At 63.5% G+C, this 115343-nt stretch carries 85 protein-coding genes, 2 tRNA genes, 4 other RNA genes and 1 pseudogene (2 of these 92 cut by a window edge); 64 read left to right on the top strand and 28 right to left on the bottom strand.

Annotated features, from left to right (window positions below; translation table 11 throughout):
• On the bottom strand, nt 1–297 hold the 5' portion of the coding sequence (locus tag ASF90_RS21300; RefSeq protein WP_082473388.1) for a hypothetical protein. Its footprint begins 45 nt before the window's first position; only the first 297 of its 342 coding nucleotides appear in the window; its start codon is at nt 295–297; its stop codon lies off the left edge, out of view.
• Nucleotides 298–1296: 999 nt separating this feature from the next.
• Between ASF90_RS21300 and ASF90_RS03495 the strand changes: the two genes are divergently transcribed.
• Nucleotides 1297–3261, top strand: a complete 1965-nt coding sequence (locus tag ASF90_RS03495; protein ID WP_055845878.1) for a site-specific DNA-methyltransferase — start codon at nt 1297–1299, stop codon at nt 3259–3261.
• Nucleotides 3251–5635, top strand: a complete 2385-nt coding sequence (locus ASF90_RS03490) for a DEAD/DEAH box helicase family protein (protein ID WP_168371656.1) — start codon at nt 3251–3253, stop codon at nt 5633–5635. Before ASF90_RS03495 ends, ASF90_RS03490 begins: the two co-directional genes overlap by 11 nt.
• A 103-nt stretch (nt 5636–5738) precedes the next feature.
• Here the strand turns inward: ASF90_RS03490 and ASF90_RS03485 are convergent, their stop codons facing one another.
• The 3 genes from ASF90_RS03485 to ASF90_RS03475 all read right to left on the bottom strand — a co-directional run bounded on the left by ASF90_RS03485 (nt 5739) and on the right by ASF90_RS03475 (nt 8449).
• On the bottom strand, nt 5739–6662 hold the full coding sequence (locus ASF90_RS03485) for a hypothetical protein (RefSeq protein ID WP_055845872.1): 924 nt from the start codon (nt 6660–6662) through the stop codon (nt 5739–5741).
• Nucleotides 6663–6756: 94 nt separating this feature from the next.
• The gene (locus tag ASF90_RS03480) at nt 6757–8271 is read right to left on the bottom strand and encodes a site-specific integrase (protein WP_055845869.1); all 1515 of its coding nucleotides are present in this window, start codon (nt 8269–8271) and stop codon (nt 6757–6759) included.
• Between the two features lie 85 nt (nt 8272–8356).
• A tRNA-Ser gene (locus tag ASF90_RS03475) sits at nt 8357–8449 on the bottom strand.
• 135 nt (nt 8450–8584) lie between these two features.
• Between ASF90_RS03475 and dnaX the strand changes: the two genes are divergently transcribed.
• From dnaX to ASF90_RS03455, 4 genes are all read left to right on the top strand, one after another.
• Nucleotides 8585–10717 carry a DNA polymerase III subunit gamma/tau gene (gene dnaX, locus ASF90_RS03470; RefSeq protein WP_055845867.1) on the top strand — a complete coding sequence of 711 codons (2133 nt, stop codon included), beginning with the start codon at nt 8585–8587 and terminating at the stop codon, nt 10715–10717.
• A 5-nt stretch (nt 10718–10722) separates the two neighbouring features.
• Entirely contained in the window at nt 10723–11043 is a 321-nt protein-coding gene (locus ASF90_RS03465) for a YbaB/EbfC family nucleoid-associated protein (RefSeq protein ID WP_005913896.1), read from the top strand.
• Nucleotides 11044–11140: 97 nt separating this feature from the next.
• The gene (gene recR / locus ASF90_RS03460; RefSeq protein WP_055845864.1) at nt 11141–11734 is read left to right on the top strand and encodes a recombination mediator RecR; all 594 of its coding nucleotides are present in this window, start codon (nt 11141–11143) and stop codon (nt 11732–11734) included.
• 278 nt (nt 11735–12012) lie between these two features.
• Entirely contained in the window at nt 12013–12363 is a 351-nt protein-coding gene (locus tag ASF90_RS03455; protein ID WP_055845861.1) for a histidine triad nucleotide-binding protein, read from the top strand.
• 303 nt (nt 12364–12666) lie between these two features.
• Here the strand turns inward: ASF90_RS03455 and ASF90_RS03450 are convergent, their stop codons facing one another.
• Genes ASF90_RS03450 through ASF90_RS03435 form a run of 4 tightly spaced genes read right to left on the bottom strand, consistent with a single transcriptional unit; the run spans nt 12667 to nt 17054 of the window.
• The gene (locus ASF90_RS03450; RefSeq protein WP_055845858.1) at nt 12667–13200 is read right to left on the bottom strand and encodes a Slp family lipoprotein; all 534 of its coding nucleotides are present in this window, start codon (nt 13198–13200) and stop codon (nt 12667–12669) included.
• Nucleotides 13197–15146 carry a DUF3488 and transglutaminase-like domain-containing protein gene (locus ASF90_RS03445; protein ID WP_055845855.1) on the bottom strand — a complete coding sequence of 650 codons (1950 nt, stop codon included), beginning with the start codon at nt 15144–15146 and terminating at the stop codon, nt 13197–13199. Before ASF90_RS03445 ends, ASF90_RS03450 begins: the two co-directional genes overlap by 4 nt.
• On the bottom strand, nt 15139–16095 hold the full coding sequence (locus tag ASF90_RS03440) for a DUF58 domain-containing protein (RefSeq protein ID WP_055845851.1): 957 nt from the start codon (nt 16093–16095) through the stop codon (nt 15139–15141). Before ASF90_RS03440 ends, ASF90_RS03445 begins: the two co-directional genes overlap by 8 nt.
• Nucleotides 16096–16100: 5 nt before the next feature.
• A complete protein-coding gene (locus ASF90_RS03435) occupies nt 16101–17054 on the bottom strand; it encodes a MoxR family ATPase (protein WP_055845849.1) in 954 nt (317 codons plus the stop codon).
• Between the two features lie 37 nt (nt 17055–17091).
• Here ASF90_RS03435 and ASF90_RS03430 point away from each other — a divergent pair, with 37 nt between their 5' ends.
• The 3 genes from ASF90_RS03430 (at nt 17092) to ASF90_RS03420 (ending at nt 21591) form a co-directional block, all read left to right on the top strand.
• A complete protein-coding gene (locus ASF90_RS03430; protein WP_055845845.1) occupies nt 17092–18942 on the top strand; it encodes a glycosyltransferase family 39 protein in 1851 nt (616 codons plus the stop codon).
• A gap of 98 nt (nt 18943–19040) precedes the next feature.
• Complete coding sequence (locus ASF90_RS03425) at nt 19041–20381, top strand: hypothetical protein (protein ID WP_153066538.1); 1341 nt, start codon at nt 19041–19043, stop codon at nt 20379–20381.
• A 250-nt stretch (nt 20382–20631) separates the two neighbouring features.
• Nucleotides 20632–21591 carry a glycosyltransferase family 2 protein gene (locus tag ASF90_RS03420; RefSeq protein ID WP_236699196.1) on the top strand — a complete coding sequence of 320 codons (960 nt, stop codon included), beginning with the start codon at nt 20632–20634 and terminating at the stop codon, nt 21589–21591.
• Between the two features lie 480 nt (nt 21592–22071).
• Here ASF90_RS03420 and ASF90_RS03415 read toward each other — a convergent pair whose 3' ends face one another.
• On the bottom strand, nt 22072–22647 hold the full coding sequence (locus ASF90_RS03415) for a Maf family nucleotide pyrophosphatase (protein ID WP_055845839.1): 576 nt from the start codon (nt 22645–22647) through the stop codon (nt 22072–22074).
• A gap of 109 nt (nt 22648–22756) precedes the next feature.
• Between ASF90_RS03415 and ASF90_RS03410 the strand changes: the two genes are divergently transcribed.
• The 12 genes from ASF90_RS03410 to ASF90_RS03355 all read left to right on the top strand — a co-directional run bounded on the left by ASF90_RS03410 (nt 22757) and on the right by ASF90_RS03355 (nt 33178).
• Entirely contained in the window at nt 22757–23266 is a 510-nt protein-coding gene (locus ASF90_RS03410) for a YceD family protein (protein WP_055845836.1), read from the top strand.
• A 97-nt stretch (nt 23267–23363) separates the two neighbouring features.
• Nucleotides 23364–23558, top strand: a complete 195-nt coding sequence (gene rpmF, locus ASF90_RS03405) for a 50S ribosomal protein L32 (RefSeq protein WP_010368401.1) — start codon at nt 23364–23366, stop codon at nt 23556–23558.
• An 89-nt stretch (nt 23559–23647) separates the two neighbouring features.
• A complete protein-coding gene (locus tag ASF90_RS03400) occupies nt 23648–24625 on the top strand; it encodes a beta-ketoacyl-ACP synthase III (protein WP_055845834.1) in 978 nt (325 codons plus the stop codon).
• A gap of 629 nt (nt 24626–25254) precedes the next feature.
• Nucleotides 25255–26199, top strand: a complete 945-nt coding sequence (gene fabD, locus ASF90_RS03395) for an ACP S-malonyltransferase (protein ID WP_055845831.1) — start codon at nt 25255–25257, stop codon at nt 26197–26199.
• 82 nt (nt 26200–26281) lie between these two features.
• Entirely contained in the window at nt 26282–27025 is a 744-nt protein-coding gene (fabG, locus tag ASF90_RS03390; protein ID WP_055845828.1) for a 3-oxoacyl-ACP reductase FabG, read from the top strand.
• 156 nt (nt 27026–27181) lie between these two features.
• Nucleotides 27182–27421, top strand: a complete 240-nt coding sequence (acpP, locus tag ASF90_RS03385) for an acyl carrier protein (protein ID WP_002814322.1) — start codon at nt 27182–27184, stop codon at nt 27419–27421.
• Between the two features lie 141 nt (nt 27422–27562).
• The gene (gene fabF, locus ASF90_RS03380) at nt 27563–28798 is read left to right on the top strand and encodes a beta-ketoacyl-ACP synthase II (protein WP_055845825.1); all 1236 of its coding nucleotides are present in this window, start codon (nt 27563–27565) and stop codon (nt 28796–28798) included.
• A 175-nt stretch (nt 28799–28973) separates the two neighbouring features.
• Complete coding sequence (locus ASF90_RS03375) at nt 28974–30329, top strand: aminodeoxychorismate synthase component I (protein ID WP_055845821.1); 1356 nt, start codon at nt 28974–28976, stop codon at nt 30327–30329.
• A gap of 60 nt (nt 30330–30389) precedes the next feature.
• Nucleotides 30390–31463: an endolytic transglycosylase MltG gene (mltG, locus tag ASF90_RS03370; protein WP_055845818.1), complete on the top strand. Its 1074-nt coding sequence runs from the start codon at nt 30390–30392 to the stop codon at nt 31461–31463.
• On the top strand, nt 31460–32419 hold the full coding sequence (locus ASF90_RS03365) for a DNA polymerase III subunit delta' (RefSeq protein WP_055845815.1): 960 nt from the start codon (nt 31460–31462) through the stop codon (nt 32417–32419). The genes mltG and ASF90_RS03365 overlap by 4 nt, the downstream gene beginning before the upstream one ends.
• Nucleotides 32416–32769 carry a PilZ domain-containing protein gene (locus ASF90_RS03360; protein WP_003483889.1) on the top strand — a complete coding sequence of 118 codons (354 nt, stop codon included), beginning with the start codon at nt 32416–32418 and terminating at the stop codon, nt 32767–32769. Before ASF90_RS03365 ends, ASF90_RS03360 begins: the two co-directional genes overlap by 4 nt.
• A gap of 334 nt (nt 32770–33103) precedes the next feature.
• Nucleotides 33104–33178, top strand: a tRNA-Val gene (locus ASF90_RS03355).
• A 336-nt stretch (nt 33179–33514) separates the two neighbouring features.
• Here the strand turns inward: ASF90_RS03355 and ASF90_RS03350 are convergent.
• Together ASF90_RS03350 and ASF90_RS03345 are read right to left on the bottom strand one after the other, a co-directional pair.
• A complete protein-coding gene (locus tag ASF90_RS03350) occupies nt 33515–34216 on the bottom strand; it encodes a LytTR family DNA-binding domain-containing protein (protein ID WP_055845811.1) in 702 nt (233 codons plus the stop codon).
• Complete coding sequence (locus ASF90_RS03345; protein WP_055845809.1) at nt 34204–35901, bottom strand: sensor histidine kinase; 1698 nt, start codon at nt 35899–35901, stop codon at nt 34204–34206. The genes ASF90_RS03350 and ASF90_RS03345 overlap by 13 nt, the downstream gene beginning before the upstream one ends.
• A gap of 132 nt (nt 35902–36033) precedes the next feature.
• Between ASF90_RS03345 and ASF90_RS21295 the strand changes: the two genes are divergently transcribed.
• Both ASF90_RS21295 and ASF90_RS03335 read left to right on the top strand, forming a co-directional pair.
• Nucleotides 36034–37644: an alpha/beta fold hydrolase gene (locus ASF90_RS21295; protein ID WP_193552995.1), complete on the top strand. Its 1611-nt coding sequence runs from the start codon at nt 36034–36036 to the stop codon at nt 37642–37644.
• 386 nt (nt 37645–38030) lie between these two features.
• Nucleotides 38031–38357: a hypothetical protein gene (locus ASF90_RS03335; RefSeq protein ID WP_055845806.1), complete on the top strand. Its 327-nt coding sequence runs from the start codon at nt 38031–38033 to the stop codon at nt 38355–38357.
• Between the two features lie 135 nt (nt 38358–38492).
• Here the strand turns inward: ASF90_RS03335 and prpR are convergent, their stop codons facing one another.
• The gene (gene prpR, locus ASF90_RS03330; RefSeq protein ID WP_055846323.1) at nt 38493–40091 is read right to left on the bottom strand and encodes a propionate catabolism operon regulatory protein PrpR; all 1599 of its coding nucleotides are present in this window, start codon (nt 40089–40091) and stop codon (nt 38493–38495) included.
• 145 nt (nt 40092–40236) lie between these two features.
• Here prpR and prpB point away from each other — a divergent pair, with 145 nt between their 5' ends.
• The 13 genes and pseudogenes from prpB to ASF90_RS23175 all read left to right on the top strand — a co-directional run.
• Complete coding sequence (gene prpB, locus ASF90_RS03325) at nt 40237–41133, top strand: methylisocitrate lyase (RefSeq protein WP_055846320.1); 897 nt, start codon at nt 40237–40239, stop codon at nt 41131–41133.
• Nucleotides 41134–41205: 72 nt separating this feature from the next.
• Nucleotides 41206–42360: a 2-methylcitrate synthase gene (gene prpC / locus ASF90_RS03320; protein WP_055845804.1), complete on the top strand. Its 1155-nt coding sequence runs from the start codon at nt 41206–41208 to the stop codon at nt 42358–42360.
• Between the two features lie 215 nt (nt 42361–42575).
• On the top strand, nt 42576–45170 hold the full coding sequence (gene acnD, locus ASF90_RS03315; protein ID WP_055845801.1) for a Fe/S-dependent 2-methylisocitrate dehydratase AcnD: 2595 nt from the start codon (nt 42576–42578) through the stop codon (nt 45168–45170).
• Between the two features lie 8 nt (nt 45171–45178).
• Nucleotides 45179–45742 (top strand): hypothetical protein, encoded by a 564-nt coding sequence (locus ASF90_RS03310; RefSeq protein WP_055845798.1) that lies wholly within the window; start codon nt 45179–45181, stop codon nt 45740–45742.
• Nucleotides 45743–45858: 116 nt separating this feature from the next.
• On the top strand, nt 45859–47058 hold the full coding sequence (gene prpF, locus ASF90_RS03305; RefSeq protein WP_055845795.1) for a 2-methylaconitate cis-trans isomerase PrpF: 1200 nt from the start codon (nt 45859–45861) through the stop codon (nt 47056–47058).
• Nucleotides 47059–47481: 423 nt separating this feature from the next.
• The gene (locus tag ASF90_RS03300; protein ID WP_055845792.1) at nt 47482–49698 is read left to right on the top strand and encodes a TonB-dependent receptor; all 2217 of its coding nucleotides are present in this window, start codon (nt 47482–47484) and stop codon (nt 49696–49698) included.
• A 75-nt stretch (nt 49699–49773) separates the two neighbouring features.
• Nucleotides 49774–50772, top strand: a complete 999-nt coding sequence (locus ASF90_RS03295; RefSeq protein ID WP_055846307.1) for a nucleoside hydrolase — start codon at nt 49774–49776, stop codon at nt 50770–50772.
• Nucleotides 50773–50832: 60 nt separating this feature from the next.
• Nucleotides 50833–50908, top strand: a non-coding RNA gene (locus ASF90_RS21290) — sX9 sRNA.
• A 715-nt stretch (nt 50909–51623) separates the two neighbouring features.
• Entirely contained in the window at nt 51624–56501 is a 4878-nt protein-coding gene (locus tag ASF90_RS03290) for an alpha-2-macroglobulin (protein ID WP_236699195.1), read from the top strand.
• A 152-nt stretch (nt 56502–56653) separates the two neighbouring features.
• Nucleotides 56654–57121 carry a transposase gene (locus tag ASF90_RS03285; RefSeq protein ID WP_055846305.1) on the top strand — a complete coding sequence of 156 codons (468 nt, stop codon included), beginning with the start codon at nt 56654–56656 and terminating at the stop codon, nt 57119–57121.
• Between the two features lie 457 nt (nt 57122–57578).
• Nucleotides 57579–60545, top strand: coding sequence for a TonB-dependent receptor (locus tag ASF90_RS03280; protein WP_055845785.1), 2967 nt, complete (start codon nt 57579–57581; stop codon nt 60543–60545).
• Between the two features lie 150 nt (nt 60546–60695).
• Entirely contained in the window at nt 60696–61643 is a 948-nt protein-coding gene (locus tag ASF90_RS03275) for a glycerophosphodiester phosphodiesterase family protein (RefSeq protein WP_055845782.1), read from the top strand.
• Nucleotides 61643–61741, top strand: a pseudogene (locus ASF90_RS23175) (glycerophosphodiester phosphodiesterase); the annotation flags it as partial. The gene ASF90_RS03275 and the pseudogene ASF90_RS23175, both read left to right, overlap by 1 nt.
• Nucleotides 61742–61901: 160 nt before the next feature.
• Here ASF90_RS23175 and ASF90_RS21285 read toward each other — a convergent pair.
• A non-coding RNA gene (locus tag ASF90_RS21285) (sX9 sRNA) lies at nt 61902–61977 on the bottom strand.
• A 400-nt stretch (nt 61978–62377) separates the two neighbouring features.
• Here ASF90_RS21285 and ASF90_RS03270 point away from each other — a divergent pair.
• The 6 genes from ASF90_RS03270 to pbpC all read left to right on the top strand — a co-directional run bounded on the left by ASF90_RS03270 (nt 62378) and on the right by pbpC (nt 72120).
• Nucleotides 62378–63628: an HlyD family efflux transporter periplasmic adaptor subunit gene (locus tag ASF90_RS03270; RefSeq protein WP_055845780.1), complete on the top strand. Its 1251-nt coding sequence runs from the start codon at nt 62378–62380 to the stop codon at nt 63626–63628.
• Between the two features lie 18 nt (nt 63629–63646).
• On the top strand, nt 63647–64414 hold the full coding sequence (locus ASF90_RS03265; RefSeq protein ID WP_055845776.1) for an ABC transporter ATP-binding protein: 768 nt from the start codon (nt 63647–63649) through the stop codon (nt 64412–64414).
• Nucleotides 64414–66855: an ADOP family duplicated permease gene (locus tag ASF90_RS03260; RefSeq protein WP_055845774.1), complete on the top strand. Its 2442-nt coding sequence runs from the start codon at nt 64414–64416 to the stop codon at nt 66853–66855. Before ASF90_RS03265 ends, ASF90_RS03260 begins: the two co-directional genes overlap by 1 nt.
• 157 nt (nt 66856–67012) lie before the next feature.
• Nucleotides 67013–68404, top strand: a complete 1392-nt coding sequence (locus ASF90_RS03255; protein WP_055845771.1) for a sigma-54 dependent transcriptional regulator — start codon at nt 67013–67015, stop codon at nt 68402–68404.
• Between the two features lie 799 nt (nt 68405–69203).
• Entirely contained in the window at nt 69204–69707 is a 504-nt protein-coding gene (locus ASF90_RS24055) for an ATP-binding protein (RefSeq protein WP_236699194.1), read from the top strand.
• Nucleotides 69708–69765: 58 nt separating this feature from the next.
• Entirely contained in the window at nt 69766–72120 is a 2355-nt protein-coding gene (pbpC, locus tag ASF90_RS03245) for a penicillin-binding protein 1C (protein WP_330218867.1), read from the top strand.
• Between the two features lie 479 nt (nt 72121–72599).
• On the opposite strand, the gene ASF90_RS03240 is transcribed toward pbpC, so the two are convergent.
• Nucleotides 72600–73160 carry a ferritin-like domain-containing protein gene (locus ASF90_RS03240; RefSeq protein ID WP_055845761.1) on the bottom strand — a complete coding sequence of 187 codons (561 nt, stop codon included), beginning with the start codon at nt 73158–73160 and terminating at the stop codon, nt 72600–72602.
• Between the two features lie 42 nt (nt 73161–73202).
• Nucleotides 73203–73685: a peroxiredoxin gene (locus ASF90_RS03235; RefSeq protein ID WP_055845758.1), complete on the bottom strand. Its 483-nt coding sequence runs from the start codon at nt 73683–73685 to the stop codon at nt 73203–73205.
• Between the two features lie 163 nt (nt 73686–73848).
• Between ASF90_RS03235 and ASF90_RS03230 the strand changes: the two genes are divergently transcribed.
• From ASF90_RS03230 to ASF90_RS03190, 9 genes are all read left to right on the top strand, one after another.
• A complete protein-coding gene (locus ASF90_RS03230; protein ID WP_055845757.1) occupies nt 73849–74325 on the top strand; it encodes an Hsp20/alpha crystallin family protein in 477 nt (158 codons plus the stop codon).
• A gap of 405 nt (nt 74326–74730) precedes the next feature.
• Nucleotides 74731–75627 (top strand): DnaJ C-terminal domain-containing protein, encoded by an 897-nt coding sequence (locus ASF90_RS03225; RefSeq protein ID WP_055845753.1) that lies wholly within the window; start codon nt 74731–74733, stop codon nt 75625–75627.
• A 449-nt stretch (nt 75628–76076) separates the two neighbouring features.
• A complete protein-coding gene (gene pilH, locus ASF90_RS03220; protein ID WP_008578169.1) occupies nt 76077–76463 on the top strand; it encodes a twitching motility response regulator PilH in 387 nt (128 codons plus the stop codon).
• Between the two features lie 972 nt (nt 76464–77435).
• Nucleotides 77436–78572, top strand: coding sequence for an FtsH protease activity modulator HflK (gene hflK, locus ASF90_RS03215; RefSeq protein ID WP_055845750.1), 1137 nt, complete (start codon nt 77436–77438; stop codon nt 78570–78572).
• Nucleotides 78569–79432, top strand: coding sequence for a protease modulator HflC (locus ASF90_RS03210; RefSeq protein ID WP_055845747.1), 864 nt, complete (start codon nt 78569–78571; stop codon nt 79430–79432). Before hflK ends, ASF90_RS03210 begins: the two co-directional genes overlap by 4 nt.
• Nucleotides 79433–79719: 287 nt before the next feature.
• Complete coding sequence (locus ASF90_RS03205; RefSeq protein WP_055845744.1) at nt 79720–80184, top strand: transposase; 465 nt, start codon at nt 79720–79722, stop codon at nt 80182–80184.
• Nucleotides 80185–80515: 331 nt separating this feature from the next.
• On the top strand, nt 80516–80701 hold the full coding sequence (locus tag ASF90_RS03200; protein ID WP_055846303.1) for a DUF2065 family protein: 186 nt from the start codon (nt 80516–80518) through the stop codon (nt 80699–80701).
• A 415-nt stretch (nt 80702–81116) separates the two neighbouring features.
• Nucleotides 81117–82409 (top strand): adenylosuccinate synthase, encoded by a 1293-nt coding sequence (locus ASF90_RS03195; RefSeq protein ID WP_055845741.1) that lies wholly within the window; start codon nt 81117–81119, stop codon nt 82407–82409.
• 652 nt (nt 82410–83061) lie between these two features.
• Nucleotides 83062–85728 (top strand): M1 family metallopeptidase, encoded by a 2667-nt coding sequence (locus ASF90_RS03190; protein ID WP_055845738.1) that lies wholly within the window; start codon nt 83062–83064, stop codon nt 85726–85728.
• 295 nt (nt 85729–86023) lie between these two features.
• Here the strand turns inward: ASF90_RS03190 and ASF90_RS03185 are convergent, their stop codons facing one another.
• From ASF90_RS03185 to ASF90_RS03175, 3 genes are all read right to left on the bottom strand, one after another.
• Complete coding sequence (locus tag ASF90_RS03185; protein WP_082473385.1) at nt 86024–87349, bottom strand: XVIPCD domain-containing protein; 1326 nt, start codon at nt 87347–87349, stop codon at nt 86024–86026.
• Between the two features lie 25 nt (nt 87350–87374).
• Entirely contained in the window at nt 87375–88238 is an 864-nt protein-coding gene (locus tag ASF90_RS03180) for a hypothetical protein (RefSeq protein WP_055845735.1), read from the bottom strand.
• 359 nt (nt 88239–88597) lie between these two features.
• The gene (locus tag ASF90_RS03175; RefSeq protein ID WP_236699185.1) at nt 88598–90508 is read right to left on the bottom strand and encodes a DUF2075 domain-containing protein; all 1911 of its coding nucleotides are present in this window, start codon (nt 90506–90508) and stop codon (nt 88598–88600) included.
• A gap of 226 nt (nt 90509–90734) precedes the next feature.
• Between ASF90_RS03175 and ASF90_RS03170 the strand changes: the two genes are divergently transcribed.
• A complete protein-coding gene (locus tag ASF90_RS03170; protein WP_055845728.1) occupies nt 90735–91001 on the top strand; it encodes a hypothetical protein in 267 nt (88 codons plus the stop codon).
• Nucleotides 91002–91003: 2 nt separating this feature from the next.
• Here the strand turns inward: ASF90_RS03170 and ASF90_RS03165 are convergent, their stop codons facing one another.
• A complete protein-coding gene (locus tag ASF90_RS03165) occupies nt 91004–91633 on the bottom strand; it encodes a TetR/AcrR family transcriptional regulator (RefSeq protein ID WP_055845724.1) in 630 nt (209 codons plus the stop codon).
• 180 nt (nt 91634–91813) lie between these two features.
• On the opposite strand from ASF90_RS03165, the gene ASF90_RS03160 reads away from it, so the two are divergent.
• The 4 genes from ASF90_RS03160 (at nt 91814) to ASF90_RS03145 (ending at nt 96413) form a co-directional block, all read left to right on the top strand.
• The gene (locus ASF90_RS03160; RefSeq protein WP_055846294.1) at nt 91814–92593 is read left to right on the top strand and encodes a histidine phosphatase family protein; all 780 of its coding nucleotides are present in this window, start codon (nt 91814–91816) and stop codon (nt 92591–92593) included.
• A gap of 1 nt (nt 92594) precedes the next feature.
• A complete protein-coding gene (locus tag ASF90_RS03155; protein ID WP_055845719.1) occupies nt 92595–93470 on the top strand; it encodes an NAD(P)H-hydrate dehydratase in 876 nt (291 codons plus the stop codon).
• A 674-nt stretch (nt 93471–94144) separates the two neighbouring features.
• Nucleotides 94145–95464 (top strand): glycoside hydrolase family 30 protein, encoded by a 1320-nt coding sequence (locus ASF90_RS03150; RefSeq protein WP_055845716.1) that lies wholly within the window; start codon nt 94145–94147, stop codon nt 95462–95464.
• A 247-nt stretch (nt 95465–95711) separates the two neighbouring features.
• The gene (locus tag ASF90_RS03145; RefSeq protein WP_236699184.1) at nt 95712–96413 is read left to right on the top strand and encodes a DUF429 domain-containing protein; all 702 of its coding nucleotides are present in this window, start codon (nt 95712–95714) and stop codon (nt 96411–96413) included.
• Here the strand turns inward: ASF90_RS03145 and ASF90_RS03140 are convergent.
• Both ASF90_RS03140 and ASF90_RS23170 read right to left on the bottom strand, forming a co-directional pair.
• Entirely contained in the window at nt 96407–98767 is a 2361-nt protein-coding gene (locus ASF90_RS03140) for a GH92 family glycosyl hydrolase (protein WP_055845713.1), read from the bottom strand. The two genes, ASF90_RS03145 and ASF90_RS03140, sit on opposite strands and share 7 nt — an antisense overlap.
• Nucleotides 98768–99021: 254 nt before the next feature.
• The gene (locus tag ASF90_RS23170; RefSeq protein WP_153066540.1) at nt 99022–99345 is read right to left on the bottom strand and encodes a hypothetical protein; all 324 of its coding nucleotides are present in this window, start codon (nt 99343–99345) and stop codon (nt 99022–99024) included.
• A 132-nt stretch (nt 99346–99477) separates the two neighbouring features.
• Between ASF90_RS23170 and ASF90_RS03135 the strand changes: the two genes are divergently transcribed.
• From ASF90_RS03135 to ASF90_RS03125, 3 genes are all read left to right on the top strand, one after another.
• A complete protein-coding gene (locus ASF90_RS03135; protein ID WP_055846291.1) occupies nt 99478–100107 on the top strand; it encodes an alpha-ketoglutarate-dependent dioxygenase AlkB in 630 nt (209 codons plus the stop codon).
• 215 nt (nt 100108–100322) lie between these two features.
• Nucleotides 100323–102032 carry an FAD-dependent oxidoreductase gene (locus ASF90_RS03130; protein ID WP_055845710.1) on the top strand — a complete coding sequence of 570 codons (1710 nt, stop codon included), beginning with the start codon at nt 100323–100325 and terminating at the stop codon, nt 102030–102032.
• The gene (locus tag ASF90_RS03125; protein WP_055845708.1) at nt 102029–102334 is read left to right on the top strand and encodes a UBP-type zinc finger domain-containing protein; all 306 of its coding nucleotides are present in this window, start codon (nt 102029–102031) and stop codon (nt 102332–102334) included. Before ASF90_RS03130 ends, ASF90_RS03125 begins: the two co-directional genes overlap by 4 nt.
• A 198-nt stretch (nt 102335–102532) precedes the next feature.
• Here the strand turns inward: ASF90_RS03125 and ASF90_RS03120 are convergent, their stop codons facing one another.
• Both ASF90_RS03120 and ASF90_RS21280 read right to left on the bottom strand, forming a co-directional pair.
• On the bottom strand, nt 102533–103279 hold the full coding sequence (locus ASF90_RS03120) for an EAL domain-containing protein (protein WP_055845705.1): 747 nt from the start codon (nt 103277–103279) through the stop codon (nt 102533–102535).
• Nucleotides 103280–103319: 40 nt separating this feature from the next.
• Nucleotides 103320–103395, bottom strand: a non-coding RNA gene (locus ASF90_RS21280) — sX9 sRNA.
• Between the two features lie 170 nt (nt 103396–103565).
• On the opposite strand from ASF90_RS21280, the gene ASF90_RS03115 reads away from it, so the two are divergent.
• From ASF90_RS03115 to ASF90_RS03110, 3 genes are all read left to right on the top strand, one after another.
• Nucleotides 103566–104204 carry an HD domain-containing protein gene (locus ASF90_RS03115; RefSeq protein WP_055845701.1) on the top strand — a complete coding sequence of 213 codons (639 nt, stop codon included), beginning with the start codon at nt 103566–103568 and terminating at the stop codon, nt 104202–104204.
• Nucleotides 104205–104577: 373 nt separating this feature from the next.
• Nucleotides 104578–104653: non-coding RNA, sX9 sRNA (locus ASF90_RS21270), on the top strand.
• A 338-nt stretch (nt 104654–104991) separates the two neighbouring features.
• Nucleotides 104992–107526 (top strand): excinuclease ABC subunit UvrA, encoded by a 2535-nt coding sequence (locus ASF90_RS03110; protein WP_055845700.1) that lies wholly within the window; start codon nt 104992–104994, stop codon nt 107524–107526.
• Nucleotides 107527–107750: 224 nt separating this feature from the next.
• Here the strand turns inward: ASF90_RS03110 and ASF90_RS03105 are convergent, their stop codons facing one another.
• Both ASF90_RS03105 and ASF90_RS03100 read right to left on the bottom strand, forming a co-directional pair.
• The gene (locus tag ASF90_RS03105) at nt 107751–108791 is read right to left on the bottom strand and encodes a fibronectin type III-like domain-contianing protein (protein ID WP_236699183.1); all 1041 of its coding nucleotides are present in this window, start codon (nt 108789–108791) and stop codon (nt 107751–107753) included.
• Between the two features lie 183 nt (nt 108792–108974).
• Entirely contained in the window at nt 108975–110048 is a 1074-nt protein-coding gene (locus ASF90_RS03100) for an NAD(P)-dependent alcohol dehydrogenase (RefSeq protein ID WP_082473384.1), read from the bottom strand.
• 132 nt (nt 110049–110180) lie between these two features.
• On the opposite strand from ASF90_RS03100, the gene ASF90_RS03095 reads away from it, so the two are divergent.
• On the top strand, nt 110181–110756 hold the full coding sequence (locus ASF90_RS03095; protein WP_236699182.1) for a TetR/AcrR family transcriptional regulator: 576 nt from the start codon (nt 110181–110183) through the stop codon (nt 110754–110756).
• 302 nt (nt 110757–111058) lie between these two features.
• On the opposite strand, the gene ASF90_RS03090 is transcribed toward ASF90_RS03095, so the two are convergent.
• From ASF90_RS03090 to ASF90_RS03080, 3 genes are read right to left on the bottom strand one after another with little or no spacing between them, the layout of a single operon-like run.
• Complete coding sequence (locus ASF90_RS03090) at nt 111059–113356, bottom strand: xanthine dehydrogenase family protein molybdopterin-binding subunit (protein ID WP_055845689.1); 2298 nt, start codon at nt 113354–113356, stop codon at nt 111059–111061.
• Nucleotides 113353–114441 (bottom strand): xanthine dehydrogenase family protein subunit M, encoded by a 1089-nt coding sequence (locus ASF90_RS03085; RefSeq protein ID WP_055845686.1) that lies wholly within the window; start codon nt 114439–114441, stop codon nt 113353–113355. Before ASF90_RS03085 ends, ASF90_RS03090 begins: the two co-directional genes overlap by 4 nt.
• Nucleotides 114414–114989 (bottom strand): 2Fe-2S iron-sulfur cluster-binding protein, encoded by a 576-nt coding sequence (locus tag ASF90_RS03080; RefSeq protein ID WP_055845683.1) that lies wholly within the window; start codon nt 114987–114989, stop codon nt 114414–114416. Before ASF90_RS03080 ends, ASF90_RS03085 begins: the two co-directional genes overlap by 28 nt.
• Nucleotides 114990–115270: 281 nt before the next feature.
• Between ASF90_RS03080 and ASF90_RS03075 the strand changes: the two genes are divergently transcribed.
• Nucleotides 115271–115343: the 5' portion of an RNA polymerase sigma factor gene (locus ASF90_RS03075; protein WP_055845680.1), read on the top strand. The gene runs 452 nt beyond the window's last position; the window shows 73 of its 525 coding nt (coding positions 1–73); its start codon is at nt 115271–115273; the stop codon falls past the right edge of the window.

Here is a 115343-nt window from a genome sequence, read left to right as displayed (position 1 = left end):
TGCGGCTTTGTTCTTCCGGCCCGCGCGCCATTCGTCTATCGATGGGAGCTCTCGAACAATGACAGCCTCGCGTGTGCGCACAGCCGGATAAGGCCGGGGAGGGGCATGTTCCAACGATGGAGCGGCGTTGCTTCCGCCCGGGACGTTCTTCTGGCTGTAGACGATCAGTTCGCCAGCAGAGGCCCAGGCATTGCAGACATTTCGCTGGCGCACCAGCGGCTCGTCCGAAAGGGTCTGGCTCATCAGCCCGGCGAGCAGATGGCCGGCGATTTCGAGTTGTTGGGGATGTGTGGTCATGAAAACTCCTGCGTGTGGGGGAAGTCCTCATCCAACCAAGAATCGCTACTTCCGCAAGAGCTCGCTTCGGGCGCCATTTCACAAATTTGAATACGAGTCGAAATCTGATAGCTGATATGCAATTTGACGATGGAGGTGTCGCGAATGCGGCTTGGCTTCTCGTTTTTGCGTAGACGCAGGCGGGCGGCTTGGGCGAGACAAACGAAGTCTTCAAGCTGGGGCGGTGATCTTCGGCTTGCGCGAGGTGCTGACCGGCCAGCTGCCGGTGTCTTCACTGCGTGGTTAGCAGGTCGCAGTCTTCACCATGTTGAGCACGCCGGGGTGGCTGCAAGCGGTAGTGGTAGTGCGAGAAACGGGCCGTCGTCTCACTGCTTTCGAGTAGCGGACCGCAGAGCTGACTCAGGCCCAAGTGGTAGCGTCGCCCGAACGAGAAGCGTCATGCGCTCGGGGACCAGCCATCCGAGCTGAGCATCTGAAACCGTTGAGTGCGGCCTCGGCGGGACGATTGAGGGTTCGGACTGAAGGCATGCGGCGCGTCCACGCGATCTATCGATGGCAGTCCAACCCTCGAGCCAGACCCGCCGAAGCGAATCCTCGTTCTTCGCGGACCCTGGTTCCACTGAGGCCGCGGAGATGCGCTGCCCGAAACCATTTGTAGGGCGGGTCAAAAGCCCTACCCAACCGAATGCATCTTGCGCACCAGTCCCGGGTTGCCTGAGAAACGCGGACCAAGACTCCTTGCAGCTCAACGGCTTGCGGCTGCCCGGAGCGCCCAGAATTCCGTAATTTGCTGATTGTATTGGTCGCGGCGAAAATGTGGCGGGGACGGTTGCGACCAGTAGACACGTAGACACAAGGGTCGTGCGACGGCGCAGTCTGTGAGACGAGATCCGGCTACCCTCAATGCTAGCGTCCCTAGGCTGTTTCAGGGCGCACTCTCCCTACGCCCCAAACGGTCATTTTGGCGGCTGGTCCGCGACTTACGAACAAGGCAATCGCATGAAATACGAAGAGCTGTCCAGAGCTGCGCTCATCAAGCTCCTGCAGGATCACGACGCCGAGCGTTTTGACTCAGGGAAGGACGGCATTGTTCTGAACTACACCGGTCGGACCGCTCCTTGGCAAATCGCGCGCCAGGTGAAACCTCGGATGTTTGAGTTCAACAAGCGTGCTTCGGTTGGCAGCGCTGAAGAAGAGTGCGTCAACGAATTGTGGGACGGCGAGAACTTGTCGACGATGGTTACGCTCTACAAGCATCGCGGCCAAGTGGATCTAGTGCTGACTGATCCTCCCTATAACACGGGCGAGGACTTCCGCTACAACGACAAATGGGATAAAGACCCTAACGACCCCGACATAGGTGATCTGGTTGCCAAGGACGACGGTTCACGTCACAGCAAATGGCTGCGTTTCATGACGCCTCGGCTTTGGATGATGCGAGAAATGCTCAAGCCTGGCGGGGTGATCGCCATTTGTATTGATCACCGAGAGCTTTACCGCTTGGGGATGTTGATGGATGAGATTTTCCACGAAGAGAATCGCATTGGCATCATCAATTGGCAGAAGAGTTACGCGCCAAGGAATGACCAAAAGCATATTTCTACAGCTACTGAATACGTTTTGGTCTATGCCAAGGATATTGAGCGGGTGCGGACAATGCCGCTACCTCGAACCGAGACAATGAACTCGCGATACGGCACCTGGGACGGCGATTCGGACCCTTGGAAGCCAGGAGACCTGACTGCGCCAGGCGATACCACGCACCCTACGATGGTCTACGCCATCCAGTCTCCTTTCACTGGGCAGTTGCACTATCCCTCGCCTGGACGCCATTGGGCTACCGAGCGTGCCAAGCTTAAAAAGCACCTGGAGCAGTGGGGGAGCAGTTATGCCGCAGTAGACTTGGGTGACGGGCATCCGCAGGCGTTCCTTATAAAAGGTGCGCCCATTCCCGGAACAAAAGACTTCAAATCGGATCACCCAGTGCTGATAAAGGCGCTTAAGGAGTCAACAAAAATCCGCGAATCGGGACCCTGGCCAAAAGCGCATTGGCGCGATGGAGGCCAGGGCACATTTGGGATGAAGAAATATCTCAAGGATGTGAAGCGAGGCATTGTTCCTACCACCTACTGGTCTGACGATGACTACGACTCACCTATGGTGCTAGATGGCGTTTCGTGGGATCACACGGAGTCGGGGCACAGCCAGGCTGGTGTCAACGAACTTACCGCTGTAGTTGGGAAGGGACACAACTTCCGGACCGTCAAGCCTCTACGTTTGATGAAGAAGATCATGCAGATCTGGTGCAAACCGGACGGTATTGTGATGGATCCCTTTGCTGGTTCTGGCACTACTGGGCATGCGGTCCTTGAACTCAATAAAGAGTCAGGATCCAACCGACGTTTTATTCTCATCGAGCAAGGTAATGATGAGAAAGGGGATCACTACGCCAAGACGCTGACAGCGGATCGCATCAAGCGCGCCATTACTGGGAAGTGGAAATCGGGAGATCGAGAGCCACTTGGTGGCGGCTTCCGCTACTTCACGCTGAAGCGCGAGAAAGTCGATGCCAACGCAGTGAATGCATTGGCCCGCGAAGAGATGATGGACCTGCTCTTAGTTAGCTACTGGGATCGCAACGATAAGGCCAAGTCTTACCTTCGGCGGCTTCCAGCGGGTGACCACAAGCACTTGTTTGCTGTGAATAGTCGAAACGAGGGCTTCTTCCTCGTTTGGAGTGCACCAGATCAGCCTTCGACGCTGACGCGCGCCGTTTTCAAAGAGATCGTCCAAGAAGCCAAGACAGCCAATTTGGCTGGTCGTTACCACGTCTACGCCGCGCTGGCTCCTTACACCGGCAATGACATTGAGTTCTATCAAATTCCCGACAAGGTGCTGGAGCACATTGGTTTCAATGCCCGGGCGGACGCTTACAACAACGATGGTGGCATGGATGCAGATTGAACTAAAACCGTTCCAAGTTCGCGCGGCGCAGCAAATTGCTGATCGTTACGCTTTTTTCGCTGGACACTCTTATCGGCCTACCTACAAAGGGAAGCTGCGTCGGCCCTTTTATCAGGCGTTGTCGGCTATCACGGGCGCTGGGAAGACCCCGGTGCTCGCAGAAGCCGTCACCCTGATGCGCATGCACATGGCGATGGAACCCATTGTCTTTTGGATGAGCAAAGCCAAGTCGGTGGTCCAACAGACCTACACAAACTTTTCTGGGGGCGGGAAGTATGCCGGAGTGGTCGACGAGTTCAGGGTTATTCGTGCCTCGCAGCTGGAGCCAAGCCTTATCGCCGATGGCAACTCTCCCCTAATTGTGTTGGCAACCACTGGACTGTTTAACAACAAAGAGCAATCAGACGGTGCTCTGAACATCTACAAGAAAGACGAGGACCTCTTCGGCGATCAATCGGCGTGGGAGCGACTCATTGCCCGTGACGCAGGTGGAGTTCGGCGTCCCCTTATCATCGTTTACGACGAAGGGCATAACCTTTCCGACCAGCAGACCCAGATTCTTGCCGAGCTGGAACCAGAAGCCTACCTTTTGGCCAGCGCCACACTCAGGCTTCCGTCGGGATTCGCCAAGACGGTCATCGCTCCACAGGAAAGCTGGGTTGACGAAGCAGCTGAGGATGATGCCAGTGTGAAGCGTTTCGTTGAGCTGGGCGCAGTGGGCGATACGGGATTTCCGGACGCCAACGCATTTGCCGTTACCTTGGTGGATAGCAATGCTGTCATCAAGTCAGAGCTGATCAAGACTTCGATTCAGTTCGACGGCACCACTGCGCCAATGGAGCGCTGCCTTGATGACCTTTACGATCGGCTTGAACTGATTGAGCAGGAGATTCAGGTGCGCTCACTCGGATTTACGCCTAAGGCCATCTATGTCTGTAAGACCAACATTACTGACGACGGCGACAAGGATGATCACACCAAGCCCTTTGAACATCGTAATGCGCCGCCAATCCGCATTTGGCGCTACCTAGTCGAGCAGAAGAAGGTAGACCCAGCCAGGGTGGCTATCTATGCCGACTTGAAGTTTGCCGACGGCAACAAGCCGGAGGCAGTGAATCTGTTCTCTAGGGGGGAGAGCGATTTCGATGAATTCCAGGCTGGGGACTTCCAGCACATCATCTTCAATCAGGGGCTTCAGGAGGGATGGGATGACCCGGCCTGTTACTTGGGCTATGTCGATAAGTCCATGGGATCCCAGATTAAGGTGGAACAGATCATCGGACGGGTGCTCCGTCAATACGACGCCAAGCACTACGATTCTCCGTTGCTGAATAGTGCCCACTTCTTCTTGCGCGTCGACAAGAAAAACGTTTTCACGGAATCCATTGAGGCAGTGCGTGCCAAGCTTCAGGAATCTGGGGCTGCCATCGAGATTGTTCAAACATTCGGTGGTGGTGACGGCGGCTCCGAAGACATCAGTCCTAGGGACAATGTGTCGGTCGTCCTTCATCAAGTTCACGCCGACGCGGGTGACGCTGTGGAGGCCATTGCTCAGTTGGTCGCCAAGTTCCCGACCTTCAAGGAAGGAGAGGTCGATACCCACGGCGATGCCCACAATAAGACCGAATTGGTGGTGATTTCTGACCTCGACAAGGAAAGCGGCCACGACTGGATGGTAAACGGACGCGCTAACCGCGTGCGTCTGCGCTGGCTGGTGAGCAATGCCATCCGGAGTCGCTCCCGAGCTGCCCTTGCCGTAGTCGATCTAAAGAATTCTAAATTCGATGTTCGTGTGGAAGCAGGAAGCAATGCGGCGGCTGCGGCGGACAACTTGGCGCGGGACATCGTGTCATCCTACTACCAGCTTACCTCACTGGTTTACGAGTCCGAACGCGAATTCACATTCTCAACAATGCGGGTGCCCAAAAAGGCGCAAGCTTTCGACAATGGGCTCTACCCCCGCTATGCCGGCCTCAATAAGTTTGAAGCGCCGTTCGCAATCGCGCTGGACAAGTTAGGGCTTCCTTGGCATCGGAATCCGAGCAGCGGCGGGTTCCGAATTCCGCTGCTTTCTGAAGGTGACAGTGCTTCCTTTTCGCCCGACTTTTTGGTTTGGAAAGGGAAATATGTCTTCTGTTTAGACACAAAGGGCTCACATCTGCTTACCGATGCCGTGGCTCGCAAGTTATTTAATATTGAGGACGAGGGAACAACCAAGCTTCTGACGCGATTTATTTCCGAGGGCACGCAGACCACTATCGGCGGCAAGGCCATCCAGGGCGGTTACACAGTTTGGAAGATGAGGACTGGTTCGCCTACTCCAATCCATGTGTCGTCTTTGGATCAAGCAGTGAAGGAGTGCTTGAAGCCATAGCTCAAGTCGCATCCATGCCATAAAGTGCTGGTCTTCAATGCAATGTTGTAAATAAGGAGCCCCGTTTGACGGGGCTTTCCTGTCGTCTGTAGTGGTTTGGGCATCAACCCTGTTTCTGTTCTTGCTTTGCGATAGGCGAGATGACGAGCCATGTCATACTGAAGGTGCGTGAGTAGTTCATCAAATTCAGGCAGTGAGTCATGATCTCCGACTTCTCATCTCCAAGAGTTTTTAACTCCATTATTTTTTTCTGTCGCTCCAAGTATTTTGACTGACGGCGCGCACTTAGGAACTCTAGTTCGTGCCTACTCGATCGGTCTGCGGCTTTCCATAGACGTGCCAAGACCTTTACTTGGTCTGCTTCTACTTGGTCTGCTTCATCGCCTTGGCGCGTAGTGCGAAGTAAGTTCGAGATCCGCTCTTGTAAGCTCTCTTCGACAATTGCCTCTGGCTCAACATTCGCGACACCGGCTCCGAACTTAGAATAGTTCCAAGCCTTGTGCGTCGGGCCAAGTTTCGTGGCTGTGGGAAATGTGCTCTTCTCTATAATGCGATTTTGAAGGGTTGCGGAGTAGAGATTGAGCGCTTTGTGGAACGCTGGTGCCGCGTAGCATACAAGTGCTTTAGGCCCAGCTAACACTGAAAGTACCAAGAGGCGCTGCTGCTGCGCAGCTTTAATATTAAATCGCCAATGGGGGGACTTTAAGCCGGCAGCCGCCAGCGTCGCCGTTGCTTTTAGCCTGTAAGCTTTTGGTCTTTTCGCTTGAATGAATAAGTTAAGTTTGAAGTTGGGCAGTGGGCGGGTGATTTTGGGGTGGGCGGGGTAGGCGGTGCTCAGCTTTAGGCCTTTCGGACGACTTACCCCAAGCTTTTTCCAAAACTTGGGGTTCTTGTTGTAAACCGAGTAATCGAATCCAAGCACTTCCTCTAGCACCTGCCCGGGCGACCAGAGACGATTCTTAGCTGTTCGCAGCTCCCTATAAAGTGCTGTCTCGTATTCCTTTTCCTCGAATTCGATCTTGGCCACGTTGCTCTCCTAGCTGGATGTATTGGTTGTTGGATCTGGCTTCGCCGGCGCTTCGAGTAATGGTCTAGGCGCTAATGACCGTATCGCTTCTCGTTCAAGCGAGAGCTCTTAGGCAATTCCCAACAGGGGGAGGGCTGGGGGCGACAAGGGAGCGCAGCGCGTCCAAGCTTAGCCCGTAGGCCAGCACCGAAAGACCCGGCGACACGCCCCGTAACCCATCAAGCTTCTCGCTGGCGGTGAAGTCCCGGCTGTAGGTGACGTGGTGTTCGTCGTCCAACTCGTGGCCGACCAATTGAGCCCGGAGCTCGGACACCACGCCGGCGCCTTGCAACTCCTGGATCAGGGTTTTGCGCAGCGAGTGAAAGCCACGCTTGGCCTTGGGCCAGTTCTTGCCCACCTCGGCCAGGTGCCGGCTGAAGGCCTTGGAGATCCAGTTCCCTTGGCCGTTCTTGGCATCGGCCTTGGCCGCCGGGAACAGGCGCTCCTGTCCCTCGGCGCGCGCCTGCTCCACCCAGGTCAGGAAGCCCAGGGCGAGGAGGTCGGGGTGAATCGGCACGGTCCTCAAGCTCTTATCCGTCTTCACCTTCTGATGCTCGCCCTCGTCCGAAATCTGGAAGCAAGGGATACCGCCCTCTTCCACTACGTCGGCAGTCAGCAGCTGGCCGACCTCCGAAGCGCGGGCGCCGGTATACAAGCCAATAAGGGAAGCCCACCGCGCGGCCAGGGGCAGCGCCTCAAAAGCAGCCGGGGCAAACAGCGCTTGGACTTGGTGGGCGTCGTAAGCCTTGAACCCGAACTTCCGCCGAGCGCGCTTTTCCCGGGTCGAATAGCTCACGTGCCCGGACGCGGGGTTGTCGCCCCGAGGGTAGTGGCCGGAGGCTTGGGCCCACTCGAAGAACCCGCCCTTGCCGCCGATGTAGGACTGCTTGTTGGTGAGCGTGGGTGTAGAGGCGCCTTTTTCCCGCATGTCCTGATACCAACGCGCCAAGTCCGAGCGGGTGACCGTGTGCAGCTTGGTCTTCTCGCCCAAGAAGCTGGTCAGCAGTTCGACAGCGGTCCGCTTGATGGTCCAGGTCTTGGGCAGGGTGCTGCCCTTGAGGCTGTTCAGCCAGGCGTCTCGGGCCTTCCCGAGCGTGATTGATTCGAGGGAGGGTTTGGTTACCCGCCTCGGCGTGGGGAGAGGCGGCACGTGCTGTTGAATCAGCTCCCCCAGCGCGCTGGGCTGCGGGGCGGTGAGCGCCATCAGTTGCTGGAAGAGCGTGACGTCCTCTGGCGTGTCGATCTGCCATTGCTCGGTGATCGACCCATCCGCCGAGCGCTTCCGATTCAGGGTCAGCTCCTGCGGAGGTTCGGTGCCGGTCAGGCGCGCGAGGAGCGCGTCCAAGTCGTCGTCTCGGCTTTGCATGCGTCGGTCCCTCAACACAGTGAAGACCTGAGCATAGCGGGCGGCCATCGTCAGCGCGCGCAATCTCGCCTCCCGCATGTCGTAGGTGTGCAGGGTGCGTTTGAAGGTCTGCCGACCCACGATGGGCTGCAAATCGACCGGCACACGCTGTCGGTAGGACCAGAGTCCGGAGGGGGCTCGAACAAGATGATGAGGGATGCGCATGGGCGTCGTGTGTTCCGACTTGCGCAGCTGCAGCCAGTTTTTACGCTAATAAAAAACCCCTGATTTCTCAGGGGTTTGCGTATTCTGGCGGAGAGAGGGGGATTCGAACCCCCGAAGCGCGGTTTAGACGCTTACACACTTTCCAGGCGTGCTCCTTCAACCACTCGGACACCTCTCCGTACCTGTACGACCGGGGTCTAACAGGGCCGCAAATTCTAGCGGTCGCCGGCCCGTACCACAAGCTGAATCTTTCCGGCGCAGTCGGTGAGACGTGCCGTGGCACAATATCGGCTCAGAACAAGCTGGTTGCCCGATGTCTTATCTCGTTCTTGCCCGCAAGTGGCGCCCGAAGCGTTTTGCCGAACTCGTGGGCCAGGAACACGTGGTCCGCGCGCTCACCAACGCGCTCGACAGCGGGCGCGTGCACCACGCGTTTTTGTTCACCGGCACCCGTGGCGTGGGCAAGACCACCATTGCGCGCATTTTCGCCAAGTCGCTGAACTGCGAGACCGGCACCAGTGCCGACCCGTGCGGCACCTGTCCGGCCTGCCTGGACATCGATGCCGGCCGCTATATCGACCTGCTGGAAATCGACGCCGCCTCCAACACCGGCGTGGACGATGTGCGCGAAGTGATCGAGAACGCGCAGTACATGCCCTCGCGCGGCAAGTTCAAGGTCTACCTGATCGACGAAGTGCACATGCTCTCCAAGGCGGCGTTCAACGCGCTGCTCAAAACCCTGGAGGAGCCACCGGAACACGTGAAGTTTCTGCTCGCCACCACCGACCCGCAAAAACTGCCGGTGACGGTGTTGTCGCGCTGCCTGCAGTTCAACCTCAAGCGCTTGGACGAGGACCAGATTCAGGGGCAGATGACCCGCATCCTGGCCGCCGAGGAGATCGAATCGGATCCGTCGGCGATCGTGCAGCTGTCCAAGGCAGCCGATGGCTCCCTGCGCGATGGCTTGTCGCTGCTGGATCAGGCAATCGCCTATGCCGGCGGTGCGCTGCGCGAGGATGTGGTGCGCACGATGCTGGGTACGGTGGACCGCACCCAGGTCGGGGCGATGCTGCAGTCGCTGGCCGACGGCGATGGCGCGCGCCTGCTGCAGGTGGTCGCCGCACTTGCGGAGTTTTCGCCGGACTGGAGTGGGGTGCTGGAAGCCCTGGCCGAGGCCTTGCACCGCGTACAGGTGCAGCAGCTGGTGCCGTCGGTGGCGTTCGTCGGCGACGGCATCGACCCGACCCCATTCGCCGCGCAGCTGCGGCCGGAAGTGGTGCAGCTGTGGTACCAGATGGCGCTCAACGGGCGCCGCGATCTGTATCTGGCGCCGAGCCCGCGCGCCGGCTTCGAGATGGCCGTGCTGCGCATGCTGGCGTTCCGCCCCGCTGCGGCGGTGCCGGCCGGAAGCAGCGACGATGGCCGCGGTGCCAGCGCGGGTGGCGCCGCACGCGCGTCCGTTGCGGGCGTGCAGGCGGCTCCACCGGTGACAGCGGCCGCTGCAGTGCCTGTCAGGCCGGTCGAAGTGGTTGAAGCGGTGCAGGGTGCGGGTGTTGCTGCGGCGCCGGTAGTCACGGCAACTTCGGCGTCAACATCGGCACCAATAGCAACATCGGCACCGACACAAACACCACCGACACCAACGGCAGCACCGGCCGACGCAGCCTCGGCTCCGGTTGTGGTGCTTCCTGCAGCAGAGCCGTCGCTCGATGGTCGCTCGTCCGCTGCTGTGCGCACTGATGACACGCCGCCGTGGGCGGTGGACGATGCGCCGGTGCGCACGCATGCTGCGCCAGCGTCCGTGTCCGATACGGCGGTTGTGCTGGCACCCGAATCTGCAATGGCGTTGCCGCCGGACACCGCTGTTGCGGCGCCGATCATGGCGGTGCCCGAACTTGTGCCTGCGCTTGCTGCCGCCGCTGCTCCCGTGCCGGCAGAGACGGCTGCAGATACGCTCTCTGCTGGTCCTGCGTCTGCCGAAGCTTCGCCAGCTTCTGCATCGCTATCCGCATCAGCGCCCAGCAATGATGCGAGCACGCTGATCGACGACAGCCGCATTGCCGACGCCGAACAGTGGCTCGAGTTGGTCACGCGTAGCGGGTTGAATGGCCCGTCGCGTCAGCTCGCGGCCAATGCGGCGTTTATCGGCCATCGCGATGGCGTGCTGCGGCTGGCGCTGGCGCCGGGCTTCGAATATCTCAACTCCGAACGCTCCATCGCCAACCTGACGCAGGCGCTGGCGCCGGTCCTCGGAGACACGCCGCGCATCGTGATCGAAACCGGCAGCGCCGATGTCGAGACCTTGCATGAGCGCGCCAACCGGCAGAAAGGCGAGCGCCAGAGCGCAGCCGAAACCGCCTTCATGAACGACCCGAATGTGCAGCAGCTGATCCAGCAGCAGGGCGCGCGGGTCGTTCCCGATTCCATCCGCCCTTACGACGAGTAACGACCATGCGTGGAAACATTGCCCAATTGATGCAGCAGGCGCAGAAGATGCAGGAAAACCTGCAGCGCGCCCAGGAAGAACTGGCCAAGCTGGAAGTCACCGGCACTGCCGGCGGCGGCATGGTCAGCGTGACGCTGACCGGCGCCAAGGAATGCCGCAAGGTGCGGATCGACCCCAGCATCCTCTCCGACCAGGAAATGGCCGAGGACCTGATCGCCGCCGCCTTCAATGACGCCTCCAACAAGATCGATGCCGAATCCAAGGACCGCATGGGTTCGGCTACCGCCGGCATGCAGCTGCCGCCGGGCATGAAGTTGCCGTTCTAAGAGGCGGGGAATCGGGAGTAGGGAATCGGGAATCGTAAGGCCGAGATTGTCCTTAGCTTTTGCGATTCCCCAATCCCGATTCCCGATTCCCGACCCAATGTCCTCCTTACTCGAACAATTGATCGAAGCATTCCGGGTATTACCGGGCGTGGGCCAGAAATCGGCGCAGCGCATGGCCTATCACGTGCTCGAGCGCGAGCGCGAGGGTGGGCGGCGTCTGGCGACGGCGCTTGCCAGCGCGGTGGAAAAGGTCGGCCATTGCGTGCAATGCCGCGACTTCACCGAGGCGGAAATCTGCCCGATCTGTGCCAATGCCAGCCGCGACCGGCAGCAGCTGTGCGTGGTGGAATCGCCAGCTGATCGTTTGGCGATCGAGCACGCTACTGGCTACCGCGGGGTGTATTTCATTCTGCAGGGACGGCTGTCGCCGCTGGATGGTATCGGCCCGCGCGAGCTGGGGCTGGACCAACTCGGCGAACGCCTGGCCGCCGGTGAAATCACCGAAATGATCATCGCCACCAACGCCACGGTGGAGGGCGAGGCCACCGCGCACTACCTGGCGCAGTTGGCGCGCCAGCATGGCGTGCGCCCAAGCCGGCTCGCGCAAGGCATGCCGCTGGGTGGCGAGCTGGAGTATGTGGATCGCGGGACGCTATCGCACGCCTTCGGTACCCGTAGTGAGGTGGTTTGAAGGCGGGGATTGGGGAGTCGGGATTTGGGATTGGTCAAAGCGGCTTGGCTGCGCGCTTCAGATTCTACGAAGCCCGAATCACCAATCTCGAATCTCGAATCACTAGCCGGCTGATCGTTGGGAACATCCAGCTACCGCATTGATAAAAACGGCCGAGGCGCCGGCCCTCTAAAACAGCTCATTGCTGCTGGGCACGGATCGAGGATGTACAAAAGCTGCCAGACCACGCGCGCGGTAAGCTCTTATCAATCCCAAATGACCAATCCCTAATCTCCGCCATGTCCGACACCATCTTCAGCAAGATCATCCGTCGCGAAATCCCGGCCACCATCGTCTACGAAGACGATGAGGTGCTGGGCTTTGAAGACATCGCGCCGCAGGCGCCGGTGCATGTGCTCTTCATTCCCAAGCTGCACGCCATTCCCACCCTGGACGACGTCCCGCCTGAGCAAGCGTTGCTGGTCGGCAAGTTGGCGCTCGCCGCTGCCGCGTACGCACGTGAGCAGGGCCTGGCGCAGGACGGCTACCGCATCGTGATGAATTGCCGCGAGCATGCCGGGCAGACGGTGTTTCATATCCATCTGCATCTGCTGGCCGGTGCACCGCTGGGCCGCTTCGGCACGCCCTGACGGAAGCGCTTGGCCTTGCCACCGATGTGACCAAACAGGTTATCGAGCGGAAAGGGCAGGCCAGGGGTGAGCATCGCCAATCGCCAGTGCTGCGGTTGCGAGCCGATGTACACAAGCCGGCGCTCACAGCATCCGCGCAGTCGCGGTTCCAGCAGGGCTTGTTGCACCCGCGCAGCGCCGGGGCTGGCGAAATGGCGAAATAAGAATCCAGCAAAACGCGCTAATGCCGGCGGCTCGCCCGCACAAACAAAAACGCCGCTCCTTCATGAGCGGCGTTTGCATCACAGTTGACTCAGCAGTCGATTACCACCAGCCGCGGCCCCAGCCCCAACCGCCGCCCCAGCGCGGACCCCACGGGTCGCCCCAGGGGCCGTACGGGTACGCCTGAATCACGTCGACGTCGCGCACTTCCGGCCACAGGTAGACCACATCTGCCGCCACCTTGGGCAGCTTGTAGTCGTACTCGCCGATCTTGGTGGTCTCATAGCCTTCGATCTTGCCGATGAAGGTGACTTCGCGGCCGGGTTCGAACACTGCCGGGTCATAGAAGCCCGAGCGGCAGGCCAGGAAGCGGCCATCGCTGGCATCCACGGCATTGCGGTCCGGGCGGCCGCTGGCGTTGAGCGGGCGCGAGATCAACTCGAAGCAGGTCTGGCCCTGGCTCGGCTTGGTCTGAATGATCTTGCCGCCCCAGCGCACCGAAGTGCCGAGCTGCGCGCTGGCAGTGGAATCGCTCGGGCTGACCGTGGGGAACTGGCCCTGCAGCGGCTTGGGCGCGGTGGCGCAGGCTGCGAGCCCGAGCACGGCGACAATGGGAAAAAGAAAGCGGGTACTCATGAGGAAACTCCGGTTCGCGGGCGATGCTGCTGCAGATCTTTGAGGAGTGAGGCGCTGTCCGAATCAGCGCCAGCGTAGCGCGCGGCAGCGAAACGTTGGCTGAGTGCCAACAGTGTGCTGTCGGGGTGGGTGCGGGCGACGCGTTGCGCCCAGGCGATGGCCGGTTCGTGCAGTTCGCGGGCAAGGCCCAGCTTGCCGTAGCGCCGGCTCAGACGGTGCCAGGCGCGTAGCAGCGGGTCGCGTTCGCGTTCGCCGCGCGCCAGCAACCAGCTCATCCACGCCAGCGCACTGACCGCGAACACGCCGAAGATGGCAGCTAGTTGGGTGGGCTCCAGGCGGTCGATGCCGAACGGCTGCAGCAGCCGTTGTTGGCGGTCGGCATTGAAGGACAGCACCAGATCGTTCCAGCCACGCCGCAGCCAGTCGCTGACCTGGCCCAGGCCGGCCCAGGTGCCGAGCTGGGCAAAATTGTTGCCATCGGTTTGCAGGCGATCTTCCAGCGTGTCGTAGATGCGTTCCGGCGCCACGGCGGCAGTGGGGTCCACACGCACCCAGCCGCGGCCGGCCAACCACACCTCGGTCCATGCATGCGCATCCATGCGGCGCACCACCCAGTAGTTGCCCAGCCCGTTGTAGGTGCCACCCGCATAGCCGGTGACCACGCGCGCGGGGATGCCGGCAGCGCGCATCAGCACCACGAACGAGGAGCTGAAGTGCTCGCAAAATCCTGCTTTCTGCTGGAACAGGAACTCATCCACGCTATTGCGGCCAAGCAGCGGCGTATCCAGCGTGTAGGCGAATTCGCGCGTGATCCACCCCAGTGCGCGCTGCACGACGGCATCGTCGTTGTTGCCGGCTTCGGCCCGCCATTGCCTGGCAAGCGCGACGGTGCGTGGATTGAAGCCGGGCGGCAGGGCCAATGCGCGTTTGCGCAACTGATCGGGCAGGTCGGTATCGAAACGTGCCGGTGGCGCTGATTGCAACTCCCAGCGGGTCAGTGCGCTCAATGGCCGCTGCGCGAACAGTTCGTAATCGGGCGACAGCTCGGCGTCGGCCACGCCCTGGGTCGGCAGGTCCAGCGACACCAGCTGGCGACGGTCGGTGGGCTCGTAATCCAGTCGATAACGATAGGTCTGCGGGCCGGGCGTGACCGACGCGGGTTGGCCGCGACCGGTCCAGCGCGCGCGCTGCCAAGTGCGGCCGTCGAAATCCCACATCACCGGCCCGCGCCAGTAACGCTGTTGCGGCGGTGGCGACTTGCCGGAGAATTGCACACGCAGCGCCGGGCTGTCGTCGGCCATGAGGTCGATCCATTCGCCCGGCGACATGTTGTCCGAGAGTCCCGGCCGGGACAATGCGCGCTCGGGCACGCCCCACAGCGGCGAACTCAGGCGCGGCAGCAACCAGAAAGTGGCCAGCGCCAGTGGCACCCCGATGGCGACCAGCTTGCCGATCCCGCGCAACTGCAGGCGTAGCGAAGGCGTGCGGGTGCGATGCTCCTCGTCGGCCAGCCGCTGCATGCTGAGCAAGGCGCTGACCACTGCCAGCAGCGCCAGGCCCATCGTGGCAGGTCCCTGGTCGAGCAGGAATGCCGCAAACGGCGCGAACAAGGCAAAGCCGAGCAGGCTGCGCGCATCGCGCAGGGTGCGCAGTTCGGAGGCCTTGATCGCCAGCATCGCGGCGAGCACCGCACAGCCGGTATCGCGGCCAAAGCGCATGCCGATCTGCCAGTACACCGCCGCCAGCATTGCGATCACCATCAATACCCGCACCGGCGCCATCACGGTGCCGCGCCAGCTCAGCACGCCGACCAGGACCGCGGCCACCGCAATGGTGGTGGCGAGCAGGCCGGGCAGCTGCAGCAGCAACGGTGCCAGTGCCAGCCAGCTGGTGGCCAGGACCCAACCGCGGCTGGGCTGGCTGATCGGGAGGGATGGCTCAGTCATGAGGAAGCAGCGCCAGGGCGCGCAGGCACAAGTGCTGGTGGGACGGGCCTTGCGCAGGCCCCAGTGGTGGCTGGCCTGGCAGCAGCAGGCGATAACGCCGCCCGTCGCGCTCGGCCAGATTGACCCAGCGGGCAAGCCGCGCGATGCGGCGTTCGTACGGCAGCGCGTGCAGCGTGCGCCAGTCGAGCGTCACTTCGATGCCCAGCGGCTGTTCGTATTCGCGCACCAGCAAGGTGTCGCGACGCGCGGAATGCTTCCAGGAAATCGTGCGCGGCGCATCGCCGGCGCGGTATGGACGCAGCTGATGCAGTTCTTCGCCTTGCGCGTGCAGGCGGGTCTGGTTGGGCGAACCGGCGCCATCGGGCAGCGTGGGGCCGTGGTCTTCGGGTTTGGGGTAGGCCAGCAGCGGGGTTTCCGGCCACACCCATGACCAGGCCCGCACCAGACCCAGCGGCTGAGTGCTCGACAGCCGGATGCGTTCGATGTCCTGCCAGCCGCGCTGTGTGGTGGGCACCACCAGATCGACGTCGGCCATCTCGTGCTCGACCAGCGAACAGAAACCGCTGCTTTGCAGATGGTCCAGCCGCAGCCCGCGCCGCACGCGGGTATCGCGACGTGCCAGCGACACCCGCATGCGCAGCGGCTCGCCGGCCACCACAGGTTCGGCCGAGACCGCTTCGATATGCAATGCCGACAACTGCAGATGCGCCATGATGCTGCTGGCGATCCCGGCAGTGGCCAGCAGCAGGGCTAGCAGCAAGGCCGGGTTGTTGTTGTAGTTCAACGCGCCCAGCAGCATCGCCAACAGCAAGCCGGTGATGAACAACCCGAAGCGGGTCGGCAACACATAGATACGCCGCCGATCCAGTACGATCGGCAACGCTTCCGCTCCCCGCGGACGGGCCAGCAGGCTGAGCCGGCGGCCGATGCCGCGCAAGGGTGCACGCACGTGTGTCAGTCCACCGGCACGCTGTGCAGCAGCGCCTTGGCTAGCGCCGGCCCGGAGGACGATTCTGCTTCCGGCACCAGCCGATGCCCGGCCACGGCCACGAACAGCGCCTGCACGTCTTCCGGCAGCACATGCTCGCGTCCAAGCAGCAGCGCATACGCCTTGGCGGCGCGCAGCAGCGCGATGCCGGCACGCGGCGACAGGCCCACGCGTACCCCTGCGTGCTGGCGGCTACGCAGCAGCAGCGCCTGCACGTAGCCGATCAAGGCATCGCTGGTATGGATCTGGTTGACCCCCGCACGCAGCGCGACCACCTCGGTATCGCTGAGCTGCGGTGCGGCCTGGGCGATCAGTTCACGCCGATCCACCCCGGACAGGAGCGCGCGCTCGGCATCGGCGCTGGGGTAGCCCAGGCTGAGCCGCAGCAGAAAGCGATCCAGCTGCGAATCCGGCAACGGAAACGTGCCGGACAGGTCGACCGGATTCTGCGTGGCGATCACGAAGAACGGTTCCGGCAAGGCATGCGTCACGCCATCCAGGGTGACCTGTTGTTCGGCCATGGCTTCCAGCAGCGAGCTCTGCGTGCGCGGCGGCGCGCGATTGATCTCGTCGGCCAGCAGCACATGGGTGAACACCGGGCCGGGGTGGAACTGGAATTGGCGCGAGGCCGCGTCGTACACCGACACGCCCAGCACATCGGCGGGCAGCAGGTCGGAGGTGAACTGCACGCGCTGGAAGCCCAATCCCAGGCTTGAGGCCATGGCGTGGGCCAGGGTGGTCTTGCCCAGGCCGGGCAGGTCTTCGATCAACAGATGTCCCCCGGACAGCAGCGCCACGAACGCCAATCGCACTTCCTGCGCCTTGCCCAACAACAGCGAATTGACCTGGTCTTGCGCGCGCCGCAGCGATTGGCGCAGCGCATCGGTTAGCATTTCCGTGGAACGCAGCGGTGTCGACATCACAATTCCGTAGGTGAAAAGAAGAGTGCACAGGGCAATGCAGGGGGACCAACGGGCACATCGCACTTTCGTGATCCTGTGGACACTGGCGACGGCCGTCAAGCTGTTGATTGCCGCACGGCTGCCGTTGTTCGTGGACGAAGCGTTTTATTGGCAGGAAGGCCAGCACCTGGCCGCGGCCTATTCGGATCTGCCGGGCATGACTGCCTGGCTGGCGCGCCTGGGTGTGGAGGTTGGCGGGCACCATCTGCTGGCGTTGCGGCTGCCGTTTCTGGCCATCGCCGCCCTGCTGCCATGGCTGATCGCGCACATCGCCACGCGCTGGTTCGGCTCCACGCTGGGCTGGCAGGCGGGCAGTTTGACGCTGCTGATGCCGCTATCGGCCACGCTCGGCATCCTGGCCGTGCCGGACGTGCCGATGGCGCTGGCGGCGGTGTTGTGCATGGATGCCGGTGCACGGTTGCTGCGCGAGGTCGATGCCACCAGCGCGCTGGAGCTGGCGATCGGTCTGGTCATCGGCGCGCTCAGCCACTACCGCTTCGTCGGTGTGATCGGCATGGGCTGCATCGCGTTGCTGTGCATTCCGCAGGGGCGCGCGGTGCTGCGCGACCCGCGCATCTGGCTGGCGCTGACCGTGGGTGCGGTGAGCTGGCTACCGCTGCTGTTCTGGAATACCGACCACGACGAGGCCGGGCTGCGCTTCCAGTTGGTCGACCGGCATCCGTGGCGGTTCCAGATCAGTGGGCTGTGGTTTTTGCTGATCCAGACGGTGGCGGTGACGCCGCTACTGGCCTGGGCGATGGTCAAGGTCAGTCTGGCTGGCACGCGTGCCGGCGGCGGGTCGCGTGCGCAATGGCGCTATTTCGGCTTGCTGGGCGGCATCTCGACCGTGGCGATCTTCGTGCTCGGCTTCTTCAGCGATGCCGAACGGATCAGCTTCCATTGGCCGTTGCCTGGCTACTTCGCATTGCTGGTGGCGGTGCCGGTGATCCTGATGCGCTGGCCGCATTCGCTGCGCCGTGCCGCTTGGCTGATCGCGCTGCTCGGCACACTGGGTGCCTACGGCTATTACCTGGCGGTCTCGGTGCCGTCGATCCGTGCGCATGCGGCTGGCGAAAAATACTACCCGCGCAATTTTGCCGGCTGGAACGGTCTGGCGCGTGCGGTCAAACGCCAGTTGGCGCAGATGCCGCCGGGCACGCGCGTGCTGGCAGAAAATTTCAAGGTGGGCGCCGAACTCGGATTTCAATTGCACGATGCGCAGATCGAGGTGTTGCGCGCCGACTTGAACGACAAGCACGGGCGTAGCGCGCAATTGCAGCAATGGGGCCTGCTCAGCGACGGACGCCGTGACGGCCCGCGTCTGCTGGTGCTGTCGCCCAGCGATCAGCGCTACCGCGATCTGCTCAAGCGCTATCACGCCATCTGCGACATGGTCGGGCCGCTGCCACCGCCTACGGTGGTGTCCACTGATCACGGGTATCAGCGTTTTCTGCTATTCGCACTGCCGGCGCAACGCGCGCCCGGGCCGTGCATCGCACCGGCAATGGCCTGGATCGATACGCCGCTAACGGATGTGCCCGTGGCCGGCCAGGTCCAGGTGCGCGGGTGGGCGTTCAAGGACGGCGTTGGCCTGGCCGATGTGGAGTTGCTGCTCGATGGCCGCCCGGTCGCGCAGGCCGACTACGGCAGCCCGATGGACGTCCGCCCGTACTGGAAAATTTCCACCGACCCGCAGCACCCCAATGTCGGCTTCTCCGCCACCCTCGACACGCACGCGCTGCCGCCCGGCACGCATTGGTTGGGACTGCGCCTGCACGGCCGCGACGGCAGCGTCGAGGACTGGTGGGAGCAGCCGCTTACTGTCACAAGTGATGTTGGGCAGTAGAGTTCGAGCGCCGAGGGGAGTGCTCTGATAGAGCGGCAGATACGGATAACGATTTGCCGTTAATTCGCTAATGAATTTCGTAAATGGGAAGATTGTAAATGCATGCGCCTAAATCAGCCGGAAGCGTGGTTACACGTTTTACACAAGGAAATCTTGAGCGTTCGAAGTTAAATCGCCACGTGTGGGGGGGGTTTATTCTGAGCGCTATGGTCTTGGTATGGTTGACGCTCAGGTGGCATATCCCAATCCTGCTTTGGGACCATTTGGATATCGTTCCGATCTATCAAGCGTGGCAAGACGGTGACCTGGGTGCGTCCGAATTTTGGAAGGTGCACGACGGTAGTCATCTTCACACTGCAGCGTACGCAATTTTGCTGCTGACGACCTGGGTCTCCCATGGACAAACATGGCTCGATTGTCTTGTAAGTGTGGCTGTTTTGGCTGTCTGTGGCTTGCTTCTGGTGCGGATGGCTATTCGTGAATTCGAAGGTCGCTTGAGTCCTGGGTGGATACTTGTCTTTGTTTTTCTCGCGCTGTATCCCGCGCATCTCATTAATTTGCAGTGGGGTTGGCAGGTCGCAGTATTCGTTAGCCTATTGGGTGTCATCGCACCGGTCTACTTGTTAACCAGTGCCACCCTGCGATGGCCTGCAAATTTGTGTGCGGTGGTCTGCGCCACCGTGGGTGTGCTCGGTTTTTCTACTGCTTTAGCAGCTTTCCCCGTCGCAGTGTGGTTGATCATTCGGCATCGGAGTCATCCCTTGGGGCTGCGCCTTTCGATGTGTCTGCCATGGTTGGTTGCAGTGATCTGGCTCTTCATGTTGTTGCGCGGCGGGAATGCTGGATCATTCGTCGAGAACCCGGATATCGTCACGCTGTCCAGATATGTGTTGAATTATTTGGGCAGCGGCCTGATGCATTTCTCTAATGAAATGGCGCCGGTATTTGCCGTCATCGCAATGGGTACTGCAATATGGGCGATCTTACGGGTGCGATTGAGAGAGGATCTTGTGCCGTGGGTGAGCCTCATGGGGTTGTCGGTGGGGTTCGCGATTATGACGGCATGGGGACGCGCAACGCTTTTCGGCGCCGAACATGGTTTCATGCCTCGGTATGCGAGTTTTTCCGTCCTATTCTGGATCGGTTGGTTTGGAGTCATGCTGGCGGCTTTCCGTGATGCGCCTCACTGGCCTTGGGTGAGAGCACTGTTGCTGCTATGTGTTTGTGCTGCTGCGTTCAACGGCCTTCACTTGGCAAAGAAGGCCGTGAAGGTAAGTGAGCGCTCTCAGAGAATCGCTGTGCAGATTCAGCAGGGTTACCCTCACGTTGATCAGCAGGTGTTGACGGAAGCCTACGACTGGCGCAGCAAGTTCGCCGAAGAGCGTCTCCGCACTTGGCACAGGTATGGTTTCGCTCCATTCGAAGACCAGCCGCTTTGAATTTGCTAAAAAAGCGGGCTATGCAGTCGTCATGCGGGTGCGGCCGGTGCTCGGAATCGGCATGTGTCGCATGTGCAATGCAACTTATTTCGTGCTGCCAGTGAGCGCCTGACCGCCATTCGTGACGTGTCATTTGCCGCTCTTTGCATACATTAAATGCGTCGATCTCTTTAGTATTTCGACTGTCAGGAACTTGCCGAGTCGTAGGTATGAGGCGCTGGAGGGTGAATTGCAAAATCGGGCTGAGAGAGTGGTTGAAAAAGAGTGCTTGACCGTGGTGGTGGCTGCCTACAACGAGGCTGCCACTCTGCCGCTGCTGCATCCGCGCATTATGCAGGTGCTCGAACAGCTCGACGATGTACAGGTTGCATTGTTGTATGTCGACGATGGTAGCCAGGATGCGACATGGCAGGTGTTGTGCGAACTGGTAGGTGGCGATGCACGGGTTTCGGCGATCCGTTTGTCGCGTAACTTTGGCAAGGAGGTCGCGCTGACTGCAGCGCTTGATCGGGTCACGAAAGGTGCTGCATTCATCCTTGATGCCGATGGACAGGATCCACCAGAGTTGATTCCCGAGTTTGTCGCGTACTGGCGGCAGGGCTACGATAATGTTTTCGGTACCCGCCTCGCGCGTGACGGTGAGCACTGGCTAAAACGTGCCTCTGCGGCTGCTTTTTATCAAGTGATTGGTAGGTTGTCGAAGACGCCGGTTCCCGCTAATACCGGTGATTTTCGCTTGCTGTCTGCGCGAGCGCTTGCTGCCTTGCGCCACATGCGCGAGCGTGGCCGCTTCATGAAGGGTTTGTTTGGCTGGATCGGTTACCGCCAGAAGGCCGTGACTTACCACCGCGCAGCTCGCTTGTCGGGTACCTCAAAGTTCACCTTCTGGAAGTTGTGGAATCTCGCGCTCGACGGCATCACGGGATTTTCGACTGTGCCATTGCGTGTTGCCACTTATGTGGGGTTGCTCACTGCTGTGTTTTCACTGCTGTTTGCTTGCTGGATCGTTATAAAAGCCTGTGTCTGGGGCGATCCGGTCGCTGGCTGGCCAACGATGATGGCAGTGATCTTGTTTCTGGGCGGAATCCAGTTGACGGCATTGGGCCTGATTGGAGAATATCTCGGTAGGCTGTATGACGAAGCAAAGCAGAGGCCATTATATTTTATTGAAGACGTTCTTGGTTCCTTACGTATTCATTCGATGGAATGAAATGATGGAGTCATTTATGTCTGCTTTGTTTGATGTGCACAATCAGGTCTTGGTTGAAAAAGGGTGAATACAGTGCCTGCGCCGAAAACGGCAGGTGAATTCATCTTGGCTATGCCGTTTGGATGGTTTAAAGATGGTGGTCGATCCAGGTGCGGTAGTCGATATCGCCAAAACCACGGTTCGTAATTGTTCTGAATGTTGGCTCAGCGGTTCGATTCGATTTCAAATTAGATGCATTGGCATCGCGCCGGCTACTGATGTGCGATAACGCCCTTGTGGGAGATGGCGACGCCTTTTGGATGAGGTGATCGGTACGCACTGTCGCGCCTGCTTGCTTGCGGGCTTGCAGGGTAGATGGCAAGGCCTGGTTCCAGCTTCGCCGTCGTGGCTTGCATGTCGACTGTCCTGCTAATTGATTAGCACTTTAGCCGCAGGGTGGATCAGGTTTGCTGGCTCATCAGCGATAATTGGCAATCGCCCTTAAGGCAGGTCAAACCCCGCCTGCCGCAACAGCCGCGCCAGCGCGATCAGCGGCAGGCCGACCAGCGCGGTGGGATCTTCCGAGCGAATCGCATCGAACAGGCTGATGCCCAGGCCTTCGCATTTGAAGCTGCCAGCGCAATCCAGTGCGGGCTCGGCGGCCAGGTAGCGTTCGATCTCCACCGGTGTCAGCGGGCGCAGCTGTACCTCGGTTACATCCAGCGCGTGCAGGTGGTGATCAGGGCCGATCAGGCTGACGGCAGTGTGGAAGCGCACCACGCGCCCGGACATGGCGCCTAGCTGCGCGCGTGCCTGGTCCAGGGTTCCCGGTTTGCCCAGGGCGCGGCCGTCCAGATCGGCGACCTGGTCAGAGCCGATGACCCAAGCGTCGGGCGCATGCGCGGCCACTGCGGCGGCCTTTTCGGCAGCCAGGCGGCTGGCCAGCGCGCTCGGTGCTTCACCCGGCAGCGCCTGCTCATCGACCTCCGGGCGGGCGGTGGTGAAGTCCAGTTGCAGGCGGCCGAGCAGCTCGCGCCGGTAGACGGAGGTGGAGGCAAGGATCAGGCGTGGCATCATGGGCGCCGAAAAGGAGGGGCAGGGGAGTCTGCCAGCCCGCACGCCGCGCAGCACATGTGAATGGGTGCATTTGACATGGCTACTGCGGGTCTTTAACATTCTGCGGCTTATGTCCGCGAACGTACCCGAAATGCTGGATGCTTGGCGGATGGTCGCAGCGCGCAGGCGCTTCGATGGCCGCATCCCGCTATCTGCGATGACCCGCTTGCAGGGGAGTCTGGTCGATACCGACGGCGAATGTGTTTATTCGCTTCAGTTCGATCAGGATGATCTGCTCAAGGTCGCCTATGTCGAACTCAGCATCGATGTCGAGCTGCCGTTGGCCTGCCAGCGCACCTTGCAGCGTTTTCTGTATCCGGTGCAGATCAGGCAGCGTCTCGGCCTGATCCGCAACGAAGACGAAGAGTCCGCGTTGCCACTCGATTACGAAGCCTTGCTGGTGCCCGATGACGGCATGTTGCGGGCGGTGGATCTGGTGGAAGACGAACTGGTGCTGTCGGTGCCAGTGGTGCCGATGGCGCCGGGCAGCGAGGCCGTCGAGGCAGAGTGGGTGCCGAGCCAGGAAGAGCAAGACAAGGCCAGTCCGTTCGCGGCGCTGGCAGCGTTGAAGAAACAGTAACCGCCGCTGTTAAGGGCGGAAAGACAGGTCGACGCGGGCGTAGAGCGTGCTGTTCGACTCAACAGACAAGTTATCGAACTAAAGTTGGAGCAATCCCATGGCTGTGCAGAAATCCCGTGTCACCCCGTCGCGTCGCGGCCAGCGTCGTTCGCACGATGCCCTCACCGCCAAGCAGCTGTCGACCGATCCGACCAGCGGCGAGATCCATCTGCGCCACCACATCACCGCTGACGGTTACTACCGCGGCAAGAAGGTGATCACGACCAAGTCGTCGGCCGTCCAAGAAGATTGATCCGTGGCGCCCGCCGCAGTTTTGTTGGCGGGTGACCCTCGATACTTCCGGAGCCGCCAATCACCGCGGCTCTTGCACCAGGAAACAGCATGAGCAAGCGGATCTATTCAAGAATCGCGGGCACGGGTAGCTATTTGCCCGAAAAGGTGTTGACCAACGACGATATGTCCAAGATCGTCGACACCAGCGATGAATGGATCTTCTCGCGCACTGGTATCCGTGAGCGTCACATCGTCGCCGACGACCAGACCACCAGCGATCTGGCGTATTTCGCCTCGCTGAAGGCGATGGAAGCGGCCGGCGTCACCGCCGACGAGATCGATCTGATCGTCATCGGCACCACCACGCCCGACCTGATCTTTCCGTCCACTGCCTGCCTGCTGCAGGCGCGGCTGGGCAACGTCGGTTGCGGTGCGATGGACGTCAATGCCGCCTGTTCGGGCTTTGTCTACGCGCTCAGCGTGGCTGACAAGTTCGTGCGCAGTGGCGACGCAAAGACCGTGCTGGTGGTAGGTGCGGAAACCCTGACCCGTATCGTCGACTGGACCGACCGCACCACCTGCGTGCTGTTCGGCGACGGCGCTGGCGCAGTGATCCTCAAGGCCGACGAAGAGACCGGCATCCTCAGCACCCATCTGCATGCCGATGGCAGCAAGAAAGAGCTGCTGTGGGACCCGGTGGGCGTATCGGTCGGTTTCGGCGAAGGCAAGAATGGTGGCGGTACGTTGCTGATGAAGGGCAACGACGTCTTCAAATATGCGGTCAAGGCGCTGGATTCGGTGGTCGATGAGACCCTGGCGGCCAACGGCTACGACAAGCACGACCTGGATTGGCTGATCCCGCATCAGGCCAATCTGCGCATCATCGAAGCCACCGCCAAGCGGCTGGATCTGCCGATGGAGCAGGTGGTTGTCACCGTGGATCGCCACGGCAACACTTCGTCGGCCTCGGTGCCGCTGGCGCTGGACGAAGCGGTCCGCTCGGGTCGCGTGCAGCGTGGCCAATTGCTGCTGCTGGAAGCGTTCGGTGGTGGATTTACCTGGGGCTCGGCGCTGCTGCGCTACTGAGTTCCGCAGACCCTGCCGCCTCGGCGGTGGACAGGGTCTGACGCTGTCGGGGCGATGCGTCCTGCAGAAACGACGTCAAACGCGCTGTGATCGCTGGACCGTGCTCCAGCGTTAAGCCGCATTGCCGCTGCAATCGGCCGGTCTGGCTCGGTCTCTTCATCTCTTCGTATGCTGCTGTGGCTTGGGTGCCGTGCGTCCTGGGTCGCGCCGTGGCGGCAATTCCGCGCGCGGTCCTGCATGTGCGGCGGATCGGCGAGGTGCATGCGTATCCAGTCAATGTTCCGCGAGTTGGCTTGGCTGCAACCAAACTGTGCTGATCCCAAGCGACAACGCTCGCTTGTTTTGAGGCAGCTTTGCGATGCCGATACGCCCATGCGCGACCATTGTTGGGGCACTCTGCAAGCCTCTGCCGCACGCAATGCAGGGGCCGCCTTCAGTAGTGCATTGGCTCTGACGCTGGTATTAGCCGGTCTGCTTGGACCGGTTTACCGATGGCCATCTCGGCCCGCGGCGGTGGTTGGTCCAGCCCGGCCAGGTGTTGCCGTAGGCCGGGCTGCATACGCGGCAGTACAGACGCTAGAGCGATTTCGCACGTATCATCCCGGCTCGATTTTTGCTGGCAGCCGCGCGTGACTGAATCCACTCTCGCCTTCGTTTTCCCCGGTCAGGGGTCGCAGTCTTTGGGGATGCTGGCCGAACTATCCGAATTGCATCCGCAGATTCGCGAAACGTTTGCCGAAGCCTCGGAGGGTGCTGGTGTCGACCTCTGGGCGCTGTCCCAGGGCGGCCCGGAAGAAATGCTCAACCGCACCGAGTACACCCAGCCGGCGCTGCTGGCGGCGGGCGTGGCGGTGTGGCGGCTGTGGACTGCGCAGCGTGGCGCGCGCCCGGTCGTGTTGGCTGGGCATAGCCTGGGCGAATACACCGCGTTGGTCGCTTCTGGTGCCTTGTCGCTGCATGACGGCGCGCACCTGGTGCGGCTGCGCGGGCAGTTCATGCAGGCCGCAGCGCCGGCCGGTGTCGGTGCGATGGCCGCCGTGTTGGGTGCCGAAGACGCCCTGGTGCTGGAAGTCTGCGCCGAGGCGGCAGGCAGCCAGGTGGTGGTGCCTGCCAACTTCAATTCGCCCGGCCAGATCGTGATCGGCGGCGATGCGGCGGCGGTGGATCGTGCGCTGGCCTTGCTGGCCGAGCGCGGCGTGCGCAAGGCGGTCAAGCTGGCGGTGAGCGTGCCGTCGCACACTCCGCTGATGCGCGATGCGGCCAATCAACTCGGCGAAGCGATGGCGGGGTTGGCCTGGCACGCTCCGCAGATTCCGGTGGTGCAGAACGTCGATGCGCGCGTGCACGAGGGCAGCGCGGCGATTCGCCAGGCCTTGGTCGAGCAGCTCTACCTGCCGGTGCAGTGGACCGGCTGCGTGCAGGCGCTGGCGGCCCAGGGCATCACCAAGATCGCCGAATGCGGCCCGGGCAAGGTGTTGAGCGGGCTGATCAAGCGCATCGACAAGAGCCTGGACGCCCGCCCGCTGGCCACGCCAGCCGATTACGCCGGCGCGCTCGACGCGTGGGTGCACTGATCCGACGCACATGCCGGTGGTACCGGCATCCCTCGACGCTCGCGGCACTGATCGCAGCGTCCCCCTTCGAGGAACAGTAGTCATGAGCAAGCCTCTGCAGGGCGAAATCGCCCTCGTCACCGGCGCCAGTCGCGGCATCGGCGCGGCCATTGCCGACACCTTGGCCGCCCAGGGCGCCACCGTGATCGGTACCGCCACCTCGGCCTCCGGCGCCACGGCCATCGGCGAGCGGCTGGCGGCCCATGGCGGCCACGGTCGCGAACTCAACGTCACCGATGGGGCGGCGGTCGATGGCCTGATCGAGGCGATCGGCAAGGAATTCGGCGCCATCTCGATTCTGGTCAACAACGCCGGCATCACCCGCGACAACCTGTTGATGCGGATGAAGGACGACGACTGGCAAGCCATCATCGACACCAATTTGACCAGCGTGTTCCGCACCTCCAAGGCGGTGATGCGCGGCATGATGAAGGCGCGCAAGGGCCGCATCATCAATATCGCCTCGGTGGTCGGTGTAACCGGCAATCCGGGGCAGACCAACTACGCCGCGGCCAAGGCCGGCATCATCGCGTTCTCCAAGTCGCTGGCCAAGGAAATCGGTTCGCGCGGGATTACCGTGAATGTGGTGGCGCCCGGTTTCATCGATACCGACATGACCAAGGCGTTGCCGGAGGAGGCCAAGGCCGCCTTGCTGCAGCAGATCGCGCTCGGTCACCTGGGTGCGCCGGAGGACATCGCCAACGCGGTGGCGTTCCTGGCCGGCCCGACCGCCCGCTATATCACCGGCGAGACCCTGCACGTCAACGGTGGCATGTACATGCCGTGAGCGTGCGCCGCCGGGAGGCGCTAAGTGGCTGATCGGCCGGGACTTGTGATGCAATGCAAGGCTCGGGCGCTTCCACTACACTATCCAACGCGGCCATCGCAGCGGCGATGGCGTTTTTTTCGTACCACCACTACTCCAGCTGGAGCGATATCCCCAATGAGCACCATCGAAGAACGCGTCAAGAAAATCGTCGTCGAACAACTCGGCGTCAAGGAAGAGGAAGTCACCACCAGCGCATCGTTCGTCGATGACCTGGGTGCCGACTCGCTGGACACCGTCGAGCTGGTGATGGCGCTGGAAGAAGAGTTCGAGTGCGAGATCCCGGACGAAGAGGCCGAGAAGATCACGTCGGTCCAGCAGGCGATCGACTACGTCAAGGCTCACGTCAAGAGCTGATGCGTTGTTCCTGACTGCGGTGGCGTGCATTACGCCGCTGCTGCGTCAGACATTCCATGGGGCCGCTGATGCGGCCCTGTGTTTTTCAAGCGTCACCCGCAAACCGCAAGCACCGTCCGTTCCGTGGTGAGGAGATCTGCAATGAGTCGTCGTGTTGTCGTTACCGGCATGGGCATGGTGTCGCCGCTGGGCAATGATCTGGCCAGCAGCTGGGATGGGATCATCCACGGGCGCTCAGGCATTGGCCCGATCACGCAGATCGATGCGTCGCAGTTCACCACCAAGATTGCCGGCGAAATCAAGAATTTCGACCCCACGCTTTTTGTGTCCGCCAAGGACGTCAAAAAGATGGATTCGTTCATCCACTACGGTGTCGGCGCCTCGTTCATGGCGTTGGACGATTCCGGCCTGGTCATCGACGAAAGCAATGCCGAACGCGTTGGCGCCATTCTCGGCTCCGGCATCGGCGGGCTGCTCGGTATCGAAGAGCAGACCATCAAATTTCATGAGGGCGGCGCGCGCAAGATCTCGCCGTTCTATGTGCCCAGCACCATCATCAACATGCTGCCGGGCCAGGTCAGCCTGATCAAAGGCCTGAAGGGCCCGACGTTCTCGGCCGTATCGGCGTGCGCCACGTCCAATCACTCGATCGGCACGGCGATGCGCATGATCCAGTACGGCGATGCCGACGTGATGCTGGCCGGCGGCGCCGAGCGCGGGTCCTCGCCGAGCTCGGTGGGCGGGTTCTGCGCGATGAAGGCGATGTCCACCCGTAACGACGACCCTACCGCTGCATCGCGTCCCTGGGACAAGCAGCGCGACGGCTTCGTGCTGGGCGACGGCGCCGGCGTGTTGGTGCTGGAAGAGTACGAACACGCCAAGGCGCGTGGCGCGCGCATCTATGCCGAGTTGGTCGGCTTCGGCGCCAGCTCCGACGCGTTCCACATGACCGCCCCCAGCGAAGACGGCGAAGGCGCGGCGCGCAGCATGGTGGCTGCCATGCGCGATGCCAAGCTCAATCCCGAGCAGATCGGTTACCTCAACGCGCACGGTACCTCCACGCCGCTGGGCGATCTGGCCGAAACGCTGGCGATGAAGCGCGCGTTGGGCGACCACGCCTACAAGACCATGGTCAGCTCGACCAAGTCGATGACCGGCCACCTGCTCGGCGCGGCCGGCGGTGTGGAAGCGATCTTCTCGGTGATGGCGCTGCACACCGGCATCATCCCGCCGACCATCAACCTGGAAGAACCCAGCGAAGGCTGCGACCTGGATTACGTGCCGAACGTGGCGCGCGAAGTCCAGGTGGATGCGGTGATGTCCAACGGCTTCGGCTTTGGCGGCACCAACGGCACACTGGTGTTCAAGCGCGTCTGAGTCGGCGCGTCTGCGCGCTCGCATGGCGCGTCACGCAACAGTCCTTGGCCGCCGCGCGCACTGCGTTCGTGCGTCCAACTGGACAGTGTTGGCTTGACCTAATCCTGATCCACGCACCGCGCGCGCTGCCTTTTGGAAGGCGGCGCGCTTTTGCATCTCACGCCACCCCGGACCGATGACGCTCACCCGATCACTGCACGCGGACATCGATTTGCTGGCGCTGCATCGGTTGGCGCCGCAGCGTTACCCGGCGTTGCTGGAATCCACCGCTTCCGGTACCGAGCATGGGCGCTGGGATGTGCTGTTGCTGGCAGATGGCGCCAGCCTGCGGCTGGATCCGGATGGCGTGACGCGCAATGGCGATGGTCAAGCGCTCGAATGTAATTTTTTGGACGCGCTGGATGCCGCCTGGCACGCCGAACGGCTGCCGCGCGATGCGACCAGCGCATTGCCGTTTCGTGGCGGCTGGGCGCTATTGCTGGACTACGAATTGGCCGCGCAGGTCGAGCCGATCCTGCAGCTGCCTGCGCGGACCGACCGCCTGCCGAGCGCGCTCGCCTTGCGTGCGCCGGCAGCGGTGTTGCGCGATCGCGTGGACGGGCGCTGCATCGCGCTGGCCGAACCGGGGCGCGAGGATTTGCTAAATCGCATCGACGACGACATAGCCGCCTGCGCTGCGCTGCCGCCGTTGCCGGCCTGGGTCGGGCCGGTTGCGGTGGACGAAGACGTGCCCGAGCGCTTTACCGATGCGGTGCAGCGGGTGCTCGATTACCTGCGTGCCGGCGATGTGTTCCAGGCCAATATCTCGCGCGCCTGGAATGCAAGCTTTGCCGCGGCGGTGGATCCGGCGGCGCTACACGCCCGGTTGCGTTCGGCCAACCCAGCGCCGTTCGCCGGCGTGTTTGTGGCGGCCGGGCGCGCGGTGGTGAGTTCTTCGCCCGAGCGGCTGGTATCGGTGCACGGCGATGCGGTGCAGACGCGCCCGATCGCCGGGACGCGCGCGCGCTTTGTCGGCGACGACGATGCGGCGCGCATCCGCGAGCTGGTCGGCCACCCGAAAGAACGCGCCGAGCACGTCATGCTGATCGACCTGGAGCGCAACGACCTGGGCCGGATCTGCGTGCCCGGCACGGTCGAGGTGGACGAGCTGATGGCGGTGGAAAGCTATGCCCACGTGCATCACATCGTCAGCAACGTGCGTGGCCGTCTGCGCGCCGGGGTCACGCCGGGCGAGGTGATCGCGGCGGTGTTTCCGGGTGGCACGATTACCGGCTGCCCGAAGGTGCGCTGCATGCAGATCATCGCCGAGCTCGAACAGACCGCGCGCGGCGCCTACACCGGCGCGTTGGGCTGGCTCAACCGCGACGGCGACATGGATCTGAACATCCTGATCCGCACCGCGGAGGTGGCGGGTGCGCAGGTGCGCTTCCGCACCGGCGCCGGCATCGTGGTGGACTCGGACCCGCAACGCGAGTTGGATGAAACCCGCGCCAAGGCACGGGGCGTGCTGCGTGCGATCGAGCCGACGTGAGCGCTTCAACGGGACATCACCGGCGCGCGGTATCCTGCGCGGCGCTAGGGCAATGACGAGGTGGGTGTGGCGGTGACTGGCAAACGCGGATGTCTGGCCGTGCTGGGCACGGCAGTGCTGCTCGTAGCGCTGCTGGCGATTGCCGCGCTGGTGGCATGGCGGCATTACCTGCACTTCGCGCAGACGCCGGTGAGCGCCACGGCGCCCAGCGTGGTGATTGCGCCGGGCGATTCGCTCAGGGCCACCTTGCGCAAATTGCGCGAGGCCGGCATCGCGCAAGGCACCGATCTGGAATGGCAGCTGCTGGCGCGCCAAGTCGATGCGGCCGGCAAACTCAAGGTGGGCGAGTACGCGTTGGCGCCGGCCCTGTCGCCGCGCGAATTGCTCGGTCGCATGCGCCAGGGGCGGGTGATCCAGTACCGTTTCACGATCGTGGAAGGCTGGAATTTCCGCCAGTTGCGCGCCGCGTTGGCCACCGCCACGCCATTGCAGCAGACCATCGGCAACCTGGATGACGCCGCGCTGATGGCGCGGGTAGGGGTTGCCAATCAGCATCCGGAAGGCCGCTTCCTGCCGGAGACCTATCTGTATCAACGCGGCGACAGCGATCTGGATGTGCTCAAACGCGCCCATGCGGCGATGGACAAGGCGCTGGCGCAGGCCTGGGAGCAGCGCGCCGCCAACTTGCCGCTGACCTCGCCAGAGCAGGCGCTGATCCTAGCGTCCATCATCGAAAAGGAAACCGCACTGGGCAGCGAGCGGCCGTTGATCGCCGGGGTGTTCCTGCGTCGCCTGCAACTGGGCATGAAGCTGCAGACCGACCCCACCGTGATCTACGGCATCGGCAGCAGCTACGACGGCAACATCCGCCGTCGCGACCTGACCACCGACACCCCGTACAACACCTATACCCGCACCGGCCTGACCCCCACGCCGATCGCCATGCCCGGCCGCGAGGCACTGCTGGCAGCGGTGCGCCCGGCACCCGGTGATGCGCTGTATTTCGTGGCCGTTGGCGACGGTACCGGCGCGCATGCGTTTTCGGCCACCCTGGCCGACCATAACGCGGCGGTGGCGCGTTACCTGCAGCGCCGCCGTCTGCCGAACATGCCGCAACCGGAGCCCACGCCATGACCGCCGTGTTTTCGCCCTGGCAGCAGCGCGCCTTCGACCAGACCGTGGCAGCGCTGGATGCCGGTCGGCTCGGACACGGGCTGCTGATCTGCGGCCCGGAAGGGTTGGGCAAGCGCGGCGTGGCGTTGGCGCTGGCCGAGCACGTGCTGGCCAGCTCGCCGGACCCGGCGTTGGCGCAGCGCACGCGGCAATTGATCGCCGCCGGCACCCATCCGGATCTGCAGCTGATCTCGTTCATTCCCAATCGCACCGGCGACAAGCTGCGCACGGAAATCGTCATCGAGCAGGTGCGCGAGGTGTCGCAAAAGCTGTCGCTGACGCCGCAGTACGGCATCGCCCAGGTGGTGATCGTCGACCCGGCCGATGCGATCAATCGCGCCGCCTGCAATGCCTTGCTCAAGACCCTGGAAGAGCCCTCGCCGGGTCGCTACCTGTGGCTGATCAGCGCGCAGCCGGCGCGTTTGCCGGCCACCATCCGCAGCCGTTGCCAGCGTCTGGAATTCAAGCTGCCGCCCGCGCACGAAGCACTGGACTGGTTGCTGGCACAAGGCATCAGCGAGCGTGTCGCGCAGGATGCCCTGGAGGCCGCACGCGGCCACCCCGGGCTGGCCGCACAGTGGTTGCGCGAGGATGGCCTGACGGTGCGTCGCGCGGTGGCGCAGGACCTGGAGCAGATCGCCAGCGGCCGCGCCGGTGCGGTAGAGGTTGCGCAGCGCTGGACCAACGACGGCCAGGCCGATCAGCGTCTGCGGCATGCCGCAGACCTGGCGTTGGCGCAGGCCTCGGCCGGCTTGACCGATCCATCGCGGTTGCACAAGCTGGCGACCTGGTTCGACGCCGCCAATCGCACACGCGATCTGCTGCGCACCACCGTCCGCGCCGACCTGGCAGTGACGGAATTGCTGCTGGCCTGGCGCGATGGAGCGCACCAGACACGTTCTAGGGGAACTCGATGAGTGCAATGAATGCACGCCAAGGCATTTTGTCGCTGGCGTTGAAAGACAAGCCGGCGCTCTACAGCGCGTACATGCCGTTCGTCAAAGGCGGCGGCATTTTCGTGCCCACGCCCAAGCGCTACATGCTGGGTGACGAAGTTTTCCTGCTGCTGACCCTGCCCGATTCCAGCGAGCGCCTGCCGGTGGCCGGCAAGGTGATCTGGACCACGCCTGCGGGCGCGCAGGGCAATCGCGCCGCGGGCATCGGCGTGCAGTTCCCAGACGGCCCGGAAGGCGAGGCGGTGCGCAACAAGATCGAAACCCTGCTGGCCGGCCTGACCACCTCGGACAAGCCGACGCATACGATGTGATGCGGTTGTTGTTGGACATGCGGCCGGCCGCCGGCCGCCGGCCGCCGCACAACTGCAGCGGCAGGGTTGCCACTGATCGCAGTGCGCTGACTGCGGTGTAGGTGAGACTCCTGCCAGGTGGGAATGAGCCATCAGGAGCCAGGCAAGTGATCGGCTTGGCGCTACGGCAAGGCCGTTAACGTGCGTGGTGCCGGGCAGAGAGGGGCAGCGCCGCCGGCTGGCGGGAGGAGGCCGGCGTCTACAAACTGAAGTGGTTTTCAGTAGGCATCCACCGGGTCGAACGCGGCTGTTGACGATTGCTGCAGCTGCCCTATAATGTGCGGCTCGCGTCACCGGGCGGTTAGCTCAGCGGTAGAGCATTGCCTTCACACGGCAAGGGTCACAAGTTCGAACCTTGTACCGCCCACCAATTCAAACCCCTGATTCTGTCAGGGGTTTTTTATTGTCTGCGAACGGCAGCCTTGGCCGGGCAGTTCAACTCGCCGATATCCCTTTAAGTTGCTTTGCTGGTGCGTTCATCTCCACTCGGGGCCTCATGCAGATTTGCATGTCATGCAACTGATCTTGCGCAGCAGACTCAGCCAAGTGTTCTTCCTGGCAAGCAGGAGCAGCAAGGGGAGCAAGCATTAGCGGCCATCCGCTGGATTGGACTCTGTAGTCGTTTGTCGATTGATCTTGTGACGCGGAGACTGTTGTACAGCGTCTTGGCGATAGATAGCCACGCATTCAATCGCCATATCGGCCTTCATCCGATGCCAAGTTGCCGGCGCAACTCTGCGAGATAGGATCGCCCCACAGGTAATTCCGCGCCGTTCGCCAGCACGAGCCAATACCGACTACCGGAGCAGGAATGCAGCGTGCGGATATTTCGCATATTGACTAGATACGAGCGATGACAGCGAACAAAATCGTCGGGGAGCATCGCTGTTAGAGCCGCCAGCGATTTGTCATGTAGCTCGCTGCGGCCATCTACTAAGCGTAGCTCGCTATACTCGCCATCTGCGCGTATCCACATCACATGCGCAAGCTCGACCAGTGCGGTGCCCTGTGCGCGCCAGATGCCAAGGTAACGTGTGCGTCCGCAGCGGTGGCGACCTGCATCCAGTAAACGGTCCAGCGCTTGGCCAAGTCGCTCACGGGTGAATGGCTTTGGCACGAAATCCAGAACGCCATGTTCAAACGCCTGTACCGCACGGTCGCGATGCGCCGATACAACCACGCATTGATAGCGTCCCGCTACCGCTCTGCGCAGCAAGTCAAAGCCGTCCTCGCCACCTAGGTTGAGATCAAGCAGCAAGCCGTCGTAAACATTTCGCTGCAGCCGGTCACCGGCGGATTCCAGATCGGCTGACGTATCGAACCGTGCCCGGGTACCAGCCAGCTCACCGCATAGCCTTAGGAGCCGTTGACGAATCAATTGTTCGTCTTCAACGATCAGGATGCGCATCGAAGCTCGATCCGGCTGCGCCAGTCGTCACCTTCAACGCCTTGAGCGAACGTCCAGTTACCCGGAAATGCAGCGGCGAGACTCGCTTCGATGTACTGCGCACCAGTGCCGTGTCCACGGTGCGGGGCATGTCCGCGCGCGCTGCGTAGTTCCAGGATCCACCATCCATTTTCATTCTGGACGCGGAGTCGAAATGGCCGTTTTGCGCAGGCCATGGCACCAGCGTGCGTCAGTGCATTTTCCACCTGTGCATGCAAGACACCCGGTGGGATCGATAGGTAAAGATTGGCAGCGTCAATGTCCAGTGTCATCGGGTGATCGAGTGCCAGAGAGATGATGTCCAGATGGTTGCGGCATAGCGCCAGCTCTTGTTCCAATGGCACGCATTGATGGCCGCTGCTTTCGCGCAACCGGTCGAACTGTTCGGCAAGCGATTCCACTAACCGACTCGCACGCGCTGGTGATTGGTCGATCAGTTCCTGTAGGCAGGTCAGGGTGTTCATCAGCCAATGCGGCTGGATACCTCGCTGCAGCAACTGCAGCGAAAGCCGCGCACCCTCTTCGCGCAGCGCTGCGTTGTGCATGTCCAGTTCGCGCAGGCGAGTGGCGTGGCGAACCAGCAGATAGCCCATCAGCACTGTCAACATCAGAAAGTACGGACCATCCAGAAACGCATTGCCCAGCAATGGCATCGAGAGCGCGCCGGCCAGAAGGAGCGCCATGATCGGCCAGCGTTCGTGGCGTTCGTCGCGGGCATGTCGCAACAACCAGACAGAGCCCAGTAGGCTGAGCAGGAGCACGGCGGCACTGCGGCTGTCGAAGCTGGGCAGGCAGGTAGCGGCCGCCAGCATGACCAGATAACCCAAGCGGTAGCTCATTGGGATCGCCACCCTAAACTGGCGCGCTAGGTAGGCAGGTAGCAGGATGGCCGCCGCGAGGTGCAGTGCGAGCAGGATGAGCAGGCGCGGGCCATGCCACGGGTATGCATAGCCCAGCAACGGACGCCATGCTTCGATGGCAGGCGTTGCCAGGCCAATCGTGCACAGGGCAAGCAGAAACGATCCAGCAGGTGCTCTGGCTTTCCCACGCAGAGCCAGGAAGTAGAGGCAGGCAGCCGCGAGAGCACCCATGGCCAACGCTGCAATCAACCATGGCCAGACCAGATGCCTGCCATGATCGGCGAGCGATGTGATCTCCACCGACGCATCGGTCGCGTACATGCCTGGCCACTGGTGGTGGCTGGAAGCCAGCACGAGCAGTTCATCCACGCCGCTGCCTGCCGAAGGTGGCAGCACGTGGACACTGTCGATCAGGCCGGGGTGTTCCTGCTCACCCGTCCGACCCACGATGCCATTTGCGGGTAACGGGTGACCGTTCCAGTACGGTTGACTGGCTGCTCGCAATGAGATCCGCAGCACATGGCTGGCACCGTCCGCTGGTTGCGTAAGTTGCCAGCGCAGCCAGTAAGGACTCCGCCATCCTGCGAGTACATGGGAATTGAGTGGTTGCCAGTCCAAGGAGCCAGGCACCGTCGGTAGAGCCTTGCTGGATTCTCCAGGTGGCACCTGTGCCATCTCTGCGGCCAGAACCTGTGTGCGCGTGGTGGCGGGTGTTGATGCCGCAAGCCACGCCGCGACCGTGAGCAGCAGTGCGGTGAGCGCAGTCAGGGTCCTGATGATCGGCATTGCGCCATCATAGTGGTGCCCCGGAGACGCTGGGCACCTGGCTGGAGACGTTCGAAGGACTGGCAAGGTCTGCATGCTGCGCTTGCGCACATGCTGACGGCTCCCTTGAAGATGTCTAAACCGGAGTTGGTCATGTCAGCCACCCTCCAGCGCGCGTTCGGCCTCCGTCGATGGCTTTTCATTGGCCTGGCGCTCTGCGGCGCAGTGCCCCTGTGCTGTCATGCGGCGCCTGGTCCGATGACGTTTGTGCCCTACGAATTTGAGACCGAGCACCACGGCACCTTCGCTGCCGAAGTCGCGTTCCTGGAGGTGCCGCGCCGGCACGCGGACCCGGCCGGGCCGCTCCTACGGCTGCGTGTGGTGCGCCTGCGGGCGACCACGGGCAAGGTGGATGCCGCGCCGGTGATCTACCTGGCAGGTGGGCCAGGCGGGTCCGGTGTCGCGGCGGCACGTGGTGCCCGTTGGCCAGTGTTTGATCAGGTGCGGAAGCATGCCGACGTTCTGCTGCTCGATCAGCGCGGCACCGGTCTTTCAGAGGTTCCGCCGACGTGTCCGTACAAATACCGGTTTGACGACGCAAAGCCTCTGCAGCGCGACACCGCGCTCGTGGCGCTACGTACCACGGCTGCTCGCTGCATCGCATATTGGCAGGCAAACGGGGTTGACCTGGGTGCATACACATCACAAGAGAGTGCGGCCGATCTCGAAGACCTGCGGCGTGCATTGGGCGTGCGGCAAGTCAGTCTGTGGGGTATGAGCTATGGCACCCACTTGGCACTTGCTGGTGTCCGGCAGCATGGCGAACGTATCAGCCGGGTGGTATTGATGGGAGCGGAGGGGCCTGACGACACGCTGAAATTACCGCTGGCGGCGGATGCCGTGCTTGCGGATCTGAGTGGATACGCTAAGCAGGCCGGCTTCGCCGATCTGTCTGGCAGTGCCGCGCGCGTTGTGAGCGCGCTACGACAGAGGCCTGCGCTGGGACGTAGCTTCATGCATCGTGGCAGACAGGTGATGATCGGTGGTTACGATGCGCAGCTTGCAATCGCAGCCGCACTCGGACGTCGCTCTACCCAACAGTTATTACCACTGGCACTGCGCAGTGCGGAGCAGGGCAATTACGACCTGCTTGCAAGCTTTGTGCTGGCCATTCGCGAGGAGCTAGGCGAGTTCAAGGCCATGCCGCTGGCGATGGAGGCTGCATCTGGAGCGAGCATCCAGCGGCGAAGCGTGGCCGCGGAACAGGCCAGTGAGAGCTTGTTTGGTGATGCACTGAATTTTCCGTTTGCTGTTGTCGACAATCCGGGGTTTATGGATCTGGGCGATAGCTTTCGCGCGCCTCTGCAGAGCAGCGTCCCGGCTCTTTTTATCGCTGGCACCCTTGATGGCCGGACGCCGCTGGCAAACACCAACGCACTGTCGCCTGGCTTTAGTCACGCCCGACGTCTGCTCATCCACGGTGCCAGTCATGACGATGAGCTATGGCTGGGAAGTCCAACGGTCGCTGCAAAAATCGCCGATTTCCTTGCTGGCCGTCAGGTCGCCGATACCGAGCTGGCTATCGCTCCGCCGGTATTTGCCAGGAACAGCGTGGATCTACTTGCGGTGGCCGTTGGAATCACGCCGCAAGTAGCGTGGGCTGTCATGGCTGGTGTGGCGACTGGGTTGATTGGAGCGATTATCTTGCTTCTGAGATGGCGCCGAAGCACAAAGTTGCGCCGCGTTGCGTGGAAGGGGCGATAGCGCATACGGACGAGGGTTTCCTCACTTCATCGCGTGCCTCTGCCGGCGACAGGTTCACGGTGCGAGGCGGCGTGACTGAATCAAGGTGCTGAGCGCTGAACTCGCGCCCGCAGTTCTTCCTCGTCCTGCTCAGTCTTCTAGTCGAAGCGATTCGTGCTCTGCAGGTGCAGAGCTTGCTCCGATTGCTTTGTTTGCCCTGGATCGTCCACGGTTGGGCGAGATCATCTGGACCTCGGCCAAGCGCCGTAGACGCGATCCATGAGTGCAGGAGATCTGGCGCGTAATTGCTATCCAGTGCACACATTTGTTTCTGGTTGTGCTTGCTTGTTGCGGGTTAGGCGAGGACTTGCCATTCTGCAAGGCCATGTGTTGAGGAACGAGTGTCGATGAAGGCGCTGCTTGGAAATGCTCTTGTTGCGATGTTGTTGTTGGCCGGGTGCGCGCGCGATGTTGGCGAGCAGTACGTGGGCAAGTGGGTCAATGTGAAGTCGCAGAAGAATGTGCTGAGCATCGAGCACAATGGCGAGAGCTTCATCATTCGCGATACCACGCCGGAGCTGTTCGGGAGCGGCGTGAGGACCCGAAATTATCCGGCGCTGCTGACCAAGGGTGTGCTGCAGGTGTCAAGCGGCAGCGGCACGGTCAATTACGCGATCGACGAGGCGACGGGTCGACTGAGCACGGGCGATACCGAGTACACGCGTATCAAGTGATCGCCGTATCGGCGCGTGCGTGCTGATTGTCGTGCTCAGCCGCGTGTCATGCATGCTGCATGCAGCGGTGCATCACCTGATATGCGGCATTGCCCCTGTCCTACCTGTGCTGAAAGCCGAGCCAACGTGCAGTGTTCAACGCTGTGGCGCCATCGCCTGTGCCTGCATCCAGCGCCACAAGGTGGTGCGCGAAACGCCGAGTGCCTGGGCGGCGAGGGTACGGTTGCCGTTGGCGCGTTCCAGTGCCGTGCGCACCGCTGCGGCGGTGAGTTGCAGGCGCGATGCTGCAAGCTCGGTGTGCGCCTGTGGTGCAGGGGCGCTGACGTGTGCGTCGAACAGTTCCGGCGCCCAGCGTCGGAGTTGTTCCAGGCTCAGGTGGTCGTGCGCTTGTGCCTTCCAGTGAATGCATAAGCGTTCAACCAGGTTGCGTAGTTCGCGCACATTGCCCGGCCATGCATGCTGTTGCAGCCGGTGCAGTGCTGCGGGCGACAATGGCGATGCGATGCTGCCCAATTGCTGAAAATAATGCGTCAGCAGCATCGCAATGTCGTCGGGGCGGTGGCGTAACGGCGGCAGTGCGATGCGTAGTGCGTTCAAGCGATAGAACAGGTCGCGGCGAAAGCGCCCTTGTTCGACCAGGGAATGCAGATCCTGCAGGCTGGCTGCGATCACGCGCACATCCACGGCAATTGGCACGGTGGCGCCGACGCGCAGTACTTCGCGCTCTTCCAATACGCGGAGCAGGCGCGTCTGTAGCGGCATCGGCAATTCGCCGATTTCGTCGAGAAACAGCGTGCCATCCTGCGCGGCTTCGATCAGGCCGGTGTGGCCGCCGCGGCGTGCGCCGGTGAAGGCGCCATCGCTGTAGCCGAACAATTCCGCTTCCAGTAGCGATTCGGTGATGGCGCCGCAATTGATCGCGACAAAGCGGCCGCGCCGGCGACTGCCGGCATGCAGTTGTCGGGCGACCAACTCCTTGCCGGTCCCGGTCTGGCCGCTGATCAACACGGTGCCCGCGTGCGGCGCATACAACTGCACCAGCTCGCGGACGTGCACCATTGCCGTGTCGTCGCCGAGCAGTGCATCGCTGCGGCGTGTCCGTCGTGCGTTGCTGCGGGCGGCTGGGCGTTCCTGGCTGGAAGCAGTGCCTAATGCGATGGCGTTTTCCAGCGCGTGACGGACCGAATCTGCCGAATACAGCAGCACGCCGGGCAGGCCGGCCTGCTCGGCGAAATCGATCGCCATGCCGGTGCCGACGATGACCTGGATACCGCCGGCACGCAGGTCGGCAATGCAGTCGCGCGCGTCCTCGGCGGTGACGAAGCGGCGATGTTCGATGTCCAGGTCGAAGCTGCGCTGGAAGGCGTGGAATGAGGGAACGTCGCTGGCATGGGTCACCACGCCGATGCGTGGCGCGATGCGGCGCGCACGCGCCAACGCTTCCATCAGGTCGAAGCCGGTGGCCTGGATCGGCGCCAGCGGCAGCGCAAGCCGGCTGCGCAGGTAGGCGGCGTTGGAGCCGCCAGCGACCAGGACGTCGCAGCGCTCGCGGCGCAGGCGCTGGCCGATGACGTCCACGGCGTCGGCAAAGCCAAGGTTGATCTGCTCGATCCGCGCGCGCTGGTCGAATTCGGGGATGACGTCGGCAAGCAGGCCGGTCAGTCGCGACACGCTGACGGTCCAGATCACCGGTGGCGATGTGTCTGCCGGGTCGGCCGGGGAGGGGTTACGCATCGACATTGGCGTGTTCCATGGATGTTTCATGTTGCACTACGTGTTGCATATCCGCAACGATTCGCTGACAGTGCTCAATGGAATCAAGTGCTTGCGATTGGCACAGGGTTTGCGAACTATCCGTTATCCCATCCCAGGAATCGCCATGACGTCCTCGCCCATTTCTTCCGCCGGCACCCGCTTTCGCGCGGCGCTGGCCGCCGAGTCGCCGCTGCAGGTCATCGGTGCGATCAATGCCAACCATGCGCTGCTGGCCCAGCGTGCCGGGTATCAGGCCATCTATCTGTCGGGCGGCGGCGTGGCGGCGGGTTCGTTGGGGCTGCCGGATCTGGGCATCAATACGCTGGAAGATGTGCTGATCGATGTGCGCCGCATTACCGATGTGTGCGGGTTGCCGCTGCTGGTGGACGTGGACACCGGCTTCGGGCCGAGCGCGTTCAACATCGAGCGCACCATCAAATCGCTGATCAAGGCGGGCGCGGCCGGTTGCCATATCGAAGACCAGGTCGGCGCCAAGCGCTGCGGGCATCGGCCGGGCAAGGAGATCGTCAGTCAGGGCGAGATGGTTGACCGGGTCAAGGCGGCGGCCGATGCCAAGACCGACCCGGCGTTCTTTTTGATCGCGCGGACCGATGCCATCCAGATGGAAGGCGTGGACGCGGCGATCGAGCGCGCCATAGCCTGCGTGGAAGCGGGCGCCGATGGCATCTTTGCCGAGGCCGCCTACGACCTGGACACCTACAAGCGCTTTGTCGATGCGGTGGGCGTGCCGGTGCTGGCCAACATCACCGAGTTCGGCAAGACGCCGCTGTTTACGCGCGACCAACTGGCCGCTGCCGGCGTGGCGATCCAGTTGTTTCCGCTGTCGGCATTTCGTGCGGCCAACAAGGCCGCCGAGGATGTCTACACCGCGATCCGCCGCGATGGCCATCAACAAGCGGTACTGGAAACCATGCAGACGCGCGAAGAACTGTACGAACGCATCGGCTACCACGATTACGAACAACGCCTGGATGCACTGTTTGCACGCAAAGGCGCATGATCGCCGCTTGCTGCGTCCACCTGGTCACTCCTCCGTGACACCGCAACACGCCACAGCTTGGGAGCTCATCGCATGAACGACACCACCATTCCCGGTTTCAAGCCGAAAAAATCCGTTGCCCTGTCTGGTACTGCTGCAGGCAACACCGCGCTGTGCACCGTGGGGCGCAGCGGCAACGATCTGCACTATCGCGGTTACGACATTCTGGATCTGGCAACCACCAGCGAGTTCGAGGAAATTGCGTACCTGCTGGTGCACGGCAAGTTGCCCAATAGCGGCGAATTGCGCGGTTACAAGGCCAAGTTGCGATCGCTGCGTGGCGTGCCGGCCGCCGTGAAAGCGGCGCTGGAGCAACTGCCGCCGTCGGCACACCCGATGGATGTGATGCGCACCGGAGTCTCGGTGCTGGGCTGCCTGCAGCCAGAAAAGGACGACCATAACCATCCGGGCGCGCGCGACATCGCCGACAAGCTGATGGCGTCGTTGGGCTCGATGCTGCTGTATTGGTATCACTACAGCCACAACGGCAAGCGCATCGAAGTGGAAACCGATGACGATTCGATCGGCGGGCATTTCCTGCATCTGCTGCACGGGTTTGCGCCGAAGGATTCATGGGTGCGTGCAATGCACACCAGCCTGATCCTGTATGCCGAGCACGAGTTCAACGCGTCCACGTTTGCATGCCGGGTGATCGCCGGCACCGGCAGCGATATGTATAGCGCCATCGCCGGTGGCATCGGCGCGCTGCGCGGACCCAAGCACGGCGGCGCCAACGAAGTGGCCTTCGAAATACAGAAGCGCTACGACACCCCGGATGAAGCGGAAGCCGATATCAAGGCGCGCGTGGAGCGCAAGGAAGTGGTGATCGGCTTCGGCCACCCGGTGTACACGGTGTCCGACCCGCGTAACAAGGTGATCAAGGACGTAGCGCGCGAGCTGTCCGATGCTCAGGGTAGTCGCAAGATGTACGACATTGCCGAGCGCCTGGAAACGGTGATGTGGGACATCAAGAAGATGTTCCCCAACCTGGATTGGTTCAGTGCGGTGAGCTACCACATGATGGGCGTGCCGACGGCGATGTTTACGCCGCTGTTCGTGCTGGCCCGCACGGCCGGTTGGAGCGCGCACATCATCGAGCAGCGCGTGGACGGCAAGATCATTCGCCCGTCGGCTAACTACACCGGGCCGGAAGATCAGGTCTTCGTGCCGTTGGATCAGCGCGCCTGACTGTGTGGACGGCGCTGGCCCTCATCCGCCCTTCGGGCACCTTCTCCCGCTTGCGGGAGAAGGGCGCCGCAGCCGCGCCGCGGTAGCAGCAGTGTCGGATAGCAGCACCGCAACAGCAACACCGCCACAGCAGCGCAATCGCAGCACTGCAACCGCACAGCAATAGCAGTACCGCAACCGCAAGAAACCTCGCCCGCCTTGTGATATCGCCAGCCATGAACAGCCAGTACCGCAAGCCCTTGCCGGGCACCTCGTTGGAGTACTTCGATGCACGCGCCGCAGTGGATGCGTTGCAGCCGGGCGCGTATGCAACGCTGCCATACACCGCGCGCGTGCATGCCGAAAACCTGGTGCGGCGCGCCGAGCCGCAGATGCTGGAGGCCTACCTGCGCCAGCTGATCGAGCGCAAGCGCGACCTGGATTTCCCCTGGTTTCCGGCGCGTGTGGTCTGCCACGACATCCTGGGGCAGACCGCGCTGGTGGATCTGGCCGGCTTGCGCGATGCCATCGCCGAGCAGGGTGGCGACCCGGCGCAGGTCAATCCGGTGGTGCCGGTGCAGTTGATCGTCGATCACTCGCTGGCAGTGGAATACGCCGGTTTCGACAAGCAGGCCTTTGCCAAGAATCGCAGCGTGGAAGATCGCCGCAATGCCGATCGCTTTCACTTCATCGAATGGACCAAGCGGGCGTTCGAGAACATGGAAGTGATTCCGCCGGGCAACGGGATCATGCATCAGATCAATCTGGAGAAGATGTCGCCGGTGATCTACACACTGGATGGCGTGGCGTTTCCGGATACCTGCGTGGGCACCGACAGCCACACCCCGCACGTGGATGCGTTGGGTGTGATCGCCGTGGGTGTCGGCGGGCTGGAAGCGGAGACCGTGATGCTGGGGCGCGCGTCGTGGATGCGGCTGCCCGACATCATCGGCGTTGAATTGTTGGGCCGTCCGGCGCCGGGCATCACCGCCACCGACATCGTGCTGGCCTTGACCGAATTCCTGCGCCAGCAGCGCGTGGTCGGTGCGTATCTGGAGTTTTATGGTGCCGGCGCCAGCGCGCTGACCATCGGCGACCGCGCCACCATCTCCAATATGACGCCAGAATTCGGTGCGACCGCGGCGATGTTTTACATCGACCAGCAGACTATCGACTACCTGCGGCTGACCGGCCGCGAGGACGCGCAGATTGCGCTGGTGGAAACCTACGCACGGCATACCGGCTTGTGGGCCGACGCTCTGGTCACCGCGCAGTACGAGCGCGTGCTGCAGTTCGACTTGTCGAGCGTGGTGCGCAACATGGCCGGCCCATCCAACCCGCACAAGCGGGTGGCGACCACCGAGCTGGCAAACCGCGGCATCGCCGCTGCGTGGGAAGACGTGCCAGGGCAGATGCCCGATGGCGCGGTGATCATCGCGGCAATCACCTCGTGCACCAATACCTCCAATCCACGCAACGTCATCGCGGCTGGCCTGCTGGCACGCAACGCCAATGCGCGTGGCCTGACCCGCAAACCGTGGGTGAAAAGTTCGCTGGCGCCCGGCTCCAAGGCGGTGCAGCTGTATCTGGAAGAGGCCGGCTTGCTGAGCGAGCTGGAGCAGCTGGGCTTCGGCATCGTGGCGTTTGCCTGCACCACCTGCAATGGCATGAGCGGCGCGTTGGATCCGGTGATCCAGCAGGAGATCATCGACCGCGACCTGTATGCGACGGCGGTGTTGTCGGGCAATCGCAATTTCGATGGGCGCATCCATCCGTATGCCAAGCAGGCGTTTCTCGCCTCGCCGCCGCTGGTGATCGCCTATGCCATCGCAGGAACGGTGCGCTTCGATATCGAAAAGGATGTGCTTGGCATCGATGCGGATGGCACACCGATCACGCTGAAGGATCTGTGGCCGAGCGATGCGGAGATCGACGCCGTAGTGGCGCGCAGCGTCAAGCCGGAACATTTCCGCAGCGTCTACGACCCGATGTTCAAGCGCAGTGTGGGGCAGGGCGCGCGCGTGAGCCCGCTGTACGACTGGCGCCCGACCAGTACCTATATTCGCCGTCCGCCGTATTGGGAGGGCGCGTTGGCCGGTGTACGCACGCTGCATGGCATGCGCGCGCTGGCGGTGCTGGGCGACAACATCACCACCGATCACCTGTCTCCCTCCAACGCCATCATGGCCAGCAGTGCGGCCGGCGAATACCTGGCGCAAATGGGCGTGCCGGAAGAAGACTTCAATTCTTACGCCACGCATCGCGGCGACCATCTCACCGCGCAGCGCGCCACCTTCGCCAACCCGAAGTTGGTCAACGAAATGGCCGTGGTGGATGGGCAGGTCACCGCCGGTTCGCTGGCACGGTTGGAGCCGGACGGGCAGGTCGTGCGCATGTGGGAGGCGATCGAAACCTATATGACGCGCAAGCAGCCGTTGGTCATCATTGCCGGCGCCGATTACGGGCAGGGTTCGTCGCGCGACTGGGCGGCCAAGGGCGTACGGCTGGCGGGCGTGGAAGCGATCGTGGCCGAAGGCTTCGAGCGGATCCACCGCACCAACCTGATCGGCATGGGCGTATTGCCGCTGGAATTTAAGCCGGGCACCGATCGCAAGACACTCGGTATCGACGGTAGCGAAACATTCGACGTGATGGGCGAGCGTACGCCAGGCGCAACGCTGACGTTATCGATCCATCGCCGCAACGGCGAGCAGCTGCAGGTGCCGGTGACCTGCCGTCTGGATACTGCGGAAGAAGTGGCGATCTATGAAGCCGGCGGCGTGTTGCAACGGTTTGCGCAGGATTTTCTGGAAGCGAGCAAGGTGGCGTAGGCATCGCTATGTCTTCGACACCACGATTGATTTTTATGTTGAAGCCGCCGCCGGACGTGCTTGACCTGATGGCTGGCGCGGTTGCTGCTCATGGCTTTGACACAGCACTTGGGGGAACACTCTTCGAAGTGTGTAATTGGCATCAATCGCTGAGTGACAGATATGAGGGCGTGGATGCGCGCGCGGCCATGCTGCGCGCTGGGAGCCGCGTCGATGCCGCCGCAGTGACGTTGCGCTTGAATCGCATCACCACCTCCGGCGCAGGTCCAATGCATTGCGCGTTTCGGGCATATGGCGTGCCTTCCGAGTTCACCGCGCTGCTGCAGGCGGTTGCTATGGCGCTGCAGGCAGAGCGGCTACCGCCTGGAGGCGGACATACCCCGCATATCACGATCAGCTACAAGGCGCCCACAAAGCTGGACGCGCGTATTCCGGCGATCGTCTGGCACAGCGACACCTTGCTGCTTGTCGAAGCTGGGGGAGCGCCGTATCGCTACACCCCCATCGTGCAATGGCCATTGCGTCCTGCTGCCGGATTGGGTGAGCAGGCGCAATGTTCGCTGCCGTTCTGAACGTCGAAAGACGGATCGGGCGTCAGCCACGCTCTCGGCTGCGCTAGCCATGCAAGGCGATACTGGCCCGCGTTGCGCTGACTGTCTCGCTACTTCGTTGCTTTCAAGGACCCTCCATGTCATTTGTTCCCCAACTCCGCATCCCCGCCACCTACCTGCGCGGTGGCACCAGCAAGGGCGTGTTTTTCCGCCTGCAGGATCTGCCGGTTGCCGCACAACAGCCGGGGCCGGCGCGCGATGCGTTGTTGCTTCGGGTGATCGGCAGCCCCGATCCGTATGCCAAGCAGATCGATGGCATGGGTGGGGCCACGTCCAGTACCAGCAAGAGCGTGATCGTCTCTGCCAGTACGCGTGCCGGGCACGATGTGGACTATCTGTTCGGGCAGGTGTCCATCGACAGCGCGTTTGTGGACTGGAGCGGCAACTGCGGCAACCTGTCGGCGGCGGTGGGGCCGTTTGCGATCGCCAATGGCCTGGTCGATGCGGCGCGGGTGCCGCACGATGGTGTGGCGACGGTGCGGATCTGGCAGGCCAACATCGGCAAGACCATCGTGGCGCACGTGCCGATGAGCGACGGCCAGGTGCAGGAAACCGGCGATTTCGAGCTGGATGGGGTGACCTTTCCCGCCGCCGAAGTGCAGCTGGAATTTCTCGACCCCGCCGATGCGGCCGAAGGCGAGGGCGGTGCGATGTTTCCCACCGGCAAGCTGATCGATCAGCTGGAGATTCCTGGCCTGGGCACGATCGCCGCCACGCTGATCAATGCCGGCATCCCGACCATTTTTGTCAACGCGCATGACCTGGGTTACACCGGCACCGAATTGCAGGACGCGATCAATGGCGATCCGCGGGCGCTGGCCATGTTCGAAACGTTGCGCGCGCATGGCGCGGTGCAGATGGGGTTGATTGCCAGCATCGACGAAGCCGCCACGCGCCAGCACACCCCCAAGGTCGCCTTCGTTGCGCCGCCCGCCGACTACACCGCCTCCAGCGGCAAGCCGGTGCTTGCTGGCGAGATCGATCTGCTGGTGCGTGCGATGTCGATGGGCAAGTTGCACCACGCGATGATGGGTACCGCCGCCGTCGCCATCGGGACCGCAGCGGCGGTTCCCGGCACCCTGGTCAATTTGGCCGCAGGCGGCGCGACGCGCTCGGCAGTGCGCTTCGGCCATCCGTCCGGCACCTTGCGTGTCGGTGCGGAGGCGACACTGGTGGACGGGCAGTGGCAGGTGACCAAGGCGCTGATGAGCCGCAGTGCGCGCGTGCTGATGGAAGGTTGGGTGCGCGTGCCGGGTGATGTTGCCAAGGTCGAGTGAACGGAAAACGGATGCATGTGGGTGGATGTCTCCGGTGGCGGGCGGAGCGGGGGCGTCTACGCCGGTTTAGAAATCTGCGGGCGGTCCATTGCGGCTTGTCTATGCGCTCGTCAATCGTTGCAGGGGACAGTCGTCGTGTAGGTGCTCATGGGGCTTGAGCGCGTGCGCGCCGCGCCGCGTGCCGCCGCCGGGCTCAGTGCGGCCAAGGCTGTTAGTGCTGCCGATGTGCTGAACACTGCCTGCTGAGACCCGTAACGCTCCAGCGCACAAATTGCACGGGGGTGTTGCATTAATTAGAACGCCATTTCTAATTATGAAAACTTTTTCGCACGGGCTCTGCCAAATTTGTGTAAATCGTGTTAATTCTGTTGCAACGCGGCATGGAAATCAGGCCGCTCCGCCAACCGAATTCGGAGTCTTCCCATGTCAGCCAGCCGGTCGCTCAAGATCAGCGCGCTTGCCGTTGCCGTCGTTTCCCTTCTGCCGCTCTACGCCGCCGCCCAGCAAGCGCCCAGCGCCGACGGTGTCGTGCGTCTGGATGCGGTCAAGGTCACGGTCGAGCGTCGCTCGGAAGACTCCAAGGATGTGCCGGTGTCCGCCAGTGTGTTGCGCCCGGAATTTCTGGACGCCATTTCCACCAGCGGCTCGGACATCCGCGTGCTGGCCGGCAAGGCGCCGAGCCTGAATATCGAATCGTCCAACGGCCGTGTGTTCCCGCGCGTGTACATCCGCGGCTACGGCAACACCGACTTCAATACCTACGCCTCGCAGCCGGTGTCGCTGATCTATGACGACGTGGTGCAGGAAAACGCCTTCCTGAAGGGCTTCCCGATCTTCGATCTGGAAGGCCTGGAAGTATTGCGTGGCCCGCAGGGCACCTTGTTCGGCCGCAATACGCCGGCCGGCGTGGTCAAGTTCAACTCGGTCAAGCCGACCATCGGCTCCAATGACGGCTACGCCAGCCTGTCATATGGCACTTACGGCACCATGACGCTGGAAAGCGGCCTGAGCATCGCGATGGGCGAGCATTGGGCGGCGCGTCTGTCCACCTTGGGCCAGCGCCGCGACGACTGGGTCGAAAACCGCGACGGCCGCGATCTGGAAGGCTATACCGACTCGGCGGTGCGCCTGCAGTTGCTGTACCAGGCCAGCGACGATTTCAGCGCATTGTTCAACGCGCATGCGCGCCATCTGGACGGCACCGCGCGCCTGTTCCGCGCCAACATCATCCAGCCCGGCACCAACCAGTTGGTGGATGGCTTTGACGCCGAAAAAGCCTTCATCGACGGCTCCAACACCCAGGAACTGCAGACCTATGGCGGCAGCGCCAATCTGACCTGGGACCTGGGCGACATCGCGCTGCACTCGATCACCGCCTATGAAGGCATCGGCAAGTACTACAGCCGTGGCGACATCGACGGCGGCTTCGGCGCGGTGTTTGCACCGCCGTCCGGCCCGGGTGTGATTCCGTTCCCGGTGGAAACCGCCGGCGGCATCAAGAGCCTGGACCAGTACAGCCAGGAACTGCGCGCCGAATCGCAGTACGAAGGCCCGCTCAATTGGCAGGCCGGCCTGTACTACTTCCACGACGATGTGGAAGGCGAAAACTACACCTACAACACCTTCAGCGGCGGCGATCTGGCCAGCTACCAGCTGACCCGCCAGCGCAATACCTCGTGGGCGGCGTTCGGCTCGTTGAACTACGCAGCCACCGACCGTTTGAACCTGCGCGCCGGCATCCGCTACACCTACGACAAGAAGACCTTCGACGTGTTGGCGCTGGATCGCGTCACGCTGGTCGAGCCGTCCAGCGGCGAGACCGACAACTCCAAGGTCACCGGCGACCTGGCCGCGACGTTCTCCATCAACGACGACGTCAACGTGTATGCACGTGCCGCACGTGGCTTCCGCGGCGCCAGCTTCGGCGTGCCCTCGGGCACCGCGCCGCTGACCGTGGCCGAGCCGGAGACGGTGGATTCGTTCGAGATCGGCATCAAGTCGGATCTGTTCGACAACCGCGCGCGTCTGAGCTTCGACATCTACGATTTCCGGGTGAAGAACCAGCAGCTCACTGCGGTGGGCGGCGCCTCCAACGATGTGCGTCTGCTCAACGCCGACAAGACCAAGGCACGTGGCGCGGAGTTCGATTTCGAAGCGTTGATCACCCAGAACCTGCGTGTCACCGCCGGTGGCGCCTACAACTGGACCCGCATCGACGACCCCAACCTGTCGGTGGGCGTGTGCCGCACCTGCACCGTGACCGACCCGCTCAATGCGGCCGGCCGCGCGCTGATCGACGGTAACGACCTGCCGCAGGCGTCCAAGTGGATGGCCAACGCCACGCTGCGTTACGGCATCCCGATGGGCGACGACGGCGAGCTCTTTTTCTACACCGACTGGTCCTACCGCAGCGAAGTGAATTTCTTCCTGTACGACTCCAAGGAATTCACCGGCCAGCCGCTGGTCGAAGGCGGTGCCAAGATCGGTTACAACTGGGGCGCAGGTGCGTACGAGTTGTCGGTGTTCTGCCGCAACTGCACCAACCAGATCCGCGTGACCGGTGCGATCGATTTCAACAACCTCACCGGCTTCATCAACGACCCGCGCATCGTTGGCGCGCAGTTCCGCGCCAACTTCTGATCGGCATCGGTGTACGGTAGAACGCGAACCGCCGGCTAGCATGCCGGCGGTTTTTTTTTGCAGCAGGAGAAACAGATGCAACACAGATGGCAACGCACCTGGAGCATGCTGGCGATGTGGTGCCTCTGCGCCGCCGCGTGGGCGCAGACGCCCGCAGCGGCGGTGCAGGGCACAGCTGCGCCTGCGCCGGCCGACATGGTGGTGGTCTCCACCGATATCGGCGACGACATCGACGATGCGTTCGCACTGGCACTGCTGTTGCGTCGCCCGCAGGTGCAGGTGCTGGGCATTGCATCGGCGTGGGGGGATACCATGCTGCGTGCACAGCTGTTGCAGCGTTTGTTGCAGCAGGCCGGGCGCAGCGACATCCCGTTGGCGGTGGGCAAGCGCACCACCAGCACGATTGCCTTCAGTCAGGCGAACTGGGCCGCGAAAGGGCAACTGCCGAGCGGCTTGCCCGATGCAGCGACGATGATCCTGCAGCAGGCGCAGCGCCATCCGGGTGAGGTGACCTTGCTGGTGCTGGGCCCGATGACCGACGCCGCACTGGCGCAGCAACGCGACCCGGCGGGCTTTGCCAAGCTCAAGCGCATCGTGGCAATGGGCGGGTCGGTGCGGGTGGGCTACGGCAAGTCCGCGTATCGCCCGGCCAGCGCGCCGGCCGCCGAATACAACATCGTGTCCGATGTGGCGGCCGCGCAGCGCGTGTTCGCGGCCGGCGTGCCGATCGTCCTGCTGCCGCTGGATGCCACCCAGATCACCCTGGAAGAACCCGAGCGTATCGCGCTGTTTGCGCACGGCGACGGCCTGACCGACGTGCTCACCCAGCTCTACTACCAATGGCGCAACACCGACCAGCCCTGGGCGAGCGCAACGCCGACCTTGTTCGATGCCGTGCCGGTGGCCTGGTTGCTGCGCCCCGAACTGTGCCCGACCACGCCGCTGCATCTGGACGTCGATGCGCAAGGCTATACGCATGAAGGGCGGGGCACGCCGAACGTGCAGGCCTGCCTGCGCGCGGACAAGCCGGCGTTGATCGACCTGTACATGCGCACGATGTTGCAGGTGCACTAGGAGCTGCTAACAAAAGGACTGTGCAGTCGCCAGGCGGGCGCGGCTGGTGCTCGGTGCGGCATGTATCACTTGTGCGTTCCGGTGCTGAGTGTGCCGTCCACACCTGCCTGACGACTGGTCGTTACGTTTTTTTTCGCTGCTCTAAGAACAGCGAGAAAAACGGAGTTAGCGCCCTCCGGTGGTGAGCACCGTGGTTTTGTTGCCCACTCTATTTTTCTGCAGTCAAAAGCCTGGTTAGTCGAGCGCGCGGTGCCCTCACCGCTTGCGGGACACGCCGTACATCCGTCCATGGAGGCTCGGTGGCGGCATCCATGCCGCCACACGGTCCCGCAGGCGGCGAGGACACCGCACCCGGAACGTTCGCAGGTTGCTTTGTTCAACGCCTGCCTGTTGCTCTGCTTGCGATGGGACGTTTGTCGGGCGCACCGCTATCCAGACAGCGCATGTCATGCCGTGCTTGTAATCATGCACACCAACACTCTCGACTGGTCCTTGGCCGCCCCACCGTCGTGGGACCTTACGCGGCATGGATGCCGCATAAGAGCTCACATCGAAGTACTTGCGGCGTGTCCCGCGACGGTGGGCGGCCAAGGACCCTGCAGCCACGTCGCAGCTCAGCGGCCCTGCACTAGACCGGCGTCAAACCACTGGGCTCACCTCAGCACCGGCGCGCCGGTGCCAGCGCGGCATGCACACAGCCGCACACGATCACCGCCCATCGGCAAGTTCACGACCGTCCACACATCCGACATCGGTGGCGTGAAGCACGTCGCTATACTGGCCGCCTCAGTCATGGGGTAGCGCGAATGGACAGGCAGCAATCAGGGATGAAGTGGTTTGGCGCGCGGCGCATGCTGCTATGGGTGGTGCTGCTGACCGTGGCGATCGGCGGGGTGGCGTGCAAACGCAACGAAAGCGGGCAGCTGCCCACCGCCAGCGGCGAGGCGATCAAGGCCGACAAGCAGGCGATTACCGGGTTTGCGCTCGCGCGCGCCTATCCCGACCAGACCGGCGACGGCCTGTCGCTGGCGCTGGAATTCTCGCGTCCGCTGGTGGGTACGCAGGATTTCGATGCGCTGGTGCGCTTCGAAGAAAAGGTCGGCACCGGCGACAGCAGCTGGTCGCTGTCCGACGACGGCAAGACGCTGCGCTACCCGTACGTGGAAGCTGCCAAGGACTACACGGTGCTGGTCGACGCCAATCTGCTGGCCGCCGATGGTAGCCGTCTGGGCAAGCCGCTCAAGCAGAAGGTCTATACCGGCGAACTCAAGCCGGTGGTCGGGTTCGCTTCGCAAGGCAGTGTGTTGCCGGCGCGCGAAAGCCGCGGCCTGCCGGTGGTGTCGGTCAACGTCCCGGAAGTGGACGTGGAATTTCTGCGCGTGCGCGAGAAGTCGCTGCCGGCGTTCTTCCAGCAGTTTCAGCGCGGCGGCCGTCGTGGCAGCTGGGAGCTTGAGAGCGAATACAACGACAAACAACCGCTGTCCAAGCTGGCCGACCCGGTGTACGTCAACCGGTTCATCCTGGGCGGCAAGCAGAACGAGCGCGTGCTGACCTACCTGCCGACGCAGGACATTAAGGAGCTGCAGGAGCCTGGCCTGTACTTTGCGGTGATGAAGCGCGCCGGTAGCTTCGAGAACGAACAAGAGACCGCGTTCTTCACCGTCAGCGATATCGGCCTGCACACGCGCGCCTACAAGGACAAGTTGTTCGTGCACACCGCCTCGTTGCAGAGCGGCGAGCCGATCAAGAACGTGGAAGTGCGCATCCTCGATGCCAAGGGCGAGCTGTTCCTCAAGGGCGCCACCGACGGTAACGGCAATGCGCTGCTCAACTACACGCTCGATGCCGGCCACGTGCTGGTGGCGCGCAGCAAGACCGATGTCTCGTTGCTGCCGTTCAACCAGCCGGCGCTGGATCTGAGCGAATTCGCGGTGGCCGGGCGCCAGAGTGCCTGGTTCGACGTGTTCGCCTGGGCCGGCCGCGATCTGTATCGCCCCGGCGAAACCATGCGTGTGTCGGCGATCCTGCGCGACAACGATGGCAAGCCTACCAAGCCGCAACCGGTCTTCCTGCGCCTCAAGCAGCCGGACGGCAAGACCTTCCGCGAAACCAAACTGCAGCCGGGCGAGCAGGGCTACTTCGAATTCACCCAGCAGATTCCTGCCGATGCCGCGACCGGCCGCTGGCAGGTGGAGTTCCGCACCGACCCGGCCAGCAAGGATGCCGTGCAGGGCATGACCGTGCGCGTGGAAGAGTTCCTGCCCGAGCGCATGAAGCTGGACCTGGATGCCGCGCAAAAGACCTTGAGTGCCGGTCAGCCGTTCAAGCTGGTCGCCACTGCCGCGTATCTGTATGGCGCGCCGGCCGATGGCAACCGTTTCACCGCCAAACTTGCGGTCAGCGTCGAGCAGCATCCGCTGGAGTCGTTGCCGGGCTGGTTCTTCGGCGACCCCACCCTGGAGCTGCCGCGCGAAGCCAAAGATGTGATCGATACCGAGTTCGGTAGCGACGGCATCCTGCGCGAAGACATCGCGCTGCCCAGCGAAGCCAAGCCGGTCAGCACGATCGCCGCAGTGGTCTCCGGTAGCGTGTACGAAACCGGCGGACGCACGGTGACGCGCACGGTCAAGCGCGTGCTGTGGCCGGCCAAAGCGCTGGTTGGCGTGCGCCCGTTGTTTGACGACGAAGACGGCGCCGATGCCAACGGCAACGCGCGCTTCGAACTCACCCGCGTGGATGCCGACGGCAAACCGCAGCCGGCCAAGGGCCTGAAAGCCACGCTGGTGCGCGAGCTGCGCGACTACCACTGGAACTACAACGACAACCACTGGGATTACGACTTCACCCGCCGCTTCGAGAACAAGGACACGCGCACGCTCGATGTGGGCAGCGCCAACGCCAAGCTCGATTTCCCGGTGGAGTGGGGCGAGTACCGCCTGGACGTGTTCGACCCGGCCACCGGGCTGACCACGCGTTACCCGTTCCGCGCCGGTTGGAGCTGGAACGACGAAAACCGCGGCCTGGATGCGCGTCCGGACAAGGTCAAGCTGGCGCTGGACAAGACCGGCTACCGCGCCGGTGACACGCTCAAGGTCACGCTGACTCCGCCGCACGCCGGCAAGGGCGTGCTGCTGGTGGAAAGCGACAAGCTGCTGTACGTGCAGGACATCGACGTCAAGCCGGGCAGCACGTTCGAAATTCCGGTCACAGAAGCCTGGGAGCGCCATGACGTCTACGTCACCGCGCTGGTGTTCCGTGGCGGTACCGCACCGAGCAAGATCACCCCCGCGCGTGCGGTGGGCGTGGCGCATGTGCCGATGGATCGCAAGGCGCGGCGCGTGGCGGTGGGATTGTCCGCGCCCAAGCAGATGCGTCCCGAACAATCGTTGCCGGTGACGGTGAGCGTGCCGGAACTGGCGGGCAAGGCGGCGCACGTCACCATCTCGGCGGTGGACGTGGGCATCCTCAACATCACCCGCTTCCCGGTGCCCGATGCCAACGCGCAGTTCTTCGCGCAACGTCGCCTGGGCACCGATGCCTATGACATTTATGGCCGCGTGATCGAAAGTTTCGAAGGCGCCAGCGGCAAGCTCAAGTTCGGCGGCGACATGGCGTTGGAAGCGCTGCCGCAGGCCAAACGCCCGACCGCCCGCGTGCAGACCGTGGACCTGTTCTCCGGGTCGGTGACGCTCGATGCCAAGGGCAATGCACGCGTGCAACTGCCGGTGCCGGATTTCAATGGCACCTTGCGGGTGTCGGCGCTGGTGTATTCGGATACGCGTTACGGCAATCGCGATATGGAAACGGTGGTGCGTGCGCCCATCCTGGCCGAAGCCAGCATGCCGCGCGTAATGGCACCGGGCGATCGCAGCACGGTGACGCTGGACGTGCAGAACTTCACCGGCAAGCCGGGTGAGTTCAACGTGCGCGTGGACGGTATCGGCCCGCTGTCCATTGCCGAGGCGTCGCGCAGCATCAAGCTGGGCGTGGATGCCAAGCAGACCTTGAGCTTCCCGCTCACCGCCACCGAAGGCTATAGCGTGGCCAAGGTGCGCGTGCGCGTGGACGGCAATGGCTTCAAGGCCGACCGCAACTACGAGCTGCCGGTGCGTGCCGGGTGGCCGCAGGTGTTGCGCACGCAGACGCGCGTGCTCGACCCGCTGGCGCCGATCACCCTGGACAGCAGCTTTGCCGACGGCCTGATGGCCGGCTCGGTGACTGCGCGCATGGTGGTCAGCCCGCTGCCGCCGATTCCGTTCGCCAGCGCCATGCAGGGCGCGCTGGATTACCCGTATGGCTGCGCCGAGCAGACCACCAGCAAGGGCTACGCAGCGCTGTTGCTCGACGAGGCCACCGCCAAGGCGCTGGGCACCAAGGGGCTGGATGCGGCCACGCGCCGCGAGCGCATGGAAGGCGCCTTCGGCCGCCTGGCATCGATGCAGATCGCCAGCGGGCATTTTTCGATGTGGGGCGACGACGGCTACGTCAATCCGGGCCTTACCCCCTACATCGCCGAGTTCCTGCTCGACGCCAAGGACGCCGGTTTTGCGGTGCCCGATAACGTGCTGCAGAAGGCACTCAATCGCCTGAGCGAAGATCTGCTCTCCGGCGGCAACGAGTTCTATGGGCAGGACCGTCGCGACAACCTGAAGTTCGCCAACCAGGCGTGGTCGGGTTACGTGTTGGCACGCGTCAACCGCGCCCCGCTGGGCACGCTGCGCGCGCTGTACGACAACCAGCGCGACAAGGCGTTGACTGGCCTATCGCTGGTGCATCTGGGCGCGGCGTTGTCGCTGCAGGGCGACACCAAGCGCGGTGACGCGGCGATCAAGGCCGGGTTTGCCAAGGACAGCGCCGAGCGTCCGCGCTATCTGAGCGATTACGGCAGTGTGGTGCGCGACGATGCCTTGATGATGGCGTTGCTGCACGAACGTGGTTTGTCCAAGCCCGAGTACGACACCCGCGTGGTGGCCCTGGGGCAGGCACTGGATGCACGCCGCGCTGGCGGTGTGTTGTGGCTGAGCACGCAGGAGCAGATTGCGCTGGCGCGGCTGGGCAAGGCGTTGATGGTGGGGCAGGGCAAGCAGGTCTCGGGCAGTTTGACCGTCGGCGATGAGGTGCAGCAGATCGCACCGGCTCGCGTGTTCGGACGCAGCTTCGACAGTGCGGCGCTGGCCCGCGGCGTGCAGTTCGCACCGCAGGGCGAAGCGCCGATGTATGCCAGTCTGGAAGTGGCCGGCATCCCGCGCACTGCACCGGAAGCAGACACGCGCCACCTCAGCGTGGAGCGCAGCTGGTACACCACCGACGGCAAGCCGTGGACGCCGCGTGCACTGAAGGAGGGCGAGGCACTGATCGTGCGCGTCACCATCACCGCCAACGAATCGATGCCCGATGCGTTGCTCACCGATCTGTTGCCGGCCGGCCTGGAAATCGAGAATTTCAATCTCGGCGATGCCAAGCAATGGGCCGACGTGGTGGTGGACGGTATCGGCGTCAGCGAGCGCTCCAGCGCCGCCGACGTCAAGCACGAAGAGTTCCGCGACGACCGTTATGTGGCCGCGCTGGCGCTGTCGTCGGGCAGCAAGGCGCAGGTGTATTACCTGGTGCGCGCGGTAACGCCGGGCACCTACACCGTTCCGCCGTCGCTGGTGGAAGACATGTATCGGCCCGAGCTGCGTGGCGTAGGCCGCACCACCCCGGCGACGATCACGGTGGTGCAGCCCTAAAGGCAACAAGGTAGGAGCGCGCTCGCGCGCGATGGAGCTTTCCCGGCAATCCCCCATCGCGCGCAAACGCGCTCCTACGGTTGGGGTTTCCTCACTGAAGCGAGCGCCCGACCCCGATGCAAGGATTTGCGTGGGCGGGCCAGCATGCATCGATGATCAGCCCCATCTCCGCAGGACATCGTGCACTACGTCGTGGCCGGTGCTCGCTCGCAAAGTGCTGCTATCTACTCACCGTGACAACTGTCCAGCGGCGACGTGTGTTCGACGATTTTCAGCTGGCCGCGTCAGCGTGCCGCGCGTTCATCGCCGCGCAGCCAGAAGATGCCACCTTACTTGCCTGGGTGCTGATGCCGGACCATGTTCACTGGCTGGTGCAGCTGGGGGACGTCACTCCGCTGGCGCGGACGGTGTCATGCATGAAGGCAGCAAGCACGCGTGCGGTCAATCAGCAGCGCGGGGTGCCCGCCGCGGTTTGGGCGCGGGCCTACCACGACCGCGGCTTGCGCAATGAAGACGATCTGCGCAGCGTGGCTCGCTACCTGATCGCCAATCCGCTACGCGCCGGATTGGTGGAGCGGGTCGGTGACTATCCATTCTGGGATGCAATCTGGCTGCCGTAGGAGCGCGTTTGTGCGCGATGGGACTACACCGGGAGAGCCGCATCGCGCGCAAGCGCGCTCCTACGCGCGGTTGGACGTCAGCGGGAGAGCCGCATCGCGCGCAAGCGGGCTCCTACGCGCGGTTGAACGTCAGCGGGAGAGCCGCATCGCGCGCGAGCGCGCTCCTACGCGCGGTTGGACGTCGGAGGGAGAACCGCATCGCGCGCAAGCGCGCTCCTACGCGCGGTTGGACGTCAGCGGGAGAGTCGCATCGCGCGCAAGCGCGCTCCTACGTGCGGTTGAACGTCAGCGGGAGAGCCCAATCCCGCGCAATGGCACCGCGGCTTCGCATGCGGCGACACAGCTGCGCATTGTCTTTTCGATGCGATGCAGGCGACACGCAAGGGTCATTTTTACTGGATAGGGTGGCGTGCTTTCTCACCGGCGCGGCGCCCTTGCTGCGCGATCTCGGGATTCCATGCAGCGCTCCGATTCGTACCGTTTGCACTTGTCCGTTCTCGCCGTCGCCATCGCGGCATGTTCCCCAGCGTTGCAGGCGCAGACCAACGCGGCTTCTGCTAGCGCACAGCGCACTGTTCCATCGTCGCCTGCAGTCTCTGCAAATCCAGCAGGCGCTATCGCGGCACCGGGCGACGCAGCAGGCACCGACTCCGTCGCGTTCTCAGGTGAAATAGCCAACGTCGACGCACCGCGCGCCGCCACCAACACCGGCGTACAAACTCTCGATGCCATGCAGGTCACCGGCGTGCGTCGCGCCAATGCAGCGGCGGTGGAGAGCAAACGCGCAGCGACCAACATCACCGATGTCATCAGTGCCACCGACGTGCGCGCACTGCCGGACAGCACCATCGTCGAAGCACTGCGCCGCGTGCCGGGTTTATCCGTGTTGCCGGCCACCGACAACGAACATCCGCGCGACGAAGCGGCCACGCCGGTGTTGCGCGGCCTGGGGCCGTCGTACAACAACGTCACCATCGATGGCTTGACCATCGCCTCGCCCGGCACGCCCAACGGTACGCTCGGCTCGATCACCCGCGGCGTGCGGTTGGATCTGTTGCCGGCCTCGATGGTCAGCGAGTTGCAGGTGATCAAGACGTTTACGCCGGATCTGGATCCCAATGCCACCGGCGGCGCGATCAATCTCAAGACGCGCAGTGCGTTCGAAAACGGCGGCAAGCCATTCTTCAGTGCCGAAGCAGCGCTGGGCCATGCCAACGATGTTGGCAAGCCGCGCGATCAGGACGACCCGGGCTATCGCCTGAATGCCACCGGCAGCCGCACCTTCGGCAGCGAACAGCAATACGGCTTCACGCTGTCGGCCAACTACCAAACGCTGAGCAGCTACACCGAAACCCATATGACCACCGACACGGTGCATTACGGGTTCTACGACAATAACGGCGTACTGCAGACCGGCGCCAATCTCGGCAATGGCTGGGCGGTGCCGCAGCAGGACAAGTATTGGTACGTGCAGAATCAGCGCGACCGCTATGGCGTCACCGGCAAGTTCGAAGTGCGGCCCAGTGCGGCGCTCGAAGCGTATGCCATGGCCGGTTACTACTATTTCAAGGACAACATGGAGCGCAACGAGGTCATCATCGACCCGCGCAACCGCAACCAGGTGTTCAACCAGACCGCCACCTCCGGCAGGTATCCCGGCGGCGATATCGAAGTGGGATATTCCAACCAGATTGTCACCACGCGCACCAAGGTCGCGCAGCTGGGTACGATCTGGCGGCCGACCGATCGGCAGCAGTTTTCCGCGCGCGGGGCGTGGTCGGATGCGACCTACGACGAGCCGATCCGCATGATCAAATACGCCACCGGCATTACCCGCGCCGCAGCGGTGCCAGTGGGCCAGACCGGCAGTGGCGTGACCCTCAATGCCACGCCCAACTATGCGTTCAACTACGACACCTCCGGGTTCGATCAGCGCTTCGGTGTGTCGCCGCAGGCTTATAACAACCTGGACAACTACAGCCTGTCGTACTGGCGGCCAGACTACAAACGCACCGCGGCCGACCGCATTCTCACCGGACGGCTCGATTACGGCTTCAATCAGGGCGAGAGCGATCAGGGCGTTGGCTTTGCGGCGGGCGTGTCGTACACCACCGACAAGCCGTCCTACGACATCTATCGTGTCGAGTATCAGCCCAATACCAGCGCGCCGGCCTTCGGCCTGGCCGACGTGGCCGGCACCGGCAGGGCGCCGATGCGTTACGCCGGCTTGAACCTGATCACCATCGATCCGGACAAGGCCAACCGCGTGCTGGCGGCAACGCCGTTGAGCGCATTCAACAGCACCGACCAGCAGGCTTTCAGCAACCAGGACAACTTCACCCATACCGAAAAGACCTTCGGCAGCTATGGGCTGGTGAGCTATCGCAGCGATCGGCTCAACGTGCAGGCCGGTGTGCATTTGGATCGCACCAAGCTGGACACGGTGGGCCGCCAGCGTCAGCTGGATACCGCGACCAATCGCTACGTCTACGTCGACATTCCGACCAGTGCCGATTACGACTATCTGCTGCCGTCGGCCATCATGACCTACCATCTGACCGACGCGCTGGACCTGCGCGCCGGCGCCAGCCGCACGCTCGGCCGCCCGCCGTACGATGCGTATGCCGCGCGTACTTCGATCGGCTTCGTCAACACGACCGACGCCGGCAACCCGAATGCGCAAGGTGTCACCGTCACCATCGGCAACCCGGACATCAAACCGCGCGTGTCCAATAACCTGGACCTGTCGCTGGAATGGCGCTTGCCCGGCGATTTCGATGCGTTCGCCTCCACGGCGGTGTTCGATAAGCGTATCCAGGACGAGATCTTTACGCTCTCGCGCACCGACAGCTTCAGCTTCGACGGCACCACCTACGCCAATGCCTTGATCAGCACGCCGGCCAATGCCGCCAAGGCGCGCATTCGCGGCGTGGAGTTCAACGGCATCGTCAACACCTTGGCGCCGATTGCGCCGTGGCTCAGCGGTGTGGGCTTCAGCGCAAACCTCGCCGTGCTCGATGGCAGCCTGGATGTGCCGTATAGCGTCGGCAGCGGCAGCAACGTGAGCCAGCGCGAGCGCAAGCTCGACAACCTGGTCGGCCAGCCCGACTACACCGCCAACGCCACGCTGTTCTACAACACCGGCGGCCTGGAGCTGCGCGCCGCCTACAACCGGCAAGGCAAGGCCTTACGGGCCATCGTCAGCAATATCGATTGGCAGGATCTGTACTGGTCGCCGCGCTCGCAACTGGATTTCACTGCCACCTATGCCATCAGCAAGCAGCTCAGCTTGATCGGCCAGGTCAGCAACATCACCCACAGCCGCATCACCAGCGTGACGGGCCCAGGGCAGAACCTGCTCAAGGACAGTTATTCGGTGCCCACCACCTACTGGTTTGGTCTGCGCTTTACGCCGACGTTTTGAGCGCAGCGTTTGAAATAAAGACGCCATGGGCCGGATGCCGATGGCGCGCTGGATCGGACGTGCGAGCGGTGCGTACCGCATCCAGCTTGCATGTGCTTCGTCTGGCGCAGACGCCGTCGGGCGATCAGTCACCCACTTGAGAGTTGTTCAATGACACTACGTTCTGTTGCCACTGTCGCCGCCATGCTGTGCGCGACGCTCGCCAGCCCTGTGAATGCAGCGCCCACCGGTGTCGCGGCGATCCAGGCGCGCTTGACCAACCCGCAGGGCGGCATCGTGGTGGTGGCGCATCGCGGTTGCCACGCGGCTGCACCGCAGCATGGCTTCACCGACACCGCACCGGAGAACTCGCTGGCGGCGCTGCAGCGGTGCATCGCCATCGGTGCCGATGTGATGGAAACCGACGTGCGCCGCGCCGCCGATGGCACGCTGGTGATGTTGCACGACGCCACCATGGACCGCACCACCGATGGCACCGGCAAGCTGTCCGAGCTCACGCTGGCCGATCTGCAAAAGTTGCGTTTGCGCAGCGACGAAGGCGGCGCGCAGGCAGCGCTGACCGATCAGCGCGTGGTCACGCTGGAGCAGATGCTGGCCGCCGCCAAGGGCCACATCCTGCTCAATCTGGACGTCAAGGATGCGATCTACGTGCAGGTGGTGGATGCGGTCACGCGTGCCGGCATGCAGCACCAGGTGATCGTCAAGGCCGAAGCCGGCATTGCGACCCCGCCGCTGGCGGCGATGCAGCCGTTCGACAGCGTGTATTTTTTCCCGATCCTGATCAACGCGCACGGCACGGCCGATCTGGCCGCGATCGCCACTGCACAAACCCGCAATGCGCGCCCGATGGCCTTTGAACTGCCCAAGATGGCCGCCTCGCAATTGCCAGCCTTGGCGGCAGTGAGCAAGACACACAACGTGCGGCTGATGGTCAACTCGCTGTGGGAAGGGTTTATCGCTGGCTACGGCGGCGACGCCGATGCCGAACGCGACCCGGACAAGGTGTGGGGGCGTCTGTACCGCGATGGTGTGTCGATCATCCAGACTGATGCACCGGAAGCGTTGTTGCGGTATCGGCAGACGCTGGAAAAACGGTAAAGGTCTGGGGGCGTCTGTACCGCGATGGCGTGTCGATCATCCAGACCGATGCGCCGGAAGCGTTATTGCGGTATCGGCAGACGCTTGAAAAACGGTAATGGAGATCGTCGTGCGACCAGCTTTGCTGCGGCTGAGCAGAGCGGTTGCGATTGGCGTGGCGGCAATAAGGGCCGCAGGCTGCGCGCAGACAAGCGCGGCGTTTGATCATGCACACAAGCGCCAACGCGCACTGCGATGACATCGACACGCTGAGAGCGCGGCTTACAACCATAGCGAGCCGTCGTCAGCTGGGCGTGCACAGCGCACTGAGAACCGGAGTGGACGCGCTGTCCCTGCCGCACCGCGCATCGGTCGCACCTGCCTGGCGATGAGCGCAGCGGTGGGTCAGCCGCTCCAAGCCGATCACGCTGCGGCCGATGCCTGATCGAGAGCCTGCATCACCGGCGCCACGCGCTTCGATGCAGCGGCTTGTCGTGCTCGATAAAGCGCGATGCAGCAACCCGTTCTGGACGTGACGCGCGCATGTCGCAGAGCCGCACACCAGCGGCATCCGCACCGCTCGATTCGCACAACGCTGCCGCGCGCCTGCAGGGACAGGCCGCGTCACTGTCCGGTATCGATGGCGCATGTACGAAATCGTACATCGCAATGCGCGCCTCGAATCGGCGAGTACATTGAAAATCAAGGGGTTGCAGGCCGCTAGGACATGGCACGCGTCCTGCTCTCACCTTGGCATGGATATCGCCAAGTCTCCCAGTCGTTTTCGTCTGCGCCGCCTGCATGTGGGTGTGCTCGTTGGTGGCGCCGTGGTGCTGGCCGCCATCATCGCCGCGGTGGGCCTTGGTCGCGCCAGCCCCCGCGTGGAGCGTGCCAGCGTGTGGATCGGCACCGCCGAGCGCGGCGATATGTTGCGCGAGATCCGCGCCACCGGTGTGTTGGTCCCACGCGACACGCGCTGGATCACCGCTGGTGCGCCGGCCACGTTGGAGCAGGTGGTGGTGCAGGCCGGCAGCCGGGTCGAAGCAGAGACGGTGATCCTGCGTCTGCAAAATCCCGAGCTGGTGGCCAACCAGGAAAAGGCCACGGCGGCGTTGGCCGGCGCCGAAGCAGAGGTGTCCGCTGCGCGCACCGCATTGGCCTCGCAACTGCTCGATCAACAGGCGCTGCAAGCGCGTGCCAACTCTGACTGGCGCATTGCCGAAATCAAGACGCAGGCCTATGAGCGCGCACATGCGGCGGGTGTCATTTCGGCAATCGAATTGCGCGAGAGCCAGATCACCGAAGCGCAGCAGCGCGGCCGCGCGCAGATCGAACAGCAGCGCGTTGCCGCATTCCGGCAAAACATGGCCGCCCAGTTGCGTGCCGCGCAGGCACGCCGCGACGAGGTGGTCAGCAGCCTGGCGATCGCGCGTCAGCAACTGGCTGCGCTGCAGGTGCGTGCCGGCATCGCGGGCATCCTGCAGCAGGTCGACGTGGAGCCCGGCCAGCAGGTGGCCGCAGGTGCCAAGCTGGCCCGGGTGGCGCGACCGGATGAGTTACTGGCGCGGCTGCAGGTGCCGGAAGTGCTGGCCAAGGATCTGTTGCTGGATCTGCCGGTCAGTGTCGATACCCGCAACGGCCTGGTCGCCGGCAGCGTGGTCCGTATCGACCCTGCAGTGCGCAACGGCAGCGTTAGCGTGGACGTACGCTTCGTGCAGCCGCTGCCTGCCGGCGCCCGGCCGGACCTGTCGGTCGATGGCCGTATCCGTCTTGGCATGCTGCGCGATGTCATCAGCGTCGCGCGCCCTGCGCTGGCCGCGCCGGATTCATCGGCGGCCCTGTTTGTCGTGCAGCCCGGAGGCGATGCCGCCATCCGCGTGCCGGTGCGGTTTGGCGCCGTCTCCAGCGACCGTATCGAAATACGTGCCGGGCTCCGGCCCGGCGACCAACTCATCCTGTCCGATACCAGCCAGTGGGCAACGTTTCCACGGTTACGTCTACGCTAGACCTTCAAGGAGAGCTCCATGCAGCCCACAGTCACCCCCTCCGCCCCGCTGATTCGCCTGCAGGGATTGAGCAAGGTGTTTCACACCGATGAGGTGGAAACCCACGCGCTTGCCGAGATCGCGCTGGATATCGCGCCGGGCGATTTTGTTGCGATCACCGGGCCGTCGGGCTGCGGTAAATCCACGCTGCTGTCGATCCTGGGTCTGCTGGATGTGCCCAGCCACGGCGACTACCTGCTGCAGGGCCGCAATGTTGCCGATCTCACTGCCCGCGCGCGTGCCCGCGTGCGCAACGACCACATCGGTTTCATCTTCCAGGCCTTCAACCTCATCGCAGATCTCACCGTCGAAGAAAACGTCGCCTTGCCGCTGACCTATCGCGATGGCGTCAGTGCCGCCGCCCTGCGCCAGCGGGTGCGCGAGGTGCTGGAACTGGTCGGCATGCACCACCGGCAGCGGCACTATCCCGGCCAATTGTCCGGTGGCCAGCAGCAGCGCGTGGCAGTGGCGCGCGCGCTGGTGGGCGAGCCGGCGATCCTGCTCGCCGACGAGCCCACCGGCAATCTCGACACGCGCAACGGCGAGTCCGTCATGCAGTTGCTGGAGCAGCTCAATCTCACCGGCACCACCTTGTGCATGGTCACGCACGATCCCGCGTTTGCGCGCCGGGCCTCGCGGATCGTGCACATGCTCGACGGCCGCATCGTCGACGAAGACACCTTCGAACGCATTCGCCACGAACACGACAGCGTCTTGCCGACGTTGGTCACGGAGCCATCGCCGTGATGGCGCATGCGCTGCTGTGGCGCGAAGCCAGGCAATCCTGGCGTGGCCTGTTGCGCCGGCCCGGCTACCTGTTGCTGGCCAGCCTGACCCTGGCGCTGGGCGTGGCGACCACCACTGCGGTGTTCGCGCTGCTGGACCAGGCGTTGCTGGCACCGTTGCCGTTTCCGCAGGCCGAGCAATTGGTCACCTTGGGGCGCCCCTCCGAGCAGGGGCGCAACGTGGCCGGGCCGGGCTATTACGCACCGCTGCGCAGCTTGCCGGGGCTGTCGGCTACCGGAATGCTGCGTGCCTGGCCGTTGCCGATCAATATCGCCCGCGGCGATAGCGCCGACGTGGTGCAATCGATCAGCGCAGACCGCGGCTTTTTGCAGACGCTGGGTGTCCGCATGGCGGCCGGGCGCAACTTCGACGATGCTGAAAATCAGCCCGGTGGCCCGCCGGCGGTGATCCTGAGTTACGCATTCTGGCAGCGCTACTTTGGTGGCGACCCGGCGGCGGTGGGGCGCGTGTTGCAGGTGGAAGGCCGGGCGGTCCCCGTGGTCGGCGTGTTGCCGGCGCAGTTTCCGTGGGCCCAGCCGTTCGATTTGATCCAGACCATGCAGCCGGACCTGGCCACCACCAATCTCTCCACCAACGAAATCATCGTCGGGCGGTTGAAGCCGGGCGTGCGTCCGGAGCAGGCCTCTGCGCAGGTGGCAGCGGCTTTGGAGGCTGCACTGCGCACCAATCCCGGCATGACCGACACCTGGTTTCAGGAACTTCAGCGGCATCCGGCCAACGCGTTGCCGCTGAAGAACGCGCTGTATGGCGCCAATAGCGGCAACACGCTGTGGTTGTTTTTTGCCGCCGCGGGGTGCGTGCTGGTGATTGCTGCGGTGAATCTGGTCAGCCTGATGGCGTTGCGCGTACTCGGCCGCAGTCACGACAGCGCCGTGCGTGCGGCGCTCGGTGCATCGCTGGGTCGGCTGAGCCTGCCCGCACTGGCCGAAGGTGTGTTGATCGGTCTGATCGGCAGCCTGGGCGGAGTGCTGCTGGCGTGGATCGGCCTGCGCCTGTTGGGCAGCTGGGTGCCGGTGATGTGGTTGCGCGGCGACAGTGCGCATCTCACCGGCGGCAGTGCGCTGTTTGCGCTGCTGGCAGGGATCGGCACTGCCGTGCTCGCGGCCGTGCTCGGTGTCGCGCGCAATCGCAACCGCAACCTGGTGCTGGAACTGGTCGGCGGGGGGCGCGGCGGATGGAGCCTGCAGGCCGGGCGCTTGGCGCGTGCGTTGGTGGTGGTGCAGGTGGCGATTGCCGTGGTGTTGTTGGTCGGTGCGGCCTTGTTTGCACGCTCGCTGCAGCAACTCTCACAGGTGCCGATGGGATTTGAGAGCAGGGCCGCAGCCATCTTTACCCTGGCACCGGTCAAGCAGCGCTACGCCACGGCGGCCGACGCGGTGGAGCAGGCGCGCCGCATCGTCGAACGCTTGCAGCGCGAGCCGGGAATTGCGCTGGCAGGCGTCTCCACCAATCCACCCACCACCACGCAGCTGAGCTGGAGCGTGTCGACCTCGCAGGCGCCGTCGTTCAATACGCAATACCGCCTGGTCACGCCGGGATTTATGGAAGTCTTTCAGATCCCGCTGCTTGCCGGCCGCGCGATCGGCAGCAACGACACCGCCGGCGCTGAAAAAGTCTGCCTGGTCAGTGCGTCGTTTGCGCAGCGCTATCTGGGAAATGACGCCATCGGCAAGCAGGTCGTGCTGGAAGACGACGGCAGCGGGAAGCGCGTGCCCATGCGTGTGGTGGGGGTGGTCGGGGACGTCCGCCAGGCCGGGCCGGCCGAGCCTGCGCCCCCCATGGTCTATCAGCCATTGGCGCAGATGAGCGATGCGATGTATCAGATCCTGCGCAGCTTCGGCGGCTTGACCTATGCGGTGCAATTGCGTGCCCAGGCGCAGCGTGTGGACGAGCGAGCCTTGCGCAGCGCCATTGCCGAGGTCGCCCCGCAGCAACCCATCGCCGGGCTGGAGTCCATGCAAACCGTGGTCGCCACCACCACCAGCGATCAGAAGCTCAACTTGTTGCTGGTGGGGTTGTTTGCCGGGCTGGCGTTACTGCTTGCCGTGGTCGGCCTGTACGCGGTGATGGCGGTGGCGGTGACCGCGCGGCGGCATGAGTTCGGTGTGCGTGCCGCGATGGGCGCCTCGTCCGCGCGCTTGCTGGGCCAGGTGCTGCGCGAAGCGGCGCTGCAGCTGAGTGTTGGCCTGGCGATCGGTTTGGGCATCGCCATGGCGCTTTCACGCGTGCTGCAACGGTTCTTGTTCGATGTGCGGGTGGCCGACCCCTTGGCCATTGGTGGCGTACTGCTGGCACTGAGCCTGGCCGGCCTGCTCGCCGCGTTGGTCCCGGCCTGGCGCGCGGCGTGCGTGTCGCCGATGCAGGCGTTGCGACTGGAATGAAGACATGCACCACTCCACCGACCCGCGGGCAAGCCGCATGCACGATGCAGTTGCGCACGCATGCAGCAGCGTGGGCGCTGGTGGGCGCTGCAGGCGCGATCCGGGCGTGCGCTTCGCACGGCGCCGCGATCCGGCGCGTGGCCGCTAGACTCTGCACATGACGGTTCCTTCAACCCCCGCAGCCCGCATCCTGGTGGTCGACGACCAGCCCGACGTCCGCGAGGCGATGCGGCTACTGCTCAAGAGCGCCGGCTACGGCATGGTCGGCGCGGAGTCGCCGGAGGTCGCGTTAGGTTGCCTGCGTGGCGACACCTTTGCCGCGGTGCTGGTGGACATGAATTACCGCCGCGACACCACCTCGGGCGAAGAAGGGCTGGGCTTGATCGCGCAGATCGCCGCGCAGTGGCCGGGGTTGCCGGTGATTGCGATGACGGCCTGGGCCAGCGTCGGGCTGGCGGTCAACGCCATGCAGCATGGCGCGGTGGATTTTGTCGAAAAGCCCTGGCAGAACGCGCGCGTATTGAGCGTGTTGGAGAGCCGCATCGCGCTGGACCGTAGCCGCCGCAGCGAGCGCCACCTCAGCGAGGCACAGGCGTTGCGGCTGCAGGAGGCGGCCGGCGGCTTCATCGCCGAGTCGCCGGTGATGCGCCGTCTGCTCGACGATCTGTCGCGCATCGCCAAGAGCGATGTCGGTGTGCTGTTGCTCGGCGAAAACGGCACCGGCAAGAGTGTGGTGGCCGAGCTGCTGCATCAATGGTCCGCACGGCATGCGCAGCCCCTGATCAAGGTCAATATCGGCGGGCTGGCCGCCAGCGTGTTCGAGTCGGAGATGTTCGGCCATGTGCGTGGCGCGTTTACCGATGCGCGCCAGGACCGCAGCGGCCGCTTCGAGCTGGCCGATGGCGGCACGTTGTTCCTCGACGAAATCGGCAACCTGCCGCTGGAACAACAGGCCAAGCTGTTGCGGGCGATCGAAGACGGCGAGTTCGAACGGGTCGGCGCCTCGCGCACCCAGCGCGTGGACGTGCGCATCGTGGCGGCAACCAACGCCGATCTGGAGGCCGATGTCGCCGCCGGGCGCTTCCGCCAGGATCTGTTGTATCGCCTCAATACGTTTCAGCTACGCGTGCCGCCCCTGCGCGAACGCCACGACGACATCTTGCCGCTCGCCAGGCACTACCTGGCTGCGGCGTGCACGCGTTATCGGCGGGCCTTGCCCACGCTGGCGCGCGATGCCGAGCAGGCGTTGCTCGGCTACGCATGGCCGGGCAACGTGCGCGAACTGGCGCATGCGATGGAGCGCGCTGCGCTGCTGGTCGATGGCAACGTCATCGGTGCCCAGGACCTGCGCATGCGTACCGCGCCCCATGACACAACGACAGTCGCAGCACGCATGACCCTGGATCAGGCCGAGGCGCTGCTGCTGCGCACCGCACTGGCCGACCAGCAGGGCAACCTGCAGCGCGCCGCAGAGCAGTTGGGCATCACCCGGCAAAGCCTGTATCGGCGCATCGGCAAGCACGGACTGCGTGGCGACGATGTCGGGTAAACCCCTGCGCTGGCAACCGTGGTGGGTGGCCGTGCCCGCGCTGCTCGCACTGGCGGTCGTGCTGTGTGTGGGAGCGCCGGCGGCCACCGAGGCCGTGCTGTTGCTCGCCTGCGTGGTCCTGCTTACGGCCGCGATGGTGCGCCTGCGTCAGCGCCGCGATGGTCACCGCCAGCGCACCCTGGCCGGATTGCTGGACGCATTGCGCGAGGGCGACTACAGCGTACGCGCCGTCTCGGTTGCCGGCAGCGATGCCATGCTGTTTGCGCGCTTTAATTTGCTGGCGCAACGGTTGCAGGACGAGCAGCGCGACGTGCACGAAAGCCTGCAACTGTTGAGCAAGACATTGGCGGCGCTGGACGGTGCGGTGTTCGCCTTCGAGCAGGATTGGCGCCTGCGCCTGGTGAACCCGGCCGGCGAGCGTTTGCTGGGTGCCGCGGCCGAGACGCTGTTGGGGCGCTCTGCCGAGGCGCTTGGCCTGTCGGCTTTGTTCGCGGTGCCCTCCGGAAGCATTCACGTGCAGACATTCGCCGGCCAGCAGGGGCGCTGGCAGGTAGGGCATGCGGCCTTGCGCAGCCGCAGCCAGGCCGGTCATCTATTGGTGCTGCAGCCGATGGAGCGCGCCTTGCGCGACGAAGAGGCGCAGGCATTCCGGCGCTTGCTGCGTGTGCTCAGCCATGAGATCAACAACTCGCTGGCGCCGATCGGCTCGATTGCCGACACCCTGGCGCGCATGGTGCCGCCACCGGCAGCGATGGTGGATGCGGAGCTGCACACTGATCTGCGCGGCGGGCTGGCGGTGATCGAGCAGCGCAGCGCCGCACTGCAGCGCTTTCTTGGCGGCTATGCACGCCTGGCGCGCCTGCCTGCACCCAGCGTGATGCCGATTGCACTGCAGCCCCTGTGCGCGCGCGTGCAGCATCTGCTCGACGACCCACGCCTGTGTATCGATATCGCACCTGCACTGCAGGTGCAGGCCGATGCGGATCAACTGGAGCAGGTGCTGATCAATCTGGTGCGCAATGCGCTGGAGGCCGGTGGGCAGGCACAGGTCTGGCTACGCGCGCGCGGCGGCGACACCGACGCCTGCATCGAGATCGTCGACGGTGGTGCCGGGCTCCCGCCCAGCGACAACCTGTTTGTGCCGTTCTTCACCACCAAGCCTGGCGGTTCCGGCATCGGGCTGGTGCTGTCGCGGCAGATCATCGAGGCCCAAGGCGGCAGTCTGCGCCTGCACGCACGCACCGACGCGCCTGGCACAGTGGCCGAAATTCGCGTGCCACTGCATGCTTTGCGCGATGGATGATCGACGCACCAACACAATGAGCACCACGACACAGGACAGTGTGGCCGAGCACAAGGCAGTGACGCACACACGCAGGCACCACTGGCGACGGTGGCTACGCTTGAGCGTGGCGGCGGTGCTGGCCACGTTGCTGGTGCTGGACTTGGCCTTCCCGCTGCCGCTGCCCAAATCGCGCGACACCTCCACCCTGGTGGTGGCGCGCGACGGCACGCCATTGCGCGCGTTCGCCGATCGCAATGGCGTGTGGCGCTATCCGGCCAGCCCGGACACGGTGTCGCCGCTGTATCTGCAGGCCTTGCTCAACTACGAAGACCGCTGGTTCTGGCGGCATCCCGGCGTCAACCCGTGGGGTTTGTTGCGTGCCGGCGGGCAGTGGCTGGGGCAGGGACGCATCGTCTCCGGCGGTTCGACCTTGACCATGCAGGTGGCGCGCATTCTGGGCCCGCATACGCGCACGCCATGGGGCAAGGCCAAGCAGTTGCTGCGCGCGCTGCAGCTGGAAGCGCATCTGAGCAAGCGCGAGATTCTCACCCTGTATCTGGAGCGCGCGCCCTACGGCGGCACCATCGAAGGCGTGGAAGCGGCCAGTTGGGCGTACCTGGGCAAGCCGGCCACCGCGTTGTCGCAGGCCGAAGCAGCGTTGCTGGCGGTGTTGCCGCAATCGCCCAGCCGGCTGCGCCCGGACCGCCACCCGGAAGCGGCGCAACGTGCGCGCGACAAGGTGCTCGATCGCATGGTGGAGCTGGGCGTGTGGTCGCGCGCGCAGGTCGACGATGCCCGCATCGAACCGGTGGTGACGCGCGCGCTCAAACCGCCCTTGCATGCCGCGCTGCTGGCGCAGCGGTTGCATAGCGCGCAACCGCGCGCTGCACGCATCGTCACCACGCTGGATGCGGAATTGCAGCGCACCCTGGAAGAGCGCGTAGCCACGTATTTTTCGCAATTGCCCGAACGCACCTCGGCCGCACTGCTGGTGATCGACAACGCCACGATGGAAGCGCGTGCCTATGTCGGCTCGGCCAGCTTCGGCGATCGCAAGCGGCTCGGCCATGTGGACATGGTGCAGGCCTGGCGCTCGCCCGGGTCCACGCTCAAACCGTTCTTGTACGGTATGGCGTTGGACGATGGCTTGATCCATTCGGAAAGTCTGCTGGTGGATGCGCCGCAGAGCTTCGGCGACTACCGGCCCGGCAACTTCGATGCCGCCTTCAACGGGCCGGTGAGTGCCGCCACTGCGTTGCGCTTGTCATTGAATGTGCCGGCGGTGGACCTGCTCGATCGCATCGGCCCGGCACGCTTTGCCGCACGGCTGTCCAATGCCGGCATTGCGCTGCACTTCCCGCGTGGCAGCACGCCATCGCTGGCGTTGATCCTGGGCGGCACCGGTGCGCAATTGCAGGAATTGGTCGGTGCGTTCGCGGCGCTCAATCGTGGCGGTATCGCCGGGCGCGTGCGCTATACGCCGGACGATGCACGGATCGATCGACGGTTGATGTCGCCGGGCGCGGCCTGGATCGTGCGCGAGATTTTGCAGAGCAATCCGCGCCCCGGCTATGGCAGTGGCACCTTCGATACCGCCGCCCGCCCGGGGGTGGCCTGGAAGACCGGCACCAGTTACGGCTACCGCGATGCCTGGGCCATTGGCGGCACGCGGCGCTATACCGTGGGTGTGTGGGTTGGCCGCCCGGATGGCACACCGTTGCCCGGCCAATACGGTGCGGTAACCGCATTGCCGCTGATGTTCGAAGTCATCGATGCATTGCCGCGCAACGCCGGCGACAGTGCGCCGCTGCCGATGCCGGCCACGGTGCAGGCCAGGGAGATTTGTTGGCCGCTCGGCGGCGCGCTGGAGCAGACGCCGCCGGCACTGTGCGCACGCCGTGCCGAGGCCTACGCACTGGATGGCGCGCTGCCGCCCACCTTTGGCGAACGCGACGCGCGGTTGTGGCAAAGCGGGCGGTTGCAGTTCGAGGTGGACGCGCACAGCGGCCAGCGCCTGTCGCAGGAGTGCACGCAGCCACATGCGCGCACGCCACACGCATTGGCACGCTGGCCGGCACTGGTATCGCCCTGGCTCAGCGCGGCAGAACGCACCGCCGCGCAGCTGCCGCCGTTGGCACCGGACTGCCTACCGGACGGGCGCATGACCGGCGGCGGCGTGCTGCGCATCGATGGATTGAGCGACCGCGCCACGTTGGCCCGCGCAAACGACACCGCCCGCCCGGTGCGCCTACAGTTGCGTGCGCTGGGCAGCGAGGCGCGCATCGACTGGCTGCTGGACGGTCGTTGGATTGCACAGACCAACGGACGGAAGGGATTTCAACGCGACTTTGCGGACGTGGGAGAGCACACGCTCACCGCCATGGCCAGCGACGGCGCCTGGACGCAAGTGCGGTTTCGCGTCTTGCGTTGAGTGGGCATCGAGGTGCACGTAGGAGCGCACCCGGGCGCGATGGGGCTTTACTGGTAAGGCTTCATCGCGCCCAGGTGCGCTCCTACGCGGACCATGGTTTCTGCCACCGTCTGCACCAAACCACACGCACAAACAAGGCGCCTAGCGGCGCCCTGTTTGTGTTGCGTCTTCGATGCTGCAGTCGCATCGGCGCCATCAGCAAGGCCGGGCAAGCCAGCACCCGCTCACCGCAATGGCCGGTGACAATGCTTTGACGAAGTTGCCGGCATGCCGATGTACCCGGTAGGAGCGCACCCGGGCGCGATGGGGCGTTACCGGTAAGGCTTCATCGCGCCCAGGGGCGCTCCTACGCGGACCATGGTTTCTGCCAGCGTCCGCACCAGACCACAAACACAAACAAGGCGCCCAACGGCGCCCTGTTTGTGTTGCGTCTTCGATGCTGCATTCGCATCGGCGCCATCAGCACCAACGCAAGACAGTCACTCGCCGATCCAGCCTTCCAGCATGTCGGCAAACTCATCGGCGTGCTCTTCTTCCTGGGCCAGAATGCTTTCCAGGATGCGCTTGGTGGTGGTGTCCTTGTCGCCGATGAAATCGATCATCTCGCGATAGCTGTCGATGGCGATGCGCTCGGCGATCAGGTTCTCCTTGACCATGTCGCGCAGATCGGTGCCTTCCTTGTATTCGGCATGCGAGCGCTTGGTCAGCGTGTCCGGGTTGAGGTCCGGTTCGCCGCCCAGCTGCACAATACGCTCGGCCAGCTTGTGCGCGTGCGCCTGTTCCTGCTGCGCATGCTCCAGAAACTCGCCCTTGACCGCGTCGGCCAGCATGCCCTTGGCCATGAAGTAGTGGCGGTAGTAGCGCAGGGTGCACACGTACTCGGTCGCCAACGCGGTGTTGAGCAGCGCGATCACTGCCTCGCGGTCGGCGTGATAACTCTCGGTGATGGCGCCGTCTTCGATGCTCTGGCGTGCGCGTGCGCGCAAGGTGGCGGTATCGGTGATACCGGCGGGGATGTTGGTGGCTGGCTGATCAGACATGGCTGGCCGTTTTCCTTCTGAGTGGACGGGGGAATCGTGACTTCAATCGGGCAGATGCTGCAGCACGTAATCAGCCGCAGACACCTTGAACTCGCCGGGTTCTTCGACGAACAAGGCCTTGACCACGCCGTCGTCGGCATACAGCGCATAGCGGCGCGAACGCAGGCCCATGCCCGAAGCGCTCGCGTCGATTTCAAGGCCTAGTGCGCGAACCAGTTCGGCGTTGCCGTCGGGCAACAGGTGCAGACCATCGGGAACCAGCTGGGCGCGGCCCCAGGCCTGCATGACGAACGGGTCGTTGACGGCGGTGCACAACACGTCGATGCCGCGTTTGCGGAACTCTTCGAAGTGCTCCACATACCCCGGCAAGTGTTTGGCCGAGCAGGTCGGCGTGAATGCGCCCGGCACTGCGAACAGCAGCACCTTGCGGCCGGCGAACAAGCGATGCGTGTCGACCGCCTCGATGCCTTCGCGCATGCGCTTGAGCACTACTTCGGGAATGCTGTCACCAACGGCGATGGTCATGGGGCTGGGCTCTGTGTGGCTGAACGAAGTCTAGAAAAGGGCAGGGAAAAAGCGCGTCAACGCGCTTGAAATCCGCACGGCCACGCCTATCTGACGCACATGGCCGGCGCAGTGGTGCATGCCGCCGTCGCCGGCCCCTCACCCAACCTTTTGGAGGCTTGCAATGAACATCGTTCGTTATCCCCAGTGGCCCACGCACGCGCTGCAAAACGAGATCAAGCACGTGTTCGATCGTTTCTTCGAACAGAACAGCGATACCGACGAATCGGCCGTGGTCACCGCCCAATGGGTGCCGCGTGTGGACATCACGGAAGAGCCCAACCACTTCGTCCTTTATGCCGATCTGCCGGGCATCGACCCCAGCCAGATCGAGGTGCAGATGGACAAGGGCATCCTGTCGATCAAGGGCGAGCGCAAGAGCGAGTCCAGTACCGACACCGAGCGCTTCTCGCGCATCGAACGCCGCTACGGCAGTTTCCATCGGCGTTTCGCGCTGCCCGACAGTGCCGATGCCGATGGCATCACCGCCGCCGGTCACAACGGCGTGCTGGAAATCCGCATTCCCAAGCGGCCGGCAGCCACCCCGCGTCGCATTCAGGTGGGCAACGGGCAGGACACCGGCGGCAGCACGGTGCAGTAAGCGCCATCGCAGCCGCCGCATGCGCGGCGGATGCCGGACAGGACTGTGGCCGGGGTGTGCATGACACCCCGGCCCGGCTCGCCAGTTGCCGCCGACCGGCATCGCGGCGTGCTGCGGGGCACGTGCTGACAAGTCATGGACCTGGAGCGAGGTCACCGACTTCGCTCCCCGGCGACGGCCGCGCCGTAGAATAGGCGCGGTCGCCCGCCCGGCTGCGAAGAGATCGGCCAGCAACCCTGTTGCGTGACCGCCACACGGGCGCGGTTGGTGTCTGGAATCGGCAGGGACGGCATGTGCCTACGATTCCCACCGCCCGCGCCATGCATGGCCGTCCCACCTGGTGTCTGCCTCTCGAACTGGCTCGTGGCCCTGGCTGCGGGCCGTTTTTTTTCCAGAGGTGAATAGATGGAATTCAAGGATTACTACGCAACGCTGGGCGTGGAGCCCAGCGCAGGCGATGCGGAGATCAAGACCGCGTACCGCCGATTGGCGCGCAAGTATCACCCCGACGTCAGCAAGGAAGCCGGCGCCGAAGACAAATTCAAGGCGATCAACGAAGCCTATGAGGCGCTGCGCGATCCGCAAAAGCGCAAGGCCTACGACCAGTTGAAGGCGCAGGGCTATCGCCCGGGCGACGAGTTCCAGGCGCCGCCCAGCCACGGCGGCGGGCAGGGCTTCGACTATGAAGAGGTGTTCGGCAACGGCGGTGCCGGTGGCGGCTTCAGCGACTTCTTCGAAAGCCTGTTCGCCGGCCAGCGCGGCGGCCGTCCGCGCGGCCCGGGTGCCGGTCCTGGCGCAGGGCCGGGTCCGCAGGCGCGTGGTGACACCCGCGCCAAGCTGGCGGTGCCGCTGGAAGCGGTGCATTCGGGCGACAGCGTGCGCATCACCATCAACGGCAAGCAGCTGGACGTGCGCGTGCCCAAGGGCGTGCAGCCCGGCCAGGTGATTCGCCTGAGCGGGCAGGGCAACGGCGGCGGCAATCTGCTGCTGGAGATCGAATACGCCGCGCACCCGCAGTTCGAGGTGGACGGGCGCAACATTCTCTATTTCCTGCAGGTCATGCCCTGGCAGGCGGCGCTGGGCACCACCATCAGCGTGCCGACCCTGGGCGGCTCGGTGGAATTGAAGGTGCCCGCCGACTCGGACGCCGGCCGCAAACTGCGCCTGCGCGGCCGCGGCCTGCCGGGCACCCCCCCGGGCGATCAGATCGTGGAGCTGGAAATCCTGGCCCCGGCCCCCACCGACGACGCGCAGAAAAAGGCCTACCGCAACCTGGCCAAGGCGTTCGGCGAGATGGTGTGAGGTCCACAGGCGCTTCTCTTCGGTAGAGGGGCGCTGAGGTCCAGACGTCTCGTCCGTCGCAACGCGCGAGCCTCCCAGTATGAGGAGGCGCGAAAGCCCCTCTCCTGCGGGAGAGGGGTTGGGGTGAGGGTACGGCCGCCCGGTGCGGCTGCCGGCGTCGGTCAACTTCGGCCGGGCGCCACTTCAATGGCGTCGGTTGCGCGCAGCGAGCGAAGCTGGATCCAAGCACTCCTCCCGCAGTCAGCGCCAGCAGCCCCCTTAGCCGAAGCGCGACGCATCGCCTGCACCTCGCTTCCAACCCCTCACCGCCCACCACGGCGCACAGGAGTGCGAAGGCGAGCACCGCGTGCACCGCACCGCAGCACAGCCTTCGACCATCGCGCTATTGCCCCCAGCTACCGAAAGCGCAGCTGGCGCACTACACTCGCCGCGCACACTAGGGGAAACACATGGCACGCATTTTGATCGTCGACGACTCGCCGTCGCAGCTGCTGGGGATTCAGCGCATCGTCGAGAAGTTGGGACACGAAACCATCACCGCCACCGATGGCGCCGCCGGCGTGGAAGCGGCCAAGGAGTCGCTGCCGGATCTGGTGTTGATGGACGTGGTCATGCCCAACCTCAACGGCTTCCAGGCCACGCGCACGCTCAAGCGCGAGCCCACCACCCAGCACATCCCGGTGATCCTGGTGACCACCAAGGATCAGGACACCGACCGCATGTGGGGCATGCGCCAAGGCGCGCGCGCCTACATCACCAAGCCGTTCTCCGAAGACGAACTGCTGGAAGTGATGGAGCGGGTGTTCAACCAGAAGGACGAGCCGCCCAAGGCGTGATCGCTGACATCCGCGGCAACTGAGCCGGGAGTCGCGCGCGAGCAGGCGATGACTTCCAGCGTCATCGCCTTGGCGAATGGCACGCGCCTCACTGCGAACCGGCAATTGCCAACGGTCTGCGCGCATGCGCGCTTGCCATCTGGCGCGTCCGGTGCGGCAACGCCCGATGGGGCGGCGTCGTTGTTTCGCCGCTCCGTTGCATGCCAGCATGCAACTCTCCGCCGCTGCCCACGATGTCGATGGCAGCGCACGACGGACCGCAGCTAATCATCGCTGCCGTGTCATCGCAGCATCGAGCCCGAAGCGCGCCTGCACGATGGCACTCGCGACGCCTGGCTGCCGCGCGGATCAACGCGCCGGTGTAGCAGGTACAGCCCAATCAGTCAGGTGGTCGATCGTCAGTCACATGCCTGCATGCGTGACGTTGCATGCGCTGTCAAAGCGCAGCGCAATGCGAGCGATGTGCCACAGCACCGCTGTCCTCGGTCAGCAGCCGTCCATTCCAGCACCAGCCGTCCCTCCAGGCCGATGTGCCAGTGCGCGTGAGTGCACCAACCCAGTCCTGTCACCATTGATTGGCGCGGTACAGCCGCTGTCGTCATGGTGCGTGCTGGTGCTGGTCACGGTCTCGAAGTGCCCAGGTCGAGCGCAGGAGCGCCGGGGGCGCGTCGGCCGCGCTGAATCGGTTCGGCCAAACCTCCCGGTAGCGGAGCGGTCGGCTCCGCGCCTTCGATCTCGGCACCCGTTTTGCGCATTGAGGGCTCCCGCCGACCTATAACCTGGCGCCGCTACCTCGTCTCCACCCCGCCAAGAACTGCCAACCCCTTGATTCACCCCGCCGGCTAAACCGCCGATGCACCAATCAGGGCCTTTCAAAACGGCCGGTCTGCCCCATCTAGTAGAATCGGCGAATCAAACAACACGGCGGCACTGCGGGACTGGCCCGCACAGCCCCTCGATCATGGAGCGTGCATGGCCTGGAACACACCCGGCAACAAGGGCGGAGACGGCCCGGATCCCAACCGTCGCAGGTCCTGGGGCCCGCGCGGTGGTGGCAACGGTGGTGGCTGGGGCAATCTGCCCGCCCCGTTGAAGGAGCTGTTCGACGGCGGCGTGGGGCGCTGGATTCTGGTCGCGGTGGTGCTGATGGTGCTGTTCTCCAGCTTCCAGCTCATCGGAGAACAGCAGCGTGGCGTGGTGCTGCGCTTCGGCCAGTTCTCGCGCATCCTGCAGCCCGGCCCGAGCTTCAAGCTGCCCTGGCCCATCGAGTCGGTACGCAAGGTCAATGCAACCGAGATCAAGACCTTCAGCAATCAGGTGCCGGTGCTGACGCGCGACGAGAACATCGTCAACGTCTCGCTCAACGTGCAGTACCAGATCAGCGACCCGCGCAAATACCTGTTCGGCTCGCGTAATGCCGATCTGGTGCTGGAGCAGGCCGCGCAGAGTGCCGTGCGTGAGCAGGTGGGGCGGTCCGACCTCAATACCGTGCTCAACAATCGCGGCCCGCTGGCGATCGCCTCCAAGGACCGTCTGCAGATGGCGCTGGATGCCTACAACACCGGCTTGGCCGTGACCGGAGTGACCCTGCCGGACGCGCGTCCGCCGGAAGAAGTGAAGCCGGCCTTCGACGAGGTCAACGGTGCCCAGCAGGTGCGCGAGCGCCTGATCAACGAAGCCCAGGCCTACGCCGCCAAGGTGGTGCCCGAGGCACGCGGCCAGGGTGCACGCACCCGTACCGGTGCCGAAGGTTACAAGGAAGCGGTGATCTCCAAGGCCGAGGGCGACGCCGACCGCTTCACCCTGTTGCAGGAGCAGTACGCCAATGCCCCCGAGGTCACGCGCAAGCGGCTGTGGCTGGAAACCGTGCAAAAGGTGTTGTCGGAGAACCGTAAGGTGATCGGTAGCGATGGTCGCCAGGTCATCTATGTGCCGCTGCCAGATGCTGGCAAGGCTGCCAACGCCGGCGGCAACGCGGGCAATGGCGGCATGCCGTCGATGGTGCCGCAGGACGTGCTGCTGAATCCGCCGCAAAGCGCCAGCAGCGAGGCCATCCGCAACCCGGAACGCGGCCCGCGCCCGACCGGTCGTGAGGGAACCGAACAATGAAAAATTCGCTAGTCATCGGCCTGATCGTCGCCGTGTTGCTGACCCTGATGGGCTCGGTGTTCGTGGTGCGCGAAGACCAGACCGCCATGGTGCTCAACCTGGGTCGCGTGGTGCGTGCCGACCTCAAGCCCGGCCTGCATTTCAAGATTCCGGTGGTGGAATCGGTGCGTGTGTTCGATCGCCGCTTCCAGGTGCTCGATACCGCCCCGGCGCGGTATTTCACCGCCGAGCAGAAAGACGTGAGCGTGGACTTTTTCGCCATCGGCTACATCTCCGATGTGCGTGCGTTCTATCGCGCCACCGGTGGTGAAGAGTCGGTGGCCAATTCCCGCCTGGCACCTATCATCACCGACTCGCTGCGCAACCAGATCAACTCGCGCACCTTGCAGCAGCTGGTCTCCGGCGACCGCAGCGAATTGATTGCCAGCCAGCTCAAGGGCATCAACGGCGCCATCAAGGGATTGGGCATGCAGATCACCGACTTGCGCATCAAGCAAATCGACCTGCCGACCGACAGCCAGGTGATCACCGACGTCTACGAGCGCATGCGGGCCCAGCGCAAGCAGGAAGCCAGCAAGCTGCGTGCAGAAGGCGAAGAGCAGGCACTGACCATCCGTGCACAAGCCGACCGCGAAAGCACGGTCATCAGGGCCGACGCCGAGCGCGATGCACAGAAGCTGCGTGGCGAAGGCGATGCCGACGCGGCCCGCATCTACGGCCAGGCCGGTGCAAAGGATCCTTCGTTCTACGCCTTCTACCGCAGTCTGGAGGCCTATCGCGAATCGATGGCCGACGGCAACGGCGTGATCGTGCTCGACAAGAACGACCCGTTCCTGCAGTACCTCAAGAGCGATCGTTGATCGCTGAGTGTTGAATTGCTGATCACCTTGTACTGAGTCGCTCAGTGTTGAACTGAAAACGCCCGCGCAATGCGGGCGTTTTCGTCTGTGCCCGTCACGGCCAAACAGTTGCATGCTCGCCCAAAGAGCCCGTCACGTAGGAGCGCACCTGGGCGCGACATGGCCTTGCCGGCATACCCAACCGACCGTCTTCAAACTTTAAACAGCTAGATAACCCGTAGATCTCCTAGAACCAAACCAGGCAACCCCTGATATCCCCCATGCTGCGAGGCCATCAGCATTGCCGCATGGCCAACGTCCACTCACCCGGGCATCGCGCGCTGCGCCGCGGCAGACAGTCTTTGCCCAACGGCGGTTACCTGTTGACCACCACGACATGGCAGCGTCGAGCTGTGTTCGCAGATTTTCTGCTCGCCGCCGCGGCCTGTCGGGCGTTCACCGCAGCAACGCCACCCGATGCCAGGCTGCTGGCCTGGGTGTTGATGCCTGATCATGTGCATTGGTTGATGCAACTCGGCAGCGCCACGTCGTTAGCCGACACCGTATCGCGCATGAAAGCGTGCGCAGCGCGCGCGGTGAACGATCAGCGTCAACATCGCGTGCCGGTCTGGAGCCGCAGTTACCACGACCACGCGTTGCGCAAAGACGACGACCTGCACGCAGTGGCGCGTTACCTAGTCGCCAATCCACTGCGGGCCGGACTGGTTACCCGCCTCGGCGATTACCCCTTCTGGGACGCAATCTGGCTGTGAGACCGGTCAGCGTGGGGCGCACTTGGGCGCGACTCGGTTTCTGAGTAATTCCCGTCGCGCCCAGGTGCGCTCCTACGATGCAGGCCTGCCTGGCCTGCCTGCCGGGTGGCTTGTCTTTTGTAGATTCCCAGGGTGTCTATCGCGCCGGGCATCCCAGATGACGAGTGAGGCTTGCTTGGTTTTATGAGCCAGACCCAGCCGCGTAGGAGCGCACCTGGGCGCGACAGCTTTACCGGTAATGCCCATCGCGCCCGGGTGCGCTCCTACGCTGTAGGCCTGTTGGTTGCCGAACCGGCACACTGCAGATCCCCACGTTGTCCTGGTGTTGTTGATGCACGAATTTCTGTCAGCGTTGTGCTTGATCGCCGTCATTGAAGGCTTGCTGTTGTTTGCCGCGCCCACCGCCTGGAAGCGCATGGTCGAGCAACTGTTCAGCCTGCCCACCGCCCAACTGCGCGCTATCGGCGGCGTCACCCTGGTAATGGGAGCGATCGCGCTGTGGATCGTGCGGCACTGAGCGGGCCATCCATTCCGGCAGCGTAGGAGCGCACCCGGGCGCGACAGGCATTCCTAGCAAAGCGTCGCGCCCAGGTGCGCTCCTACGGCCCGAGGGAATTGGAGATTTCCGACGACCAGGCTAGAGACAGGCAGCATTCGGCAGCACCCACCACCCGACGGCCAGCCGCAATCTGACCAGCCCCCGATCCGCCGCCTCGCCAGGGGTAGTGCACGTCACCCGAAACCCGGATAATGCACAAAAGCCGGCCGGGCACGCTCCAACCAGAGCACTCCGTTCGGCTTTTTCCGTGTCCGGGTTGGTCGCTGCTGCAACGCTCCCCGATGGAGCCGCGCGCAAGGTGGCGCCGCCAGCCCCGAACCGGTCCCATCCCGCGGCCCCGATGGCCGCAGCAAAACTCAGGAGTCCACCCGTCATGGGTCAGTCAGTTGTCGTGCTCGGTGCCCAGTGGGGCGATGAAGGCAAAGGCAAGATCGTCGATCTGCTTACCGAAGAGATCGGTGCGGTCGTCCGCTTCCAGGGCGGCCACAACGCCGGCCATACCCTGGTCATCAACGGCAAGAAGACCGTCTTGCATCTGATCCCGTCCGGCATCCTGCGCGACGACGCGCTGTGCCTGATCGGCAATGGCGTGGTGATCTCTCCGGCTGCGCTGATCAAGGAAATCAGCGAGCTGGAAGGCGCCGGTGTGGAGGTGCGTTCGCGCCTGAAGATTTCCCCGGCTGCCCCGCTGATCATGCCGTACCACATCGCCCTGGATCAGGCGCGCGAGAAGGCCGCTGGCGGCAAGGCCATCGGCACCACCGGTCGCGGTATCGGCCCGGCGTATGAAGACAAGGTGGCGCGTCGCGGTATCCGCATCGCCGACCTGCATTACCCGCCGCAGCTGGAAGAACTGCTGCGCACCGCGCTGGATTACCACAACTTCGTGCTGACCAAGTACCTGGGCGTGGAAGCGGTCGATTTCCAGAAGACCTACGACGAAGCGCTGGCGTTCGGCGACTACGTGCAGCCGATGAAGTACGACGTGGCCGGCATCCTGCACGATCTGCGCAAGCAGGGTAAGCGGGTGCTGTTCGAAGGCGCGCAGGGCGCGTTGCTGGACATCGACCACGGCACCTATCCGTACGTCACCAGCTCCAACACCACGGTGGGCGGCGCACTGGCCGGCACCGGTGTTGGCGCCGATGCGATCGACTACGTGCTGGGCATTGCCAAGGCCTACGCCACGCGCGTGGGTGGCGGCCCGTTCCCGACCGAACTGGACGACGAAGTGGGCCAGGGCATCCGCGACCGCGGTGCCGAGTACGGCGCCTCCACCGGCCGGCCGCGTCGTTGCGGCTGGATGGACATCGTTGCGCTCAAGCGCGCGGTAGCCATCAACGGGATCTCCGGCCTGTGCATCACCAAGCTCGACGTGCTGGACGGCATGGAAAAGCTCAAGGTCTGCATCGCGTACGAATACCGCGGCAAGCGCACCGAATACGCGCCGCTGGATGCACAGGGCTGGGAAGAGTGCACGCCGGTGTACCTGGAGTTCCCGGGTTGGAGCGAGAACACCCACGGCATCACCGTGTGGGACGAGTTGCCGCCTGCTGCACGCGCCTACCTGCGCGCGCTGGAAGAACTGGCCGGCTGCCCGATCAGCATCGTCTCCACCGGCCCGGACCGCGACCACACCATGGTGCTGCAGGACCCGTTCGCCTGATTGGCTGATGCGTCATGGAAACAAGAGAGCCCTGCGAAAGCGGGGCTTTTCTTTGTCACGCTATCGCGCGTCGCCTTAGGTAGCGGAGTAATGGTGTACGTGCCGGCAGCCTGATTGCAGTCCAACCCGGACCGCGACCACACCATGGTGCTGCAGGACCCGTTCGCCTGATCGGCTGATGCGTCATGGCAACAAGAAAGCCCCGCGAAAGCGGGGCTTTTCTTTGTCACGCTACCGCACGTCGCCTTGGGTAGCGGAGTAATGGTGTACGTGCCGGCTGCAGTCCAAGGCCCGCTTGCGCACGCAGCGCAGCCGATCAGGCAGGCCGACTGCAATCACGGCGGATGTGTAGCGTCGGCATCATGCCGAGTGGTGCTGGAGGTATTGGGCGCGCGACGCATCACGGTCATTGCCAACTGCGCATCAGCCGCCTTGATACGAGTCGTGTTCACCGCTGGCCTGTAGCATGGCCCCCGCCATCCGGCGTCCATTCGCGCCGGCTTGCTTTGATTATCATCGGCAGCACCAACGCTTCTTTTCCACGTCTACGTTTTCGTGCTCGCAAGGCGTGGACGTGACTTTCGGCTGTGTTGGGGTATCTGCGTTGACGCGATGATTCTGCACGGACAACTTTCATCACGTTAGGAACCTCATGCGCCATATTTTGGTGACTGCAATTGCACTGGCGCTGGCCAGCACGTCCGCCGCTACCGTGGCCCATGCTGCCGCTGCTCCCGAGACGGGGGCTCCATCGGCCTCGCAGGTCACTACCCAGCTGCCGCGAACCGCCAGGCCGACGCATTACGCGGTGGAGATCACCCCGCATGCCGACAAGATGACCTTCGACGGCAAGGTGCGCATCGATCTCCAGGTGCTCACCGCCACCGATGCCATCGTGTTGCAGGCGGCCAATCTGCGCTTTTCCAAGGCCACGCTCGCAGCAACGGGCGGCAAGCCGGTAGCGACCAAGATCGCCACCGACGCCGATGCGCAGACCGCGCGCTTCGATACCGGCACACCGCTGGCACCGGGCAACTACGTGTTATCCATCGACTACAGCGGCATCATCAACACGCAGGCCAATGGCTTGTTTGCGCTGGATTACACCACGCCGCAGGGCCAGCGCCGCGCGCTGTTTACCCAGTTCGAAAATTCCGATGCGCGTCGCTTCATTCCGTCCTGGGATGAGCCTAATTTCAAGGCTACGTTCGACCTGGCGGTGAATGCGCCGGCCAAGCAGATGGCGGTGAGCAACATGCCGGTGGCGCGTTCCAGCGCAGCGGCGGGCGGGATGAAGAAGGTCGTTTTCCAGACCACGCCCAAGATGTCCACCTACCTGCTGTTCATGAGCCTGGGCGACTTCGAGCGCGCCACGGTCAAGACGGATAACGGCACCGAGATTGGTGTGATCGCGCAGGCCGGCAAGGTCGATCAAGCCAAGTTCGCACTGGAATCCAGCCGCGATGTGCTGCACGTGTACAACGATTACTTCGGTGTGCCGTATCCGCTGCCCAAGCTGGACAACATCGCTGCGCCCGGGCAGAGCCAGTTTTTCGGCGCCATGGAAAACTGGGGCGCGATCTTTAGTTTCGAATTCGTGTTGCTGCTCGACCCGGTGGTGGCCGACATCAAGAGCAAGCAGGCCGTGTTCACGACCGCTGCGCATGAAATTGCCCACCAGTGGTTCGGCAATCTGGTCACCATGGCGTGGTGGGACGACCTGTGGCTCAACGAAGGTTTTGCCAACTGGATGGAATCGCGGACGACCACGATGCTTCACCCGGAATGGGATATCGACAAGACCAAGGCAGCCTTCAAGAGCCGCGCGGCGATGCGGCGCGATGCCTACGTCACCACCCATCCTGTGGTACAGCACGTGGACACCGTGGAGCAGGCCAGCCAGGCATTCGACGTGATCACCTACGACAAGGGCGAAGCGGTCATCGGCATGCTCGAAGACTACGTCGGCGCCGAGCAATGGCGCGCCGGCGTGCGCAATTACATCAAGCAACATCAGTACGGCAACGCGGTGACCGATGCGCTGTGGCAGCAGGTTGATGCGATGGCACCGGGCAAGCAATTCACCCAGGTTGCACACGACTTCACCACCCAGCCCGGCGTGCCGTTGATCAATGTCGCCTCCACGTGTGTGGACGGGCAGACCAACCTCACCCTGCAGCAAGGCGAATACACGCTCGATCGCCCCGACAAGCAGCCGCTGCGCTGGCATGTGCCGGTCGCCGTGCGTGCCGGCAACGGCGCGCCGGTACGCGTGCTGGTGGATGGCAGCGCACAGCTGCAATTGCCCGGCTGCGATACACCGGTGCTGGTCAACGCCGGGCAGAAAGGCTACTTCCGCACCCGCTATGCACCTGCGCAGTTCAAGGCGCTCAGCACTGCATTTTCCAGCCTGCCGGTGGTGGACCAGCTTGGCTTGATGATGGATACCAGTGCGCTTGCCACGGTTGGCCTGCAACCGCAGGCAGATGCGCTGGAGTTGACCACCAAGGTGGCGGTGGGCGCTGCGCCGGACCTGTGGGAAACGGTGGCCGGCACTGTGGACAGCGTCGACGACATGCTCAAGCAATACCCGGCCACCCGTGCCGCATGGCGGTCGTATGCCACCTCGCGGCTGGCACCGCAATTTGCCACCCTGGGCTGGGACGACCGCGCTGGCGATTCGGCGCAGATCAAGCAACTGCGCACGCGGCTGATTGGCAGCCTCAGCGACATGGGCGACGCGCAGCTCATTGCCGAAGCGCGCCGCCGTTTTGCCGCCTTCCAGGCCGACCCGGCGTCGCTGTCGCCGGAGCTGCGCACCAGTGTGCTGAGCATCGTCGCGCGCAATGCCGATGCCGCCACCTGGGACACACTGCATGCGATGGCGAAGAAGGAAACCTCTTCGATGATCCGCGACCAGTACTATGGCCTGCTGGCGGCAACAAAGGACCAGGCCCTGGCCAAGCGTGCACTGGAGCTGGCCTTGACCGCCGAGCCAGGCGCCACCACCGGTGCCAGCATGATCGACATGGTGGCGAGCGAACATCCGGACCTGGGCTTCGACTTCGCCGTGGCGCATCGGCAGCAGGTGGATGGCCTGATCGACTCCACCTCGCGTGCCCGCTATTACCCGAGTCTGGGTTCCGGCTCGGTCGACCCGAAGATGGCTGACAAAATCAAGGCCTACGCAGACCAGTACCTGGCTCCCACCTCGCGCCGCGATGCAGAAACCGCCATCACCGGCATCCAGACCCGGATCAAGCTGCGCGCGGCATTGGTGCCGCAGATCGAGGCGTGGTTGAAGGCGCGCAAGGGCTGAGCTTTGCCGGATGTGAGTTAACGAAAAAGCCCGGCAACCGCCGGGCTTTTTTGTGTCGGGTGTTGGAGGTGAGTGCCTGTTTGCAGTCTGCCGATTCGCGTAAGGGCGTAGTGCACTGGATGTGCGCACCCTTGTGCGTCTGAGCCGAGTGTGACTTCTGGCGTCGCGTGGCAGAGGGTGTTCGTTGAGCATCTCAACACGGCCACTTGCATCACGAAGCGGTGCTGGTCGTCTACGCGCAATCCGTATTACACGGCGAAGATGCCTCGCAACGCTGCGTGATGCCAGATAGCACTCAAGCCATCCGCATTGCCGGAGCTTCACGTGAGCGGTTGTCCATCTCCTGCTGTTGGCTCTGCAGAGCTGCCTGTTGACGATCCACCGTCGCAATTTCCAGCTGCTGCAGCGATTGTCCCACCGGTGTACGCACCGCCTCATCGGTGGGCATCGATGCACGCAGGTGTGCAGGGTCGTTCAACGCACCTTGCACCACAAACACCGTGTAACCGGCCGGGTGTTGCACGGTCTGCGTACTCAACGCCACATGATCCACCCGGTCCAGATTGTTCTGGCGGGCCAGGTTCATGGCACTGGCCACCAGGCGTTCGCTGCTTTCGTCCGGTGTGCGCCCGGCTTGCGCATCGATCGCGCTCACGCCAGCGCTCACCTGTTGCAGCAACGCGTAGTCGCGGTGGCCCGGGCCGATATCGGCTAGCCTGGTAGGTGCCTGCGTCCGATCGTTCACGCCATCGATCGATGCCGTGAACGGGCTGCGGGTAATGGAGCGGTGCTGATCGTCCTCATGAAATTGCGTCGCTTTCTGCTGGCGCTCCATGCGGACTTGGCGTGTATCGTTGAGTTCTGCCAGGCGCGCAGGATTGGTTTCTTCGCGCATGGAAGGATGCCCGCCACCGACGCTGACATTCATCCATTTCTGTTCTTGTTCGAAGTACATCGCATAGAAACTGTTGCTGCCGATGACGTTCGGATTGATCGCAGAACGGCCCTCAAGCATCTGGATCGCTTCGGTCGCCCCCAACTTAGCCAGGTACTGGCTACCGTCCACCAAGCCCATCTGCGCAAAGGTCTCGTAGCCGGTATTGCTGATGCGAGCGGCGCCGACGTACTCGTTGTCGAGCATGTTGGTCCAGATCTGTTCCAGCTTCTGGGGGCCGCTTTTTTCTAGGGACGCTTGCAGGAGCACGCGTGGTGTCCAGCAGTTGGGGTCGAGACGATGCTGCTCAAATGCACGGTCGTGCGCGAGCATTACTGATCTGCCTGGCAGATTTAGTGCCAGATCCGGACGGTCGCTACGAAACCAGCTTTGCCTAAGCTCAAGATCCTGTGTGAGTAGCGTCTGTCCGAACTCTTCCCACTGCCGTTCGGTTAGGTCAGCATTGACAAAACGCGAGCCATTATCGTGTTGTGACCTGGCGTAGCCTTGCGCGTAACTGTTGGCCACCTGACCGGGCAAACTGTCGTTTCGTACCACGCCCAGCGCCAGCGTTCCGTAGCCGTCTGCGCCTTCTAGCTGCGAAAGATAGTTCCAATACAGCTCGCGATTGCCTCTATTGGCATAGTTGGAAAGGATTTTGAGATCTTGCTCCGTCATTCCACTCATATTTCACTCCTTGTCGATGGGTCTGTCACCTGACCTTGGTTCGGGCTAGTACGTCCTTTACCGCATGTTCCATGCGCTTCCAGTCCTTCAGAAATGCCCGGTAGTAGTGAAGAGTGATGGACAGCTTGTTCTCGACATCGACAAGGTAGTGAGTGCAATCGGCGACAACCGAGCCTTCCTCGTCGATAACCTGGTTGCCCTCAAGCCGTATGCCGTCCTTGCGAAATTTGGCACTATCGCATTTGATAAATGTCGTTAAATCACCGTTGACGTCGCGTGCGACATACCAGTCGTATTCAAGCGCAGGGTTACGCGCTGGAGGCTCGCCGTAGTGGGCTTCGTACGCTTTCACATACGCATCCATCTTCTCCTCATCGATTGCATAGGGAATCAATCCGAGTGTTTCAGGTCGTGCAATCCGGAGATCTAGTCTCTCTACCGGATTACCTCGTTCGACCCAATCAGCCTTGGTAAGCGTTTCGTTAGACGAAAAACGCGTCAGCAGTGCCTCAATAGGGACCCGGTCAACGTAGTCAATCGATGCGTGGATTTCCTTCCGAAAATCGTTAGTTCGCGGGTTCGCCCGCGCACCGGGCGGGGTGGGGGTCATGTCCGGCCACTCGATGACAAGCGTCACGCCTTCGCCCGGCCATGGTGCGATCTGGCTGTCCAGGTAGTTGGCGGGAATGCGGAACGTGTTTGGCCCCAGCGTCACATCCACAGGCGCATCCGAATAGGTGTGCCCGTTGATGGTGCGGCCTGTTGTGACGGTGTCAGACACGGGGGAAGTCCTTTTTTGTTCGGGTGATGGCGTCCGTGCACAGGCACTGCCGGTCACAGCGACGGCAAGTGCAAGCGTCAGGCACCGCCCGGATGACATCATGTGCATTGGTCAATCCATTGCAGGGTCTACCGAGAACTATAGGCAAATCGGTAGGGATGGGACAGCAAAGGGCATCGATCGCGCCGGAGATCCGTCCTGTTTTGTACCCTGGCAAGGCAAGGGTGCACGGTTTGATGCGGAGATCGCGATCAATACCGTCCTAACACAGGTTAAGTACGTGATCAGAAGGAGTTGCGGAAGTCCTTGAGAGAGGCGTACGAGCTGATCGCCTGGCAACGCGGTTTGACGGTCCTGATTTATTGCATCTGCTTCATTACAGGCCTAGTGGCTGAGCTAGCCGTACACGGTGCCGTCCTCGCTCAACGGTTGCTCGATCTACCAATCCTTCAGCGTCCGTGTCGTGTCTAGATCAGTCGTGCCAGCATTGCTTCCTTAAGTTCCGGGTCGCTGACATAGACATAGCACCCCTTCATCCCCCGACTCATCAAGGTCTTGTATGTGTTTCGGATGATGCGGTCCACGCGATCATGCAGATCGGGGTTACTCTTTGCCTGCGACTTGTAGCCGCGAATCGAGCGGTCCTGCCTTGAACGTTTGTTGGCATCGGTGACCACGCGGCCGTCTTGCCACCCCAGGTCTGGACCTATGATCACGCCAACGTAGTCCATTTCCAGGCCCTGACAGGTGTGGATGCAGCCGACCTGCTCAACGGAGTTCGCGGCTATGGCCCATAGGCTACCGTCGCTGCCGAGGTTCCATTGGGCACGATAGTTGTGGTCGGGAATTTCGATATCCCAAGCCTTCAGATCGTTTTTGCTCTTCCAGTCCCAGCAATAACCGGCAACCATTCGGGATCTGTTGGCGGTGTGGTTCTTGTCGCGGATCAACTCATGCAGCTCATGGGGCGAATCGAGCACACCGAATTCGTAAGTACCAAGGTCGAACTTGGTGTTGGCGGTCTCTCGAATACCAAGGACGTCATCCAGCCAAGCGATGTAGCCATCCGAGCCAGCGCATCGAAATTGTGATGTCAACTCGAGTTCGGTCACCTCTGCGTTGAAGTGCGCGGCCCATTGGCGCAATTCGCCACTATGGCCGATGTCGGACAGCGTGACGATCTGGTCGTCGTCGACGAAGAAGACGGCGCAGTGGGCGCTGCGGATCAGCTCCATCACCTGGTTCTGGCCAAGGTTGCCGTACAGGCCACTCTTCTCGTTTAGGCGGTGGGCCTCATCTACTACCAAGGTTCCAAATACGTCCCTTTCGGCCTGGTGAAAGTTGCCTGAGCCGGAGAACAGGTTGCCGATTTCAATCTTGCGTATATGTCCGGCTAGCTTTTCCGCATACACCGCGCGCGGAGCTGCGTTCTTGGACACGTACTTGGTGGTGATGCCACGCTTTGTCAGCTCAACCAGCAGATTCACTGCCACTACGGACTTTCCGGTGCCGGGGCCACCCTTGATTATCAGGACCTGTTTGCGTTCGGCGCTAGCCTGTGCTGCCCGTGCCAGGCAGGTTTCGTAGGCCAGCTTCTGTTCGTCGATCAGCACGAACTCCTGGTTTCCCTTGAGCATGCGGACCACACTGTCGGCAAGCATCTTGGATGGACGGATACGACCTTGCTCGATCTTGTACAGCAATTCTCCGCTATCGCCTTTTCGTACATGCTGACGAATGAACTCGCGTAGCTTGCGCTTCTCCTCAATGCCCCGTAGAAACAACGGCGCCTTGTCGGTGTAAGCGGCATAGCGCGGATCGTTGATGGTGCCATCGCGAAAATGGTTGTGCAGGTACGCGCATGGTTTTAGCTGCACTGCTCCTTCGTGCACCGCTTCGTTGAATCCTTGTAGCAGGGCGGCATAAGACCAGGCCTGGTAAGACGGATGGGGGCCTTCGCTCTCTTTTGGCCCGCCACGCTGAGCCTTGACGATGCCGTCTTTATCGGTAACGGATGAAGTAGACCATTGCTTGAGCTCTACGATGATCGCGTGCGGTTCATCCGCTTCGCCTAGCCCACTCAGAATGAAGTCGATGCGCTTGGCGGTTTGCGCGATGCCGAACTCGATTCCGACGCCCATTTCATCTGGGAGGGTGTCGTCACTGAGAACGTCAGCCATTTGCGTAAGAGAGTGCCTCCACGCTCTGAACTCGCTCTCGGGCGCATATCTCCCAGTCTTGACGGTGTAAGCGTTAGAAATCACCCGTTCGATAGGCTGTTGTTGCGAGAGCTGCAGGAACGCAGCTTTGGTCGACTGGTAAACAATCACGCTTGGATTTCCAACGGTTTGGCCTGGAAACAGGGAGATGTTGTGCACTTGCCGATATCTTATCTGGCAAAAGCCATAATGGCCGACTTCCGTGACTGGAGCGGCAGTCAGGCTCGGCCAGGAATGGCGCGAAGTCTAGTTTTTGCTATTGCACTTGACCTATTCCTTTGGCGATAGCAATCTTCGTCTCATGGAGCCTCGGAACTCCTCGTGCAGCGGGTTGCCACCTCCGAAAACGGTGGTTTCTCTTGATTTCGTGGATGCGAGAGATTCTATGACCGAGGCCTATCCTCCCTTCGACGCCGACCTTGGCTACTTTCTGCCAGAGGGCGCTCAGTACCGTTTGCAGCAATTGCGCGACCACATGCGCTTTCTGTCCCATCTTGCGCAACCGCGCACGCAGGCTGAACAGCAGTTGCGGCAGCCGTCCATCTGCATGGACGAGTTGGCGTTTTGTCTGGAGCTACTGAGCGACCAGCTCACGGCTGTGTTGGTGCAGGTGCAGTGGCCCGCTAGCTTGGAAGCACACGAACGTCGCTGACCCTATACCGGCGCAGACTTCAAAATCCCCGACAAACTCTCGCGCAAAATCAGCTGCAAATGCATGCGGTTGAGTTCCATGCCGCTGGTCATCACGCTGTGCAGGCCGCCGCACATGGCGGCGACGGCGAAGACGCGGGCCTGGAATTCCTGTTCGCTGCTGGCGGGGTCGGCGTGGCCGCGCAGTAGCCGCTTGAGCAGGGCGCTGAGGTGCTCGATCAGCGATGCGCTCTGGCGGCGCATGAAGGCGGCAAGCACCGGGTCGCGCAGGGTGGCCAGGTGCAGCTCCAGGTCGATGCGGGTGCGTTTGATGTTGATTTCCTGCAACAGCCATTCTTCGAGCAGGCCTGCAATGAAATCCACCACGTGCACGTTGGCCGGGCGGTCCACCAGCCACATCTGACGGATGGCGCGCATGTAGTTGCGCTCCAGCAGTGCGCGCACCAATGCGTCTTTGTCTTCGAAGCGTTGCAGCAGGCTGCCGCAGGAGACCTTGGCGCGTTCGGCAATCAGTTCGAAGCTGGTGGCGTTGAGGCCGATCTCGTCGATGCACTGTTCGGTGGCGTCGAGCACCTCTTCCAGCAGCAGTTCTTCGCGCTCTTTCGCCGTGCGTAGCAGCAGAACGTTGGACATGGGGAGCAGGCAGGCGGGGGGGCTGCAGTATAGCGGCGTTGCGTTAGCCATCCGTTGCGTTCGCTGGGCTGTAGGCCATTGGTCATAGGTGCTGCGTGCGCTGCGTTGCAGTTCGTGCAGATGCGCTGGTCGACCGTTTTTTCACGGCCGCTGTGCGACATGTGGGGCTTGTTGCAGGAGATGCATGTGAGTGAGAACAGTGCGGTTGCAGGGGTGTCGGCGCAGTGGCCGGCGCGGTTGTGGGTGGTGCGGCATGGGCAGAGCGCAGGCAATGTGGCGCGCGATGTGGCCGAGGCCAAGGGAGCGGCGCTGATCGAGCTGGAGCATCGCGATGCGGATATTCCGCTTTCGCCGCTGGGTGAGCGCCAGGCGGAGGCCCTGGGTGCGTGGATGGCGGGACTACCCGAGCACGAGCGGCCGACCTTGATCCTGAGTTCCACCTATGTGCGTGCGAGGCAGACCGCCGCAGCGGTGGCGCGGGCGTTGGGCCAACCCGCCGGTGCAGTGAGCTTGGACGAGCGGCTGCGCGAAAAGGAATTCGGTGTGCTCGACCGTTACACCACCTCCGGTATTCGAGATGCGTTTCCCGCGTTGTTTGAGCAACGTAACTTGGTGGGCAAGTTCTACTTCCGCCCGCCCGGTGGCGAAAGCTGGTGCGATGTGATCTTTCGCCTGCGCAGCATCGTGGGCGATTTGCAGCGTAATCATGTGGGTGCGCGCGTGTTGATCGTGGGGCATCAGGTGATCGTCAATTGCTTCCGCTATCTGATCGAGCGGATGGACGAGGCCACCATTCTGGGCATCGACCGCGAGGGCGATGTGCCCAATTGCGGGGTGACCGAGTACGTGGCCGCAGCCGATGGGCAGTCGCTGGAGCTGGTACGCACCAAGTTCGTGTCGCCGGAGCTGGCGCAGGAGCCGGTGACCACCGAGTCCGATCGGCCGGCAGGAGCGCGCTGACATGGCTGCGGCACGCGTGCGGATGCTCACCGCAGCGGCATTGCGGGCGATGCCGCTGCCATCGCCCGGTGGCGATAAGGAGCAGCGTGGGCGCGTGCTGATTGTGGGTGGATCGATGCGTGTGCCGGGCGCCGCGTTGTTGGCCGGCGAGGCGGCATTGCGTGCGGGCGCGGGCAAGCTGCAGATCGCCACCGCGGCGAGCGTTGCACCAGGGATGGCGTTGGCGGTTCCGGAAGCCTTGGTGCTCGGGTTGGGGCAGAACGCGCAAGGAGAAATTGTGCGCGGGCACCGCGCGCTCGATGCGGCCATGGCGTCCTGCGATGCGGCGGTCATCGGGCCGGGGATGGCGTCGACCAACACCACTGCGGCGTTGGTCAAACGTGCGATTGCGCAGGCGGTGTGCACATTGGTGCTGGATGCGGGCGCGTTGTCGCCACGTTTGCGTGCGCCGGTGGGCCGCCCGTTCGTGCTGACGCCGCATGCCGGCGAGATGGCCACGCTGGCCGGCGACGACAAGGCGGCGGTGGAAGCGGCGCCTGGCGACTACGCGTTGGCGTTTGCGAAGACGATGCGCAGCGTGGTGATCGTCAAGGGCGCGGACAGTGTTATTGCCGGGCCGGATGGCGCGCTGTGGGTGCATCGCGGCGGTGCGTCCGGGTTGGGCACCTCCGGCTCTGGCGATGTCCTGGCGGGATTGATTGCCGGTTTTGCCGCGCGCGGCTGCGACGCGTTGACCGCTGCGTTATGGGGCGTGTTGGTGCATGCGGCCGCAGGCAGGCAGTTGGCCAAGAGAATCGGGCCGGTGGGGTTTCTGGCGCGGGAGCTTGGGGTGGAAGTGCCTGGGATTCTGGATCGGTTGGCACGGTCTGCGCTGTAGTGGACTTGCAGATGACTTGCGTCCTTCATCGCTCCGGGCGAAAGACAGCTTGTACACGACTGGCGTACGTGTTTTGGAGCGCTCGCGCCGCAGGATGGGGCCGGGGCATGAGTAAGGGTGCTGGGAATAATGGACGTGCTGTCCTGGTTGGCATCTGTGTTGTTGCGTTGATTGATGGACTGGACACCAATCCATGCAGACGTACCCTCATCCGGCCCTTCGGGCCACCTGCTCCCGACGGGAGAAGGGTGAGACTGCGGCGTTGATTGACTGGCTTGGCTTTAAGCTCAGCAGACATGCCGTCATGCGCTCGCCGAGCACTTGTTCAACGGGGAGAAGCAATTCGCGCTTGTGCTCGTTTGTGGGGGCATTTGCGGCGCGTCGGTCGGTTAGGCTGTGCGACCAACCTGGGAGGGTGCACGGTGAAGCGAGCGATTGCGTGGTCGGTGATGGGCGTGCTTGGCGTTTGGAGCGCTGCGACTGAAACAGTATTGGCATCTGCAGCGTCCGCAGCGGCAACAACGCCGATTCCGATGCCGGCATCAACGGCATCATCTGCCTCTACTCCTGCGGCGAATACGGTAGAAGCTGCCGTTGTAGATGCTGCTACTCCTCCAGCAGCACCCGCCGGCGCGTTACGCGTCTACACGTCCGCCCAAGGCGCATCGCAGCAGATGCGTGTCAGCACCGCTGATGCGCCCAGGGCAGGGCATGCGCTGACAGAAAAAGAGAACTCCATCTTCGTCAATCCGCAGCGCCAGTTTCAGGAGCTGCTGGGCATCGGCGGTGCGATTACCGATTCCAGTGCGGAGACCTTTGCCAAACTGCCCAAGCCTGCGCAACGTGCGCTGCTCACCGCCTACTACGACCCACAAAAGGGCATCGGCTATACGTTGGCGCGCACCACCATCCACAGCTCGGATTTTAGTAGCGGCAGCTACACCTACATCAAGGAAGGCGATGCGGCGCTGAAGAGTTTTTCGGTCAAGCACGATGCGAAATACCGCATTCCGATGCTGCGCCAGGCCATCGCTGCGGCCGGCGGCACGCTCACCACGTTTGCGAGCCCATGGAGCGCGCCGGCCTTCATGAAAGACAGCAACAACATGCTCAAGGGCGGCAAGCTGTTACCGGAGTATGCGCAGGCCTGGGCGAGCTACTACACGCGTTTTATTGCGGCATACGAAAAGGCCGGCATCCCGATCTGGGGCATCAGCCTGCAGAACGAGCCGATGGCGGTGCAGACCTGGGAGTCGATGCTGTTTTCGGCCGAAGAAGAGCGTGACTTCCTGAAGAACCATCTCGGCCCGACCATGGCGAGCGCCGGCTATGGCGACCGCAAGATCATCGTGTGGGACCACAACCGCGACATGATGGTGCACCGTGCGCACGTGATCTTCGACGACCCGGAAGCGGCCAAATACGCGTGGGGCATGGGGTTTCATTGGTACGAAACCTGGGCCGGATTCGAGCCGATGGTGGAAAACGTTGCAGCGGTCGCGCAGGCGTACTCGGACAAGCATCTGCTGCTCACCGAAGCGGCGGTGGAAAAGTTCGACCCAGCCAAGTTGCAGTACTGGCCCAATGGCGAGCGCTATGGCACCGCCATCATCAACGACCTCAATCATGGTGCGGTGGGTTGGACCGACTGGAACATCCTGCTCGACCAGAACGGTGGGCCCAATCATGTGGGCAATTACTGCTTTGCACCGGTGCACGCCGACACGCGCACGGGTGAGGTGACTTATACGCCGAGCTATTGGTATATCGGCCACTTTTCCAAGTTCATCCGGCCGGGTGCGCGGCGGGTGAGTGCGGCCAGTAGCCGCAGCAATCTGATGACGACTGCATTTGCCAACCGCGATGGGTCACTGGCGACGGTGGTGATGAATGCCAGCGACGTGGCGATCCGCTACAACCTGTATGTGGGTGAGGCGTCGAGTGAATTGGAGATTCCGGCGCATGCGATCCAGACGGTGGTGATGACGCGGTAAGTGTGGATGGTGCTCGGAGTGTTGGTGGAGCTTGCGTACCCTCATCCGCCCTTCGGGCATCGTCTCCCGGCGGGAGAAGGGGAGGCTTTGGTGTGATCGAAGCCGGCAGTGAGTCACCACGGGTGGATCGACGCTGCTCAAATGTTGTGCGCCATGTGAACGTGTAACGCAGGACAGGCGCTGTTGCATCACATGGCAGTCAACCGATGCATTTCTTTAGCGAGAACCGGTACGTGAAACGACACCATTGTGTAGGCGTGGACGGTGCACGCAGCGGCTGGGTTGCGGTTGGGAGGCTGGCGAAGCGCTGGCATTTGCGTATTACGCAACGGTGGCCGAGCTGACGGTGGCGTTGCACGGGGTGGACGTGCTGGGTGTCGATATTCCGCTGGGATTGAGTGATCACGCCTCACGAGCGGCAGAGGTGCAAGCGCGCCGCTTTGTGGGTGGGCGCCGTGCGTGCAGCATCTTTGCGGCGCCGTTGCGCGGCATCTTGCAGGCTGAAACACAAGCAGAAGCATCGGCGTTGCACCGCGTGCTGGATCATGAAAAGCAACGCGGCTTTGGTGCGCAGTCGTTTGCGTTGCTGCCCAAGATTCGCGATTGGGATAGCGCGTTGCGTGCAGACCCCGCATGGGCGGAGCACGTATTCGAGGTGCATCCGGAAGTGTCGTTCGCAGCGCTTGCCGGCGGGCAAGGCCTGGCGGCACCCAAGAAAAGCAGCGAAGGGCACCGACAACGGCGCAGCTTGTTAGGCGATCACTACGGCGCGGAGCGCGTTGCGTCGCTGCTGGAGCGCGTGCCGCGCGCATGCGCCCAGCCAGACGATGTCCTCGATGCCCTGGTGGCCCATTGGAGCGCGCAGCGCATTGCCGCAGGAACCGCTGGCAGTCTGCCAGCGGTGGTGGAGCGCGATACCTGCGGGTTGCGAATGGGCATCTATTACTGAGCCGACGCAGGTGCCGACATCGAATACGGCCGCTGCGCCGGGTCGGTGGCCCATTGTGTGTTCGGTGTTGCCTGCATGCGCACGCGCAGTTCGCCGCCGGCCTGAATCTCCTGATGGGTCAGGTAGGCGCGAGTCAAAGGCGTGCCGTTGAGCGAGACGCTGCCGATATACGGGCGCGCTTTGCTCACGCCGTCGGCGATGATGCTGAAATGCTTGCCGTTGGGTAGGTTGAGCGTGGCGCGCGGCAGGAACGGGCGGCCGATGATGTATTGGTTGCTGCCCGGCGCGACCGGATAGAACCCCAGGGTGGTGAACACGTACCAGGCCGACATCTGGCCGAGGTCGTCGTTGCCGGCCAGGCCTTCGGGGCCGGCGTGGTATTGGCTGTCCATGATTTGGGTGAGGCGCGCCTGCGTGCGCCACGGCTGGCCCGCGTAGGCGTACAGATAGGCGACGTGGTGGCTGGGTTCGTTGCCGTGTGCGTACCAGCCGATCAGGCCGGTGATGTCTTCCATGTGCTCAAACACCTTGGGGTCGACCTTGGCGTCGAACACCGCGTCCAGCCGCGCAAGTAGCTTGTTTTCGCCGCCATGCGCGGCGGCGAGCCCGGCGACATCCTGCGGCACGTACCACGAGTATTGCCACGCATTGCCTTCGGTGTAGTCGCTGCCGTAACCGCTGGCCGAGGGATCGAACGGTTCGCGGAAATTACCAGCGCGGGTGCGGGCCCGCAGGTAGCCGGTGGCCGGGTCGAAGGCATGCTTCCAGTTGCCGGCGCGTTTGGTGAATTCGGCGGCAATCTCCCGCTTGCCGAGCGCACCGGCCATGCGCGCGATAGTCCAGTCGTCGAAGGCGTATTCCAGTGTCTTGGATGCGGCTTCGCCTTCTTCGTCGATGGGTACGTAACCCAGCTCGCGGTATTGCGCGATGCCGTCGTAGGGGCCGTAGTTGGCGCTGGCAACCATAGCATCGAGCGCTTCGTTGGCATCGAAGCCGCCGATGCCTTTCATGTAGGCATCGGCAATCACCGGCACCGCGTGGTAGCCGATCATGCACCAGGTTTCCAGGCCGTGGAATGCCCAAACGGGAAGGATGCCGTAGGCACTTTCGCGGCGCGACGCGAGCAGGGAATTGACCACGTCGCTGCTGCGTTGCGCCGGCTGCACCAGGGTGAGCAGCGGGTGCAGTGCGCGATAGGTGTCCCACAGCGAGAAGGTGGAATAGTTGGTCCAGCCGTTGGCTTGATGCACGGCGTTGTCCGGCCCGCGATAGCGGCCATCGCTGTCCATGAACAGCGTGGGCCCGAGCAGGGTGTGATACAGCGCGGTGTAGAGCTGGGTGCGCTGTTGCGGCGTGCCTTGCGCATCGATCGCCGACAGCGCCTGGGTCCATTGCGCGCGGGCATCTGCGCGGACGCGGTTGAAATCGAAGTCCGGCACTTCGGCCTGCAGATTGGCGATGGCGCCGTCTTCGCTGACCGGCGACAGCGCCACGGTGACCACCAGCGGTGTGCCGTCGTTGGCCACATCGAATACGCCGACCAGTTGCCGGCCTTCGATCTGCGCACGTTGCGCGGGGTGCTTGTCGCCCGGCGGCGGGAAGCCCTTGTACGGGATGTCCTGCTCGGTGTCGTGCAGCTGCGTGGCGGTGAGTGGGCGGGAAAAACGCATGGCGAAATACAACTGCCGCCCCGGTGCCCAGCCGCGTGTTTCGCGAAAGCCGGTGACGGTGCCATCGCTGCGCACGCGCAACCGCGACCACTGCACCTTGCCGGGGTAGTCGTACAGGCTGGTGCGCAGATCCACCAGTACATGCGCCGGCTTGCCCTTGGGGAAGGTATAGCGATGCATGCCCACGCGTGCGCTGGCGGTGAGTTCGGCACGGATAGCACGGTCTTTCAGCGTCACTGCGTAATAGCCGGGCTGCGCCTGCTCGCTGGCGTGATCGAACTGCGCGGTATAGCCGCTGCCGGGTTTGCTGGCATCGCCGCGCTCCAGCTTGACCTCGCCAACTTGCGGCATCAGCAGGATGTCGCCCAGATCCGAATGCCCGGAGCCGGAAAAATGCGTGTGCGAGAACCCGACGATGGTGCTGTCGCTATGCCGATACCCCGCAGCCCAGCCGTAGGCCTCCTTGCGCGGTTTGATCTGCGTATCCGGGCTCAACTGCACCATGCCGAACGGCACCGTGGCACCGGGATAGGTGTGGCCTTCGCCGCCGGTGCCGATGAACGGGTCCACCGCGTTGAAGGCAGACTCGGCCGCGCGTGGCGCTGCGCTGCCGGCAGTGACAGCAAGGCTGGCAAACAGCACCAGCCAACGCAGAGGCGAGGATGCGATCGATCGGTGCGGCATGCGAAACGTCTCCGGCGGATGCAGCGCCGGACCGTAGCACAGCGACGTTGCCTGCCACAGGCGTCACGCCGCGCACGATGGGATGATTGTTGTTGGGGTCGCTAGGTGGATATAGGGTGGCGATGCGCCGTTAAGCGAGCACGCAAGCAGCGGTGCAGCAGCCATACCTACAGTGAAGCGCGGCATGCAGCTGCATCGTTGACGGCTAAGCGTCGCAATGGTTCAACGCCTTGTCTTTGTCGCATCACTCCCTGTCAATCAACAAGATTGCAACGCCGCCATCGTCGATCGATGTGCGCGATGCGCGTCTTTGCCTTGACCTGCTCGGCATGCTCGCCACTGATATGTACGAGAAGAACTTTTAAGATAAGTACGCCAGCTGCGTCGCTGCACGCGGTAGTTGCATGCAACACCGCCTCGCTGCGTGCGGCCAGCACGATGTGCACCACTTGCTCGGCAACGGCAACGGCAACGGGTTTGTCAGCAGCTTGGTCAACGCAGCTGGACGCGCCGCAAACCACGGCCTCGGAAGGAGAGCTGCAATGCACAGAACGATGCTGCAACTTCCAGACACCCACGGGTAGCCCATGGCGTGAACGACACGCAGGGTATTTGCGTCCCGCAGCATGAAACTGAACTAGTCGGGTGGGCGCACTGCGTAACGACAGCGCGCAGCTGAAATCCTGGGCATTCGCCCGCATATGACGCAGATGGATTTGTTCGACACCCCCGTCGCGCCCTTGCAGGTGCTGGACGATGCCGAAGGCGGCGTGCGCTATTGGCCGCAGCTGCTGACGCCCGCACTGGCGCTGGAGTGCTTCGCGGCACTGCGCGAGCGCGCCGACTGGCACAGCCAGCGGCGTGAGATGTACGACCGCGTGGTGGTGGTGCCGCGCTTGCTGGCCTCTTACCGGTTGGACGCCGCGTTGCCGCCCGGCCTGCCGTTGCAGCGCTTGCTTGATACAGTGCAGGCGGTGTTGCCCGCCCCGTACAACGCAGTGGGGTTGAATCTGTACCGCGATGGGCGCGACAGCGTGGCGATGCATCACGACGCGCTACACACGCTGCTTGCGCCGCATCCCATCGCGCTGCTGTCGCTGGGGGCTGCAAGGCGCATGCATCTGCGCGCAAACGATGGCCGCAGCCGCGCCATCAGCATGGAATTGGCGTCGGGCAGCCTGTTGGCGATGAGTCATGCATCGCAGCTCACGCACACGCATGGCATTCCCAAGACCGGCCGGGCGGTGGGCGAGCGCGTGAGCGTTGTGTTTCGTGTGCGTCCGGCCGAGCGCATGTCGGCAGGGCAGCACGGCCCGCATTGGCAGCCGGCGCAGCGCTGATGCACATGCGGGCAGTCGATTGGCCGGTGGTGCTTGGCTGAGCGCGGGTGGTTTTACAGCGACCTGCACGCGCGTCTCTGGCAGCTGCCTGCGCTCGCGTGCGCTTGCCACTGCGTGTCGTCTGGTATGCCTGACCTTGCCTATTTCGGGTGATTGCCATTGCCGTCACCACTGGCCATGCTTGCATGCAATCCCCCCTCAAATGCTGCCGATCCATGCCTCTGGACGATACCCGTCACCATCAGATGTTTCCCGAGCTGGACGCGGGCCAGTTGGCGATCACGCGGCGCTTTGCCAGCGGGCCGGCGCAGCGGTTCGACGCCGGCGAGATCGTGTTCGAGGTCGGCGACGCGCACGCACCGGTGTGGGTGGTGCTGGAAGGCGCCATCGAGGTGGTGCGCCGTGACGGGCTCGGCAACGAAAAGCCGATCACCCGGCACACGCCCGGCCAGTTCACAGGTGAGGTGAGTCAGCTGGCCGGTCGCGCATCGCTGGCGGCCGGACGTGCCGGGACCGACGGCTGCCTGGCGCTGCCCTTCGACACCGCGCATCTGCGCGCGCTGATGATCAGTTCGGCCGAAGTGGGCGAGGTGGTGATGCGTGCGTTGATCCTGCGCCGCGTGGGCCTGATCGAAGGCGATGCGTCGGGGTCGGTCTTGATCGGCGCGCCGGACGATCCGCACCTGACCCGGTTACAGGGGTTCTTGACCCGTAACGGCTATCCCAACACGGTGATGGATGTGTCCGATGCCGAGGGCCGCGCCCTGGTCGAACGGCTGGGCATCCAGAAGCACGATCTGCCGGTGATGGTTTGCCCCAGCGGCCGCGTGCTGCGCCAGCCCAGCGATGCCGAAGCCGCGCATTGCCTGGGCATGACGCCGGATATCGACCCGGACAAGCGCTACGACGTGGCGATTGTGGGCGCCGGCCCTGCGGGTCTGGCGACGGCGGTCTACGCCGCGTCCGAAGGCTTGTCGGTGCTGGTAATGGACCAGCGCGCCATCGGCGGGCAGGCCGGGGCATCGGCACGCATCGAAAATTATCTGGGCTTTCCGACCGGGATTTCGGGGCAGGCGCTGGCCGGCCGCGCTTATAACCAGGCACTGAAATTCGGTGCAGAGCTGGCCATCCCGATTGAAGCGGCAACGCTGGAGTGCAGTCGCGACGATGGCGCGCTGCGTCTGGATCTGGCCGACGGCAAGCAGCTGCTGGCCAGCACCGTGGTGATTGCCTCGGGCGCGCGCTATCGACGCCCGCAGATCGAAGGGCTGGACCGCTTCGAAGGCCACGGCGTGTCGTACTGGGCCTCGCCGGTGGAAGCGCGCCTGTGCGAGGGCGGCGTGGTGGCGCTGGTGGGCGGGGGCAATTCTGCAGGGCAGGCGGTGGCGTTTTTGGCGCCGCGCGTCAAGGAACTGCACCTGATCATCCGCGGTACCGGGCTGGAAGCCTCGATGTCGCAATACCTGATCGAGCGCATTGCCGCGTTGCCCAACGTGCACCTGCATACCGGCACCGACGTGACCGCGCTGGAAGGCGACCACGATCGCGGCCTGCAGGCTGCTGTGCTGCGGACGCGCGGCGACGGTGCAACCACGCGCGTGGAGTTGCGGCATTTGTTTCTGTTTGTCGGCGCCGATCCCAATACCGCGTGGGTGCAGCAATGCGTGGACACCGACGCGCGTGGCTTCGTCATTACCGGCACTGCGCGTGGCGACGGCGTGCCGGCGTGTTTGCCGCTAGAAACCAATCGCCCTGGCGTGTTCGCCATCGGCGATGTGCGTGCCGGCTCGGTCAAGCGCGTGGCGGCTGCGGTGGGCGAGGGTGCCGCTGTGGTCGCACAGATCCATCAATATCTCGCCCATCAGGCCAACCCGGTGCCGGCCTCCGAACTTGCCAGCGCCAATCAGGAGTCGACCACCGCATGAGCCACCAGTGCACCCACACCGCGCAGATCGAAGAGGTCACGCCCAGTGCGCGTGGCTGCGAAGAGTGTCTTGCCATCGACAGCCCCTGGGTGCATCTGCGCCTGTGCCGTATCTGCGGCCACGTGGGCTGCTGCGACGACTCCCCGCATCGCCATGCCACCGCGCACTATCACGCCACCGGCCATCCCATCATCGAAGGCTACGACCCGCCCGAAGGCTGGGGCTGGTGCTATGTGGACGAAGTGGAAGTGGAACTGCCGGATCAGACGCCGCAGCTGGGGCCGATTCCGCGGTATGTGTGAGCGGCGCGGAATGTTTGGCGGGGCTGGGATGGGGGGCTGGGGCGCCGCTGGGATTCGGGATTCGGAATTGGGGATTCGTTGGAGCGGTTTGTGTGCGCTTTGATGCTTCCCGGGGTCGGGTGGTGTGTGGCTGATCGTTGATGAGGCGGGATGATGAGCGTTCTGTTTCGTTTCACTCATGCGCACGCCTGCACGCGCTCACTCCGGCCACTGCACCTGCGGTAGCAGGCCGATCTGCGGTCTGGCGAACAGGTAGCCTTGCTGCAGGTGGATGCCCATGTCGCGCAGGGTGCGGTATTCGTCGGGTTCTTCAATGCCTTCGGCGATCACGGCGATGCCGAGTTCTTCGCACATGCGGGTGACGTGGCGCACGATGGCCTGGCGGCTGCGGTCGGTGTCGATGCCGCGGATCAGGGCGATGTCCAGCTTGAGCAGGTCCGGCTGGAAGTCGGCCAGCAGGCCGAGCCCGGCATAGCCGGCGCCGAAGTCGTCGATGGCGGTCTTCATGCCGCGCGCTTGATAGGTGCGCAGGATATCCAGCAGATGCGCGGGGTCGGTGAGATGTTCCTGCTCGCTGACCTCGAAGATGATCGCGTCCAGCGGCCAGCCGTGTTGCTCGGTGGCCGAGAGTGTGGCGCGCAGGCAGTGCTCGGGGTTGTAGACCGCATTGGGCATGAAGTTGATCGACAGCAGCGCCGGTAGCGCGATCTGCGCGGCGCATTCGATCGCCTTGATACGGCAGGCCTGGTCGAAGGCATAGCGGTTGCGCTCATCCACAGCGGCCAGGATGCTGCCGGCCGACTCGCCGTTGACGCCGCGCACCAGTGCCTCGCCGGCATAGATGCTGCGCGTGGAGACGTCCACGATCGGCTGGAAGGCCATGGTGATGGCGGTGGGAAAGTCGCGGCCGTCGCGGCAGGCGTTGCAAACAGGAAGTTGGGTCATGGCGTAGAGAAAATCGTACGGCGTGGATCGAGCTTAGAGTGGCTAACACAACATAGCGAGCAGTCGTCAGGTGGATGTGGACCGCGCGCCCAGAACCGGAGTGTACGAGTGGTACTCCGAGCACCGGCCGCGCCCGCCTGGCGGTTGCACAATCCTTTTGCTTGTTGCTCTTGATCCTATCGGCCGCAATGGCGCGTCATTGAGCCTAAATTGCGCATCGCAGCATCCTCACCCTGCGCGTGGTCGGGCTCGGCGATAATATGCCATCGCTCGCATCGGACGCCCAATGACCGCTCTCACCGAACGTTACGCCCAGGCCGTGGATTACGCGCGTATCGCCCATGCTGGACAGGTGCGCAAGGGCACGCAGATTCCATATCTGAGCCATTTACTCGGCGTGTCTACGCTGGTGCTGGAATGCGGTGGCGATGAAGAGCAGGCCATTGCCGGTTTGCTGCACGATGTGGTGGAAGATTGCGGCGGCGGGCACGAGGCCTCGATCCGCGCGCAGTTCGGCGATACGGTGGCCGACATCGTGATGGCGTGTACCGATGCCACTGCCGAAGACAAGGCGGAGGTGGACAACACCGAGCGTGCGCGCAAACGCGATTGGCGCGAGCGCAAGCAGGCCTACCTGGAGCACCTGCGCAAGACACCCGAGCGTGCGCTTCTGGTGTCCGGCTGCGACAAGCTCTATAACGCGCGCACCATTGTGCAGGACCTGGAAAACCCCGCCGTGGGTCAGGACATCTTCAACGTGTTCACTGCCGGGCGCGAAGGCACGTTGTGGTACTACGGTGAACTGGAAGCCATCTTTCGCACCCGCAATGCCGCCACCGCACGGCTGTTTAGTGGCGTTGTCATGCGCATGCAGGCACTTGCGGCTACCGGCGAGCAGCCGGTGCCGGCGCATGCGTTGGGATGAGCGCGTTGTAGAGCAGCAGGCAACACGACTGCGCTCACCGCGAGGTGCGCGCGGCCGGGGTGCGGTTCCCATCGATACACGGCCAGGTTGCTAGGTGCGATTTACGGTGTGGATGCGTCGATTGCAGAGCGGCTGAGTTGCGGCCTGGCTGCAGGGCCCTTGCCCGCCCACCATCGCGGGACACGCTGCAAGTACGTCCTTGTAAGCTCTTACGCGGCATCCATGCCGCGTAAGGTCCCGCGACGGTAGGCGGGCAAGGACCACCGGAGATGGTCGGTGTGCAGAGTCGCAAGATGCATGGTGTGCTTTTAGAGCAGCTACCAAAACGACTGTGCTCACCGCCAGGCGGGCGCGGCCGGTGCTCGGAATCCTCATGTACCACTCGTACACTCCGGTTTCTCCGCGCCGTCCGCACCCACCTGACGACTGCTCGCTACGTTTTGTTAGCCGCTCTTAACTCGCTGGCTCAAATGCAGCTGTGCGACTCGTACCAGCAAGCCAACGCAGGTAGCGAAATGGCCCGCTTTTCATCTAGCGACCGATCAACTCTCTGGTGCGGTGTTCTCGCTGATTGCGGGACCGTGTGGCGGCATGGATGCCGCCACCGAGCCTCCACGGACGGATTCACGGCGTGTCCCGCGAGCGGTGAGGGCACCGCGCCTTCGACCAACCAGGCTTTTGATCCGAGCATCTGCCTGCATCTAAACGACGCTACGATGTTGCAACGACATCGGCTGCATGCATGCCGCGCTAGGCTAGGGCGCTGTCGAATGTCGGTTCGCTAGTCATGTCTAACGCAACGTCGTCTTCCTCCGGCCTGGTGCGCGTGCGCGGTGCGCGCGAGCACAACCTCAAGAATGTGGACGTGGACATTCCGCGCGATGCGCTGGTGGTGTTCACCGGCGTCTCTGGTTCGGGCAAGTCGTCGCTGGCGTTCGGCACTATTTTTGCCGAGGCGCAGCGCCGCTATCTGGATTCGATCTCGCCGTATGCGCGTCGCCTGATCGACCAGGTGGGCGTGCCGGAGGTGGATGCCATCGACGGGCTGCCCCCAGCGGTGGCCCTGCAGCAGGCACGCGGCGCACCGAGTGCGCGCTCGTCGGTAGGCAGCGTCACCACCATCTCCAACTCGCTGCGCATGCTGTATTCGCGTGCGGGTAATTATCCGCCTGGGCAGGAGATCATCTATGCGGACGGGTTTTCGCCCAATACGCCGGCCGGTGCCTGTCCCACCTGTCACGGCCTGGGCCGCATCTACGACGCCACCGAAGCCACCATGGTGCTCGACCGCAGCCTGAGCATCCGCGAGCGCGCGGTAGCCGCCTGGCCGGGTGCCTGGCACGGGCAGAACCAGCGCGACATCCTCACCACGCTGGGCCACGATGTAGATGTGCCGTGGCACACGCTGCCGAAGAAAACCCGCGACTGGATTCTGTACACCGATGAGCAACCGGTGGTGCCGGTGTATGCCGGTTACACCCTGGACGAGGTCAAGCGCGCACTCAAACGTAAGGAAGAGCCCAGCTACATGGGCACCTTTACCAGTGCGCGGCGCTATGTGTTGCACACCTTTGCCAGCACGCAGAGCGCGCAGATGAAAAAGCGCGTGGCCCAGTATCTGGTCAGCACGCTGTGCCCGCAATGCGATGGCAAGCGGCTGCGACGCGAGGCGTTGTCGGTGACCTTTGCCGGGCTGGATATCGGCGAGTTGTCGCGCAGGCCGCTGGATGAAGTCGCCGAGCTGTTGCGCCCGGCTGCCGATGCCGATGTGCGGACGCAGGCAAAAAAGAAGGATGCCGCGCAGCACCCGGAACAGGTGATCGCCGCGCAACGCATTGCCGAGGATTTGCGCGCGCGGATCGCCGTGGTGCAGGCGCTGGGCCTGGGTTATCTCAGCCTGGAGCGCAGCACGCCCACGCTGTCGCCGGGCGAGCTGCAACGCCTGCGGCTTGCCACGCAGATCCGCTCGCAGTTGTTCGGCGTGGTGTATGTGATGGACGAGCCATCGGCGGGCTTGCATCCAGCCGATGCGCAGGCGTTGCTGGGGGCGCTGGACCAGTTGAAGGCGGCGGGTAATTCGGTGTTCGTGGTGGAGCACGAGGTGGATGTGATCCGCCATGCCGACTGGATCGTGGACGTGGGCCCTGCGGCCGGCGTCCATGGCGGGCAGGTGCTTTACAGCGGGCCGCCAGCGGGTCTGGACGCGGTGGCGGCATCGTCCACGCGGCGTTATCTGTTCGGCACGCCACCGGCGGTGCTAAGCCATGCGCGCGCCGCGACCGGTTGGCTGCAGCTGCGCGGCATCACCCGCAACAACGTACGCGCGCTGGATGTGGATCTGCCGTTGGGCGTGTTCACCACGGTGACCGGTGTGTCCGGCTCGGGCAAATCGTCGCTGGTGAGCCAGGCGCTGGTGGAATTGCTGGCCGCGCATCTTGGTCATGCAGCGTCTGAAGAGGACGACGCGCTGGACCCCTTGGAGCGCGGCACGCAGGTGCCGCTGGGTGGCGCGATCGTCGGCGGGCTCGATCGCGTGCGCCGGCTGGTGCGGGTGGATCAGAAACCGATCGGCCGCACGCCGCGGTCCAACCTGGCCACCTACACCGGCTTGTTCGATCCGGTGCGCAAGTTGTTTGCGGCCACGCCCACTGCGCGCCGCCGTCGCTACGACCCCGGGCAATTTTCGTTCAACGTCGCCAAGGGCCGCTGCGCCACGTGCGAAGGCGAAGGCTCGGTGTCGGTGGAATTGCTGTTCATGCCCAGCGTATACGCACCGTGCCCCACCTGCCACGGCGCGCGCTACAACGCCAAGACGCTGGAGATCGAACTGCGCGGGCACACCATCGCGCAGGTGCTGGCGATGACGGTGGATCAGGCGGCGGCATTTTTTGCCGACGACGCCAGCGTGTTGCGGCCGTTGCAAGTGTTGCGCGAAGTGGGGCTGGGCTATCTGCGTCTGGGCCAGCCGGCCACCGAGTTGTCCGGTGGCGAAGCGCAGCGCATCAAGCTGGCCACCGAACTGCAACGCGCCCAGCGGCGCGACACCGTCTACGTGCTGGACGAGCCCACCACCGGCCTGCATCCGTCCGACGTGGATACTTTGATGACCCAGCTGCAAGGACTGGTGGACGCCGGCAATACGGTGATCGTGGTCGAGCACGATATGCGCGTGGCTGCCAGCAGCGATTGGGTGCTGGACATGGGGCCGGGCGCAGGCGGTGCCGGCGGCGACGTGGTGGTTGCCGGCACGCCGGATGCGGTTGCGCGGCACCGTGCCAGTCGCACCGCGCCGTTTCTGGCACAGGTGCTGGCCGGGGAATAGCACGCAGCGACATCCGATGCGCCGCGGTTGTCCAGCACTCGCAAGATCAGCCGGTGCAGTGGTGGTCTCCGCAGCGGCGCGCTTGGAGCAACCGATGAAGTGACCGCGCCAGCAGCGAACACGTGCTGTCTGTGCTCGCCGCTGTCATGCACCTCGGCTGCCCCGTGGCGCCTGTGCGCCATCCATGCCCGATTGGCGGCGGCCCGCTGCGCTTTGTTGGTGACTCAGCCCAACAACTCGAATTGCGCATGCACGCCATCGGCTTCGGCAGATGGCGCAAGCCACACGTCGAACAGGCCCGACTCCACGATCGGGGTCATTGCCTGCCCGACAAACACCAGATGCGCGCGACGCAGCTCGAACTGCACGCCGACGCTACCGCCGGCAGGTACCCTGACCTTGCGGAAGTCCTTGAGCTCACGCACCGGGCGGGCAACGCTGGCGGTGCGGTCGCGCAGATAGAGCTGCACCACTTCGTCGGCGTCGCGGCTGCCATGGTTGTTGATGCGCGCGGTGATTTGCAGGCTGCCGGTCGCCGTCATCTGCGGCGCGCTTAGCTGCAGATCGGTGTAGGCGATGCGCCCGTAGGTCAGGCCATGGCCAAACGGGAACAGCGCCGTGTTGGGCACGTCGCGGTAATGCGTGGTGTACCGCTGCAAGCCGTGCGGATCCAGGTTGGGGTGGCCGCTGGGCGGGTGCGCATAGGTGTAAGGCACCTGGCCTGCGGCGTGGGGAAAACTCACCGGCAAACGGCCAGAGGGCGCCTGCACACCGAACACGATATCGGCAATTGCATTGCCGGCTTCCGAGGCCAAAAACCATGTGACCAGGATCGCCGCGCTCTGCAGCGCCGGGCCTTGCAGCGCGAGCGCAGGGCGGTGCTCAGCAGCAGCACGACCGGCGTACCGGTGGCCGCCACTGCGGCCACTCAGCGCAGCCTCTTGCAGCTGCCGATGCCAGCGCACGTTGGAGCCGTTGAACACACCGGTTAGTTGCCCGGCCCGCGCCGCGGCCAACTGGTTGCGCCCGGCGCCGTCCTTGCTCGCCGGATTGGCGTTAATCGCTTTGTCGACCTGTTCTGCAGAACTGAAAAGACTGAGCTGGCCGGCCTTTTCTTCCATGCTCATGCGCGCGATCAACGCCTCGATAAAGGCCGGCCCACGCGATGGCCCCGGTGGCAGCGCCCAGCCGCTGGGAATGCGCGAAAGCACCGCGAGCGTTGCCGCACCACGAAGCAACTCACGACGTGTAGTGCGCGCAGGCATGCGGGAACCTTGCAGGGCGGAAGATGCGCTCACGCTACCTCAGCGTGATGCTCTGCGGCCGGTTGGGTTCGCATCGCATGTAGGGCTTGAGGAAGGCGGGTTTGCGCATCGGGCGTACGTTGCAACGCAGCGATGCAATGCCGGCACGCGCACCGGCCGCGCAGGCATTGCGCGGCTGTCCGCTTACAAGGCCGATGCCTGCAGATCGATCACAAAGCGGTAGTGCACATCGTTGTTGTGGACGCGCTCGAATGCAGCGTTGATGTCCTGCAGCTTGATCAATTCGATATCGGCCACGATGCCGTGCTGCTGGCAGAACGCGAGCATGGTGTGGGTGTCGGCGGTGCCGCCGGTGCCCGAGCTGGTGACCTTGCGGCGGCCCATGGCCAGCAACACCGGGCGGAAATCCAGTTGGTCGGGCAGACCCAGCGTGCACAGCGTGCCGTCGAGATTGAGCGCCTTGAGCATGTCGTTCATGGGATAGCTGCGCGAGACGGTGTCGAGGATGAAATCGAAGCGGTAGGCCTGCGCCTGCATTTGCGCCGCATCGGTGGAGACCACCACCTCGTGCGCGCCCAGGCGGTGCGCTTCGGCGGCTTTCTTCGGCGAGGTGGTGAAGGCGACGACATGCGCGCCCATGGCACGGGCAAACTTGATGCCGAGATGGCCAAGCCCGCCGATGCCGACCACGCCGACGGTGTGGCCGGGGCCGATGCCGTAGCGGTGCAGCGGCGCAAAGCAGGTGATGCCGGCGCACAGCAATGGCGCGGCGGCGGCAGGGTCCAGGCCGTCGGGCAATGGGTAGACGAAGCGAGCGTCGGACACGTAGTACTCCGAATAGCCGCCGCGCGTGCGGCTGCCGTCCACGCGATCCACGCCATCGAAGGTCAGGGTGGGGAAGGCGTGGCAATACACTTCGTCATGCGCCTGACACGGCGCGCAGTGTTGGCAGGAGTCGACGATGGTGCCGATCATCACGTGCTGGCCCAGCGTAAAGCCTTCAACCTCCGCGCCCAGCTCGATCACTTCGCCAACGATTTCATGGCCCGGCACCAGCGGGTATTCGCTGGCCCACTTGTTCACCGAGTGCAGGTCCGAATGGCAGACGCCGCAGAACAGCACCTTGATTGCGACATCGGTGGCGCGTACCGCGCGGCGTTCGAACTGCCACGGCACCATGGCGCCTTCTTTTTCGAGCGCTGCATAGGCGCGGGTGGTGCGGCTGGCGCCCCTGGTGTGCGGGTTGGCAGAGGTCATGGCGGTCGCTGTGCTTTACAATTGGCGGAACGTGTAAGATTTACGTATTTACAAATAATGTCAAGTGTAAAGTCAACGAAGAAGGCGGCTATCCCCGCCACAGCGCCTGCCGAAAGCAAGGAGGCGCGTGTCATGGAGACCGCGCTGCAGCTGTTTTTGCGGCATGGCTACCGCAAGGTGAGCATGAGCGACATCGCCCAGGCTGCGCAGATGTCGCGGCCGTCGCTGTATGCCGCGTTCCCCAACAAGGAGGCGATCTTTGCCGCGCAGGTCGTGCGTCAGCGCGACATTTGCACGGCGGCAACGGCGCAGCGCGTACGCGATACGCAGGACCTGCAGACCCAGTTACGGCAGTTGTTCGATATCTGGGTGCTGGAGCCGGTGGCCGCGGTGATCGGCTCTGAAAACGGGCTGGATCTGGTTGCCAACTGCGGTGTGTATGCGCCCGACGCGCTGGATGCGCTGTACCAGCAGATGGAAGACACGCTGGTGCAGCTGCTGCGCCCGCATGTGCGCGACAACAGCGCGATGTCGGCAGCCGATCTTGCCTACATCCTGCGGCTTGCCACCACCAGCCTCAAGGCATCGGCGGATAACGAAGCGGTGTTGCGGCGTTTGATCGCCGGTCTGATCACCATGGCCTTGTCCACGGTGCAGGCGGGCAGTGCGCAGACGCCGGGCAAGAAGAAGGCCGTGCGCGGACGGTGATGCTGGTGGCATACAGGTGAGAGGGTTGGCGCGGCGTGTTGATCTGGATTTGTCATCGCGTTTTGACGTCAGTCGTCAAGCGGCACTGTGTCGCGTGCTCAACGGCGATCAATGCGTGATGGCGCGTGACGGATGTTGGCGAGCTATGCGGTCTGCATCTCGTTGAGTGATTGAGCCGGGTTAGCTTGTGTTTGCACGGCGCGTTCGCAATCACGCAGCGGGCCCGACATCGTGCAATGTCGAGCTCGTGGGAGACGCCATCAGCCCTGACTGCGAGATCCTGAGATCCCGCAGCAGCTCGCTCAGTCTGCCATCACCTTGTCCGGCGTCATTGGCGTACTGCGGATGCGTTTGCCGGTGGCGTGGAAGATGGCATTGCAGATGGCTGCCGATACACCCACCTGGCCGATCTCGCCGACGCCTTTCGCCCCCAGGCTGCTGACCACGCGGTCGTCTTCGTCTGCAAAGATCACCTCGATGTCGTGGATGTCGGCATTGGCGGAGACGTGATACTGCGCCAGATCGTGATTCATGAAGCGGCCGAAGCGGTGATCGGCCTGGGTATGTTCGTGCAAGGCCTGGCCGATGCCCCACACAACACCGCCGATGATCTGGCTGCGCGCGGTGGTCGGGTTGAGAATGCGCCCCGCAGCAATCGCGCTGACCACGCGCGTCACCCGCACGCTGCCCAGCTCTTCGTCCACGCGCACTTCCACAAACACCGCAGCATGCGTGGCACGGGTGTATTTGCGCTGTTTGAGCACGTTGGGCAGCAGCAGGAACTTGTCTTCGATCTGCTCCAGTTCGGCCGCACGTAACAATGCCGGCAACGCAATCGCGCTGCTGGCATCGGCACGCAATGCAATCGTGCCATCGGCAAACACCACATCTTCCAGCTTGACCCGCGCAAAGCGCGAGTTGGGCAACGCCTGGGCCAGGCGTAGCAGGCGCGTGCGCAATTTGCCGCATACACCGTCCACCGCCGAGCCGATCGTGGTGACATGCGAGGAGCCGCCTTCGATGGGTGCGACAGGCAACGTCGAGTCGCCAAGCTGGAAGGTCACCTGTTCCAGCGGAAGGCCCAGCGCTTCGGCAGCGATCATCGCCATCACCGTGTAGGTGCCGGTGCCGATATCGCTGGCGGCACTGCTCACCACCAGTCGGCCATCGGCGTGCAGCACGGCATGGGCGCGCGCAAACATCTGCATCGCATCCCATTGCCCGGTGGCCATGCCCCAGCCGACCCACTCGCGGCCTTCCTTGCGTGCGCGCGGCTGCGGCGGACGCTGTGCCCAGCCAAAGTGCTCGGCACCTTGCTGGTAGCACTCGCGCAACGCCTTGCTGGAAAACGGCTTGTCATCGGCGGGATTGACCTCGGCGTAATTCTTCAGGCGCAGCGCCAGCGGATCGATGCCGACCTCGTAGGCCAGCTCGTCCATCGCCACTTCCAGTGCATGCATGCCATGGGTGGCACCGGGCGCGCGCATGTCCATCGGGCTGTACTGATCCAGGCTGACCAAGTTGTAGCCAAGATGCACGTTGTCGCAGGCGTAGAGCTGCCCGCTCCAGTTGACCACCACCTCGACGTAATCTTCGATGCGCGAGGTCTCGGCGATGGCCTCGTGCCAGATGGCGCGCAAGCTGCCATCGCGGTCTGCACCGAGCTTGAGCCGCTGCACGGTTTCCGGGCGATGGCCGAAGGTAAACATCTGTTGCCGCGTCATCACCACACGCACCGAGCGGTCCAGCTTGATCGAGGCCATCACCGCCAGCGCCAGCTGATATTGCGGCCGCAGACCGGAGCCGAACGCGCCGCCCACATACGGATTGCGCACGGTGACCTTGCGCTTGCTCAGGCCGAACACATGCGACACATACCAACGGCTGTTCTGCGAGCCCTGTGTCTTGTCGTAAATGGTGAAGTGGCCGTCTTCCTCGCGGATGACGGTGGAGGCGAACAACTCCATCGGGTTGTGGTGCTCCACACCGCTGTAGTAATCGGCCTGCACCTGACAGGCGGCATTGACGAAGGCAGTGTCCGGTTTGCCCCTGTCCTTGGGCGGTGGCGAAAAGCCTGCCTTCAACGCCTTGGGTTTGTGCGCACGCTCCAGATTGGTCATCAAGTTGGTTTCGTGCGGCTCTTGCGCGTATTCAACCTGCACCAGATGCGCTGCATGGCGCGCAGCCTCGAACGTGTCTGCCACCACTAGTGCCACCGGCTGCCCGCTGTAGCGCACGGTGTTGTCGTACAGGGGGCGAAACGGCGAACCGGCCGGCGCGGTCATGTCCTTGTAGAACAGATCCATGCCACGCATGTGCGGGCGATTGTCGTGGGTGACGATCTCCAGCACACCCGGCACCGCGCGTGCGGCAGCCAGATCGAAACCGACAATCGTGCCCTTGGCGATCGTGCTGCTGACCACCACGCCATAAGCCAGATCCGGTACCGGCCACTCGGCGGCATAGCGCGCCTGGCCGGTGACTTTTGCACGCCCATCGATGCGCGGCACACCGGTGCCGGTAGGGCGGAAGCCGGTGCCTTGATCGGCGACCGGCGGCGTCAGTTCGCTGTTGGATAGATCGGTGCTGCGTGCGTTCATGGCGCTTGCTCCAGCGCACTGGTGCGCCCGCGGTTATCGGTGGTGCCCTCGCGCGCGACCTCGAGTGCGCGCACGATGGCGCGGCGCGCCATTGGCAGCTTGAAGGCGTTTTCGCCCTGCGCTTGTGCACCTTGCAGCAAGACATCGGCCAGAGCTGCGAAGGTGTCTGCGGTTGCTGGCAATCCCACCAGGTGCGCTTCTGCATCGGGATTGCGCCACGGCTTATGCGCCACCCCGCCCAGTGCAACGCGCACCTCGCCAATGCTGCCGTCGTCCTTCAAATCCAGCGCAGCAGCCACCGACACCAATGCAAATGCATACGACAGGCGCTCGCGGATTTTCAGATAAGCGCTATGGGCGACAAAGCGCTGCGCGTCGGGCAGATCGATATGCACGATCAACTCGTCCGGCGCCAGCGTGCTGTCCAATTCCGGATGATCGCCAGGCAACCGATGAAAATCGGCAAAGGCAATATCGCGTTCGCCTTGCGGGCCTTGCACATGGACGACTGCATTCAGCGCGGCCAATGCCACGCACATATCCGACGGATGCGTGGCGATGCAGTGCGCGCTGGTGCCGAGAATGGCGTTGTACTTGGTCAGCCCGCCAATGGCCGAACACCCGCTGCCCGGTGCACGCTTGTTGCAAGGTGTGGCGTGATCGTAGAAATACAGACAGCGGGTACGTTGCAACAGGTTGCCGCCGTTGCTGGCCATGTTGCGGATCTGCGGCGACGCGCCCGCCAGGATTGCCGCGCTCAGCAACGGGTAACGCGTCTCGACCTCTGGGTGATACGCGGTATCGGCATTGCGTGCGAGTGCGCCCAGACGCAGGCCGCCCTCCGGCGGCGTGGTAATGCTGTCCAGCGGCAAGCGATTGATGTCGACCAGGCTACTGGGGCGCATCACTTGCAGCTTCATCAAGTCGGTGAGGTTGGTGCCGCCGGCGATCAGGCGCACGGGCGCATCCGACGGCACCGGCTGCGGGTCGTTGCCGCGCGATGCAATAGCAGTGAGCGCGGCATCCACGCTGTCTGGGCGCGCGTAGCTGAGCGGGATCATGCCGGCACCGTCCCGGGCGTCCACGGCGTGGCAGCGCTGTCGCTGCTGTCGCTGGGCTTGCCCATCACTTCCATCACCGCATCGGTGATCTGCGGATACGCACCACACCGGCAGAGATTGCCGCTCATCAGCTCGCGTACCTGATCGCGGTCGTGCGCTTTTCCTTCATTGAGCAGGCCAACCGCAGAACACAATTGCCCCGGCGTACAATACCCGCACTGAAACGCATCGTGCGCGATGAAGGCGCGCTGCAGCGGATGCAGCTGTTCGCCATCGGCCAGGCCCTCGACGGTGGTGATGTCGGCGCCGTCCTGCATCACCGCTAACGTCAGGCAGCTGTTGATGCGGCGGCCGTCGACCAGCACCGTGCATGCACCGCATTGGCCATGATCGCAGCCCTTTTTGGTGCCGGTGAGATCGAGCCGATCGCGCAGCAGATCGAGCAGGCTGATCCAGGCTTCCAATTGCAATTGATAGGGCTGACCATTGATGCGCAGGTTGACCGGGTAAGTCGGCACAGCGGTGGCGATTGCCGGCGCCGTGTGATCGGCAGTGGCGGGCGTGGCATTCATGCGAACCCCGTGGCGATGGCTGGGAGGAGGGGACTCACCTTGACCCGCATAGGGTCAAGGTGCGGTGTAGGGACGGTGTAGATGTAGCGATGCTCGGTCGCGCTTGCGCACGCCAATCGCAATGCTGTGGCGTTCGCTCAGCTGCATTGCGATGGCTTGCAATGGGCAATCGGTTGCGCAGCGCAGTGGCCCGCTTTGCAGGTGCGTTGCGCGTTGCGCGTCATCGTGGTGTCACCTGAATTGGCCAGGCTAGCCCACCCAGCGCAAGGGGAGCGCGCACGATGAAAGCCAACGTCAGCCGCGCGTGGACCCAGGTGTTCACGCAGCACGGATCTGTGCTGCGCGGTTTTTTTG

This window comes from Xanthomonas sp. Leaf148 (genome assembly GCF_001423585.1).
Classification (GTDB): domain Bacteria; phylum Pseudomonadota; class Gammaproteobacteria; order Xanthomonadales; family Xanthomonadaceae; genus Xanthomonas.
This window is presented reverse-complemented; position numbering and strand designations above follow the sequence as displayed.

What these genes read in the sequence shown, in the direction of transcription:
- prpC (WP_055845804.1), top strand. Translation starts at nt 41,206, where the DNA reads ATGAACGACACCACCATTCCCGGTTTCAAGCCGAAAAAATCCGTTGCC.
- ASF90_RS03140 (WP_055845713.1), bottom strand. Translation starts at nt 98,767, where the DNA reads ATGCCGCACCGATCGATCGCATCCTCGCCTCTGCGTTGGCTGGTGCTG.
- ASF90_RS03260 (WP_055845774.1), top strand. Translation starts at nt 64,414, where the DNA reads ATGGCGCATGCGCTGCTGTGGCGCGAAGCCAGGCAATCCTGGCGTGGC.
- ASF90_RS03225 (WP_055845753.1), top strand. Translation starts at nt 74,731, where the DNA reads ATGGAATTCAAGGATTACTACGCAACGCTGGGCGTGGAGCCCAGCGCA.
- ASF90_RS03410 (WP_055845836.1), top strand. Translation starts at nt 22,757, where the DNA reads ATGTCCGCGAACGTACCCGAAATGCTGGATGCTTGGCGGATGGTCGCA.
- ASF90_RS03235 (WP_055845758.1), bottom strand. Translation starts at nt 73,685, where the DNA reads ATGACCATCGCCGTTGGTGACAGCATTCCCGAAGTAGTGCTCAAGCGC.
- ASF90_RS03490 (WP_168371656.1), top strand. Translation starts at nt 3,251, where the DNA reads ATGCAGATTGAACTAAAACCGTTCCAAGTTCGCGCGGCGCAGCAAATT.
- ASF90_RS03230 (WP_055845757.1), top strand. Translation starts at nt 73,849, where the DNA reads ATGAACATCGTTCGTTATCCCCAGTGGCCCACGCACGCGCTGCAAAAC.
- prpB (WP_055846320.1), top strand. Translation starts at nt 40,237, where the DNA reads ATGACGTCCTCGCCCATTTCTTCCGCCGGCACCCGCTTTCGCGCGGCG.
- ASF90_RS21295 (WP_193552995.1), top strand. Translation starts at nt 36,034, where the DNA reads ATGTCAGCCACCCTCCAGCGCGCGTTCGGCCTCCGTCGATGGCTTTTC.
- ASF90_RS03310 (WP_055845798.1), top strand. Translation starts at nt 45,179, where the DNA reads ATGTCTTCGACACCACGATTGATTTTTATGTTGAAGCCGCCGCCGGAC.
- ASF90_RS03135 (WP_055846291.1), top strand. Translation starts at nt 99,478, where the DNA reads ATGGATTTGTTCGACACCCCCGTCGCGCCCTTGCAGGTGCTGGACGAT.
- ASF90_RS03105 (WP_236699183.1), bottom strand. Translation starts at nt 108,791, where the DNA reads ATGCCTGCGCGCACTACACGTCGTGAGTTGCTTCGTGGTGCGGCAACG.
- ASF90_RS03150 (WP_055845716.1), top strand. Translation starts at nt 94,145, where the DNA reads ATGCGTGTCAGCACCGCTGATGCGCCCAGGGCAGGGCATGCGCTGACA.
- ASF90_RS03265 (WP_055845776.1), top strand. Translation starts at nt 63,647, where the DNA reads ATGCAGCCCACAGTCACCCCCTCCGCCCCGCTGATTCGCCTGCAGGGA.
- ASF90_RS03435 (WP_055845849.1), bottom strand. Translation starts at nt 17,054, where the DNA reads ATGTCGACACCGCTGCGTTCCACGGAAATGCTAACCGATGCGCTGCGC.
- ASF90_RS03170 (WP_055845728.1), top strand. Translation starts at nt 90,735, where the DNA reads ATGACCGAGGCCTATCCTCCCTTCGACGCCGACCTTGGCTACTTTCTG.
- rpmF (WP_010368401.1), top strand. Translation starts at nt 23,364, where the DNA reads ATGGCTGTGCAGAAATCCCGTGTCACCCCGTCGCGTCGCGGCCAGCGT.
- ASF90_RS03125 (WP_055845708.1), top strand. Translation starts at nt 102,029, where the DNA reads ATGAGCCACCAGTGCACCCACACCGCGCAGATCGAAGAGGTCACGCCC.
- ASF90_RS03160 (WP_055846294.1), top strand. Translation starts at nt 91,814, where the DNA reads ATGCATGTGAGTGAGAACAGTGCGGTTGCAGGGGTGTCGGCGCAGTGG.
- ASF90_RS03450 (WP_055845858.1), bottom strand. Translation starts at nt 13,200, where the DNA reads ATGAGTACCCGCTTTCTTTTTCCCATTGTCGCCGTGCTCGGGCTCGCA.
- ASF90_RS03290 (WP_236699195.1), top strand. Translation starts at nt 51,624, where the DNA reads ATGCTGCTATGGGTGGTGCTGCTGACCGTGGCGATCGGCGGGGTGGCG.
- ASF90_RS03275 (WP_055845782.1), top strand. Translation starts at nt 60,696, where the DNA reads ATGACACTACGTTCTGTTGCCACTGTCGCCGCCATGCTGTGCGCGACG.
- ASF90_RS03080 (WP_055845683.1), bottom strand. Translation starts at nt 114,989, where the DNA reads ATGAATGCCACGCCCGCCACTGCCGATCACACGGCGCCGGCAATCGCC.
- ASF90_RS03195 (WP_055845741.1), top strand. Translation starts at nt 81,117, where the DNA reads ATGGGTCAGTCAGTTGTCGTGCTCGGTGCCCAGTGGGGCGATGAAGGC.
- fabF (WP_055845825.1), top strand. Translation starts at nt 27,563, where the DNA reads ATGAGTCGTCGTGTTGTCGTTACCGGCATGGGCATGGTGTCGCCGCTG.
- fabG (WP_055845828.1), top strand. Translation starts at nt 26,282, where the DNA reads ATGAGCAAGCCTCTGCAGGGCGAAATCGCCCTCGTCACCGGCGCCAGT.
- prpR (WP_055846323.1), bottom strand. Translation starts at nt 40,091, where the DNA reads ATGCGTAACCCCTCCCCGGCCGACCCGGCAGACACATCGCCACCGGTG.
- ASF90_RS03465 (WP_005913896.1), top strand. Translation starts at nt 10,723, where the DNA reads ATGCGTGGAAACATTGCCCAATTGATGCAGCAGGCGCAGAAGATGCAG.
- ASF90_RS03415 (WP_055845839.1), bottom strand. Translation starts at nt 22,647, where the DNA reads ATGATGCCACGCCTGATCCTTGCCTCCACCTCCGTCTACCGGCGCGAG.
- ASF90_RS03200 (WP_055846303.1), top strand. Translation starts at nt 80,516, where the DNA reads ATGCACGAATTTCTGTCAGCGTTGTGCTTGATCGCCGTCATTGAAGGC.
- ASF90_RS03255 (WP_055845771.1), top strand. Translation starts at nt 67,013, where the DNA reads ATGACGGTTCCTTCAACCCCCGCAGCCCGCATCCTGGTGGTCGACGAC.
- ASF90_RS03095 (WP_236699182.1), top strand. Translation starts at nt 110,181, where the DNA reads ATGGAGACCGCGCTGCAGCTGTTTTTGCGGCATGGCTACCGCAAGGTG.
- ASF90_RS03100 (WP_082473384.1), bottom strand. Translation starts at nt 110,048, where the DNA reads ATGACCTCTGCCAACCCGCACACCAGGGGCGCCAGCCGCACCACCCGC.
- ASF90_RS03495 (WP_055845878.1), top strand. Translation starts at nt 1,297, where the DNA reads ATGAAATACGAAGAGCTGTCCAGAGCTGCGCTCATCAAGCTCCTGCAG.
- ASF90_RS03155 (WP_055845719.1), top strand. Translation starts at nt 92,595, where the DNA reads ATGGCTGCGGCACGCGTGCGGATGCTCACCGCAGCGGCATTGCGGGCG.
- prpF (WP_055845795.1), top strand. Translation starts at nt 45,859, where the DNA reads ATGTCATTTGTTCCCCAACTCCGCATCCCCGCCACCTACCTGCGCGGT.
- ASF90_RS03120 (WP_055845705.1), bottom strand. Translation starts at nt 103,279, where the DNA reads ATGACCCAACTTCCTGTTTGCAACGCCTGCCGCGACGGCCGCGACTTT.
- ASF90_RS03090 (WP_055845689.1), bottom strand. Translation starts at nt 113,356, where the DNA reads ATGAACGCACGCAGCACCGATCTATCCAACAGCGAACTGACGCCGCCG.
- pilH (WP_008578169.1), top strand. Translation starts at nt 76,077, where the DNA reads ATGGCACGCATTTTGATCGTCGACGACTCGCCGTCGCAGCTGCTGGGG.
- hflK (WP_055845750.1), top strand. Translation starts at nt 77,436, where the DNA reads ATGGCCTGGAACACACCCGGCAACAAGGGCGGAGACGGCCCGGATCCC.
- ASF90_RS03360 (WP_003483889.1), top strand. Translation starts at nt 32,416, where the DNA reads ATGAGTGCAATGAATGCACGCCAAGGCATTTTGTCGCTGGCGTTGAAA.
- ASF90_RS03210 (WP_055845747.1), top strand. Translation starts at nt 78,569, where the DNA reads ATGAAAAATTCGCTAGTCATCGGCCTGATCGTCGCCGTGTTGCTGACC.
- ASF90_RS03345 (WP_055845809.1), bottom strand. Translation starts at nt 35,901, where the DNA reads ATGCCGATCATCAGGACCCTGACTGCGCTCACCGCACTGCTGCTCACG.
- ASF90_RS03300 (WP_055845792.1), top strand. Translation starts at nt 47,482, where the DNA reads ATGTCAGCCAGCCGGTCGCTCAAGATCAGCGCGCTTGCCGTTGCCGTC.
- acnD (WP_055845801.1), top strand. Translation starts at nt 42,576, where the DNA reads ATGAACAGCCAGTACCGCAAGCCCTTGCCGGGCACCTCGTTGGAGTAC.
- ASF90_RS03335 (WP_055845806.1), top strand. Translation starts at nt 38,031, where the DNA reads ATGAAGGCGCTGCTTGGAAATGCTCTTGTTGCGATGTTGTTGTTGGCC.
- ASF90_RS03285 (WP_055846305.1), top strand. Translation starts at nt 56,654, where the DNA reads ATGATCAGCCCCATCTCCGCAGGACATCGTGCACTACGTCGTGGCCGG.
- ASF90_RS03185 (WP_082473385.1), bottom strand. Translation starts at nt 87,349, where the DNA reads ATGAGTGGAATGACGGAGCAAGATCTCAAAATCCTTTCCAACTATGCC.
- ASF90_RS03240 (WP_055845761.1), bottom strand. Translation starts at nt 73,160, where the DNA reads ATGTCTGATCAGCCAGCCACCAACATCCCCGCCGGTATCACCGATACC.
- ASF90_RS03445 (WP_055845855.1), bottom strand. Translation starts at nt 15,146, where the DNA reads ATGACTGAGCCATCCCTCCCGATCAGCCAGCCCAGCCGCGGTTGGGTC.
- acpP (WP_002814322.1), top strand. Translation starts at nt 27,182, where the DNA reads ATGAGCACCATCGAAGAACGCGTCAAGAAAATCGTCGTCGAACAACTC.
- ASF90_RS03165 (WP_055845724.1), bottom strand. Translation starts at nt 91,633, where the DNA reads ATGTCCAACGTTCTGCTGCTACGCACGGCGAAAGAGCGCGAAGAACTG.
- ASF90_RS03375 (WP_055845821.1), top strand. Translation starts at nt 28,974, where the DNA reads ATGACGCTCACCCGATCACTGCACGCGGACATCGATTTGCTGGCGCTG.
- ASF90_RS03190 (WP_055845738.1), top strand. Translation starts at nt 83,062, where the DNA reads ATGCGCCATATTTTGGTGACTGCAATTGCACTGGCGCTGGCCAGCACG.
- ASF90_RS03400 (WP_055845834.1), top strand. Translation starts at nt 23,648, where the DNA reads ATGAGCAAGCGGATCTATTCAAGAATCGCGGGCACGGGTAGCTATTTG.
- ASF90_RS03430 (WP_055845845.1), top strand. Translation starts at nt 17,092, where the DNA reads ATGCAGGGGGACCAACGGGCACATCGCACTTTCGTGATCCTGTGGACA.
- ASF90_RS03180 (WP_055845735.1), bottom strand. Translation starts at nt 88,238, where the DNA reads ATGCACATGATGTCATCCGGGCGGTGCCTGACGCTTGCACTTGCCGTC.
- ASF90_RS03350 (WP_055845811.1), bottom strand. Translation starts at nt 34,216, where the DNA reads ATGCGCATCCTGATCGTTGAAGACGAACAATTGATTCGTCAACGGCTC.
- ASF90_RS03480 (WP_055845869.1), bottom strand. Translation starts at nt 8,271, where the DNA reads ATGCGCATCCCTCATCATCTTGTTCGAGCCCCCTCCGGACTCTGGTCC.
- ASF90_RS03425 (WP_153066538.1), top strand. Translation starts at nt 19,041, where the DNA reads ATGCATGCGCCTAAATCAGCCGGAAGCGTGGTTACACGTTTTACACAA.
- recR (WP_055845864.1), top strand. Translation starts at nt 11,141, where the DNA reads ATGTCCTCCTTACTCGAACAATTGATCGAAGCATTCCGGGTATTACCG.
- dnaX (WP_055845867.1), top strand. Translation starts at nt 8,585, where the DNA reads ATGTCTTATCTCGTTCTTGCCCGCAAGTGGCGCCCGAAGCGTTTTGCC.
- ASF90_RS03455 (WP_055845861.1), top strand. Translation starts at nt 12,013, where the DNA reads ATGTCCGACACCATCTTCAGCAAGATCATCCGTCGCGAAATCCCGGCC.
- ASF90_RS03295 (WP_055846307.1), top strand. Translation starts at nt 49,774, where the DNA reads ATGCAACACAGATGGCAACGCACCTGGAGCATGCTGGCGATGTGGTGC.
- ASF90_RS03205 (WP_055845744.1), top strand. Translation starts at nt 79,720, where the DNA reads ATGGCCAACGTCCACTCACCCGGGCATCGCGCGCTGCGCCGCGGCAGA.
- ASF90_RS03280 (WP_055845785.1), top strand. Translation starts at nt 57,579, where the DNA reads ATGCAGCGCTCCGATTCGTACCGTTTGCACTTGTCCGTTCTCGCCGTC.
- ASF90_RS03270 (WP_055845780.1), top strand. Translation starts at nt 62,378, where the DNA reads ATGGATATCGCCAAGTCTCCCAGTCGTTTTCGTCTGCGCCGCCTGCAT.
- ASF90_RS03130 (WP_055845710.1), top strand. Translation starts at nt 100,323, where the DNA reads ATGCCTCTGGACGATACCCGTCACCATCAGATGTTTCCCGAGCTGGAC.
- ASF90_RS03115 (WP_055845701.1), top strand. Translation starts at nt 103,566, where the DNA reads ATGACCGCTCTCACCGAACGTTACGCCCAGGCCGTGGATTACGCGCGT.
- ASF90_RS03365 (WP_055845815.1), top strand. Translation starts at nt 31,460, where the DNA reads ATGACCGCCGTGTTTTCGCCCTGGCAGCAGCGCGCCTTCGACCAGACC.
- ASF90_RS03110 (WP_055845700.1), top strand. Translation starts at nt 104,992, where the DNA reads ATGTCTAACGCAACGTCGTCTTCCTCCGGCCTGGTGCGCGTGCGCGGT.